Source organism: Vibrio sp. 1874, assembly GCF_033344395.1.
In the GTDB taxonomy this organism is placed as follows: domain Bacteria; phylum Pseudomonadota; class Gammaproteobacteria; order Enterobacterales; family Vibrionaceae; genus Vibrio; species Vibrio alginolyticus.
Map to the genome: position 1 here is coordinate 1 of NZ_JAWPOR010000010.1, position 113,904 is coordinate 113,904.

At 43.0% G+C, this 113,904-nt stretch carries 126 protein-coding genes and 6 pseudogenes (1 of these 132 only partly in view); 95 read left to right on the forward strand and 37 right to left on the reverse strand.

Going from position 1 to position 113,904, the window contains the following annotated elements; all coding sequences use genetic code 11:
• Positions 1-267 precede the first annotated feature (267 nt).
• From R8N46_RS16670 to R8N46_RS16805, 26 genes and pseudogenes are all read left to right on the forward strand, one after another.
• Positions 268-429, forward strand: a pseudogene (locus tag R8N46_RS16670) (transposase); the annotation flags it as partial.
• Positions 430-1,042: 613 nt separating this feature from the next.
• Positions 1,043-1,756, forward strand: coding sequence for a class I SAM-dependent methyltransferase (locus R8N46_RS16675; protein WP_104975402.1), 714 nt, complete (start codon positions 1,043-1,045; stop codon positions 1,754-1,756).
• A gap of 79 nt (positions 1,757-1,835) precedes the next feature.
• Positions 1,836-2,432 (forward strand): DJ-1/PfpI family protein, encoded by a 597-nt coding sequence (locus R8N46_RS16680; RefSeq protein ID WP_104975401.1) that lies wholly within the window; start codon positions 1,836-1,838, stop codon positions 2,430-2,432.
• Between the two features lie 823 nt (positions 2,433-3,255).
• On the forward strand, positions 3,256-3,693 hold the full coding sequence (locus tag R8N46_RS16685; protein ID WP_104975399.1) for a DUF5675 family protein: 438 nt from the start codon (positions 3,256-3,258) through the stop codon (positions 3,691-3,693).
• 3 nt (positions 3,694-3,696) lie between these two features.
• Entirely contained in the window at positions 3,697-4,191 is a 495-nt protein-coding gene (locus R8N46_RS16690) for a hypothetical protein (protein WP_104975398.1), read from the forward strand.
• A gap of 187 nt (positions 4,192-4,378) precedes the next feature.
• Positions 4,379-4,780: pseudogene (locus R8N46_RS16695) on the forward strand (HIT family protein).
• A gap of 283 nt (positions 4,781-5,063) precedes the next feature.
• Positions 5,064-5,558 (forward strand): hypothetical protein, encoded by a 495-nt coding sequence (locus tag R8N46_RS16700; RefSeq protein ID WP_104979303.1) that lies wholly within the window; start codon positions 5,064-5,066, stop codon positions 5,556-5,558.
• Between the two features lie 38 nt (positions 5,559-5,596).
• Complete coding sequence (locus R8N46_RS16705) at positions 5,597-5,740, forward strand: hypothetical protein (protein ID WP_169644115.1); 144 nt, start codon at positions 5,597-5,599, stop codon at positions 5,738-5,740.
• The gene (locus R8N46_RS16710) at positions 5,741-5,914 is read left to right on the forward strand and encodes a hypothetical protein (protein WP_169644113.1); all 174 of its coding nucleotides are present in this window, start codon (positions 5,741-5,743) and stop codon (positions 5,912-5,914) included.
• Positions 5,915-6,690: 776 nt separating this feature from the next.
• Positions 6,691-6,864 (forward strand): hypothetical protein, encoded by a 174-nt coding sequence (locus R8N46_RS16720; RefSeq protein WP_170960355.1) that lies wholly within the window; start codon positions 6,691-6,693, stop codon positions 6,862-6,864.
• A gap of 76 nt (positions 6,865-6,940) precedes the next feature.
• Positions 6,941-7,267, forward strand: coding sequence for a type II toxin-antitoxin system YafO family toxin (locus tag R8N46_RS16725; protein WP_104975396.1), 327 nt, complete (start codon positions 6,941-6,943; stop codon positions 7,265-7,267).
• 8 nt (positions 7,268-7,275) lie between these two features.
• Positions 7,276-7,548: a hypothetical protein gene (locus tag R8N46_RS16730; protein ID WP_226975282.1), complete on the forward strand. Its 273-nt coding sequence runs from the start codon at positions 7,276-7,278 to the stop codon at positions 7,546-7,548.
• Positions 7,549-8,905: 1,357 nt separating this feature from the next.
• Entirely contained in the window at positions 8,906-9,373 is a 468-nt protein-coding gene (locus tag R8N46_RS16735; protein ID WP_104975392.1) for an NUDIX domain-containing protein, read from the forward strand.
• 198 nt (positions 9,374-9,571) lie between these two features.
• A pseudogene (locus R8N46_RS16740) lies at positions 9,572-9,832 on the forward strand (transposase); the annotation flags it as partial.
• On the forward strand, positions 9,829-10,488 hold the full coding sequence (locus R8N46_RS16745) for an IS3 family transposase (protein WP_169644111.1): 660 nt from the start codon (positions 9,829-9,831) through the stop codon (positions 10,486-10,488). The pseudogene R8N46_RS16740 and the gene R8N46_RS16745, both read left to right, overlap by 4 nt.
• Entirely contained in the window at positions 10,472-10,678 is a 207-nt protein-coding gene (locus tag R8N46_RS16750; protein ID WP_169644108.1) for an IS3 family transposase, read from the forward strand. The genes R8N46_RS16745 and R8N46_RS16750 overlap by 17 nt, the downstream gene beginning before the upstream one ends.
• A gap of 302 nt (positions 10,679-10,980) precedes the next feature.
• Positions 10,981-11,142 (forward strand): annotated as a pseudogene (locus tag R8N46_RS16755) (transposase); the annotation flags it as partial.
• Between the two features lie 142 nt (positions 11,143-11,284).
• Positions 11,285-11,560 (forward strand): hypothetical protein, encoded by a 276-nt coding sequence (locus R8N46_RS16760; protein ID WP_170960356.1) that lies wholly within the window; start codon positions 11,285-11,287, stop codon positions 11,558-11,560.
• A gap of 357 nt (positions 11,561-11,917) precedes the next feature.
• A pseudogene (locus R8N46_RS16765) lies at positions 11,918-12,438 on the forward strand (ClbS/DfsB family four-helix bundle protein).
• Between the two features lie 134 nt (positions 12,439-12,572).
• Positions 12,573-13,028, forward strand: a complete 456-nt coding sequence (locus R8N46_RS16770) for a hypothetical protein (RefSeq protein ID WP_104980026.1) — start codon at positions 12,573-12,575, stop codon at positions 13,026-13,028.
• Between the two features lie 711 nt (positions 13,029-13,739).
• A complete protein-coding gene (locus tag R8N46_RS16775) occupies positions 13,740-14,207 on the forward strand; it encodes a hypothetical protein (RefSeq protein ID WP_104979300.1) in 468 nt (155 codons plus the stop codon).
• 1 nt (position 14,208) lies between these two features.
• Positions 14,209-14,439, forward strand: coding sequence for a hypothetical protein (locus R8N46_RS16780; RefSeq protein ID WP_104975383.1), 231 nt, complete (start codon positions 14,209-14,211; stop codon positions 14,437-14,439).
• 122 nt (positions 14,440-14,561) lie between these two features.
• Positions 14,562-14,969, forward strand: coding sequence for a GFA family protein (locus R8N46_RS16785; protein WP_104975382.1), 408 nt, complete (start codon positions 14,562-14,564; stop codon positions 14,967-14,969).
• A 51-nt stretch (positions 14,970-15,020) separates the two neighbouring features.
• Complete coding sequence (locus R8N46_RS16790) at positions 15,021-15,335, forward strand: hypothetical protein (protein ID WP_258645098.1); 315 nt, start codon at positions 15,021-15,023, stop codon at positions 15,333-15,335.
• Between the two features lie 1,144 nt (positions 15,336-16,479).
• Entirely contained in the window at positions 16,480-16,644 is a 165-nt protein-coding gene (locus tag R8N46_RS16800) for a hypothetical protein (RefSeq protein WP_169644102.1), read from the forward strand.
• 252 nt (positions 16,645-16,896) lie between these two features.
• Positions 16,897-17,232 carry a zinc ribbon domain-containing protein YjdM gene (locus R8N46_RS16805; protein WP_064354030.1) on the forward strand — a complete coding sequence of 112 codons (336 nt, stop codon included), beginning with the start codon at positions 16,897-16,899 and terminating at the stop codon, positions 17,230-17,232.
• A 109-nt stretch (positions 17,233-17,341) separates the two neighbouring features.
• Here the strand turns inward: R8N46_RS16805 and R8N46_RS16810 are convergent, their stop codons facing one another.
• Together R8N46_RS16810 and R8N46_RS16815 are read right to left on the reverse strand one after the other, a co-directional pair.
• Positions 17,342-17,728 (reverse strand): hypothetical protein, encoded by a 387-nt coding sequence (locus R8N46_RS16810; protein WP_064354028.1) that lies wholly within the window; start codon positions 17,726-17,728, stop codon positions 17,342-17,344.
• A complete protein-coding gene (locus tag R8N46_RS16815) occupies positions 17,715-18,023 on the reverse strand; it encodes a hypothetical protein (RefSeq protein ID WP_064354026.1) in 309 nt (102 codons plus the stop codon). Before R8N46_RS16815 ends, R8N46_RS16810 begins: the two co-directional genes overlap by 14 nt.
• Before the next feature lie 674 nt (positions 18,024-18,697).
• Here R8N46_RS16815 and R8N46_RS16820 point away from each other — a divergent pair.
• The 3 genes from R8N46_RS16820 (at position 18,698) to R8N46_RS16830 (ending at position 20,512) form a co-directional block, all read left to right on the forward strand.
• Complete coding sequence (locus R8N46_RS16820) at positions 18,698-18,910, forward strand: T6SS effector amidase Tae4 family protein (RefSeq protein ID WP_318189660.1); 213 nt, start codon at positions 18,698-18,700, stop codon at positions 18,908-18,910.
• 505 nt (positions 18,911-19,415) lie between these two features.
• Entirely contained in the window at positions 19,416-19,949 is a 534-nt protein-coding gene (locus R8N46_RS16825; RefSeq protein ID WP_104975378.1) for a DUF6817 domain-containing protein, read from the forward strand.
• A gap of 197 nt (positions 19,950-20,146) precedes the next feature.
• Positions 20,147-20,512, forward strand: coding sequence for an OsmC family protein (locus R8N46_RS16830; RefSeq protein WP_226975281.1), 366 nt, complete (start codon positions 20,147-20,149; stop codon positions 20,510-20,512).
• Between the two features lie 202 nt (positions 20,513-20,714).
• On the opposite strand, the gene R8N46_RS16835 is transcribed toward R8N46_RS16830, so the two are convergent.
• The 3 genes from R8N46_RS16835 to R8N46_RS16845 all read right to left on the reverse strand — a co-directional run bounded on the left by R8N46_RS16835 (position 20,715) and on the right by R8N46_RS16845 (position 22,025).
• Positions 20,715-21,191 (reverse strand): immunity protein YezG family protein, encoded by a 477-nt coding sequence (locus R8N46_RS16835; protein WP_064354022.1) that lies wholly within the window; start codon positions 21,189-21,191, stop codon positions 20,715-20,717.
• 110 nt (positions 21,192-21,301) lie between these two features.
• Positions 21,302-21,823 (reverse strand): hypothetical protein, encoded by a 522-nt coding sequence (locus tag R8N46_RS16840; RefSeq protein WP_064354020.1) that lies wholly within the window; start codon positions 21,821-21,823, stop codon positions 21,302-21,304.
• Positions 21,774-22,025, reverse strand: coding sequence for a PAAR domain-containing protein (locus tag R8N46_RS16845; protein WP_226975280.1), 252 nt, complete (start codon positions 22,023-22,025; stop codon positions 21,774-21,776). Before R8N46_RS16845 ends, R8N46_RS16840 begins: the two co-directional genes overlap by 50 nt.
• A gap of 491 nt (positions 22,026-22,516) precedes the next feature.
• Here R8N46_RS16845 and R8N46_RS16850 point away from each other — a divergent pair, with 491 nt between their 5' ends.
• Entirely contained in the window at positions 22,517-22,828 is a 312-nt protein-coding gene (locus R8N46_RS16850) for a type II toxin-antitoxin system YafO family toxin (protein WP_198039106.1), read from the forward strand.
• Complete coding sequence (locus R8N46_RS16855) at positions 22,828-23,130, forward strand: hypothetical protein (protein WP_033907473.1); 303 nt, start codon at positions 22,828-22,830, stop codon at positions 23,128-23,130. The genes R8N46_RS16850 and R8N46_RS16855 overlap by 1 nt, the downstream gene beginning before the upstream one ends.
• A 191-nt stretch (positions 23,131-23,321) precedes the next feature.
• Here R8N46_RS16855 and R8N46_RS16860 read toward each other — a convergent pair whose 3' ends face one another.
• Complete coding sequence (locus R8N46_RS16860; protein ID WP_081886442.1) at positions 23,322-23,609, reverse strand: type II toxin-antitoxin system RelE/ParE family toxin; 288 nt, start codon at positions 23,607-23,609, stop codon at positions 23,322-23,324.
• Between the two features lie 227 nt (positions 23,610-23,836).
• Between R8N46_RS16860 and R8N46_RS16865 the strand changes: the two genes are divergently transcribed.
• The 16 genes from R8N46_RS16865 (at position 23,837) to R8N46_RS16940 (ending at position 35,780) form a co-directional block, all read left to right on the forward strand.
• The gene (locus tag R8N46_RS16865) at positions 23,837-24,358 is read left to right on the forward strand and encodes a GNAT family N-acetyltransferase (RefSeq protein ID WP_033907474.1); all 522 of its coding nucleotides are present in this window, start codon (positions 23,837-23,839) and stop codon (positions 24,356-24,358) included.
• A 152-nt stretch (positions 24,359-24,510) separates the two neighbouring features.
• Positions 24,511-24,876 carry a T6SS amidase immunity protein Tai4 family protein gene (locus R8N46_RS16870; RefSeq protein ID WP_053306977.1) on the forward strand — a complete coding sequence of 122 codons (366 nt, stop codon included), beginning with the start codon at positions 24,511-24,513 and terminating at the stop codon, positions 24,874-24,876.
• 559 nt (positions 24,877-25,435) lie between these two features.
• A complete protein-coding gene (locus R8N46_RS16875; protein ID WP_005377076.1) occupies positions 25,436-25,837 on the forward strand; it encodes a DUF2007 domain-containing protein in 402 nt (133 codons plus the stop codon).
• A 143-nt stretch (positions 25,838-25,980) separates the two neighbouring features.
• Positions 25,981-26,589 (forward strand): pyridoxamine 5'-phosphate oxidase family protein, encoded by a 609-nt coding sequence (locus tag R8N46_RS16880; protein WP_005389306.1) that lies wholly within the window; start codon positions 25,981-25,983, stop codon positions 26,587-26,589.
• 141 nt (positions 26,590-26,730) lie between these two features.
• Positions 26,731-27,144 (forward strand): RDD family protein, encoded by a 414-nt coding sequence (locus R8N46_RS16885; RefSeq protein WP_031778951.1) that lies wholly within the window; start codon positions 26,731-26,733, stop codon positions 27,142-27,144.
• A gap of 143 nt (positions 27,145-27,287) precedes the next feature.
• Positions 27,288-27,851, forward strand: coding sequence for a sugar O-acetyltransferase (locus R8N46_RS16890; RefSeq protein ID WP_005389307.1), 564 nt, complete (start codon positions 27,288-27,290; stop codon positions 27,849-27,851).
• A gap of 253 nt (positions 27,852-28,104) precedes the next feature.
• Complete coding sequence (locus R8N46_RS16895; protein WP_025768089.1) at positions 28,105-28,650, forward strand: GNAT family N-acetyltransferase; 546 nt, start codon at positions 28,105-28,107, stop codon at positions 28,648-28,650.
• A 142-nt stretch (positions 28,651-28,792) separates the two neighbouring features.
• Positions 28,793-29,434 carry an alanine--tRNA ligase-related protein gene (locus R8N46_RS16900; protein WP_053350311.1) on the forward strand — a complete coding sequence of 214 codons (642 nt, stop codon included), beginning with the start codon at positions 28,793-28,795 and terminating at the stop codon, positions 29,432-29,434.
• A gap of 142 nt (positions 29,435-29,576) precedes the next feature.
• Positions 29,577-29,864, forward strand: a complete 288-nt coding sequence (locus tag R8N46_RS16905) for a putative quinol monooxygenase (RefSeq protein ID WP_053306982.1) — start codon at positions 29,577-29,579, stop codon at positions 29,862-29,864.
• Positions 29,865-30,007: 143 nt separating this feature from the next.
• Entirely contained in the window at positions 30,008-30,304 is a 297-nt protein-coding gene (locus R8N46_RS16910) for an antibiotic biosynthesis monooxygenase family protein (protein ID WP_033907479.1), read from the forward strand.
• Positions 30,305-30,385: 81 nt separating this feature from the next.
• Positions 30,386-30,991, forward strand: coding sequence for a hypothetical protein (locus R8N46_RS16915; protein ID WP_115386047.1), 606 nt, complete (start codon positions 30,386-30,388; stop codon positions 30,989-30,991).
• A 97-nt stretch (positions 30,992-31,088) separates the two neighbouring features.
• The gene (locus tag R8N46_RS16920; RefSeq protein WP_005387184.1) at positions 31,089-31,442 is read left to right on the forward strand and encodes a DUF1428 domain-containing protein; all 354 of its coding nucleotides are present in this window, start codon (positions 31,089-31,091) and stop codon (positions 31,440-31,442) included.
• A 129-nt stretch (positions 31,443-31,571) separates the two neighbouring features.
• A complete protein-coding gene (locus R8N46_RS16925; RefSeq protein ID WP_064354013.1) occupies positions 31,572-32,198 on the forward strand; it encodes a LysE family translocator in 627 nt (208 codons plus the stop codon).
• 327 nt (positions 32,199-32,525) lie between these two features.
• Positions 32,526-33,152, forward strand: a complete 627-nt coding sequence (locus R8N46_RS16930) for a LysE family translocator (RefSeq protein WP_006741500.1) — start codon at positions 32,526-32,528, stop codon at positions 33,150-33,152.
• 169 nt (positions 33,153-33,321) lie between these two features.
• Complete coding sequence (locus R8N46_RS16935; protein ID WP_005377099.1) at positions 33,322-33,786, forward strand: DUF2846 domain-containing protein; 465 nt, start codon at positions 33,322-33,324, stop codon at positions 33,784-33,786.
• A gap of 335 nt (positions 33,787-34,121) precedes the next feature.
• A complete protein-coding gene (locus R8N46_RS16940; protein WP_318098486.1) occupies positions 34,122-35,780 on the forward strand; it encodes an autotransporter assembly complex family protein in 1,659 nt (552 codons plus the stop codon).
• Positions 35,781-35,838: 58 nt separating this feature from the next.
• Here the strand turns inward: R8N46_RS16940 and R8N46_RS16945 are convergent, their stop codons facing one another.
• From R8N46_RS16945 to R8N46_RS16970, 6 genes are all read right to left on the reverse strand, one after another.
• On the reverse strand, positions 35,839-37,290 hold the full coding sequence (locus tag R8N46_RS16945; RefSeq protein ID WP_115386045.1) for a phospholipase D family protein: 1,452 nt from the start codon (positions 37,288-37,290) through the stop codon (positions 35,839-35,841).
• A 101-nt stretch (positions 37,291-37,391) separates the two neighbouring features.
• Positions 37,392-39,431 (reverse strand): carboxylesterase family protein, encoded by a 2,040-nt coding sequence (locus R8N46_RS16950; protein WP_115386044.1) that lies wholly within the window; start codon positions 39,429-39,431, stop codon positions 37,392-37,394.
• 210 nt (positions 39,432-39,641) lie between these two features.
• Positions 39,642-41,297: a hypothetical protein gene (locus tag R8N46_RS16955; RefSeq protein WP_017821369.1), complete on the reverse strand. Its 1,656-nt coding sequence runs from the start codon at positions 41,295-41,297 to the stop codon at positions 39,642-39,644.
• Positions 41,298-41,599: 302 nt separating this feature from the next.
• Positions 41,600-42,955 (reverse strand): FUSC family protein, encoded by a 1,356-nt coding sequence (locus tag R8N46_RS16960; protein WP_115386043.1) that lies wholly within the window; start codon positions 42,953-42,955, stop codon positions 41,600-41,602.
• A 13-nt stretch (positions 42,956-42,968) separates the two neighbouring features.
• Complete coding sequence (locus R8N46_RS16965; RefSeq protein WP_005377105.1) at positions 42,969-43,832, reverse strand: HlyD family secretion protein; 864 nt, start codon at positions 43,830-43,832, stop codon at positions 42,969-42,971.
• Between the two features lie 10 nt (positions 43,833-43,842).
• Positions 43,843-44,055, reverse strand: coding sequence for a DUF1656 domain-containing protein (locus tag R8N46_RS16970; RefSeq protein ID WP_005377106.1), 213 nt, complete (start codon positions 44,053-44,055; stop codon positions 43,843-43,845).
• A 426-nt stretch (positions 44,056-44,481) separates the two neighbouring features.
• Between R8N46_RS16970 and aspT the strand changes: the two genes are divergently transcribed.
• The 6 genes from aspT (at position 44,482) to R8N46_RS17000 (ending at position 51,747) form a co-directional block, all read left to right on the forward strand.
• Positions 44,482-46,197, forward strand: a complete 1,716-nt coding sequence (aspT, locus tag R8N46_RS16975; protein ID WP_115386042.1) for an aspartate-alanine antiporter — start codon at positions 44,482-44,484, stop codon at positions 46,195-46,197.
• 95 nt (positions 46,198-46,292) lie between these two features.
• Positions 46,293-47,888: a bifunctional aspartate transaminase/aspartate 4-decarboxylase gene (locus R8N46_RS16980; protein WP_115386041.1), complete on the forward strand. Its 1,596-nt coding sequence runs from the start codon at positions 46,293-46,295 to the stop codon at positions 47,886-47,888.
• Between the two features lie 124 nt (positions 47,889-48,012).
• The gene (gene pdxY, locus R8N46_RS16985; RefSeq protein ID WP_005377109.1) at positions 48,013-48,870 is read left to right on the forward strand and encodes a pyridoxal kinase PdxY; all 858 of its coding nucleotides are present in this window, start codon (positions 48,013-48,015) and stop codon (positions 48,868-48,870) included.
• Positions 48,871-49,080: 210 nt separating this feature from the next.
• Complete coding sequence (locus R8N46_RS16990; protein ID WP_213972507.1) at positions 49,081-50,250, forward strand: patatin-like phospholipase family protein; 1,170 nt, start codon at positions 49,081-49,083, stop codon at positions 50,248-50,250.
• A gap of 17 nt (positions 50,251-50,267) precedes the next feature.
• A complete protein-coding gene (locus R8N46_RS16995; protein ID WP_025768103.1) occupies positions 50,268-50,696 on the forward strand; it encodes a hypothetical protein in 429 nt (142 codons plus the stop codon).
• Between the two features lie 142 nt (positions 50,697-50,838).
• On the forward strand, positions 50,839-51,747 hold the full coding sequence (locus tag R8N46_RS17000; RefSeq protein ID WP_213972508.1) for a LysR family transcriptional regulator: 909 nt from the start codon (positions 50,839-50,841) through the stop codon (positions 51,745-51,747).
• 286 nt (positions 51,748-52,033) lie between these two features.
• Here the strand turns inward: R8N46_RS17000 and R8N46_RS17005 are convergent, their stop codons facing one another.
• From R8N46_RS17005 to R8N46_RS17025, 5 genes are all read right to left on the reverse strand, one after another.
• Complete coding sequence (locus tag R8N46_RS17005; protein ID WP_047009844.1) at positions 52,034-53,185, reverse strand: ABC transporter permease; 1,152 nt, start codon at positions 53,183-53,185, stop codon at positions 52,034-52,036.
• The gene (locus tag R8N46_RS17010) at positions 53,182-54,348 is read right to left on the reverse strand and encodes an ABC transporter permease (protein WP_213972509.1); all 1,167 of its coding nucleotides are present in this window, start codon (positions 54,346-54,348) and stop codon (positions 53,182-53,184) included. Before R8N46_RS17010 ends, R8N46_RS17005 begins: the two co-directional genes overlap by 4 nt.
• Positions 54,349-54,370: 22 nt before the next feature.
• A complete protein-coding gene (locus R8N46_RS17015) occupies positions 54,371-55,351 on the reverse strand; it encodes an HlyD family secretion protein (protein ID WP_085569990.1) in 981 nt (326 codons plus the stop codon).
• 3 nt (positions 55,352-55,354) lie between these two features.
• A complete protein-coding gene (locus R8N46_RS17020) occupies positions 55,355-56,770 on the reverse strand; it encodes a TolC family protein (RefSeq protein WP_025768106.1) in 1,416 nt (471 codons plus the stop codon).
• Positions 56,771-56,900: 130 nt separating this feature from the next.
• Positions 56,901-57,128 carry a hypothetical protein gene (locus R8N46_RS17025; protein WP_005377125.1) on the reverse strand — a complete coding sequence of 76 codons (228 nt, stop codon included), beginning with the start codon at positions 57,126-57,128 and terminating at the stop codon, positions 56,901-56,903.
• A gap of 476 nt (positions 57,129-57,604) precedes the next feature.
• Here R8N46_RS17025 and R8N46_RS17030 point away from each other — a divergent pair, with 476 nt between their 5' ends.
• Both R8N46_RS17030 and R8N46_RS17035 read left to right on the forward strand, forming a co-directional pair.
• The gene (locus R8N46_RS17030; protein ID WP_085569991.1) at positions 57,605-59,224 is read left to right on the forward strand and encodes a sensor histidine kinase; all 1,620 of its coding nucleotides are present in this window, start codon (positions 57,605-57,607) and stop codon (positions 59,222-59,224) included.
• On the forward strand, positions 59,221-59,907 hold the full coding sequence (locus R8N46_RS17035; RefSeq protein ID WP_017821355.1) for a response regulator: 687 nt from the start codon (positions 59,221-59,223) through the stop codon (positions 59,905-59,907). The genes R8N46_RS17030 and R8N46_RS17035 overlap by 4 nt, the downstream gene beginning before the upstream one ends.
• Positions 59,908-59,998: 91 nt before the next feature.
• Here the strand turns inward: R8N46_RS17035 and R8N46_RS17040 are convergent, their stop codons facing one another.
• Both R8N46_RS17040 and R8N46_RS17045 read right to left on the reverse strand, forming a co-directional pair.
• On the reverse strand, positions 59,999-62,134 hold the full coding sequence (locus tag R8N46_RS17040; protein ID WP_064353992.1) for a TonB-dependent siderophore receptor: 2,136 nt from the start codon (positions 62,132-62,134) through the stop codon (positions 59,999-60,001).
• 99 nt (positions 62,135-62,233) lie between these two features.
• A complete protein-coding gene (locus tag R8N46_RS17045) occupies positions 62,234-63,199 on the reverse strand; it encodes a helix-turn-helix domain-containing protein (protein WP_033906176.1) in 966 nt (321 codons plus the stop codon).
• A 537-nt stretch (positions 63,200-63,736) separates the two neighbouring features.
• Between R8N46_RS17045 and zwf the strand changes: the two genes are divergently transcribed.
• From zwf to R8N46_RS17065, 4 genes are all read left to right on the forward strand, one after another.
• Positions 63,737-65,239, forward strand: coding sequence for a glucose-6-phosphate dehydrogenase (zwf, locus tag R8N46_RS17050; RefSeq protein ID WP_017634563.1), 1,503 nt, complete (start codon positions 63,737-63,739; stop codon positions 65,237-65,239).
• Positions 65,236-65,952: a 6-phosphogluconolactonase gene (pgl, locus tag R8N46_RS17055; RefSeq protein WP_005387158.1), complete on the forward strand. Its 717-nt coding sequence runs from the start codon at positions 65,236-65,238 to the stop codon at positions 65,950-65,952. Before zwf ends, pgl begins: the two co-directional genes overlap by 4 nt.
• 38 nt (positions 65,953-65,990) lie before the next feature.
• Positions 65,991-67,439: a decarboxylating NADP(+)-dependent phosphogluconate dehydrogenase gene (gene gnd, locus R8N46_RS17060; protein WP_213972510.1), complete on the forward strand. Its 1,449-nt coding sequence runs from the start codon at positions 65,991-65,993 to the stop codon at positions 67,437-67,439.
• Positions 67,440-67,665: 226 nt separating this feature from the next.
• A complete protein-coding gene (locus tag R8N46_RS17065; protein WP_047102710.1) occupies positions 67,666-68,193 on the forward strand; it encodes a hypothetical protein in 528 nt (175 codons plus the stop codon).
• Positions 68,194-68,203: 10 nt separating this feature from the next.
• On the opposite strand, the gene R8N46_RS17070 is transcribed toward R8N46_RS17065, so the two are convergent.
• Positions 68,204-68,407, reverse strand: coding sequence for a hypothetical protein (locus R8N46_RS17070; protein WP_005377162.1), 204 nt, complete (start codon positions 68,405-68,407; stop codon positions 68,204-68,206).
• Positions 68,408-68,985: 578 nt separating this feature from the next.
• Between R8N46_RS17070 and R8N46_RS17075 the strand changes: the two genes are divergently transcribed.
• Positions 68,986-69,123: a hypothetical protein gene (locus R8N46_RS17075; protein ID WP_005377165.1), complete on the forward strand. Its 138-nt coding sequence runs from the start codon at positions 68,986-68,988 to the stop codon at positions 69,121-69,123.
• Positions 69,124-69,184: 61 nt separating this feature from the next.
• On the opposite strand, the gene R8N46_RS17080 is transcribed toward R8N46_RS17075, so the two are convergent.
• Positions 69,185-70,951 carry a sigma-54-dependent Fis family transcriptional regulator gene (locus R8N46_RS17080; RefSeq protein ID WP_213972511.1) on the reverse strand — a complete coding sequence of 589 codons (1,767 nt, stop codon included), beginning with the start codon at positions 70,949-70,951 and terminating at the stop codon, positions 69,185-69,187.
• Between the two features lie 239 nt (positions 70,952-71,190).
• Between R8N46_RS17080 and R8N46_RS17085 the strand changes: the two genes are divergently transcribed.
• Positions 71,191-72,711, forward strand: coding sequence for an aldehyde dehydrogenase family protein (locus R8N46_RS17085; RefSeq protein ID WP_005377169.1), 1,521 nt, complete (start codon positions 71,191-71,193; stop codon positions 72,709-72,711).
• A 126-nt stretch (positions 72,712-72,837) separates the two neighbouring features.
• On the opposite strand, the gene exsE2 is transcribed toward R8N46_RS17085, so the two are convergent.
• Together exsE2 and exsC are read right to left on the reverse strand one after the other, a co-directional pair.
• On the reverse strand, positions 72,838-73,143 hold the full coding sequence (gene exsE2 / locus R8N46_RS17090) for a T3SS regulon translocated regulator ExsE2 (protein ID WP_005377171.1): 306 nt from the start codon (positions 73,141-73,143) through the stop codon (positions 72,838-72,840).
• 8 nt (positions 73,144-73,151) lie between these two features.
• The gene (gene exsC, locus R8N46_RS17095) at positions 73,152-73,598 is read right to left on the reverse strand and encodes a type III secretion system regulatory chaperone ExsC (RefSeq protein ID WP_005377174.1); all 447 of its coding nucleotides are present in this window, start codon (positions 73,596-73,598) and stop codon (positions 73,152-73,154) included.
• Between the two features lie 388 nt (positions 73,599-73,986).
• Here exsC and R8N46_RS17100 point away from each other — a divergent pair, with 388 nt between their 5' ends.
• The 21 genes and pseudogenes from R8N46_RS17100 to R8N46_RS17200 all read left to right on the forward strand — a co-directional run bounded on the left by R8N46_RS17100 (position 73,987) and on the right by R8N46_RS17200 (position 90,371).
• Complete coding sequence (locus R8N46_RS17100; RefSeq protein ID WP_054579559.1) at positions 73,987-74,400, forward strand: YscW family type III secretion system pilotin; 414 nt, start codon at positions 73,987-73,989, stop codon at positions 74,398-74,400.
• A gap of 609 nt (positions 74,401-75,009) precedes the next feature.
• Entirely contained in the window at positions 75,010-75,870 is an 861-nt protein-coding gene (locus R8N46_RS17105; RefSeq protein WP_042523810.1) for an AraC family transcriptional regulator, read from the forward strand.
• A 148-nt stretch (positions 75,871-76,018) separates the two neighbouring features.
• Positions 76,019-76,999, forward strand: coding sequence for a T3SS regulon anti-activator ExsD domain-containing protein (locus tag R8N46_RS17110; RefSeq protein ID WP_005377193.1), 981 nt, complete (start codon positions 76,019-76,021; stop codon positions 76,997-76,999).
• 12 nt (positions 77,000-77,011) lie between these two features.
• Positions 77,012-77,440 (forward strand): YscB family type III secretion system chaperone, encoded by a 429-nt coding sequence (locus tag R8N46_RS17115; protein ID WP_053304384.1) that lies wholly within the window; start codon positions 77,012-77,014, stop codon positions 77,438-77,440.
• Entirely contained in the window at positions 77,437-79,311 is a 1,875-nt protein-coding gene (sctC, locus tag R8N46_RS17120; protein WP_212733989.1) for a type III secretion system outer membrane ring subunit SctC, read from the forward strand. Before R8N46_RS17115 ends, sctC begins: the two co-directional genes overlap by 4 nt.
• A gap of 5 nt (positions 79,312-79,316) precedes the next feature.
• Positions 79,317-80,618 carry a type III secretion system inner membrane ring subunit SctD gene (gene sctD, locus R8N46_RS17125; RefSeq protein WP_017821344.1) on the forward strand — a complete coding sequence of 434 codons (1,302 nt, stop codon included), beginning with the start codon at positions 79,317-79,319 and terminating at the stop codon, positions 80,616-80,618.
• The gene (locus R8N46_RS17130) at positions 80,605-80,808 is read left to right on the forward strand and encodes an EscE/YscE/SsaE family type III secretion system needle protein co-chaperone (protein WP_104975359.1); all 204 of its coding nucleotides are present in this window, start codon (positions 80,605-80,607) and stop codon (positions 80,806-80,808) included. Before sctD ends, R8N46_RS17130 begins: the two co-directional genes overlap by 14 nt.
• An 18-nt stretch (positions 80,809-80,826) precedes the next feature.
• Positions 80,827-81,075 (forward strand): type III secretion system needle filament subunit SctF, encoded by a 249-nt coding sequence (gene sctF / locus R8N46_RS17135; RefSeq protein WP_005377199.1) that lies wholly within the window; start codon positions 80,827-80,829, stop codon positions 81,073-81,075.
• Positions 81,076-81,078: 3 nt separating this feature from the next.
• Positions 81,079-81,438: a YscG family type III secretion system chaperone gene (locus tag R8N46_RS17140; RefSeq protein WP_005377200.1), complete on the forward strand. Its 360-nt coding sequence runs from the start codon at positions 81,079-81,081 to the stop codon at positions 81,436-81,438.
• Complete coding sequence (locus R8N46_RS17145) at positions 81,435-82,070, forward strand: YopR family T3SS polymerization control protein (RefSeq protein ID WP_017821342.1); 636 nt, start codon at positions 81,435-81,437, stop codon at positions 82,068-82,070. Before R8N46_RS17140 ends, R8N46_RS17145 begins: the two co-directional genes overlap by 4 nt.
• Positions 82,071-82,078: 8 nt before the next feature.
• On the forward strand, positions 82,079-82,423 hold the full coding sequence (gene sctI / locus R8N46_RS17150; protein WP_005387149.1) for a type III secretion system inner rod subunit SctI: 345 nt from the start codon (positions 82,079-82,081) through the stop codon (positions 82,421-82,423).
• On the forward strand, positions 82,423-83,169 hold the full coding sequence (gene sctJ, locus R8N46_RS17155; protein ID WP_086012989.1) for a type III secretion system inner membrane ring lipoprotein SctJ: 747 nt from the start codon (positions 82,423-82,425) through the stop codon (positions 83,167-83,169). Before sctI ends, sctJ begins: the two co-directional genes overlap by 1 nt.
• Entirely contained in the window at positions 83,162-83,827 is a 666-nt protein-coding gene (gene vscK / locus R8N46_RS17160; protein WP_005387147.1) for a SctK family type III secretion system sorting platform protein VscK, read from the forward strand. Before sctJ ends, vscK begins: the two co-directional genes overlap by 8 nt.
• On the forward strand, positions 83,806-84,444 hold the full coding sequence (locus tag R8N46_RS17165; protein WP_005387146.1) for an HrpE/YscL family type III secretion apparatus protein: 639 nt from the start codon (positions 83,806-83,808) through the stop codon (positions 84,442-84,444). Before vscK ends, R8N46_RS17165 begins: the two co-directional genes overlap by 22 nt.
• A 185-nt stretch (positions 84,445-84,629) precedes the next feature.
• Positions 84,630-85,061, forward strand: coding sequence for a type III secretion system chaperone (locus R8N46_RS17170; protein ID WP_104975358.1), 432 nt, complete (start codon positions 84,630-84,632; stop codon positions 85,059-85,061).
• Positions 85,062-85,064: 3 nt separating this feature from the next.
• Positions 85,065-86,228: a VopS family T3SS effector adenosine monophosphate-protein transferase gene (locus R8N46_RS17175; protein ID WP_104975357.1), complete on the forward strand. Its 1,164-nt coding sequence runs from the start codon at positions 85,065-85,067 to the stop codon at positions 86,226-86,228.
• 149 nt (positions 86,229-86,377) lie between these two features.
• Positions 86,378-86,491, forward strand: a pseudogene (locus R8N46_RS17180) (IS200/IS605 family transposase); the annotation flags it as partial.
• A 268-nt stretch (positions 86,492-86,759) separates the two neighbouring features.
• Positions 86,760-87,206 carry a type III secretion system chaperone gene (locus R8N46_RS17185; RefSeq protein ID WP_025998614.1) on the forward strand — a complete coding sequence of 149 codons (447 nt, stop codon included), beginning with the start codon at positions 86,760-86,762 and terminating at the stop codon, positions 87,204-87,206.
• A gap of 10 nt (positions 87,207-87,216) precedes the next feature.
• Complete coding sequence (gene vopR / locus R8N46_RS17190) at positions 87,217-88,194, forward strand: type III secretion system effector VopR (RefSeq protein ID WP_017634551.1); 978 nt, start codon at positions 87,217-87,219, stop codon at positions 88,192-88,194.
• Positions 88,195-88,424: 230 nt separating this feature from the next.
• Entirely contained in the window at positions 88,425-88,883 is a 459-nt protein-coding gene (locus R8N46_RS17195; protein ID WP_005387141.1) for a CesT family type III secretion system chaperone, read from the forward strand.
• Between the two features lie 9 nt (positions 88,884-88,892).
• Positions 88,893-90,371, forward strand: coding sequence for a CesT family type III secretion system chaperone (locus R8N46_RS17200; RefSeq protein WP_213972512.1), 1,479 nt, complete (start codon positions 88,893-88,895; stop codon positions 90,369-90,371).
• Positions 90,372-90,460: 89 nt separating this feature from the next.
• On the opposite strand, the gene R8N46_RS17205 is transcribed toward R8N46_RS17200, so the two are convergent.
• The 10 genes from R8N46_RS17205 to vscN form a co-directional block, all read right to left on the reverse strand.
• The gene (locus R8N46_RS17205) at positions 90,461-91,363 is read right to left on the reverse strand and encodes a DMT family transporter (protein WP_372081381.1); all 903 of its coding nucleotides are present in this window, start codon (positions 91,361-91,363) and stop codon (positions 90,461-90,463) included.
• Positions 91,364-91,469: 106 nt separating this feature from the next.
• Positions 91,470-92,180, reverse strand: coding sequence for a helix-turn-helix domain-containing protein (locus R8N46_RS17210; RefSeq protein ID WP_021707757.1), 711 nt, complete (start codon positions 92,178-92,180; stop codon positions 91,470-91,472).
• Positions 92,181-92,282: 102 nt separating this feature from the next.
• Positions 92,283-93,332 carry a SctU family type III secretion system export apparatus subunit VscU gene (gene vscU / locus R8N46_RS17215; protein ID WP_005387129.1) on the reverse strand — a complete coding sequence of 350 codons (1,050 nt, stop codon included), beginning with the start codon at positions 93,330-93,332 and terminating at the stop codon, positions 92,283-92,285.
• A 15-nt stretch (positions 93,333-93,347) separates the two neighbouring features.
• Positions 93,348-94,133: a type III secretion system export apparatus subunit SctT gene (sctT, locus tag R8N46_RS17220; protein ID WP_171346037.1), complete on the reverse strand. Its 786-nt coding sequence runs from the start codon at positions 94,131-94,133 to the stop codon at positions 93,348-93,350.
• A complete protein-coding gene (vscS, locus tag R8N46_RS17225; protein WP_005377227.1) occupies positions 94,130-94,396 on the reverse strand; it encodes a SctS family type III secretion system export apparatus subunit VscS in 267 nt (88 codons plus the stop codon). The genes sctT and vscS overlap by 4 nt, the downstream gene beginning before the upstream one ends.
• A 13-nt stretch (positions 94,397-94,409) precedes the next feature.
• Positions 94,410-95,060, reverse strand: coding sequence for a SctR family type III secretion system export apparatus subunit VscR (gene vscR, locus R8N46_RS17230; protein WP_005377232.1), 651 nt, complete (start codon positions 95,058-95,060; stop codon positions 94,410-94,412).
• Positions 95,057-96,025, reverse strand: coding sequence for a SctQ family type III secretion system cytoplasmic ring protein VscQ (gene vscQ, locus R8N46_RS17235; protein ID WP_017634547.1), 969 nt, complete (start codon positions 96,023-96,025; stop codon positions 95,057-95,059). Before vscQ ends, vscR begins: the two co-directional genes overlap by 4 nt.
• Positions 96,022-97,227 carry a type III secretion system needle length determinant gene (locus R8N46_RS17240; RefSeq protein WP_033906162.1) on the reverse strand — a complete coding sequence of 402 codons (1,206 nt, stop codon included), beginning with the start codon at positions 97,225-97,227 and terminating at the stop codon, positions 96,022-96,024. Before R8N46_RS17240 ends, vscQ begins: the two co-directional genes overlap by 4 nt.
• A 9-nt stretch (positions 97,228-97,236) precedes the next feature.
• A complete protein-coding gene (locus R8N46_RS17245) occupies positions 97,237-97,698 on the reverse strand; it encodes a type III secretion protein (protein ID WP_005377236.1) in 462 nt (153 codons plus the stop codon).
• Positions 97,695-99,017 carry a SctN family type III secretion system ATPase VscN gene (vscN, locus tag R8N46_RS17250; protein WP_182039224.1) on the reverse strand — a complete coding sequence of 441 codons (1,323 nt, stop codon included), beginning with the start codon at positions 99,015-99,017 and terminating at the stop codon, positions 97,695-97,697. The genes R8N46_RS17245 and vscN overlap by 4 nt, the downstream gene beginning before the upstream one ends.
• Before the next feature lie 185 nt (positions 99,018-99,202).
• Between vscN and sctW the strand changes: the two genes are divergently transcribed.
• The 13 genes from sctW (at position 99,203) to R8N46_RS17315 (ending at position 110,042) form a co-directional block, all read left to right on the forward strand.
• On the forward strand, positions 99,203-100,096 hold the full coding sequence (gene sctW / locus R8N46_RS17255) for a type III secretion system gatekeeper subunit SctW (RefSeq protein ID WP_053307014.1): 894 nt from the start codon (positions 99,203-99,205) through the stop codon (positions 100,094-100,096).
• Complete coding sequence (locus R8N46_RS17260) at positions 100,077-100,361, forward strand: TyeA family type III secretion system gatekeeper subunit (protein ID WP_005377239.1); 285 nt, start codon at positions 100,077-100,079, stop codon at positions 100,359-100,361. The genes sctW and R8N46_RS17260 overlap by 20 nt, the downstream gene beginning before the upstream one ends.
• Positions 100,348-100,722 carry a type III secretion chaperone SycN gene (gene sycN, locus R8N46_RS17265; RefSeq protein WP_137282051.1) on the forward strand — a complete coding sequence of 125 codons (375 nt, stop codon included), beginning with the start codon at positions 100,348-100,350 and terminating at the stop codon, positions 100,720-100,722. The genes R8N46_RS17260 and sycN overlap by 14 nt, the downstream gene beginning before the upstream one ends.
• A complete protein-coding gene (gene vscX, locus R8N46_RS17270) occupies positions 100,719-101,096 on the forward strand; it encodes a type III secretion system protein VscX (RefSeq protein WP_171346039.1) in 378 nt (125 codons plus the stop codon). The genes sycN and vscX overlap by 4 nt, the downstream gene beginning before the upstream one ends.
• A 5-nt stretch (positions 101,097-101,101) precedes the next feature.
• A complete protein-coding gene (vscY, locus tag R8N46_RS17275; protein ID WP_005377248.1) occupies positions 101,102-101,443 on the forward strand; it encodes a type III secretion system chaperone VscY in 342 nt (113 codons plus the stop codon).
• Positions 101,427-103,553, forward strand: a complete 2,127-nt coding sequence (gene vcrD, locus R8N46_RS17280; protein ID WP_086013006.1) for a SctV family type III secretion system export apparatus subunit VcrD — start codon at positions 101,427-101,429, stop codon at positions 103,551-103,553. The genes vscY and vcrD overlap by 17 nt, the downstream gene beginning before the upstream one ends.
• On the forward strand, positions 103,553-103,966 hold the full coding sequence (locus R8N46_RS17285; RefSeq protein WP_005377252.1) for an LcrR family type III secretion system chaperone: 414 nt from the start codon (positions 103,553-103,555) through the stop codon (positions 103,964-103,966). Before vcrD ends, R8N46_RS17285 begins: the two co-directional genes overlap by 1 nt.
• Positions 103,967-104,026: 60 nt before the next feature.
• Positions 104,027-104,311 (forward strand): LcrG family type III secretion system chaperone, encoded by a 285-nt coding sequence (locus R8N46_RS17290; protein WP_005377254.1) that lies wholly within the window; start codon positions 104,027-104,029, stop codon positions 104,309-104,311.
• A gap of 10 nt (positions 104,312-104,321) precedes the next feature.
• Entirely contained in the window at positions 104,322-106,145 is a 1,824-nt protein-coding gene (locus tag R8N46_RS17295) for a virulence-associated V antigen (RefSeq protein ID WP_275115185.1), read from the forward strand.
• Positions 106,146-106,157: 12 nt separating this feature from the next.
• Positions 106,158-106,643 carry a SycD/LcrH family type III secretion system chaperone VcrH gene (gene vcrH / locus R8N46_RS17300; protein WP_005377258.1) on the forward strand — a complete coding sequence of 162 codons (486 nt, stop codon included), beginning with the start codon at positions 106,158-106,160 and terminating at the stop codon, positions 106,641-106,643.
• Between the two features lie 7 nt (positions 106,644-106,650).
• Complete coding sequence (gene vopB / locus R8N46_RS17305; RefSeq protein WP_005377260.1) at positions 106,651-107,850, forward strand: type III secretion system translocon subunit VopB; 1,200 nt, start codon at positions 106,651-106,653, stop codon at positions 107,848-107,850.
• 10 nt (positions 107,851-107,860) lie between these two features.
• Complete coding sequence (gene vopD / locus R8N46_RS17310) at positions 107,861-108,865, forward strand: type III secretion system translocon subunit VopD (RefSeq protein WP_005377262.1); 1,005 nt, start codon at positions 107,861-107,863, stop codon at positions 108,863-108,865.
• 205 nt (positions 108,866-109,070) lie between these two features.
• Positions 109,071-110,042: a TAXI family TRAP transporter solute-binding subunit gene (locus tag R8N46_RS17315; protein WP_005388171.1), complete on the forward strand. Its 972-nt coding sequence runs from the start codon at positions 109,071-109,073 to the stop codon at positions 110,040-110,042.
• Between the two features lie 292 nt (positions 110,043-110,334).
• Here the strand turns inward: R8N46_RS17315 and R8N46_RS17320 are convergent, their stop codons facing one another.
• The 4 genes from R8N46_RS17320 to R8N46_RS17335 form a co-directional block, all read right to left on the reverse strand.
• Positions 110,335-111,105, reverse strand: coding sequence for a sulfite exporter TauE/SafE family protein (locus tag R8N46_RS17320; RefSeq protein ID WP_053350349.1), 771 nt, complete (start codon positions 111,103-111,105; stop codon positions 110,335-110,337).
• A gap of 81 nt (positions 111,106-111,186) precedes the next feature.
• Positions 111,187-111,702 carry an adenylate kinase gene (locus tag R8N46_RS17325; RefSeq protein ID WP_318098485.1) on the reverse strand — a complete coding sequence of 172 codons (516 nt, stop codon included), beginning with the start codon at positions 111,700-111,702 and terminating at the stop codon, positions 111,187-111,189.
• A 279-nt stretch (positions 111,703-111,981) separates the two neighbouring features.
• Complete coding sequence (locus R8N46_RS17330) at positions 111,982-113,508, reverse strand: tripartite tricarboxylate transporter permease (protein ID WP_005388177.1); 1,527 nt, start codon at positions 113,506-113,508, stop codon at positions 111,982-111,984.
• Positions 113,509-113,527: 19 nt separating this feature from the next.
• Positions 113,528-113,904: the 3' portion of a tripartite tricarboxylate transporter TctB family protein gene (locus R8N46_RS17335; RefSeq protein WP_065274568.1), read on the reverse strand. It continues 118 nt past the right edge of the window; the window shows 377 of its 495 coding nt (coding positions 119-495); its start codon lies off the right edge, out of view; its stop codon occupies positions 113,528-113,530.

Here is a 113,904-nt window from a genome sequence, read left to right on the forward strand (position 1 = left end):
ACGAATCTTCGTATGAGAAAGAAGTTAAACGTAGAAATGTCGCCTAACAAACTGTTCAAGAGGGATTCGCAACGCGTAGCATTTTCGCTATGCGTTGGTTTTAGTGTTTAAGGTGGTATGCGGCGGCTTTTGTTTTCAGCCCTAAACCACCTACTTCAGTAGGTGGTTATCATCCGCTTCGGCTTTGCCTGTAAAACTACTCATGCTAAATGCCTCTTTGATTTTTCCAGAAGTCAAAGAGGACAAATAACATGAGTAGATACAATCAAGTTTCCTCACCTTAGGAAGAACAGGCTTTGGGGTAATCACTTTTGGCAAAGAGGCTATTTTGTCGATAGTGTTGGAATCAATGAAGAAATAATACGCCGATATGTAAGACATCAAGAGAAGCAAGAGCGAGTAGAGCAGCAGAAATTGGCGCTGGACTAAACAAAGGCCCCCTTTTAGGGGGCTCACACAAAACCACCTTCTTTAGAAGGTGGTAATTTACTTCGGCGCAATTATGAACCAACAGATGAGGATAGAGAAAACCTTAACCGTATTAGAATTATCGGTTTTTTAGTCTACTCGTCGCCTTCGGGGTTATGTGGGACGCATTCCCAGAATTAGAATCTATTTTAAATAGTTACGTTTGGGTTATCAGTATTCCTTTCATATTGGCTTTAGCTGGTTATGGATCCCTGAGTTTTAGCGAAATGTTTGCCAGAATTCTAATTACCAGTTCAACGTTGTTGATGTTGCCATTCTTTTATGTGTTTTTTATTGTATTTGGTCTCTTAGGCGTTGCATTAAGGCTCATTCTATTACCAATAGTTAGCCTTGAGAATTCGGTTATTGGTCAAGAGCAGTCACCCCGGTTTTTGGGACTTTTAATATTGTTTTTGAGCTTTTTTCTACAACTTATAGCTTTGAAGAGCTAACAAACAATTAAAGAGTGATTCAGCGCGCTTGGCATTTTTGGCTTGGGTTAGTTAAGTGTTTTCGGTGGTCAAATTGAGTCTGGTGGATGCGTGCTTCACACCTTAATTGGGCGTTAGCAGGTATGAAACCAAATTATCAAGTTCATGAAGACATGTATGTTGAAGCTCGCCAAGCTGGCTGGGAAGGTTGGGGTGGCAATGAGCGAATGTCTAAAGCAGTTTTAGTGGATCGTTTTCTAGAGCTATGTAAACGACCGAAGCAAGGTAAACTGCTCGAATTAGGGTGCGGTGAAGGGCATCATTGCCGAGCTTTTTTTCAGAAGTTGGGTTTTGCGGTAACAGGTATAGATGTCTCACCAACCGCAATTGCATGGGCAAAGGAAAAAGCTAGAGCAACAGGAACTGAGGGTGATTATTATACATCTGACCTAACAGTAGAGTCTCTTGAACTTCCAGAACGTTATGATGCTGTGATTGACGGTAATTGCTTACATTGCATTATTGGCGCAGATCGAGCCATATTCTTGGGTAATGTTTATCGTTCACTATCTGAAAATGGGGTGTTTTTCGTCAGTAGCTTGTGTTCTAAAGATGAAAATAGCTATGAAACTTATAGGGATAACAGCCCATATCGTCATGTTACCTCTCAAAGTGGCCTTGTTGTTGAATTAAAGCAAGCTGGGTTTCAAGTGCTTCATGTTAGTGTCTATGAACGTTTAACTTCAAACCACATAACGGTATATGCAATAAAGCATAATTTGGTGTGGAAAAGACTGCTAACAAAGCGTTTAAGGCAGATTCGCAACGCGTGGCATTTTGGGTTTTATTCAGCTTAAGTGTTTAAGGCACAATAGTTTAGGTTCAGTGGTAGCGTTGCTCACTACTTAACGCGGCGTTAGGCAAATAGGAGCAGATATGGAAATTGCGGTACTAACATTTGACGGATTTAATGAACTTGATTCATTTATAGCAGCGGGAATTTTGAACCGAATGAAAGACGCTGGTTGGAACGTGCAAATAACGAGTCCATCTCAGTACGTCACTTCAATGAACGGAGTTACAATTCAATCTCAACAGCCTCTGGAGTTTGCGAATCAAGCCAACGTTGTATTGTTTGGTAGCGGTGTACTAACACGCGATATTGCTCAAGACAGAGATATACTTTCAAGGTTAAATCTAAACCCTGAAACTCAGTTAATTGGTGGGCAATGTTCAGGTACTTTGCTCGTGTCTGTGCTTGGCTTACTGCATCAAATACCAGCTTGTACCGATTTAACAACGAGACCTTGGGTTGTCGAATCGGGAGTGACTGTTTTAGAGCAGCCATTTTATGCTGATGGCAATCTTGCAACAGCAGGTGGTTGTTTGTCATCAAAGTACTTAGCAGCGTGGGTTATTAGTAAGTTGTCGAGTAGGGCGGATGCTGAATCTGCAATTCACTATGTCGCGCCAGTCGGTGAAAAAGAAAGCACGGTTCAGCATTGCATGTCAGTAGTCGGTGCATATCTGTAAAATTTGCCTAACAAATTGTTCAAGAGTGATTCGGTACGCGTGTCATTTATACTATGCGGTAGGGTTAGTGATTAAGGTGGTATGCAGAGGCTTCAGTATTGCGTGCCTTACACCTTAACTGCGCGTTAGTACGGGTTTGACATCAAAGGTCACAAGTTTTGGTGTTTATCTGTTTTGGTGCTCGAATTTACACCTTTCAGTTAATGCCTTTCACGTTCTTTCCGGTGGCACTATATGCGGAGTGTTCGCTTTGATTTCACCGTTTACGGTTTCTAACTCTTAGCCTATTTCTTTTGCGCTTCTTCATTTTCGTGGTGGCTTTTGAGAGAATCTCGATTACTTTTGGTGTTGCCGTCCGGAGTTCGAGGATCGAATCCTTTTCTAATTTGAAGTCCGTAAAAATAGGGGAGTTCAGCGCGTTTTTCTTCTAGCCAACTTTCGTCTCTCAATGCCGATAAGGTTTTGTAGCTGCCCGTCTCACTTCAGTGTTCAAAGCCTTTCATATTATGCCACTTTTCAATATCTTGGAGCGCACAAATAGAAGTAGCGCATGTACTAACAAATTGCTTAAGAGTGATTCGTAACGCGTGGCATTTTTACTATGCGGTGGCTTATGATGATTAAGGCGCTGTGCGGTAGCTTTTGTATTGCGTTACTCACACCTAAGCAAGGCGTTAGCTTTATCAATCCAATCGTTAAATGTAAGAGTTAGAATTGTCAAGTACAATGTTGCTTTGATACTTGCCGAAAAAGGGACTCTTGGAGGCATGTAATTAAGTTATTTCAGCTAGTATTTCCTCAATTTAATGTGAGGATCAAATAAATGACTGGCAAAAAAATCAAAGAAATATTAAATCTCAGACGCATAAAACAGTATGGAGAGACAACGTTAGGAAAACTAACTATTGAAGGTGTCGACAAGAGTTGGTTTGTTCTCGAACCAGGAGGTCCTGACTCGATAGTTGAGGGTTCAGACAAAAGAATTTCGGCTGGTACATACAAAGTGGAACCATTTAGTGGTACCAAGTATAAAAATGTGTACGAATTAAAAAATGTTCCAGGACGGACTTATGTTTTGATTCACGCAGGCAATTATCACAAAAATACGGAAGGCTGCCTAATGCCGGGTAAAAGTTGGGGAGTGTTAAAAGATTCTCATTATTATGTAAGCAATAGCAAAGTGGCGTTAAAAGAAATTTTTTTAGAGATTGGTAAGTATAAAGAAATTGAGATTAGAGTAACAAATCAACTGGAGAAATGATTCATGTTAAAAAATATTTTGATTTTAATTTTTCTAATGTTTTCAAGTTCTGTGTTCGCATCCACCCCACGTACAGAGCTCAACCTTCTCTGGATGAAAAATAATTATTTTTTAATTCAAGAACACTTGGAAAGTGATGAATCGAAAATAGTTGTCCCTACAATAAATACTCTGGGTGAAATATGGGTTCACAGGGATGGTGCTGTTTCTGGAGAGGTGTCCCTTTTGTTGTTAGTTGCCTTGACTCATCATACCTATATTACGCTAGCAGTGCTTTCATCAGAGCCCGATTCGTTTTCAAAATGGTTAAATGAATTACAAGGAATAGTTTTTACGGATTTCAATGGAGGAGAAGTTGAACGATTATCTCATGCTAAAGAAGATCTTGTTCGTGCTTTGAGTTTATATATGAACTCAAATCCACAAGTAGCGCTAGCTCCATATGGCGAGAGCTTACTTAAACGACTTGAGGGAATTTCAATCCGAAGCGTAGATTAATATGTCTGCTAAAAATTGAGCTGTAGTGTTTCGAACAGAAAGCTAACAAAGCATTTAAGAGTGATTCCCAACGCTTGGCATTTTTCATTATATCGTTGGTTTTTGTGTTTACGGTGGTATGTTTTAGTTTAGTGATAGCGTTGCTCACACCTTAATGCGGCGTTAGCATACTTTGATAGGAGTTTAGATGACTACGATAGTCGAACAAATTGTTAATCGTGAAATTGACTCGGTCATCGTGTACGAATCTGACCAAGTTATAGCTTTTGCAGACCATGACCCAATCAACTTTGGACATATTTTAATTTGTCCCAAGACTCAATACCGCACTTTCATCGACTTGCCCGAGTCTGTGTTTTTAGAGATCACCGACGTCGCAAGAGATTAATATAAGCGTATAGAAGCTAAGTTCAATCCCGAAGGTATCGGCTTTATGCAAAACAACGGAGAGGCACCTCATTTCAACGAGCTCGACCATTACCATTTGCATATTTTCCCTCGGTTCCATGGCGACCAGTATGGTTGGATTAGTAGTGAACTTGGGATTCAAACTATGGATAAACTTAGAGAATCACTTAAAGATCTATGAGCGTTGAAAAAGTATGCTAACAAATTGTTCAAGAGTGATTCGGCACGCGTGGCATTTTTACAATGCGTTGATTTTAGTGGTTAAGGTGTTATGCGGAAGCTTCGTTATTGCGTGCCTCACTCCTTAACAAGGCGTTATCCTTGAATGTAAATGACAATTGTGGGGATTACAATGAGACTGCTGAGTCTCTCGATAATATTTGCATCTAAGCTGTTTTTCATCTAATGGATTTCTGTAGAGAAAAGTAAGGTAACTTCTTGATATAAATAAAGAGAAGTTAAGCATGAATAAACCCTCAAACTATAGTGAATTTATTGCTAAATACCAAAACTTAAGAAATGAAGTATATGCTTCTGTGCCGATAGCTACTAACTTACCTCAAGTGAAGCTCACTCCAATCAACACCCAGGCTAAGGCAGCATATAAAAGGTGGGGGAATATGAGGACACCGCCGAATGGTGGCTGGGATTGGTCTAGTTGGTTCGCACATTACCGCGAGCGTCATCATAAAAGGTTCGAGGCTGCAATTTGGTATGGTTCAACATTATGCGGTTTATGTTTAGGAAAGCTCTCAGAGAAAAATGTTCACGTAAGGTTGGAAATCTTGGAAGGCTCAACTGAAAGAGCTCATCCTTTGAAAGGTCGTGTAGCCTATGTTGCTTTAACTGGATTTGAGTTGTTTGGTTTGCTGAAGAAGTTAGAGTTGCTGACCCAGTTGACGGAGCAATTAGTACTTATAAGGCACTGGGCTATAGCTTACAGCCTGCAAGCAAAGTGAACCCTCGGTTTCTAAGTAAAAAAATAGGGATATAAGAAATGAATGCACAAAACAATCCAAAAAAAGAAAATCGAAGTATTAAAGAACTACAACGGTTTGCTAATCTCCTTGCTTCCAAAGAAAAACCTCCTATAACCAAAGAACCACAAGGTATGATGAACAAATCAAATAGAGGTCTGTAAATGAGCAAGAACAACAAAGAATTAGATCGTTTAGCTAAAAAGGTCAAAGAACTTCAAAAACGAAATGCAGTACCTCCAAAGGTAGACAATGAGCCCGAAGGGTTATTATCAGGAGGTCCAGAGCACTTAGACTTGGACTCGGAACAAGAAAAGTCAGAGAGGAATAAGAAGTGACGGTATAACAAACTGTTTAAGAGTGATTCAGCACGTGTGGCATTTTACTATGCTTTGGTTTTGGTGTTGAAGTGCCATGCTTGGGCTTGGTCATTGCGTGCTTCACACCTTAACAGGGCGTTAGTCACCAGAAAAAGCTAGCAGTCAAAACCATGTTTGTAAGCTCAAAACTTGGCTGTTGGTTGTTTGATTCATAGTACCATCTTCGTCGGTCAAAGTTCAGTTTCATCGGTTCTAAATCAATGCATTGCTATTTTACGAGCGGTTTTTCGTTTTTTGGTGGTGATAGAGCGGGGCAATCGAGAATCTGTTTTTGGTTGCAACTCTGCTCGGTGAGTTTGTTGGTTTAAAAGCTTATTTACTTGCTGAAAGGACGTTTTCTCTGGTGTTGTAAGTTCCACGTGGTTTCAGTGACTTTGTTGAAAGTCCGCACTGTGAGATTGGTTCTCCAAAAGCGCTTTTTGGTGTTGTCAGTCCGTTTTCTGCGGCGCTGTTTTTTCTAAGTGGTTTCATTGAGTAGTCGCTTTGAGACTACGCCTGACTTAAGTGCATCAAAACACATAAAGTTTGTTGTTTGCAAAGTTTAGTTCGGCTTAAAATTGTCGCTCGGTGCCTCGCGACTAACAAACTGCTCAAGAGGGATTCTCAACGCTTGGCAATTTTGGTTCTAAGTTTAGCTTTTGTGTTTATGGCACAATAATTTAGGTTTGGTGGCTTGCGTTGTTCACCCCTTAACGCGGCGTTAGCCCTAAATTAAATAGAGAGGAAAGTGTAATATGCAACAAAGGAAAAAAGCGATAGTTCTCAAAAAAGAAAAAGTCTTAGATGGTGACAATAAGACAGAAGCACTCAAAAGAGATGAAATCAGGAGTTCAGCAGCGTTAACTGAACGAGCAACGATGAATGATTCAAAAATAAGGAACAAAGTAACTTTTATTGAAATGGAGTAATAAAAATGAACAAGGATGTAAAGGTTTTTGTAAGCTCAGGATTTAGAGATAATCTTGATAAAAGTAAACTAGATTTATTGGTCAGTTCAAAGATTACAAGAAAACGGGTGTTCCCCACAAATCATTTGGTCGAGACACTACTTATGATTTTCCAAGTCAGGTCAAGCAGGCTGGGATGTCCCACATCCATATTAGAGATTCTTCATCCAAACTTTGGCATTTGAAGAAGCTTTCATATCATAAGACCAGTAACACCGCGTTGATCTACTGCGAGGGCTTTTTGATTAAAAATTACTTTTTACTCTTAGGTTTTATTGAAAATGCTCATCAATTATGTAAATTAAAACCACTTTACTTAATGGAATTGGCCGACGTAGCTGAACGCTTTCGTGAAAAGTTTTAGGAGGTAGTATGAGTATTGAGTTGAATTGGGAAAAAGGACTGCCATCATTTGTTGGTATGTATTTTGTTGCGGTAAAACTAGGGCCAGCTGCAGGTGTTTATGATTTTGCTCAGTGGAATGGCTCGGTGTGGGAGTTACAAATAGAGGGTGACATAATTGCTTATGTAGGTATTCAAGAATTCAAGAACTCCTTGGATATCAAATGGCCTGAAGATGTAGTTATAGAAAGAGAGCTTCAACAGCTATCAGAAGATGACTCTGAACTTTGGTCAGAATCCTAGGGCTAACAAAGCATTTAAGAGTGACTCCCAACGCTTGGCATTTTCAGTTCAAGGTTGGGTTTCGTGTTTACGGTGATATGGTTTGGTTTCGTGGTAGCGTTGCTCACACCTTAATGCGGCGTTAGCTCGCAAAGCAACCGTCGACAGTCGAACTACGTAATTATCAATTGTGTAAATTGCAAATTGCGTGTGAAGTTTAACTAATAAATTACAAAAGTATTTGTACCTTTTCTCAAAGAAAGTGACACTTCAAATGGTCTAGAGAGGAGGTTTTATGAGAGTTAATCGAGCGGTAATTGGTGCCGACCCTATAAAATATTATGCACAACTAATTGGCATGGAGAAGTACTTATCACGTTTAAGGCAACAGGCTAACTCTGTAGTTATAATGACAGGAATAGTCCTGTATAGAGAGCTACTAAGAAACAAGCAGTCAGAGGTTCTTCGCAAAATACTAGACTTGCCTGACAATCAGCTGAAATCAGCCTTGTATGGGTTAATATCACAAGTAGTTGGCAAATCCATATTGGTTTTCTTGGTCACTATCGGATAAAGAAACTTAGAAAATTTTTCGATACGAACAATGATGTTACAGACGCAATTAAGCTAATTGGTATCGATATTACAGTTCCAATAACGGTTGCTAGCGTTGCAGGCGTTTTATACAAAGTATCTGAAAAAGGGGTAAAAGAAGCCCCTCGGCACATATCAAAACAATTTAAAACGACTATTACATCTACTGTCGTAGCTCAGGTAGGCTCAAAGGTTGGGTTAAACGAAATCAATGCTAAAAGGGCTTCCGCCATTTTGGTAATAATGGTCAGCATAATTGCTTGTCAAACGCACTCAAACAGTAAAAGTGCACAAGACGAGTTGTTGAGAAGAGGGCTACTAAAAGCAGGTGATTTATAATGTTGATTTCCGTGTTAGTTATTATTTTTGCACTAGCAATAGTTCACTCGTCTCATGTGTTAATAATGTTACACATGTTGACACAGGAAAAGTTGCCTTTCTCCGTAACCTTTTTGAGGCCTCTGGCGCTGTGTCTAATGGGAGCATTCTGTCAGCATTCCCTAACAGTAGCGATTTCAGGTAATAGTTTGTCCATTATGATCATTTTTGTTTTTGTGATAACAAATGCTTTGTTCTTTATAGGTCTAAATTCAGCATTTCGAGCAAAGATGAAGGTTGGTACAGAGGAATCTTGAATCCAAGTGAGCTAACAAACAATTTAAGAGTGATTCAGCACGCGTGGCATTCTTGCCATGCGTTGGCTTTCGGTGTTGAAGTGCTATGCAGCGACTTGGTCAATGCGTGCTTAACACCTTAATTGGGCGTTAGCTTTCAAGGAGGAAAATTGAGCGCAAGTGACTATATCAAAGAGGTTCGTTCTAAGATTGGAACGATGCCACTTCTTATCCCCGGCGTTGCGGGTATCATTTTAAATGAAAACAAAGAGCTACTACTTCAGCAAAAATCAGATGGTACATGGAGTCTTCCTGCCGGAATGATTGAACCTCAAGAGTCGTCAGTGGAAGCATTGACCAGGGAAGTGCGCGAGGAAACAGGTTTAGATGTAAAAGTAGATCGCCTACTTGGTGTATTTGGTGGTGAGGGTTTTGGTTTTACATACCCAAATGGTGTTCAAGTTGAATACACAGTCATCATGTTCAAATGTGTAGTAGAAAGTTCTTCTCAATCCGTAATCGATGATGAAGCGGTAAGCCTTAAATGGTTTTCAAAGGGGAATATGCCAAGGTTTGAGCTTCCTTACCCGTTAGACTGTTTGTTTGCAGAAAATGATTCAGCGTACTTCGTTGGCTAGAAAGCTAACAAATTGTTCAAGAGTGATTCGGCACGCATGGCATTTTTACTATGCGTTGGTTTTAGTGGTTAAGGCGTTATGCGGCCGAGTACCCCACGTTTAGTAGACACTTTACTAAGTTAGATCTAGGGTCTAATTGAGAGGTGATTTATGGCTAAACATCGTAATCCAGCGTACACCGAATAGTTCCGCAAAGAAGCAGTCCGCTTGGCCAGTCTTCCTGGCCGAACAGCCGTCTCCGTTGCCAAGGAGCTGGGCATCAGTGCCCAGCAGAACCGGAACTGGAAGCGCCAGTTCACACGCCTATCTGATAAACAGTTTAACACCTTAGATAGTGTCGATTATTCGAAGAAAGAGTCCGAAGAGCTTCGAGCGTTAAGGCGCGAGAACAAGCGACTCAAAGATGAAATGGAATTCCTAAAAAAGGTCTCGGCGTACTTCGCGAAGCAACAAGAGTGAAGTACGAATTCATCGAAAGCTATGTCGGTGAGTATTCCATTAGCTTAATGTGCCGTGCGTTAGAGGTGAGTCGAGGTGGTTATTACAAGTGGTGTCATCATACGCCAAATGAGCGTTCAAAGAGGCGAAAGCGCTTTGAACAGCTTGTCATGTGTACCTTTGCCCAATATCGGGCACGTTACGGCTCAGTGCGAATAGCCGAAGAGCTCAACGAAGCAGGCTATGCCTGCTGCGTGAATTATGTGGCTGATATCATGAAGGAAAAAGGTATCAGGGCACGTAATGGTAAAGGGTTTAAATACAGCAAGGATGTGGCTGCGATGAGGAATGTTGCTGACAATTTACTGCGAAGAGACTTTGAGTCTGAGATGCCAAATCAGAAGTGGGTCACGGACATCACGTATATCTGGGTGAAGAGCCGTTGGCTCTTCTTGGCGACAGTGATGGGCCTGTATTCAAGGCGTATCGTGGGTTGGTCGCTAGGGACAACGATGACCGTCGAGCTCATCACTAATGCGTTAAAAATGGCGTTTGAGTCACGTAAGCCGTCTAAGGGCGTCATTATCCACTCAGACCGTGGTGTACAATACAGAGCATATATATCAAGACTTCATGCGCAAGCATGGAGGTGTACCGAGCATGAGCCGACAGGGTAACTGTTGGGATAATATGGTGATGGAGTCGTTCTACAGCCGACTGAAAGTCGAACTGATATACGCAGAAGACTACCAAACTCTCGAAGAAGCCCGAATGGGCACCTTCGAATACATCGAGGTATTTTACAATCTCAGAAGAAGGCACTCAGCGTTAGGGCATGTCAGTCCGGTCGAGTACGAAAGTATGTAGTTATGTACTGTCTACTTTTTGTGGGGTACACCACTTTTCATGGCTATTACACACGAGTTTTAACTCCATCGTATATTTAATATCGACAATTAGGTCACTTGTTAGTTCGTAATTAATGTTCAGGTTTTATTTCATCTGGAGTTAATTATGTTTCCGAAAGATTTTTATTTTCAGCCCTAAACCACCTACTTCAGTAGGTGGTTATCATCCGCTTTGGCTTTGCCTGTAAATCTACTCATGCTAAATGCATCTTTGATTTTTCCAGAAGTCAAAGAGGACAAATAACATGAGTAGATACAATCAAGTTTCTTCACCTTAGGAAGAACAGGCTTTGGGGTAATCACTTTTGGCAAAGAGGCTATTTTGTCGATAGTGTTGGAATCAATGAAGAAATAATACGCCGATATGTAAGACATCAAGAGAAGCAAGAGCGAGTAGAGCAGCAGCAATTGGCGCTGGACTAAACAAAGGCCCTCTTTTAGGGGGCTCACACAAAGCCACCTTCTTTAGAAGGTGGTAATTTACATCTTACCCGAAGAACTATTTAGGATTGGTAATAAGGAAACTCCCAAGCTATCGCATGTGAGATCTAAGGATGTGGACACGATGCAGTTAAATGGTATAACGGTAATAATTGCTAATGGAAAGGGGATCAGTGTATTTGACAAGACTGGTATTAACCAATCTAACATGACGGGTTGGGTTTGGAGGTTTCCACCCAACACGCGCCCTCCTCAGGGGCTAAAGCTTGTAAATGATAAGCCACATCATTACGGTATCGCACCTGTCACAAATATGCCTTTAGATAAGTATAAGGGGTTACTGGAAGAGATGGCTTTGAAAGCAACAATGGTGTTTAAAAAAGAGGGTAAAGTAGTTTGAGACGGATAACTTTAGATTTAGCATCTTCGGATATGAAATTAGTCCTAGAAGGTTTGGAGTCATTGGAAAAGCAATGGGCACATGTTTGTGAGAACTCTGACGATGAAATATCAGACTACGGTAACGATCTGATTGAATTGAGGTTGCTCATTAAATCACTACGAAACGATGCTATAAGTGTATTTGGAGATAATGTGGTTAATTTTTCAAGAGACCTTCTCTAAAATAAAGCTAACAAACTGTTTTAGAGTGATTCGCAACGCGTGGCATTTTTGCTATGCGTTGCGTTTAGTGGTTAAGGTGATATGCGGAAGCATTGGTATTGCGTTGCTCACACCTTAACAGAGCGTTATGTGAATGGAGGTCAAAATGTCTTCTGTGCCAAGAAATAAGGATGAATTGGAGTTGGCTATAAACTCAATATTTCCGAAACTCATGGCTGACTATCGTTCAATTCCGGAAGGCAAAGCTCGCAAACCTGGAGTAGAGGGAAACGTCAAAGGTAAAGCCATTAGCGTTAGTGATACAGTGGCTTACTTGATTGGTTGGGGAAACTCATTCTTAAATGGCATCACTTAAGATATCAAAACCAACATGTTGATTTCCCGGAAACTGGTTATAAATGGAACCAATTAGGCTCACTCGCTGAAAGCTTCCACGAAGAGTACTGTGAGTGGAAATATGATGATTTACTCATTGAGCTTGAGTCTACAGTTAACGAGATACTTTTACTCATTTCAAGCTTAAGTGACCATGATTCCTATGGTGTTGCGTGGTATGAACAATAGACTTTGGGGCGCATGATTCAGTTTAATACATCATCACCTATGAAAAATATGCGTACAAAAGTTCGGCGTTTCAATCGAGAATTCACATAACAAACTGTTTAAGAGTAATTCGCAACGCGAGGCATTTTTACTATGCGTTGGTTTTAGTGTTTAAGGTGGTATGCGGTCACTTTTGTATTGCGTGCCTGCGCCCCTTAACGCGGCGTTATGTTGAGAAGGGAGTTATGAAAACTTTATTGAGACAAAGTAAATTGGTCAGTTTTAAATTAATGTATAGCTTTATCACTAGAGTATTAATTTGTGGCATGTTTGCTTACTACTTAGTCGAGATATCTAAGGCTCCATTTTTAACACAATTAGGATACATCGCATTTTTTTGTGCTGTATCTTTAGCTGCTGAGTATTTAACATCCAAACCAAAACAGTCGCTAGAAGTTGTGCTTGATGGTAATAGTTTATCTCTTTTAGGTACAAGTATAAATACTGCTGATATTAATGAAATTTTGTATGCGCAAACCAAAAGGTTTGAACATACGGTAAGGTTTCGTTTCAAAAATCAGACCTATCAAGACTTTGAACTAGCTTTTCCTGACTTAATTGAAGAGCTAAGATTTTACCATTTTCTAGTTGAAAACCAGTTGCCTGTGAAGATGCTAGATAGTCATGAACGCGTTACTTAACATCTCAACATAACAAGTTCTTCAAGAGTGATTCGGCACGCGTGGCATTTTTACTATGCGTTGGGGTTAGTGATTAAAGTAGTATGCGTAGGCTTTTGTATTGCGTTGTTCACCCCTTAGCAGGGCGTTAGTACGGGTTTGACATCAAAGGTCATCAGTTTTGGTGTTTATCTGTTTTGGCGCTCATATTTACACCTTTAAGTTAGTGCCTTTCACGTTCTTTCCGGTGGCACTATATGCGGAGTGTTCGCTTTGATTTCACCGTTTACGGCTTCTAACTCTTAGCCTATTTCTTTGGCTCTTCTTCATTTTCGTAGTGGTTTTTGAGAGAACCTTGATTACTTTTGGTGTGGCTGTTGAAGTACGAGGAAAGAATCCTTTTCTAATTTGAAGCTAATGAATGTAGGGTAGTTCAGTACGTTTTTCTTCTAGCCAACTTTCGTCTCTCTATCGGTTTTAAGTTTTGTAGCTGCCCGTCTCACCTCAGTGTTCAAAGTCTTTCATATCATTTAAGTTTTCAATATCTTGGAGCGCATAAATAGAAGTAGCGCATGTACTAACAAATTGCTTAAGAGTGATTCGTAACGCGTGGCATTTTTACTTTGCGGTGGCTTATGGTGATTAAGGCGCTGTGCGGTATCTTTTGTATTGCGTTACTCACACCTTAGCAAGGCGTTAGCTCTCTCGAGAATTTAAGCAAAAGGAGGAAACATGGAAACTGTTACATTGCTAAAAGATGTGTTGTTAGATAAGGGGCAAATTCATAACTATTATGAGGGTAAAGTACCTCTTAATTTGTGGAGAGGATTAAATGTTAAAAAAGGTATGGAGCTTTTTGAACTAATTGAAGATACTCTACTTCTTTTAAATGGTAGACCTAGACCTGCTGACATTACTATTAAAGGAATGGGAGTTGATGCGAGAGTGTTAGTGAAAGACCGGCCAAGAGGCATCAGTACGTTTGATCGACCAGGGATACCACAGGGACCAAATTGGCAGCACTATCGGATACCAGAGGGCACACCTTTACCTTCTGGGTTGGCGATAGTTAAAGATCAGTATAACCCTCGTTTTGGTGCGTATCATTACACTATCGCTCCTGCTTATGATATGCCCTTGTCAAAGTTTAAGTTACTATTGAGTAAATTAGCGAAGTTAGCAGTAAGAGAGGCTGCGTAAGATGAATATACCTAAGCCATATGTACCGATGCTATTATCGGCAGTTAGAGATGCTGTTCTATATAATCAAAACTTGTTACATAGTGAAACTTTGCGAGAACGTGAAGATTATGAGGAATACTTAGTTCATTTGACTCAGTTTTTTGAATATTTGAAAGATGAATATAAAAGCAATGAAGCAGAATATGGTTTGAAGCTAGAGCAGTTGCTACCTGAACAAGCAGAGAGCTAACAAAGCATTTAAGAGTGATTCCCAACGCTTGGCATTTTGTATTTACGAAGGTATGGTTAGGTTTCGTGGTAGCGTTGCTCACACCTTAATGCGGCGTTATGCAATAGGGAGGAAAACTCAGGATGTGTGCAGGATTTGAAGGTTCATGTTTATGCGGAGGCGTCCGATTTTCTGTTAGTGGGTTTAGTGAAAAAGTAGCTAATTGTCATTGTTCTATGTGTCGAAAATTTCACGGTGCAGCGTTTGGGAAACTGGTTGGGGTCAAAGGTTTAAGTTGGCTTACAGGTAAGCATTTACTCAAAGAGTTTGTTGCATCAAACGGAACGACTAGAATGTTCTGTTCTAACTGTGGTTCTAGCCTCGGGTTCAGGGTGAAAGGTGAGTCTCTGGAAAAGATCGAACTGGCTATTTCGGTATTTGATGTTGATATACCTGTAAAAGTCGATGCTCAAATTTACACGGGCTATAAGGCTAAATGGTGTGAATTGCACAAAGGTTTAGGTCTTGTGGTGGCGTTGCTCACTACTTAACGTGGCGTTATGAGCTAAAGAATAATTAGGAGAATAGTTCTGTTGATCAGTGTGGCTGTTTTTTGTGTCAGTGTGGGGTTCTACTTTTGGTATGGAGAAAGTGATACGTCGGTAAAGGAAGCCGGTATTGCAATGCTTGTCTATATTGCGTATACGATTTTGTATTTGTTTGTTCCGCCTTTCCCTTTGGGTACGTCATCACAAATGGGGCAATTATACGGTTTTGTGCCACTGTTATCTTTTGGGGCCATTTTATTTCCTCATTTAAATACACAATCACCGGAAACAATAACACGAACAATCGGTTGGGGTGGCCTTATCACAGTTGCGCTTATCCTCGTTTGTTTCAAACTTTTTGTCTGGTAAGTGGGCAACATAAGTACGCTCATAACAAACTGTTCAAGAGGGATTCAGTACGCCTGGCATTTCTGATATGCGTTGATTTTAGTGGTTAAGACGGCATGCGGCAGCATAGGTATTGCGTGCTTCACCCCTTAACAAGGCGTTATGCTTAATCACGTAAAATCAGTGGTTTATTGTTTTTCTTTGTTCCCTCGGCTGGTTGGTTTCGAGTTTGTCGGCAAGTTAACTTCATTGGGCACTGTTTTTTGGACACTTATTCTTTGGCGCTGAAAATTCAGATAGTTGCCTCAATCAGCAATTTGATCTTGAGTTTTTGAGTTTTAGCGGCCGAATTTCAAAGCTCGATTTTCAAAACTATGAGTCATTTCGGTTTTCTACGTTTTGGCTTTGGTTTGTAAATCAAAGTCGAGTTAATTTTGTGTCTAATAAAGCGTAACCCATTGAAAATTAATCACAAAAAGCGTTCAAGAGGGGGTCATGCCGCGTGGCATTTTTGCTATGCGTTGATTTTAGTGTTTAAGGTGGTATGCGGTCGCTTCGGTAATGCGTTGCTCACCCATTAACAGAGCGTTATGTTTGCCAACGGCATCGAAAAGCTAATGTAATTCAATGTTATATGATAATTAGAGCTTTCGACTGAGCTCCAGAAGCCTACAACTGGCGTTATGATGAATATCATACTGAAATTACCCTTGTTGCATATTCGCGAACTAGTGACACATAGATGTATACGCCCATCAAATTCTATATTTCTTTACCTTTTGACTTGTTCTGGCTCGGACGCAAAACTAAGGCAAAGTTTGATTACATTCGAACGACTCCTCCACGAGATATGGAGGCTGTATGGGATTTTAAAATATACAATAAAAACGGAATTGAGTGCGTTGATTGTAAATCCGGAAGGCTGTCTCCTTCAATTATCGAAACCCTCATTTTGGTACGTTGTGGTGGAAGATTCCACAACATACTAAAATACCAAATGGTTTGCATGTTTCGCTGGGCGAAGATGGAGGTAAAGGGAAGCATCATTTCACAATTCGTCCGCTTCAAGATATGCCTCTTAGTTTATATTTGACAAAATTGCAGCAGTTAGAATCTAGTGCCAGACCATGTTTTATTAATTCTCCAAACTCACAGGTAGGTTGAAATGTTCAATGAAAAAGAGCTCCGTTATATTAGGCTGTGCTTAAAAGAAAAACTAGAAAGAGAGCATGTTCTGTTATCCCAATTGGGCGAAGACAGTGATGAGTATATGGAAAAAGCAAATGATCTTATGGTACTAGACTCTTTGATCGCCAAGCTTAGCCAATAGGCAAACATAACAAAGCGTTTAAGAGTGATTCCCAACGCTTGGCATTTTTCATCCATCGTTGGGTTTCGTGTTTACGGTGGTATGGTTAGGTTTCGTGGTTGCGTTGCTCACACCTTAATGCGCGTTATGGCTTTCGGAATAATTCGAGTTAGGTAGCACAGTTGGTATTACTAAATATAGTGCCCTAACTCTCGCTAATCGAGCGTTATCAACTTATCATATATCAAATGTTAATCGAAAAGTTGAAAGTTTATGTCATTCTCTCCTTGTCCAAATTGTCATTCTGAATATGTGTATCAAGATCAAGCTAACTTGGTTTGTCCGGAGTGTGCGTTTGAGTGGAACCCTGGTGAATTTGCCCAAGATGAACTTATTAATGTTAAGGATGCAAATGGTACTTTGTTAGCCGAGGGTGACAGAGTTACTTTGGCAAAAGATCTTAAAGTTAAAGGTAGCTCCCTGATGTTGAAAATCGGTACAAAAGCAGTTGTTAGACGTATTGTTGATAGTAAAGATCACCAACTCGACTGCAAGGTCGATGGTGCTGGAGAAATGATGGTAACAGCGGCGTTCGTGAAAAAAGCTTAGGCTCGCGAAGTTAAGTATCGCCATAACAAAGCATTTAAGAGTGATTCCAAACGCTTGGCATTTTCAGTTCAAGGTTGGGTTTTGTGGGGTACACCAGCTTTTGGGACGCTCAGTTTTTAGAGAACTCGTGGTCCCTAAGTTTTTGCAGAAAGTCGTCACTCATTATATCTAGCCCTAAAGCATCAAACGCACTCCGTGTATCAAATAAAAAAATAAACTCTCTCTCTATTTCAGACAGCTTTTCAGTGCCAATTGCCTTTTCGAGTTTTAACCTTAGTTTTTTGGTTTTTTCGGAAGGCTTCTCTTTTAAGCATTGCTCAACCGTCTTTTCAGACAAGTACATGACAGTATAGTATTGAATTTCCGGTGATAAACTATGTATCCAATGATCTTCAGAAATAACAAAGTCCCGCTCATTTACACAATCAAAAGCAAATGAATTTGAAAATGTAATGAGGGTAAATACAAAGAGTAACGTTGATTTATAAGCTTTCATATGTACACTGACAAAATTTAAGTTCTTTCCCTGTTTTACTCGTAAAGTGCATCAAAGCTTCATTCTTTATGATTTTTCGAGTAATTACAGGTATTGATGTTGCACCACGAGCGAAGGTTTCCCAATCTGCTGTTGATATATTGTATGTGGCTGTAGCAAATGTGTTTTTGAAGAAAATTTGGTAAGTCGCGGTTGATCCACCAAGCACAGAAAGTAGCTTCATGTTTGTAACTCGTTTGTTGATTTCACGGATGCTGTTATGAGAACTTTCAGATACTACAAGTCCTTGAATCATGAATTTTTTTACTGCTATGTCCTCTGCCTTAAATGGGTGTTTTGATGCATAATATTTGCTTCTGTTTAGTGGGTACGTTTTGTGAGTTTAAAATGTGACGTATAGCTCAATAAAAGGTTTTTTCATTCTTTCCTAAGATTAGAACAAACATAACAAAGCATTTAAGAGTGATTCATAACGCTTGGCATTTTTAGTTCCATCTTTGGGTTTTGTGTTTACGGCGGTAAGGTTACGGTTCGTAGTAGCGTTGCTCACACCTTAATGCGGCGTTATGTAACTTCATGATTAGTCAGTTTCAAAACAATATGATTTCAATTATAAAATTTTCTTCTCTTTTTTACATGAGGTCGAATCAGCGGCACATTATATATCTTAAGATACTTACTAAGGATTGAGGTGAAAATGAAATTGCCAACATGGGAAAATCTTCGTGCCAATTACCCTGCTTTACCAGCTAATGTGGTTTTTAAAAAAATTGGTGGTAAAGTAGGTTCGAAGTACGAACTAGGTATATTTTCAAACGCTTGTGCTATTTGAGTTTCCAAAGCTCTTAATGGTAGCGGCGTAGAACACAAAATTCCTCGTTACAACGCGATTAGTCCGGAAGGAAAAATGAGTCTTCAAGTCTCTTCGGACAAGATAAATTTTGGTATATTTTTCGAGTCAAAATTCTTATCAAATACCTATCAGAAAAATACTTTAGCCCTGAAGAGCTGACTCCCGAAGAGCACCTAGAGAAAATTAAAGAGCGTAAGGGCATAATTATCTATCAAGTTGACGGATGGAGTGATGCGACAGGGCATGCTGACCTATGGGGTGGGAATAAATGCGTATACCAAGGGTATGCATCAGTCACTCACAAAGTTCTGTTCTGGGAGTGCACATGATCAAGGTTATGACTTTCATACTTTTACTGATGTCATTATCTTTAAAAGCTAATACTGGTCCCCAATCTAATATCGATGAACGACTAATACAATTCGCGAGAGCGAATTGTTTATATCAGTACTTTCAACATAAAAACTATGACTTAGGTGATATTAGAAATATCTCTGCAGGTATAGTGCAAATGAATTCTATATCACCAGACACTTTCGTTGAAGTATCTAGGCTAGTAAAAAAATATGAGCCCGCAATTAATTATAAGAATGAGACGTCTCCTTTACTCGCGAAGTGTTTTACTTTGGAATACGATCCTTTTTTTCTAGAAAATCTGAGCTTGTTAACTCAGGTTGAGTAAAGTTACATAACAAACTATTTAAGAGTGATTCGCAACGTATGGCATTTTTGCTATGCGTTGCGTTTAGTGGTTAAGGTGTTGTGCGGAAGCGTCGGTATTGCGTTGCTCACACCTTAACAGGGCGTTATGCGACCTAAAGGGAATTGAGATTTATGGATAAATTTGGAATGCTTCAAGAACTTGGAGCGGGTGACTTTAAGCACCTTAACGGTTCATTGGAAGTACACCTGAAAGGCACTGAACAAGTTCTAATTAACTGGGGTAGTAGCGAGTTACTTCAAATCGCAGGTCTCTTTCATGCCGCGTATGGAACAGCGGATTTCGATGAAAATATGGTGTCGCTAAGCCAGCGCCAAGAAATAGCGCGAATTATTGGTAATGATGAAGAAGCATTGGTTTATTTGTATTGCTCATGCGACCGAAAGTATGTATTCCCTCAATTTGGCAAAGTGCTAGAAATCCAATTTAAAGACAGATTTACTGGTTCAACATTCAAACTCGACAGTGCAATGGTGAAATTGTTTTGCGAGTTAAAGGTCGCTAATGAGTTAGAGCTTGTTTATAGCAGTGCAGAGTTCAAACTCAAATATGGTGCTGAGCTATTTGAACTGTTCCAAGGTATGGATAGCTACTTAAGTACCGAGGCTAGAAAGGCGTACAAATCAGCATTGTCGAATTTCGCATAACAAACTGTTTAAGAGGGATTCGCAACGCGTGGCATTTTTACTATGCGTTGAATTTAGTGATTAAGGTTTTATGCGGTGGACTCGGTATTGCGTTGCTCACGCCTTAATAAGGCGTTAAGTGCAATCAACAATAGTGACATCAAAAAGTAGGGAAGTATGAGTATTAATATAAAGTGGATGGTGATTGTCGTTTTAAAGTGTCAGCTGAAGACGGCTTTACGTTTAATGTTGACGCTACAACTGAGAAAGCCTCTTGCCCAACGGAAATTCTATTGTCGGCTTTAGGTTCATGGAGTGCTACGGATGTCGTCTTGTTACTGCAAGATCAAGGTGTTGAAGTTAAAGGCCTAGAAAATACGGTTACTTTCGCCCTAACAGAATCAGAGCCTCGTTTATATAAATCGGCAAACTTACACTTTACAGTAAATGGCAGTGGTTTTAAGGAGTCTGACATTTTGCGATCAGCTCAAGGAGAAGCGGTGGAAAAGCATTGTCATGTTTGTCTGTTGAGCCCTACGATCGATATCACTTGTTCAGCTGAAGTGGGTAAAAATTGCAACTAACAAACTGTTCAAGAGGGATTCGTAACGCGTGGCATTTTTACTATGCGTTGAGTTCAGTGATTAAGGTGGTCTGCTGTGACATAGGTGTTGCGTTACTCACCCCTTAATTGGGCGTTAGGTGATAAGCTAGGTCTTTTAGATTGAAGCCACAACCACTTACTTCATTTCGTAAGTGGTTGTGGAGTTTTATTAAAAGTTTGTGTTAGTCTTTTTTAAACATGGCTGAATCCGGATCAAACCAAGGGCGGTAAGCATTTTCACCAAGGCCATCCCATGTTTCAATTAATTGCATAGTTTCGCTATCAGGATATATATCTTTATCTGGAGCTAATGAACTTAACCATGCCCAATCCTCATCCCATTTAAATTCAATTTTAAAATCACCGTCAGGATGAACAACAAAACGAGCTTTATTCCAAGGCTTGCTCTGTTCTTTACTAGACATTAAATCAAATAAGTCACTAAAGGCATCATCAAGTTCAATGTTATCAGAACTATAGATGTCGAGATCCTTCACATCATCTGAGTTAGCATCTACTAAGTACCGGTCTTGAAAATATACCGCTCTAGTAGAAAGGTTCATAGCAATGTCAACCCAAGCTACACACCACTGTTCGGGAACCACCTCCGAGATAGCTCCTCCAATATGGTTATAAATTTCTTCCGCTGATGAAAACATAAATTTACCTTAATTCTTAAATACCAAACGATTGGTGGAGCCACCATTTACAGTCCACTTTGAAATAAGTTTGGACTGTGTCTCTCCTTTACCATACTTAATTCGGATATCTACTTCCACGTATTTTCCTTCATCAAGTGCCAGTGACCACCATCATAGTTTGGGTCATCCCCTCCATACTTTGATTGAGTAGATGAATTACGGTGCAGTTTATCACGCATAGCTTGATTTTTAATGGGAGACTTTTGCAGTTTCCCCGTTATTCGTATTGTTCTACCTTGTGCGTCGGTTTCGTAGGTGTACGTTACTGGGCTTCCTTCATGAGTTGAGGTTACCTCATATAGAGTATTCGGTTCAGGAGGTTCTAGTTCGATCGCCCACGATCTCTGTTTCCCTTTTATGCCTGAAGCTTGTCCTGCACTAACCTTAACAATTGGTTTCTGCTCACGGGGAATATTCCCAACTGAATCATTAGTTAGTGAGTTTGTCTGTGTCGCAGAGCCTGTAGCACTTTTAGGTTTTGGCGTAGAAGCTTGACTGCCACTGTCTCCTACGAGCACTGTTGGGTTTCCAATTACTATTTTACTGCCGTGAGCCGTTCCGTGCCCCCATACGAACTGCGAGCTTTCCATTGATAAACACCAAACTAGAATCTTGGCTTATGGAATCTGGTGGACCAACACAAACAAGACGGTCCCCTTTTCGAGCCGCAGGTAACCCACCAATTTTAACATTGGGTGAACCAACGACAACAGGGCCGCCCACATGCGGAATTTTAGCGGTGACTTTGAGGCAGATGTGCATTGATGTTATTGTTGCTGTGGGTTTTCCCATGGCCACCCCTTACTGTAGATTGAGTTGCATATATTGTTCCTGATAAGGCATCTATATTCTGTGGCTAGTGTAATATTTGAAGTCACATCAACTAACAAACTGTTTCAGAGTGATTCGCAACGCGTGGTATTTTCACTATGCGTTGGTTTTAGTTTTTAAGGTGGTATGCGGCGGCTTTTGTATTGCGTTGCTCACACCTTAACAGAGCGTTATTGGAATTTAGATTTAGATATTTAACGTTAAAGGAGTAAAAATGAAATAAAAATCAAGATCTAAGGCGAAAAAACAGGAAACTTTCCCCTCTCATTATGTTGCTATAAATAGAGCAAAAAGGAGCTTTGAGCGTGCTAAAGATAGGCAAAGTGAAAGTTTCACTGAATTTGTAGAAGTCAAATAAAAGAGAAACGGTTTAAACATGGAGGTCAAAGTATACGTAACTAGGGTTCTCAGTGAGGAAAGAAAACTTAACAAAGACCTAGATTTATTAATTCATGACTTTAAGCCGTCACAAGCAAGGTCATCAGATATCATATTTTGGTAAAGAAGTCCCATATCATAGACCAGCTCCTGCAGCAGAAGATGTTGGGTTAATGCATATTCATATACTAGATAAAGTTAAAACGCTAAAACTTGGCTATATTAATACAAGTGATAGTGTCTTAATTTATACTGAGGATGCTACATGCATCAATACTTACTTTATAATCGATTTCTTGGTGGATGGTGCTCATGCGCCGGCGAGAAGACCCGAGTCTATGAGTTGGTTAATTGATAAGGTGGAAGCATTTAGGAATCAGAAATAATGAGTAAAGTTAAGATCAAAGCTACATGGTTTGAGGGTACAGAGCCTAGCGAAATTGGTGTCTACTTAGTTGCAATAAGACATCTTAGTGGTTTTGGCTCGTATGACTACTTATACTGGGATGGTAAATGTTGGTTGAATAAAACGACTTCTGATATTGTCGGCTGGTCGCCAATATCTGACATGCTGACACAACTAGATGCTGGTTGGCCTACTGGTGACTTAGAAACAGATATAGAGTTTGAAAAATACAAGAAACAACATGGTGGTAAGTGTGATGATGATTTCATCGAAGTAGAGTAGCCCATAATAAATTCAAATAACAAAGCATTTAAGAGTGATTCCCAACGCATGGCATTTTTCACTCCATCGTTGGGTTTTGTCTTTATGGTGGTCTGGTTAAGTTTCGTGGTAGCGTTGCTCACACCTTAATGCGGCGTTAGTTTACATGGATAAACTCTCACCCTAATTATGCTTCTAAGGTGAAAATCGTGTTATTTCAGATGATTCTGGGGTAGCTGTGATTGACCTAATACAGCAACAACTAAGATAAAGTTATCTTCTTTGGTGAAATAAGCTGTGTGTTTTCCTATCGGGAAATAAAAGCCATTTGGGTACATCTCGTCACAACTTCTTCCTAAATCTGGATTATCAGCTAGCATCTGAAACCCTGATAGCAGAGTATCTTTACTGTTTTTGCTGATTTTTACTGGCTCGCGTTGTGCGCTTAGAAGTAGTTCGTCGAAATTTTGTTTGGCATCATTGGCTGTTAATGTATGCATGGCCAGTTCCCAATTGAGTGTACAGTTAGATCATAATGTATCGCATGAAATGTTCAATTTAATTAAATCGCGTGATTCGTGCGAAATGTAAACTAACAAACTGTCTAATATTGATTCTCAACTCGTGGCATTAACTGGGCGTTGAGCTCAGTGATTAAATCGGTATGCGGCGGCTTTTGTATTGCGTTGCTCAACTCCAAAAGGTCATTAATACTCAAAGGTCAAATATGGATATTTACCCAGAAATCGAGTTATCTAAAGCGCAGCATAATGCAATTGAAGCTCTTAGAAACAAGTCGTTTCCTGAACACCAAGTTACTCGCTCTTACTATAAGCAACTCCCGCATATGAGAGTTCTGAATTACGAAGGTGATCAGTTAGTTGGTTACATGGGATTAGACTACAGAGCTGTTCGCGTTGGTGATGAAATTTATAAAGTATTAGGTGTGAGTGACTTTTGTGTCGAGAGCACAGTTCAAAGACAAGGTATTGGCACAACAATGTTGTCTCAACTCAGCGAGTATGCGTCCACTAAAGATGTCGACTTCATCATTTTAGTCTCCGATTTGGAGCGTTTTTATCTGGCTAATGGTTATCAGCGCCTTAACTCTCTAAGTTCTTGGTTGCGAGTTCACGAACATAAAAATTACGGTGTTGCTGTAGAGCAACTAGATGATTTATATGTTAAACCTATCAGCGGCAAAACTTGGGCTTTTGGTCATATAGATTGGTTAGGGTATATGTATTAGTCTGTAGTGGGCTAATAATTGGTTCACAACAAGAGTGGTTACACATGGCATTTTCACTATGAGTTGATTTAAGTGATGTGGGGCAGTTTTGTATTGTGATACTCTCTCCTTAATAATGTGCTGTAACTCTTAGGAAGCAAAAGGTTTAATTTATGAAATGTAGAGTACTAGTAACCAGCATAAGTATTGCTCTTTGTAGTGTAGGAGAGGCCGCGAATCCACTAAGTATTCAAAGCGATGAGCAACTGTTTAAAAACTTCGCTCTCTCATCTTGCATTGCGACTAATTACAAAGGATCAGCTGTTGCGAAAGATGCGATAACGGCGATGCAAGGCTACAGAGAGTTTTCCGAGCTTCCTTTGGAGTCATTCTTTGGGGTTAGCGAGCTATTGGAAAAATATGATATGGCTATTTACAAATCAAAAAATGGTAACGTGATCAAATTGGCCTACTGTATAGACTTTTCTAATTCAGACGATGTTCATAAGCTATACATTAATGCGAAATCAGAGTTATAACAAACTGCTCAAAGTTGATTCGCAACGTGTGGTATTTTTACGGCGCAATACGTTGAGTGATTAAGATGATTTTTAGTGGCTTCTGTATTGAATTACTCATCTCTTAGCGGGGCATTATGCGGTGATGTAAATATGAAGATATTTTTAATAGTAGCAACACTCGTTCAGTTTACTCTCCTGAGTTTCTCGAAATACTATTGCTCAATTGCAAATGAGGTGCTTAGAAAGGCGGTGGAAACTAAAGAGAGTAATTTTCTATCTTTCCTTGATAAGTATGATTATTACAATGACTTAGATAATTATCTAGGCTTAGCGTCCGCTACAGTGTGGGTTATGGTCGTGCTCGTGATAAAGTTGAAAAATGTATCAAGCACCGACATGGCTCATGTGGCTGTTTGTTTGCCGTTATTTTTTCATATGGTTTTGATGTCGATGTAGTTTCAATAGTTGTGGTTGGGTGATTAGGTACAACAAACGGTTCAGGCTAGCGTACCATACATGGCATTTCCAATTAGCGTTGCTTATACGTTACGAGAGCGTTTTCCCACAGGAGTAATATGTGATTGTAGTAGCAAGGTTTTCTTTTCCTCATGAAGCTCATATTGCGAGAGCAAGCCTAGATAGTGTCGGAATAGAAAGTTACATCGCTGACGAGCACACGGTAAATACTCAGTGGCTTTATTCAAATGCAATAGGCGGCGTCCGTCTGATGGTGGCCGAAAGTGATGCAGAAGATGCGAAACAAATACTTAGTAGCGATTTCTCAGAATCATTGGGAAATGAAGTTGACGTTGATGAAGAAAAAGACGTTTGCCCTAAATGTGGTAGTAAAGATCTATTTGCATTTACAAAAGGTAAACGCCCAGCTTTCTTAGTTTTTATTTTACTGGGTTTTCCACTGTTTTTTTACAAGCATGGTTATAAGTGTAAGCAGTGTGGGGAGTTTAGTGAAAAACTTTAAATCTTCAGATAACAAGGCATTAAAGAGACAACTTGTACTCGTAGTATTTTTACGATGAGTTAGGTCTAGTGCCTATACAAGAAGTCAGAGTTACTGCTTGCTTACAAGCAAAGCATTATACGATAGTGAAGGAATAACATTGAATGAGTGAAATTAAAACAATAGAGCAGTTAAAAGAAATTTACGCAGAGCCAAGTGCGAGAGCTAAAAATAAAGCGCTGCCTGTGCTGGATGTTCATGCGATTACATTAATTAATAACTGCCATTTTGCAGTTCTAAGTACCGCTGATTCACAAGGGTATATCGATCTTTCTCCTAAAGGAGGGGAGCCTGGCTTCGTAAAAGTTTTAGATGAATCAACATTGTTGCTCCCTGATAGCTCGGGGAACAATCGTATCGATAGTCTAAAAAATATCATTAGTAACCCCAAGGTAGGGTTGTTATTGATGGTAAATGGTATTGATGAAGTGCTCCGTATTAAAGGAATCGCAAGTATTCACACCGACGCCAACTTGATATCTGCTTGCCCCGATGGAAGTAAAGATCCTAAGGTTGTTATCAAAATAGTCATAGAGAGTATGTACTTTCATTGTGCGAAAGCGGTGATGAGAGGGAAACTTTGGTCTGATGACTATAAAGTAAATCGCTCAATTCTCCCTTCATTAGCTCAAATCTTTAAAGATCAACAAAAGTTAGAAAGTAAAGCGCTTAATCAAGAAGAGATGTTGAAATATTACCAATCTAGCCTTTAGAACAAGCGTGGTAATATATTGAAAAGATAGAAAAATCAGGTTCGACCGTACTATGCGGAAGTATGGATTAGGTTTAGTGGGGATGTTACTGTCTCAATAGCGTTAGTTCACCAATAAGTAATTGTTAGTCCAAATTTTAGAATGAAAAATGCAGAAAAATTTACTCTAGAAAATTACGTTTTGGCTAGTCCGGGAGTTAGGTGTGTTGGACAAATGATTGATCTTTTTGTCAGTTTTAGCATTTTTACTCTCGTTTTATGGGTCGGCTTAGAAATCGGTATTGAAAAAGAGCTTGTGCGCGCTACAGCAGTAACTGCGACTGTATCGTATTACCTTTTTTCTGATTGTTTACCAAATGGTCAAAGTGTGGGTAAAAAACTTTTGGGCATTGCAGTTATAAGTGCAAGAACGGGTAAAAAGTGCAATATTTTTCAGTCGCTCTTTCGAAATGTTATTACTCCATTCTTCGGTTTTATTGACTCAATTTTCATTCTTGGTAAAAAGAGGCAACGTCTCGGTGATAAGTTAGTGAGAACGGTGGTGGTAGTTCACTAACTTGTTGAAAAAATTGATAGCGCTGAGGACTAGGGTTCAAGTCGGGCTTTGTTTTCGTGGTGGAACAGCCTCGCTTAGGAGGTAGCGTTACTCACATACTTAATGTAGCGTTGTAAGAAAATTGGTATTGGAGTCCAAGTTTTATGTCAGAAAAAGAGAAAATGTTAGCAGGTGAGCTTTATGACCCAAGTGATGAAGAGTTATTAAAGTTAAGGTTGAGCGCTAGGTTACTAACTGAAAAATTGAATGCCACGTCTGTTGAGCATAAACAAAAGCGAGTTCAAATAACTAAGCGCTTGTTCGGCACAACAGGTGACGATATTCATGTTGAATCTTCTTTCAATTGCGACTATGGATCCAACATTCACGTTGGAGATAATTTTTACGCTAATTTTGGTTGTGTGATTTTGGATGTTGCGGAAGTTAAGTTTGGTGATAACTGTTTACTTGGGCCTCAAGTTGGAATTTATACTGCGACTCATCCCTTAGATCCTATCGAGAGGAATAGTGGTTTAGAGCTAGCAAAGCCCATAAACATTGGTGACAATTGTTGGATAGGTGGCCATGCCGTAATCAACCCTGGCGTAACACTTGGGAACAACGTGGTGGTAGCCTCTGGCGCAGTCGTTACAAAGAGTTTTGGAGACAATGTCGTTGTTGGTGGCAACCCAGCCAGAGTACTGAAGGAAATCGTCACTAAGCGATAATAAAGTATATGGACTATTTTGAGCCTGAGTTTAGGACTTATGATCAACTCACTCCAAGCTTTGATGCGTTCAGCGGTTACTTGTTGACGCACTTGAATGTCTAAAATTTGCTTCAATATAGAATCGTGACACGTGGCGCTTTTACCGTGCGTTGAGCTTGTTTAAAAGTCTCATACGAAATCATTTGTATTACGTGTCTCACACTTTTATTGTATTTTCGTCACCAATAACAAACCAAAAGGCTGGCTCCAAAATGTTAGTAACAAAGATTGAAACGGAACGATTAATTCTAAGAGAGCTAGTTGAAGATGATGCAAGCGAATTGTTTGACATCTTCTCAGACCATGAGGTCATGAAATATTGGAACTCTGGCCCTTGGGTTTCAATTGAAGAAGCGCGGACATTTATAGCCAAGAGTACACAGGCCATGAATAGCAATACAGAAGTGACACTAGGCATCTTCCTAAAGAGCAATGGCCAACTTCTGGGTAAGATAATGCTGTTTAATCACGTGAAAGAGTCTAGGCGCGCAGAAATTGGCTTTGGCGTTAGTCGTCATTTCTGGGGTAAAGGCATTGTATTAGAGGCGGGAACTGCATTAATCGAACACGCATTCAAAACACTGAATCTACGTCGAATCGAGGCTGAGATAGATCCAGACAATGCTTCTTCAGGTAAAGTCTTGGAACGGTTAGGTTTTATAAAGGAAGGTTTCCTAAGGCAGCGTTGGGAAGTGAATGGAGTAGTCTCGGATTCCGCAATTTACGGGTTGTTAGCTAAACCCCTAGACAGCGTTTAGTATCCGGCCTTAAACGCATCTAATAGGTCTAGCCTGCTCGTGCTCTATACACAGCCTTACATTTGACGGTGAGGTTTCTTGAATTGACTTGGTGGTCACTGAATGTACTATCAAAGATAGGACTTACTGCAAGGATAGCAGCATGAGCGAGAAATTATTTTGGGTTAATCCCTACCAAACAGAACTTAACTCAAGAGTGAGCAATGTAGACGGAAATAAGGTTGAATTGGACCAGACTATCTTCTTTGCAGAGTCTGGAGGCCAAGAGAGTGATAAAGGAACGATTAATGGTATTCCGGTTTTGATTGCTCAAAAGTTAGGTGTTCGACTTATTTACACATTGGAATCCTCTCCAAATTTTACTCTTGGTGACATTGTAACTACGAATATTGATTGGAAGCGTAGATACGCCTTAATGAAGCTACACTTTGCGGCTGAAGTGGTGCTCGAGATGTTTTATCAGCGTCGGGAAGGCATTGTTAAGATAGGCGCGCATATTTCTGAAAATAAGAGTCGCATAGATTTCGAGTGGTCTGAAAGTATTGGCCCGCTATTGAAAGAAATTGAAACTGATGTGCAAGATTTGATTAACTCTGATTCAGTTATTATTAGTGACTTTTCCGATCAAGAGAGTGAAAGAAGGTATTGGAGAGTGGATGGGTTTGCGCAAGTGCCTTGCGGTGGCACTCACTTAAAGCGCACATCAGAAGTCGGCCAAATTCAATTAAAACGCAAGAACATCGGTAAAGGCAAAGAAAGGGTAGAGATAACCTTATGCTCGTAAGTCGATAGGGCATTAGAAATAGATTCCTAACACGTGGCATTTAATTCATGGTGAGATTCACATTTGCGATATGATGGTTGAGATTGAGGGCGTGTTGGCTACTTCTTAACGAAACGCTACACGATAGGGGCGGGAGGATGATATGTCGAAAGTTACATTGAAAGGCTTTATTTTAGTTCCGGAAAAGGATCTAGAATTAGTAAAACATGCGTTAATAACTCACAAAAGGCTCACGTTAGAAGAGCCGGGCTGCCTTAGTTTTCTTGTGACTCAAAGCTCGACTAATCCGTTTCGTTTTGATGTCTATGAGGAGTTCGTCGACAAAGCCTCTTTTAAACAACATCAGGAAAGAGTTCAAGCCTCACATTGGGGAAAAGTAACAGCCAATGTTAAACGGCAATACGAAATCTTTGAATGTGTGCATGACTAATCGAATCGGAGTGATTTAGAGCGTTTACACTTTGCTTTTCATGTTGCTCTACGCTCTACTATGTTGCTTTATTCAGCTATTCACCTGGCTTAGTGTTCTTAATACTTTGCCGTATTAAATCTAGAAATTTTAATGGAAGTGTTATGTTTAGAGTTGTGTATGAATGGCGTGTGCCAAGTGAAAAAATGGATGAGTTTCAAAATATATGGCGTTCGACGACAGATTCAATTCATCAGTCAGTAGAAGGGGCGCTTGGTAGTTTTATGCTTCGTTCTTACGATGTACCGGAAAAGGTTTTAACTATTGCCAAGTGGCGAACACGTGAAGACTGGGAGCGGTTTTGGGGAACTAGTAACCCAGAAAAAATGAAGAAGATGAGTGAAATTGCAGAGCGTATTTCAGTTGAACCATTCGATGAAATTGAAGATAGAACTAAGTAGGGCAATAGAAACGTTAAAGTGATGCCTAATGAACAGTTTGGCGGACAATATGAAAGACAACCTTAACCAAGGAATAGGGTTATGCAGATTTTAATCGTTGGAGGTAGTAAAGGGCTAGGAAGGTTCTTGGCTACGAACTTACAGGGTACAGAAATTTATGCGATTTCTAGATCAAAGCTAGTTGAGGGGGGAGTCGCCTCTGTTTGTATTGACGTTGATCCCGGTAAAAAACCAGATTATACGTGCTTCAAAGGTGTAGAGTTTGACATCATCGTTTATTTGGCGTCGATGTGGGGAGAGTCTTCAGAATTGACAACAAGCGAACTGATTGAGTTTATGAATGTTGGCCCGATTGGGTATCTTAATTTAGTCAATGAGCTTAACGCTTTAGGTTCACTTAACAATAAATGCAATATTGTATCTATTGGCTCTACAGCAGAGCTTTCAGAAAGTAGTGAATACCCTGCATTCGCCCTCAGTAAAAGATTACTCAAAGATATTTCTAGCCAGCTGCAAAACGTTTATCGTGATTACCGCTTTACTCACTTTACAATAGGTGGGATCGGGCATGCTGAAGAGGAACGTATTGAGTATTCGAGTGTTTTGGAGATTATAAATATGCTAACCAAGCTTGATCCAAACACATACCTTTCAAATATGCATATAAAGTCCAAGCTAGGAATGTAGCTCTCAAGCTGTATTACGTACCTGCTTCTATGGTTTGGCATCATGTGCATTCTTTTTATTGAGCTATGGTTATAACTCCAATGAAAGGAGTTTACTTATGTCATACATTGATGGGTTTGTCGCTGCAGTGCCGACAGCGAATAAAGAAAAGTATATCGCACACGCAAAAATAGCAGCAGAAATGTTCAGGGAGTTTGGGGCCTTAAAGGTTGTTGAGACGTGGGGGAGTGAAGTACCAGATGGTGAGATCACATCATTTCCCATGGCAGTTAACGCTGAAAGCAACGAAACCGTTGTGTTTTCGTGGGTAGTCTGGCCTTCAAAAGAAGTTCGAGACTCAGGGTGGCTGCGGATCATGGGTGATCCTCGAATGAGTCCAGACAATAACCCAATGCCCTTTGATGGAAAGCGTCTCATTTATGGCGGATTTGATGTTATTTTGGAGCAGTAAAATACCAAATAATCTCAACTCGATTCGTGATACTTGGTGTTTTAATCAGTATTACGCTTCTGATGTACGTTCAATAGACTATTCTGCGATAAGTGTTGATAAAACTCCATTTGGAGGCTTAGAGTAAAAATGGAAGAGATAAATTATTCACTGATTGTCGTATCAGCTATCGCTGCCATCGCTAGCCCCGGACCTGCAACTCTTGCGATAGCAGGCACGTCAATGAACCACGGTCGGCGCTTTGGTGGGTATTTGGCTGCAGGTGTTTTAACGGGGTCTTTATTTTGGTCAACCTCAGCCGCTTTTGGTCTCGCAACCATACTCTATAGCAATGTTTGGCTTTTTGAAATTCTTAGATATTGTGGGGCATTTTATCTTTTATATTTGGCTTTAAAGTCCGTACATTCTGCCTGCAACATCGAGCAACTAAAGTTACCCAAAACATACGTAACGACAGAGAAGGGTAACTACTTAACCGGAGTGTTAATTCACTTAACTAACCCAAAGGCTATTCTGTTTTTTGGTGCGCTTTATTCGATAGGGGTTCCTCCTACGGCCAGTCCGTTGGAATTGTTGTCGGTCATTTTTGTTGTAGGGCTGGTTAGTGCTTTGGTTTTCTTTGGCTATGCTTTTCTTTTCGCGTATAAAAAGGTCAGGCAAACCTATCTCAGATCCAAAGCAGTTTTTGAAGGCGTGTTCGCGTTATTTTTTGGTGTAGCAAGTATTAAGTTGCTGCTTAGTGAGGCAGGAAAATGAAGCACAAAAGGCTTGAAGAAATAAGAATAGATAATCTATCTGATTTGACGGTCTATTAAGTATACTAAGTAGCCGATTTGTTAACTTCCATAAGAGCTGCTGGCTAGAAAAAGCTTACAACCAAATGATGCTAAATATTATCATTCAAAGGGCTAACAAAGGCCCATAATTTAATTCGTATCACTGTTCATGATTGTGCTCTTCGTGCAGTGCTGTAGTATTAGTAACGTGTTGTTAATACTAAATATAACCAATTGAAACCTGGACGTTGCATTACTTGTAGTTCGATGAAATGTTATCCCGTAAGACGTTAATTTGGAGAAAAGAATGGATTCAAACTCACTATTATTATTTGTTGTCGCTTGTCTCGCTATCAACATGATTCCTGGACCTGATGTAATTTATATTGTTTCCAATACAATGAAAGGTAAATTATCTGCTGGGCTGAAAGCGGCTCTGGGGCTTGGTGTTGGTTACTTTTTTCATACACTAGCGGCATGTTTAGGTTTGTCAGCAATAATTCTGAGTTCATCTTTGGCTTTTAGCGTTGTTAAATGGTTAGGGGCCGCTTACCTAGTTTATTTAGGTGTTCAGTCATTACTGTCCATGTGGCGTGGAGAAAATAAAATCGTTGAAAACAAAAATGTTGATAATAATAAAAATGTGTTTGTTCAGGGGGTTATCGTCAGCGTCTTGAATCCAAAAGTAGCGCTATTCTTTCTCTCGTTTCTGCCTCAATTTATTGATACGTCTGCAAGCTCAACATCAATGCAATTATTAGTACTTGGCTTGCTGTTCAGCGTACTTGCGACGACATGTAACGTTTTGTACGCCTCTGTGGGTAATTGGGTATTTAGTCGTCCACACTCTCAGCGTTATTCAAGAACTCTTGAAGGTGTTTCAGGTATTCTACTTATCAGTCTAGCGAGTAAAGTGGCATTTAGTGATCGTTAGATACAGGGCATTTTATTCTCGTGATTATTATATGGCTAATGTTTGCTCAATCCATACGTTAAATGAGTGCTATTGCATAGGTTGAATCACAAATTTCAAAAATACCAATAAGTGAACGTATTTATTTATAGTATGGTTGGCGCGATTTTATCGTAGCTAGGTTAATAACATGAAAAATAAAGTAATTCTGTGTTCCGCATTCCTTTTGGGTTTGTCAGGTTGTGCTTCTGTTCCTACTGTTGATTCGACAGTATCAAATCAAATGAAATCATTTGAAGCACCTCAAAAGGGGAACGCAGGGATTTACATTTACCGAGAAGATGCTTTTGTCGGAGCAGCACTTAAAAAGTATGTTTACGTCGATGGGGAATGTATTGGTGAAACCGCTCCTGGTGTATTCTTCTACCATGAGGTCGAAGGCAATAAAGAACATCAAGTAAGTACAGAGTCTGAGTTTTCTGAAAATCACTTAACTATCTTAACGGAAGAGGGCCGTAATTATTTCGTTAATCAATACATTAAAATGGGTGTATTTGTTGGTGGTGCGGGCGTAGAACTCGTAGACGAAAGCAAAGGTAAAGCAGAAGTACTAAAAGTCGACATGGCAGAAAAAGGAAACTGTTCTTCGATCTAGTTTTACTAACAGACGCTTTTTAGATTAAAAAACACATTATCAATGTAACCCAACGCTTGATGAGATCCATTTAGCGTTGGGTTTTGTATTTTTGGCAAACAGTATACCTATTTCAGACCGCATGATTTGCCACCTCCTAGCTTGAGCCCACTTATTGTTCAAAGAATCTACTTGTGAAACGTTAATTCTCGAGAGGATTTCGTAGGGAGCAATCCTACATACGCGATTAACAGATATGCCATTCCATCATTAACCTTGTCGAGTGTATTGCTAAACTAGGTAGCGGTGTGTCTCCTCTCATTAAACAAATAATAGGTATATCAGTTTTAGCTTCTATGCCTTTACATCATGCACTCGGAGCGCAATTTAAAATCAAAGGGCTAACACCAATATTAGAGAAAAATCTTGAAAGTCACCTTACACCACTAAAGAAACTCTCTGTTTCAAACATTACCTCAAATCGACTAACGCAGATGGTTAATAATGCGTTAAACCCTTATGGCTACTATCATTCCGAGCTCAATGTTCAGAGATCAGATAATGATCTCATCACGCTTGAGGTTGACGCGGGGGAGGTGATGTTGGTCAAAAAATCTAACCTTGCTGTGTCGGGGGAGGCCAGTAACGACCAGGATTTCATCGAACTAATTAATCAAGCTAAACTTAAACAAGGGCAGCCGTTGCTTCATTCTGAGTACGATACGCTAAAGCGAAACTTGATTTCATTGGCTCAGCAAAAAGGTTACTTGGATGGACGTTTTATCGAATCGTCTTTGGAAGTCATTCCAAGTTTGAATCAAGCCCATGTGAATCTGCATTTCTCTAGTGGTTCTCGTTACCAATTTGGAGAGCTGTCTGTCCTTACGTCGGGTATCGAAACGGCACGAATAGAAGCGATGAGAACATTTGAGCGGGGCGACGATTTTGACACTTTGAAATTGAGTCAATATCAGGCCGACCTATCCAGTACTGATTGGTTTCGCAGTGTGATTGTGAAAGCGGATTTCGAGGAGATCTCCGATGGCCATAAGGTGCCGATAGAAGTGCTCGCAGAGCCGAATTCACGCAATATTGTGCAAGTCGGTGGTGGGTATTCGACAGACTTGGGATTACGCGCTTCGCTGAACTGGACCAAGCCTTGGTATAACGCACGTGGACACAGTTTTGAGGCACAAGCGTACGCTTCCAAACCGGAACAATCGCTATTACTTGGTTATAAAATTCCCACCCAAAATGTTCTAACGGATTATTACGGGATTCAGTTTGAATCTAAGCATGTCGATTATCGAGATACATCGAGTTTTTCTAATGATTTATCGTTTGAAAAGCACTGGCAGTTAGACGGTGATTGGCAAAGCACCATGCACGTTCGTTATTTGCAAGAAAGTTATCAACAAGCGTCGGAGAATAACGAATCACAGTTGTTATTACCGGGGGTGACATTTTCACTGCTTGATCGCAAGAACGATCAATTAGAAGTAAAGCACCGTCACGTTTACTCATTGGAATATTCGGATCCCAATTTTTTCTCCGATTCTCGTTTGCTACGTATCGAAGGCAACAGTGTGCTGTCGTGGGACATTAGTGAAAAACACAAGTTTCACTTTCGTTCTAATGTCGGTATTAATGTCGCTGACACTTTGAGCGATATTCCATCATCGTTACGTTTCTTTGCGGGAGGTGATGGCAATCTTCGTGGCTATGGTTATGAGTCTATCTCTCCGAGAGATGAAAATGGCGATTTAACCGGTGCTCGTTACATGTTTACTGCTGGGCTGGAATATCAATATCAGGTCTACCGCCAATTGTGGCTTGGGGCATTTTATGATGTTGGTGATGCCTTCAACGATAGGGTGGATTGGAAAAGCGGTACAGGGTTGAGTTTGATATGGAATTCAAAATACGCGCCCGTCAAAGTGGACTTTGCTTATGGTTTAGATGCTCCTCAAGGAGACCAATTCCGCGTTCACTTTTCGCTAGGCACACAGTTTTAGCGGGCATTAAAAAGGCTCTCATCCTTGCAGATAGAGAGCCTTTTTAAGCCTTGATTGTTTAGAGTTCGAACTCACCATTCAGTTTCTTGAATATCCAGTTAGGTGCCTTATGCCATCCACCATAGTTTGGATTCTTAGTATGGATCTCATTCATTGATTGCCACTGAGTTTGGCCTTGTCCATCTCGAGATACTCGCCAAAACAGTTCATCTTGTTGTCGAGTTAAGTAGTGCATGACATGTTCTGCAAAGGCTTCGCTCTGGACCAACACACCAAATTCCACATTGAGGAAATCCGATCTTGGGTCGAAGTTTGATGAGCCGATATAAGTCAGCCGATCATCGAGTATCACCGTCTTGTTGTGATAATAAGTATCCGCATGGAAGTAATGGTCATCATTTTTCGCTTGGTTTTTGTACTCAAGTATATGAACGCCCTTATCCAACAGGGTTTGGCGATGCTCCTCGTAATAAGCCGGAATAAAGCCAGAATCATTAGATGCAGACGAGTTCGTCATTAACGTGATGTCCGCTTTTTGCTCCATCAAGGTATCAATAAAGGCAAATTCACCATCACTTGGTACCACGTAAGGCGTTGATATCACGGCTTTAGACGCAGTGGCTATTTGTTGCCAAACTTGGTGTTCTGCACGTTTTCTAAAGTAGGGTTTGTTGTTTTCTAACTTGTTTAATGAGTCGAAAACGGGGGTGACTTGCGCAGTGATGAAGTCGGGACTGGTCAGGTGTTTAACCTGTTTTTCAACCTCAGCCAGAATGATGCTTTTGTCTTTCTCACCTTTATTAAGCGCTTTAGTAAACGCAGAATAGTTTGGGGTAACGTTAACGATGTTTTCTATTGGCGTGACATGCTCGCTGTCCCAAAGCTGTTGGTAGTTTTTGTCGAATGCTCGAATAATGCTGCCTTTGAACAAGACATCCATATCAAAGAAGTTGGCTTTGCGGCTGTAACCAAAATAGTCGTCGCCAATGTTACGTCCACCTAGAATCATCCATTGATGGTCGACGTTGAAGTACTTCTCGTGCAGACGATTGTCCAAACGTTGTTGATGAGTAGAGAAGTTGACGGCGCGACCAATCCAGCCTGACTTACGTGAATCAAACGGATTGAATAAACGGATTTGAATGTTGTCGTGAGCACTGAGATCAGCAAGCCATTTCTCGTTAAACACCAATAAATCATCGAGAGTGAGTCGAACTTGCACGCCTCGATCTGCTGCTTGTTTGAGTTCATTGAGTAGCATCAAACCAAGCGTGTCACTCTCCCAAGAAAAGTAAGTCATATCGATGCTTTGCTGAGCGTTTCTTACCAGTTCAACACGACGAGCAAAGGCTTCTGGCGCGGTAGGAATTAAGTAAACTTCGGCTTGATGCTGAGTAGTTTGCCAATTGGCTTCAAAATCCGGTTCAACTTGAGGGTAGGGCTGGGCACAGCCAACCAATAGTGCACTGAAGATGAAGAGTAGCAGGGCACGAAGGGCGTTAGGAAACATGAGTAAACCTTCCTAATTATGTTCAAGGAATAAGGATGAAAAAAGCCAGCGAACTGGCTTTTAGGTATTTGGTAACGACTTTTTAGTAACTGAAGATAACGTTACATGTGACTCAGAATCAGCCCAAGTTCCTCTAGACCGTTGAGGCGACCTTGGCGCAGTTTTGGATCGATGCCTGAGTGATGAGCATTGTCCCAGTCTTGCGTGGACTGAATGCCGCCATCGTTATCGATCAGCAATACTCGGTCAGTCGCGCTGTTGTATTGGAAGTCCTCAAATAAACGTTCGCTAAACCACATACGAGAGAGCTCGTTCATCATCGCTTTGTCTTTGCTACCTGGGCGAACACTTGAACCATCAAGCTTTAATGCCTTGTTAAACACAAATGGTAATTCCGATGCATTACAAGCGCCCACAATACAACTGATGCTTTTGAGTAAATCACCAACGTCGAGATCGCCATTTACACCTTTGGTGTTGTAAGTCCATACGTTGAATCCAGGTTTGTAGTCAAAGTAGTAGAAGCTTGGCGTTGCTCCTGTTGCTTCTTCAGTTGAAACTTTATGACGGTTTGGACCCGTGAAGAGCAAATCATGCAACGTGGTTTTGAATTGCTGCATGTTTTTGGCCGCGCCATTCAGTTCGCTTTCATGGTTAGGGAAGAAGTCAGCCAGAGCAAGTAACTCCGTGGTTGAATCGGAGTTCCCCAAACCGAAGAACAACTTAGTCATCGCCTCATAAGCGGTGCTAGGCAGCAGTTCCAATAAGTCAGAAAGATCGAGTTCAATTGAAGCTGAATCGCTGAGTAATGAACGATATTCGGTGCGTAAACGGTTTAAGTTCGTTTCCGATTCTAGCCACTCAACCATGTATTCGACGATTAAGGTTTCGTCACCACTTTCAATGATTTCTGGTGCTTCTTGGCTCAAGATTTCAATGATAGTTGGGATCAAAAATGTCAGGCTCGGCAGCATGCCCAGAGTATTGATTTCTGCGCTGTTAGAGCCAATTACCGTTGGTACGATCCATTCACTCTCAATGGCTTGCTCAGTAAAGTGATAGCCTGGTACTTCTTTCACTAGAAACGCTGGTGGGCGATGCTCGATGTAAGGCGCAAATGGCATCAATGTAGCTAATGGGCTGTTGTCGCGTGTTGGGCTTATAACCGGAATATTCACGGCGGTCAGTACCCAGTTCTTAAGACGTTGAATAGGATCAAGCATCTCGCTTTGTACCTTCATGATCTCTTCAAGTGGTAGTAACGCAAGATCTTCAACGCTTTGCTCTGGTCTTTGGCTCTTGGCAACATCGTAACTTTTATATTCAAAGCCGTAAGGGTTGCTTTGCATGATGGCACGTTGAAAGTGCTCACCTGCGATTGCAGCATCGCCTTTTGATTGCTGTAAAATTCCCACCGACATGGCACCCGCACCTTGACCCATGAGTGTCACGTTTTGCGGATTGCCGCCGAATGCCTCTATGTTTTGTTGAACCCATTCAAGCGCGTGTTTTTGATCGCCTAGGCCAAAGTTACCGCCCTCTGGGTTGTCCAAACCATCGACCCAAACACTGCCCAACAAGCCCAAGCGATAGTTAAAAGTAACTGCAATAAACGGGTTACCATCGTCAGCACCTTGTGCAACCACCATATCACCATGAATCAGCGGTTCTGAGCCCGCGCCGTATTCAAAGTCTCCACCGTGAATAAAGACATACACTGGCAAATCTGCGTACGCTTCTGTCCCTGCTGGTCGCCAAATGTTTAGGTTCAAACAATCTTCTGATTGCGTTTGTGCCGTGGTTTTTAACTGCGGGCACGCATCACCGAACTGAGTCGCATCAATATCGCCTTCAAGTGGGATCGCAATGCTGTGCTGAAAGCGGTCTGCTTGCGCAAATTGGATACCTTTGAACGCCTCTACCGCTGCCAGTTTTTCATCCGCAGCAAGAGGCGTGATGACAAGGGACTCTTTGGTCGCTTGAATGGTTGCATCGCCAATTTCCAAAGCGATTTGCTCTGGTGGTAAGGGTTGTAGTGGCTTCGGGCCGTTAGGAACGCTAGGTTTGCTTGAATCATCACTACAGGCAGCTAAGGCAAGAGTGATGGTAATGGCTAAAGTTGAGCGATTGAGTAAAGTCATTGTTATGTCCAAAAAGTCATTTGGTGCGTACACCTAAAATGTTAAACGGCATCTAACAAGCGACGTCCTGACGCTTTGGCATTAATCCGTGAATGGTTGGATGGCTTGTTGTATTGATGGCTCAAATGGTAGGACATCGGCGACAGTTTCAGTAATCGCCTTTGTAGGATGCAGTCCTACCATCGTCTAGGGGCGGGCTCTTTATGAGAGTTAGAAACGGTAACCAAGATTTAAGGTTACTGACTCTCGAGTTTCCCCTTTGTTATAGAGAAAGGTCAGGTTGTAGTTTTTGCCGATTTGCTTATTGAAACCAGTCAAAAACGCCCATTGATTAAGATCTACACCAATGTCGTAATCGAATTCGATATCACCACTTTTTACATGCCCGTCCATTCGAGCGTCCAGTCCTTGATATTCTGCTCCGACAAAGAACTGCGTGCGATAATCGACAAGTTGATAACCCAACATCGGCTGTACAGTAACAATACCATCGCCCCAATCATCTAAGCCCTTTAAGCGAGTTTGCGAATAGGTACCAGTGACAGAAGCAAAGAATTCTTTATAGCCAACCGAAAGGGTTGTACCTATACCACGAAGGTCATATTCCAAATGCAGCGGCACGTCTAGGCGTCCGCGACTACAAAGTGCAGATAAACCATCGCAAAACTTATCACCTAATCCTGGCAGTTTATCGTTCAGCTTATCTTTTATGTACTGGCCACCTTCACCCGTGTAGGCGGCATCAACATTGGCATCGACATTAACTTTTCCGATGTAACCAAATACATTCCAAAATGGCAGGATGTTTACATCGCCACGAAGCGTCATGCTCTCAGCACTCACGATGCCGACACTGTCTTCTGGATCAAACAATTCATTAAGGCCGATGCCTTCAATCGTGAAATCATTAAATGGAATATTCATATCTTGATTTCGATACGCTAGCGATACACCAAACGGCAGAGGCAAATCGATACCTTGACGACGAACCATATCACCCATTAAAGGAAAAACGCGGTCTAGCTTAACACTGGCTTCTTGCATGCGTGGATCAGAGACCTCATTCAAGCGTTTTTCGTCTAGTACTTGCACGCCAAGCTTATCTTCATAAATCGCTACCGGTTTTACGCTGCTCATCATTTCGAGGGGTTTATTTTTCTTTGAACCAACTATCTTGGTGTTTTTACTGGCAATCGCAATTTTGCCTGATGTTAACTTCTGGAAGAGGATCTCTTGATCGTAAGAATCCACTTGGTAGTTGTGATGTGTGAACGGTTTATCGTTGGTAATGACCATACGTTTCGGTTCACCATTAACCAACTCAATATCAACGCTTAAAAAGCGAAAGTAGGCGATATCTTGAGGAAGACCGTATTTTGAGTAATTAAAACTGATGATCACATTACCATTCTGATCCTCTTTGGCTCTTACTGATGACGGATCAAAACTCTCCGCGTAGTTTCGAAGGCGGTATTCTGTTCGTGTGAAAGCTTCGATCTCATCAAGTACTTTTTCATTTTCATCGAGTTGTTCAGGGTTGTACTTGATACGCAGATCAATGTTGCCTTTGTTATCGGTGTTCTTGACCAAGTAGACGGACGAATCGCGAACGCTATCACCGATTTTAACACTTCGGTGGGCATGCTCGACCAAATGCTCGCCTTGAACTAGAGAGCTGATGGCCAGTTTTGGTAAATCATGACTGATACCGTATTTGTCGAACAGTGCTCGGCCTTGCTCGATTACTTCGTTGTAGGTCGTCGTCTCTTCAGCGGCGAAACCAAAAGTGGGGGTAGTAAGCATTAGTGCGCTCGCGAGCACAGTAAGAGAAGACGTCTTGCCGGCGCGTAATTCAAAAAAACTCATGACAGTTTCCACTCTGAATAGTCTCAAACCTTCGAGACTCAGACAGTTAATGTGTCACTGAACTTCTTGTTCAGTTAAATAGATGTGTTTGCTGTGATTGACGTTGTGAATGCAGAGTTTTCGATTGCATTTCGTGAATCAATGAGAGGATTTTATGAGGTGAAGAGAAATACCGTTAATCGCTTTTGATGGATACTATCCTCGCTTTATGGGTTACGGAGGAATAATGGCTAGCTCACAAACAAACAGCCCCGCAGAGCAGAAGCAATGCAGGGCTTTAGTTTCAAGAACGGAGGTGACGCTTAGACCGTAACGCGAACACGAAACAGATCAGTAAACAACTTGGCAATCATCAAAATAATCATAATGTTTACCAGCATCAGCAAGGGCGTTTCAATTCGATACGCTGGGGTTAAATTGAGCGCTCCTGATGTCAAGACAACCAATAAGTTAATACCTAGAATTCTGTGTACCATCAGCTTTGGTGTGGAAAATACCTTCCAAATCACGATGATGTTGATGAAGTAGAATAGCCCAAGCTGCCAAAGCTCGGTCATCATTGGCATTAGGAAAATGTATTGCAATAGAATCACCGTGCCAGTGCCTATCACACCAAAAAATGCATCTTTAATAATGCTTGGTGGCATAGTAGGAACGATTGAAGAGAACACGCCTGCTAGCATCGGAAAAATGAAACCTCCGGGCACAGGAAGATAAATCCAGATCAACAGCGACGTCACGAACATGGAGACACCTTGCAGTACCTTTCTGCCGTCTTCATTCAAATGCTGGATAAACGTTCGATGCTCGTGATGCCAAACTGTGTTTTTCTCTCTTTGCATGACACAAGCAACGTGACCGATGAGAGACGTACTTGGATTTTTAATATCAAAGCTTTGAAGTTGCTGCGTTAGCGTTGGCCAATCGATCTCACGACTTTGCGATTTATCTGCTTGTTCTAGCAATCGGTCTTGGATTTGTGCCATCTCATTTAAACGCGCACGCCATAGCTGACGATGTTCTTTCAAGTGGTAGCTGCCAGTAAGTGGTAAGCCGACCAGTTGGAATAACTTTTCTATGTTGGCGCTGTTGGTCTCAAGAGCTTCAATATCTGTATCATTGGGCGATTTCATAGCGTTAAGCATCGCCTCTCTGCTGGTCTCAAAACGTTGAATGAAGTTTTGTTCTGTACTGACTGGCCAGACTAATCGGTACACAACAGAAAACGTGATCACACCAAGAATAGTCTCTTGCATGCGAAGAACAGCGAAGTGGAACGTTGCTTGACTATCAAATCCTCCCATACATGCGATGATGGAGCACACAGCAAAACCGATAGAGAACACATAACCATACTTTTCGTCGCTCGACATAAAAATGCACGCACCTAAAAACAAGGTGAAGAAGGTGAGAAACAAAAAGCGATCTTGAGAAAACGTCGTGATGAGGAAAAAGGCATAACCGATGCCAAGGAGGGTTCCTAATAAGCGATTATGACCTTTGTTTATCGAGTGAGCGAAGCTTTCATTTAATGCCATTACCGCGACTGCGATCGCTGCCCAATACGGTTTCTCCCATTGAAACCATAAGGCAAGGCAGATCGCGATAACGATAGACAGCGCAGCTTTGATTGCTTCTTTGGTTGAGGCATTAAACATACATTCCACCACATTATTGTTTGATGATTTTGATAGAGGCCGTCATACCAACACGTAGTTGAAAATCTTTCGGTAAGTGATCTAATTTAACTTTAATTGGAATGCGTTGAGCTAAGCGTATCCACTGAAAGTTAGGGTTCACATTGGGCAAAAGATCGTTACCAGTACTACCATCTTGCTTCGCAATGCCGTAGCCAATGCTTTTGATTTTGCCTTCCAGCACAGCTTCATTGTGCATCATTAAGGTCACGTAGGCTTTATCTTGTGGATCAACGCCAACTAAATCCGTTTCTTTGAAATATCCTTCGATCCAAAAGCTGTCTTCATCAATCAAAGCCACGACTGGGGAGTTAGCGACGACTTGAGAGCCGACGCGTAAGTTCAAATTAGTTATATAACCATTCGTTGGCGCATAAACTTTTGTGTAATCAAGGTTTAGCTTGGCTTCTTCAACATTGGCTTTCGCGAGTTCTACGTTGGCAACGGCTGTCTCCACTGCATTGTCTAGGTTATTCAATGTCAGTACAGGTACGGCGCCAGGTGTGCGCTTTTCTAACTTAAGTGCTCGCTGCTCTTCATTTTTGGCCTTTGCTAGTAATGCAATGGCTTGCTTTTGAGCTGCTAGCGCTTTGTGGTACGCCGCTTTATAGATGCTTGGGTCAATCTCAAACAGCAAATCGCCTTGTTTCACTTGCGAATTGTCTTCAACGTAGACTTGGATGATTTGTCCTGTTACGCGGGGGGTTATAGAAACGATGTGCGCGCTAACTTGGCCATCTCTAGTCCAAGGGTTGTCAGAGTATGATTGGTAGTAGCTGAAAATCACGGTGCCAGCGGAACACAGTAGTAGCAGTGTGATGAGATAACGTTTTATCACGGAATTTGCCTCAAAATATCGTAATGAATCGACCAATAACGCCAGTAAAAATCACAATTAGGCTTAGCTCTGCGAGTGCAGGAAATGCAACGTATTTGTGGAGTCCCAGTTTTGTAGCAACGGTTCCGACCAAAATGGTGAGCATGTAAGCCAATGCAATAACCAGCAACAAGGGTGGGAAGTAAACTTCGCCCCACACAAGTTCATGTGGCATTGAGTTCATGGTGTTTTTCTCTATTAACTTGATGAATGGAAAGATAAGGCAAATGATGGCATCCGTGATAATCGCTTTTGGAGGATCTAATCCATCAAACGAAAGGTGTTATGCGCTATATAGAGGGAATGATGCAACCAAACCGCTTTTTGAAGCGCGAAAACAAAAATAAAATTATTTTGCGATTTATCTGGTGTTCATTGCAGAACGCTAAGTTATTAAATTTTCGACAATTATTGTTCAATGTTTGCGTTTGAATATGCGAAGTGATGGTTTCATCCTTCAAATGGGATTACGAGTTGTGAGGTTTTGTTTCTAATATTCGCTTCGAAGCAAACGAGATGCTTTTTAAATTAAATAATCCAACAAATATGAGTGAAAGATTATTCGTTAGATTATTTGAGTTTTATATTTATTAGTAAGAGTAAAATTGTCATGGAAATTATTTCTAACCTTTTTGACATGGCACCATTTGTTGCTCTCTTTATTACGCTCTCGCTCGGTTATATGGTTGGTAAAATTACCATTGGTCGATTTGTTCTTGGCGGTGTTGCCGGAACATTATTAATGGGTGTGATTATTGGGCAATTTGGTGTTCATATTGATCCCGGCGTAAAAAGCATTTTCTTTGCGCTCTTTATTTACGCAGTAGGGTATCAAGGTGGTGCGCAGTTCTTCAAAGCACTGAACTTTAGAACCATCAACATTCTACTTTCCGCTGTAGTGATGACGGTGTCTGGCCTGCTTTGTGTACTAGCAGCAGCTTGGATGTTTGATCTAGACAGAGGTACGGCAGCAGGCCTTGCAGCTGGTGGTTTGACTCAATCGGCAATCATCGGTACAGCGGGTGATGCGATCGCACGTCTTGGTGTTGTGACAGAAGAAGCTAAGCACCTAATGCAGACCAACGTCGCAGTAGGCTACGCAGTTACGTACATCTTTGGTTCGCTTGGTCCAATTCTGATGGTGACATGGGTATTCCCAACACTGATGAAGTGGGATATCCGAGCAGAAGCGATTGCGCTAGAAGAGAAAAATTCAAATGGTAAGCGTGATTTAGCGCCGGGTGAGTTCAACGCTGTCACAGCGCTGGTTACACGAGCATTTAAAGTGAGCAAAGATGGTGGGCTAGCAGGCAAAACCTTAGCCCAGTTAAACCAACACGCTCTGGCTGCTTGTATTGAATTGATTCAACGCGATGGCAAAGTGCTAGACGTGGACAAATTCACAGCACTGAAAGAAGGGGATGTCATTGTTGTAACAGGTCGCCGTAATGCAGTACATCAGCTGCAAGATGGTTTGGCTGACAACGAGATTGCACTTCCAGAAGGCTATGAAGTTATTGAAGAAAACCGTCAATTGATCGCAGACAACCGCAAACTGATTGGTAAGTCGCTGCAAGAGATTAAAGAGGCTTCGAACCAAGGCTCTATGCGCGGTATTTATGTGACAGACTATATTCGTGAAGGCAACTCAATTGAAATGACGCCGGATCTTGTGGTGAAGAAAAACGACGTCATCCAGCTTACAGGTACCGCAAAAGACATCAATCGCGTTGAGAAAAACATTGGTCAGCGAATGGGCTCAGCAAACGTGACTGACTTAGTCGTGCTTGGTATGGGCATGGTGGTGGGCCTATTAATTGGTCTAATCAGTTTTAAGATTGCTGGTATTCCCGTCACTATCGGTTCTGGTGCAGGTTGTTTGATCTCAGGTTTGATTGTCGGTTGGTTGCGTAGCCGCAATCCGCATGTTGCTCAGTTTCCTGTGGGTGCCGCGAACTTTATTCGAGATTTCGGTTTGGCAGCATTTGTAGGCATTGTTGGCCTTGAGGCTGGCCCTCAAGCGGTCGACACCATCAAAGAACACGGTATGTCTCTGTTGTTCCTTGGCATGGGTGTAACGATTATCCCTCAGATTATTTCGTTCTTCTTCTCATATTTTGTATTGAAGATTAAGAATCCAGTTGAAGCACTTGGCTGTGTGACAGGTGGACGAAGTGCGAACCCAGCATTCGCGGCTTTAATGGAAAAAACAGGTAACGCAACGCCAGTATTCTCATTCACCGTGACTTATGCTGTCGCCAATGTACTGCTCACCCTATGGGGTCCTATTATTGTCGGCATTATTACTTTAAACGCAGGCATGTAATTTAAATAAATTCGAACACTCTTATCGCCTAATTAAATAGGCGGTAGGGGAAGTATTATCCAAATTTCACTAAATAATAAATTCAGGTAAATATTATGACTACGCAAAATACAACAATTGATTTTTCTAAATTTGCAGATTTAAGCCCATTTGAATTAAAAGATAAACTAATTGAAGTGGCACAAACTGTTCCTGACCGCGCTTTATTAGATGCAGGTCGTGGTAATCCTAATTTTCTTGCGACACTACCGCGTAAAGCGTTCATTCGTTTGGGTGAGTTCGCAATATTGGAAGCCGAGCGCACTTACTCATACCTAGATGGTGGCTTCGGTGGCATTCCTGATGGTGTGGGCATTGTTGAGCGTTTCGACACGTTTGCAAACGACAATAAGAAAGACCAAGGCGTGCAGTTCTTGGAAAAGTCGTTGAGCTACGCAAAAGACCGTTTGGGTCTAGAGAAACAAGCTTTCTTGAATGAGCTAGTTAACGCATACCTTGCATGTAACTACCCAGTGCCACCACGTATGCTGACGAACATCGAAACCGTTGTGAAGCAATACATTGCAGAAGAGATGTACGGCCCGATGCCAATGACGACAGACTTCGATCTGTTTGCAACTGAAGGCGGTACGGCGTCTATGACGTACACGTTCCAAACTATGTTCAACAACGGTTTGTTGAAGAAAGGTGACAAGGTAGCGCTAATCACTCCAATCTTTACGCCGTACCTAGAGATTCCAGAACTGAGTGAATACGAACTGGAGATCGTTGAGCTACGTCTGGATGAGACAACATGGCAACTGCCGATGTCTGAAATCGAAAAGCTTGCAGATACAGGCATCAAACTGCTTTGTGTCGTGAACCCAGCAAACCCAGCGTCTGTGAAGTTCTCTGACGAAACTCTAGATAACCTATCAAACTTCGTAAACAACGAACGTAGCGACCTGTTCATCGTGACTGACGATGTATACGGCACATTTGCGGACGACTTTGTCTCACTGTTTGCGAAACTGCCATACAACACGCTTTGTGTGTACTCGTTCTCTAAGTACTTCGGTGCAACAGGCTGGCGTTTAGGCTCGATTGCAATTCAACACAACAACGTGTTTGACGATGCAATGCGCAGCCTTCCTGAAGCGCGTCAACTTGAGTTGGACGATCGTTACAAAACGCTGACTCCGGAACCTCGTGAGATCAAGTTTATTGACCGTATCGTAGCAGATAGCCGCAGCGTAGCGCTTAACCACACAGCAGGTTTGTCTCTTCCTCAACAAGTTCAAATGGCGCTGTTCTCTTTGAACTGCTTGATGGACTCGGAACAAAACTACAAAGAAGCATGTAAACGCATCATCCGCGAGCGTTACAAAACTCTGTACAAAAACATGGGTGTAGAAATTGAAGAAAACAAAGATCGTGTGGACTACTACACACTGCTTGAGCTCGACACTTTGGGCGGCAAATTGTACGGACCAGCCTTCGTTGAATGGTTCAAAGCGAGCGAGAAGGGCAAAGACTTCCTGTTCCGCCTTGCACATGAAACCGGCGTTATCCTGCTTCCAGGCCAAGGCTTCGATGTAGTGCACGCATCAGTTAGAGTTTCGTTAGCAAACCTTACTCACCACGAATACGAGCTTATCGGTCGTGCAACACGCAAAGTGTTGGATGAGTACTTTGCTGAGTTCCACGGCTAATTAATCCAGCCTGATTAAGAATAAGCCTCGCGTTGTCGAGGCTATTCCGACCAAATAAGCACAGTGCGCGATATTGTGTTTATTTAGTCGCCAAGCTAACAAACTTCTCAATTAAGAGTGACTTATGAAAAGCATTATTTCTATTCAATCTCATGTGGTTTATGGCCACGCAGGAAACAGCTCTGCCGTCTTCCCGATGCAGAGGATGGGCCTCGAAGTCTGGCCAATCCACACGGTTCAGTTTTCAAATCACACTCAGTACCAGCAAGGTTGGACTGGGCAGAAGTTTGGGGCAGATGAAATTCATTCTCTAATGAGAGGCTTAGATAACATTGAGAAGTTAGGCGAATGTGGCGCGATACTGTCCGGTTATCAAGGCAGCGCAGAGCAATGTCGAGCGGTGGCCGAAGCGGTAAGTTTAGTCAAATCGCGTAACCATAGTGCACTTTATGTGTGTGACCCAGTTATGGGTGATCCAGACAAAGGTTGCATTGTGGCAGACGGTGTCAAAGAAGCGATAAGCCATAGCTTGTTGCCCATCGCTGATGTGATTGTTCCTAACCAGTTTGAACTGAGCGAGTTAACAGGTGTGAAAATTGACTCTCTTTATGATGCGGTCACTGCATGTAAAAAAGCCTTAGAGTTAGGACCGAAAATGGTATTGGTGAAACATCTGCATGCTCTAACAGATGACGCCTTCAGTATGATTTTAGCGACGCCGAAAGCAAGCTATTTGGCCCAACGCCCTAGTGTTGAATTTGCTATGCAGCCAGTCGGTGTCGGTGATTTAATTTCTGCGATTTTTACCTCTTGTTTGGTGAAGAAGATGTCTCCTGTCGCAGCCTTTCGTCATACACATAACGCCGTTTACGGTGTATTGGAGATCACCAAAGGCTATGGCACATGGGAGCTACAGACGATCAATGCCCAATACGAATTTGTCGAACCGACGCATGAGTTCAACGTCGTGAAAATTGCTTAGCGCAGTACCTAATTAACGGAGAAGCGTAAAGTTAGCATATAGAAACTTGGCATAATTGCTTTGATGGATAGCATCCTACAATCGCGATTATGGGGTTTAGCCGTGCCTAGCTATAGTAACTCCACACAACGAAACGGACTTCATTTTGACCCAATTAACTTCAAACTGAGTCTCTGGTCATACGCCAGAGAACATTAAATGAGACTGATTATGAATCGTTTAATTTCCTCTGGTGTGACGGTTGCACTTTCGCTGCTGATAGTAGCTTGTAGTTCACCTCATACGCTGGATGTTCGTGTTTCTCAAAGCAACTATAAAGATGTCGAGATCGCGAGTTCGACACCAAATGAGCCACTTCGAATGTGGGCCAATGAAGCGCCGGATTTTCTCTACTCAGCGCACAATCAAACCACACCGATCAAAGTAGAGGGTGAACAGCTCAATATTTTGGCCTTATCGGGTGGTGGCGTAAACGGCGCATACGGGGCCGGCGTTTTGATGGGGCTACAGGAAAAGGGGGAGCTAAAAGATTATGCCATCATTACTGGAGTCAGTGCTGGTGCCCTAATCGCTCCTTTTGTTTTCATTGGCGGTGATGCGATGCCAAAGATGAAAGAAGTCATGCTCAACATCAATGATAAGAATATTTTGGGTAAGAAGAACTTCTTAAATACCCTGTTTAAGGACGCGTTTACCGATGGTGAGAGCCTCTATGATTTCATCGCAGACGCTTACCCTGAGCCCATGATCGAGGCGATGGCGCAGCAACACCGCAATGGTAAACGCCTCTTTATTGGCAGTACCCATTTTGATTCAGGCGAACTGGTGATTTGGAATATTGGTGCGATTGCGAACAGTGATTTAGCGGACAAATCTGAACTTATTTACAAGGTGCTTGCTGCGAGCGCATCGATCCCTGGTGTTTTCCCTCCACAATTTATCGATGTTGAACATGATGGAGAAACACTTGAGGAGTTACACGTAGATGGCGGTCTCGCAGCGCAGGTGTTCTTTAATCCGTCTAACTTCAACTATCAACAAATCTCAGATGCTTTGGGGTTAGAAAAAGCGCCTCAGTTGGATGTGATTCGCAATGGTGCGTTAAAAGCGCCGTATCGTCCACTAAAAGACAAAGGTTTGGACTTGGTATCGAAAAGTGTCTCAAGCCTTACGCTAGCGCAAACTCGAGGTGATCTCTATCGAATGAAATACATCAGTGAAATCAACGATATCGAGATGCAGTTTACCTACATTGATCAAGATTTCAGGTACGCCAAAGTAACGAAAGATATGTTCGATCACCGCTACTTGCTGACGATTTACGAATATGGATTCAAAAAAGCCACCCAAGGGCAACTTTGGGTAACTGAACTCCCTTAATACAGGAAAACGATACAATGAAAAAAGCCGTTCTTACACTCATGATACTTACCGCTTCCGCGACTGCATTTGCCCAAAGTGGAGCCCATCTTGACCAGCAAAAAGTGGATAGTGATATGCAGCAACTGTCTGCAATCAAAGAAGAAGGTGCAGCCTTTATCATGATTGACGAGAACTCGAGTTACGTGGCGGTCGAGTTCGTGGGAAAGTGGGAAGAGATCAACAACTATGTGTCACACAAAGAAGCGAAAAAACGTAAATTGGAAAAAGTGAACAAGCAGTTCGTGTACTCTCAGGTCGGTGAAACGTTGGAGTCACTTGAGCAAAAAGTCGTTGACCACATTTACGCTGATCAACCTAAATATTTCAGTGTCGATGTCTACCGCGATTACCATGGTGACTCAGGAGAATTCAACTATTTAGCTCGTGTCGTTGAGTACAACTAAGTTAGAGAAAACCTACTGAAGCTAGTAGGTTTTTTTGTGTCGTCGAGAAGGAATTCAAACGCAGATTGTTTCCGTTACCAAGTAGCAATTCTACGATCTTGTGGTAATTTAATTAGATAACTCTAAAAAGTAAGCACAACCTATGAATTTTAGTTTTGAACAACTTCTCGCGTTCGTAACCGTTTATGAACAGCTTTCGTTTAGTAAGGCGGCGGTCAAACTCAATAAGCACCGAACCACAATAGGGCAGGTGATTACCAATCTTGAAGACCAACTGGCGGTCAACCTGTTTGAGCGAGTGGGGCGCTCGGTAGAACCGACAGAAGATGCTCATCTTCTTTACCACTATGCTAAGCAAACCATCGAACAAGCACGTACTTTCGATAAAGTCGCATTAAGTCTAGCTTACGGTGGGTTAGAGAATGTTAGTATCGCCTATTCAAGCGCTATACCACACCGTTTTCTTGTATTGCTTCGTATTCAATTAGCAGCAGATTTTCCGATGATGCGAGTTAACTTTCTTGTTCGTAATCGCAACGAAATTAAAGAGGGTTTACAGAATGGTGAGTATCAATTCGGTATTGTCAATGTACATGATAGTCGAGCAATACATAGTTTGGATGCGACGTTTTTAGGTCATTTTGAATTTGTTCCTTTCGTCCAGAAAGGTGGTGAACTCGCTTCTGTGGCACCAGATCGAGTATTGACAGCCTTGAGGAATAGTAAACAATTTGTACTGCGGTCTCTTATTGAAGAGGGAATGGGCGAAAAAGTCATCGTAAGTTCGAACCATGAAGAGGTCGACCAATTGGCCCTTGTAGTGAAAATGGTTGAAGCAGGTTTAGGATGGGCGATTCTCCCCAGAACGTTTGCCCATTCGGAGTTTTCTAATAATCATATAGAGCCAGTGGAAGCTTCTGAATTATTGGAAGGTTTTAAGTTTGGTTTTGGCCTATGGTGCCAACCCTCTAAGCAAGTCGGTGATGTAAAAAATTCAATCATGAAGGTCGTTACAGAATACCGAGAGAAAATAATCCGCGATATGACTTAGCGGCGACATGTATCTTGCTCATCCCTATCAACAACAAGACTCAATGTGAGTCTTGTTTTTTTGTATCTGAAAAACGTTATCTTTCTAGCGAAGACTAATGTCTATTGGAAGGATATGACCCTCTATATGAGAGTATGGAATCCATACTTTTTGGCTTAATCTAATCTCGCTCAATGGGTAAGCCCAGAGCAAAAAGTGTTTTTACCATATGTCCGCTGCAAGGACGCAGATTTTCAGCCGGGTTTAGTTACCCGGCTTTTTTTATAGTAATAGAAAATGTCAGCTGTCACCCCAAGCTCTCTGTTACAACTGGCTTGTTACTTCGCTTAGCAATCCAGTACGCAACGCTACCCCAAAGCACGGTGAGTGCCCAAAGCGCCGTCCAATGTGGAGCGACTTGTTGCCAGGTTGCCCCCATTTGGTTTAGCGCTAAGAAAGCTTTTATCGCCCAAGTGCTTGGGCTTAAATCAGCAATCCATAATAAGGGAGTAGGTATGGCTTCAATCGGCCAAATAAAACCAGCCAAGAAAATGAGCGGCATAGAGCTCACTAGGACGACTAAGGTGACAAGTTCACGCCGAGGTAATAAGTAACCTAGCCAGAAGCCTAGTCCGCAACAACCTAAAAAGAACGGTAACAACATAGCCAGCAATTCGCCCGCGTTGGCGATATGGTTTACGTTTAAGCGTTCGAAGCTAAAACCAAAATAATAGGCGCCGAGTAAATAATAAATTGCCACAAATACTAACGTTCTCACAAGCAGCAGCGATCCCGTTGATACTTGTGACCAATAGCCACGACCATGACGCTGTGTTCCCGTTTGCAATCCAACCGCCATGATCAACGTTTGTTGTAAAATCAGAACAAATACTGCCGGCACTACGTATTCGATGTAACCCATGGTTGGGTTGAACGTCGGTTTCATATTAAGCTTAATAGCAGAGTAATTATGGCTAGCCATACTCATGGGCACACCATCTATCACCATTTTACTGACTTTCACTTGGGCCCCTAATGTGCCTCCCGCTTGGGCCAATCCTTCTACCACGGTTCCGTACACGAGAAAATACGAGGCGTCCGCAGCGTAGGCTAGAGTCGGGCTTTTACCTAGCATTAGGTCTTTGTAAAAGTGTTCCGGTATGACTAAAAAACCGGTGATCTCTCGTTGTAAAAATGCTTGCTTTGCATCGGCAATCGTATGAAGTCGAGTGACTACGTTGACTTGTGGGGTGGCATCAACCATACGTTCCAGCTTTAAACTCGTCTGACTACCATCTAGATTAACAATCGCGATTGGTTGTTCACGAGGCGTTTGTTGTGCATAAGGCAAAGGGTATAAAAACGAGTAAAATACGACACCACCAAACACGGTCAACGTAACGACTGGATTGGTTAGAACGGCCTTAAGTTCCGCTTTAATCAGTTGCCACAATGTCATACCGCCTCCTTCGCTTGGCGTGTTGATGAAGCTGTTCGATGTTTACCCATCAAGGCTGCGGTAATGAGCAGGGGCACAACGTAACCAATCATAGGCCATAGCGAGCTTAAAGATTGTGCGGCCGATGCTCCATAGCTTGCTTGACTCACTTGTACTTCAATGTAATGGGTAATCGGCAATAATGAACGCCATGCATAAGCGAGCGTGTTCATGTCAGAAACTGGGAATGTAATTCCCATGAACGCGAAGCTTGGAGCCGTAAATGCGCCAGCAAAACTCATCGCACGTGCAGGATCCATCGACAAGAAGAAGAACAACGCTCCCATAATGATACAGGCGATAACCGTCGCCAATTGTGCTAATAGCATAACCACAAAACTGCCTTCCATTGGCCAATCAAGCACGGAATAAAACCAGTACAAGAACAACGCACCTTGCGCCATAAAGGCCGGAATGTACTGACTTAATAGGGTAGTGAGCCTGGCGTATGGCTTTTCGCCCAAAAATGCAAAGCTATTCTTTCCACCATAAATGCGAAAGTGCGCGGCAAGAATCAAAATAGTGCTTACTACAATACATATTTGCCAAATGGCTGGCACGATAGCCGTTACCAAAAATTGTGCGTAGTTATTGTTACGGTTAAATAATGCGGTTATTTGTGTCGACACGGGTACAGCCTGTCCAGCCGCTGCTAACGTTGTGGTGTTACCCTTAGCCAAGTTGCCCATTACTTCAACCTGAGCGTCGAAATAGCCTTGTGCTTGCGCAATGGCAGAGTTGATCAGTTTCGCTACCAAAATGTACTGACTGTTGTAAAAGACAGAAAGTTGAGGTTGGCGGTGCTGGAGAATATCTTGGTCGAACTTAGATGGGATGACCGCGTAAGCGTAGATATCGCCTTCAATCATCGCATTTTTTGCTTCGCTTGCACTGGCGTAATGATAGTTAACAGCCAGACTCGACGACGCATCCAAAGATTGAATGAGCTTTCGAGAAAGTTGGGAATGTTGTAGATCAACCACACCGATTGGCAGATCCCGGGCAATGCCCGCAGAGAACACTCCCCAAATCATCATCGCGAGCAAAATCGGTATCCAAGTAAGGCACGAAAGCAACCACTTGTCTCGTCGTAAGATATGCCGCTGTGAAATCTTAATCGTCATAGCATTAACCTAGTGGTTGTGATTAAAGTTCAACGACAACACTCATTCCCATACGCAGTTCAGGTTCGGGTTGAGCTGGACGAGCTTCTACTTCAAAGGTACGAAGATCAAAACCTTGAGAAGCATCGGTTGCTCTCCACGTTGCAAAGTCACCCATAACGGCAACATGCGTTACTTTGAACTCAACATTTTTCTTTAAGGCAGGCAAATAGGCATCAAAGGTTGCTCCTTTTTTAAAGTGTTGAAGGTAATCTTCACGCACATTAAGTGTCGCCCAGGCATCTTCTGTATCTATCACGGTAACAACCGGGAAGCCCTGAGGTGCTAATTCACCACTTTGAAGTAGAACTTGAGAGACTTCGCCGTCAAACCAGCTGTAGATCTGAGTATCTTTCGCATACGCTTCTACTTCGGCTACGGCACCTGATGCCATGCGCGCTTTTTCCGCCGCAGCCACTTTGGTTTCACTTCTAGCGCCTTCTTTTGCCATTTCATACATTTGAAACGCAGCACTTTCTGTGTATTTCGCTGCTTGCCATTGAGTTAAAGCTTCATCGCGTTTTTGTTCTGCAACCACGCCATCGTTATAAAGGTTATTCACACGATTGTAGGTTTTTTCCATTAAATTCGCAGCGGATTTGGCTTTCATCCACTGATCTTTTGCTGCTTGGATTTGTTGCTCACGTGCGCCTTTCTCAGCTTCTTGAGCTAAGGCGTCCGCCGCTTTTTCACCTGCTTTTGCTTGTTCTAACTTCGCTTCAATTTCAGGACTATGAAGGGTAAAAATAAGCTGACCTTTCTCTACATCGTCGCCTTTACGTACCATGACCTCATCAATACGCCCTGGAACTTTTGAGGAAATACTGTATTGCTGGGCTTCAATTAATCCCTGTAAGCGGATCGGTTCCGGTTGATAGGCTTGGTAAAATTGATACCCAACCCAAGAGGCAACACCCAAAGCACAAAGTGAGAGTAAAACGGGTTTTAGTGATTTAGCTGCCATGATTTATTTCACCTCTTTGGATGTTGAAGCAGGGATATAAGCGGTATTTTGATATTGTTCGAAGCTGTTCATTTCACTGCTCAATGCGAGTAGCTTGGTTAAAGATATTAAATAGCGGAAACGCGCCGCTGAACGTTGTGTTTCTATACTCGCGACATAAAGTTGTGCATCCACAACATCCAGAGAAGACGACAGACCCTGAGTAAATGCTTTTTCACGCAAGCGCAGGTTTTCGTTAGCGAGTTCAATGCTAGATGCGAGCCCTTGTACTTCATCAATGGCTTGCTGAGCCTCCAAGTATGTCTTTTGGACTAACAGCGATAAGTCTTGTTTGGCTTGGGACTTTAATGAGTCGACCTGCGAGACGACGCTTTGAGCGGCTTTGACTTTTTCGCTTCGCCCTGATGATTCAATCAGTGGAATGCTGACACCAACACCAACTAACCAGTCAGGCTTCATTTGGCTTGCGAGAGAATCGTCTTCATACAAGCTGTAGTCGCCGTAAAGATAAACTTCAGGGTAGTATTTCCCTTTTTCTGCTTTGATTAAGCTAGAGGCTTGTTTGTGTTTAGCGCTCAGAAGTTCTAACCCCGGATAGGTAAGCAGCGTTTGATCGACAAAAGCGCTAAGAGGGGGAAGACTGTCGTTGATAAACAAAGATTCAGCGGGCTCTACGGCATCATCTTGCGCGAGTAATTTACCTAATGCAGCCTGAGCGATACTCAAATCGCTGGCTGCTTTACGTGTTTCTACAGATGCTTTATCTAAAGAAGCCTCGGCTTGCAGGCGCTCAACGTGCGCGATTTGTCCTTGCTCTTCAAGCTTAATGGCAAAATCTCGATGCTTTTTTAGCCCAGCTTCAACAGCTTGCCGCGTTGCGAGTACTTCCTTTGCCAGTACGACAGAAAAGTAGTACTTCGATAAATCTTCAAAACGCGCTTGTTGTTCCATTAAAAGCTGACTTTTCGCCTCATCCGTTTTGCCTTCTGCTGCTGATTGAGCCGCAGAAATTCTACCACCAGTAAAAATTGGCCAAATGGCACGAATAGACGAAGAGAAAATATCGCGCTCGGTTATGGTCGACGTGGTATTAGCTAAGGCACCAAAAATAGGTTGAAAAGCAGGAGGTACGTTAATGTGTGCTCCTGTGCTGTCTAGAATCTGTTTTCCCGAAAGCGTGATATCGGTATCTAAACGCGTGTAATTCGCGCCAATAGTCACCTGAGGTAAGTTGAGATTGCTGGTGGCACTCTCTTGGTATTGGTAGTTCTCGACGTTTGAGCGTTGAGCTTTAAGAGAATAGTTGTTTTCTAGCAATAGCTGCCATGCGGTATCAAAAGTGATCGGTGCCGCATGACAGGCAAGGGAAATCGAGCTGCTAAGTAAGCCCAATATCCAAACCTTTCCTGTTTTTTTCATAATGGCTGCTTTGTCGTAGAGTATTAGATCTAATATAAAGGATTCGTAACTGCGTGTTAAGTAGGAGGGAAAATTGGGCAGTAGTATGCGCCCAGTTATATTTGTGCTGGGCGCGGGAGATGTTACAAATTTATTTCGTATATGGACAGTGAAACTCCGCTCTCCACTCGAGCTGACGAGAACCTCGCATCGTATTCAATAGATCTTTTCCGCTCATTTGAGGGAATGATAACAGGACTTTGAGATCCGAAGTACCGCCTCCGTTTTTTTCATAAGCCCTGACGTGTGTAAATGTTGAATACATATTCTCTGACAGCATCGCCTTATTCAGGCATATTCCAAAGGTATCGCGTTCCATGTTTGGTGTTCCTTCTAACTATAAATGCACCTCTGTTTATAGTTTTCCAGTTTTCAGATGGTGTCTAAGTGTTTGTCATATAGTCAGTATTTGTGTTTTGTTTTATTTTTGTCCAAACCACTGACATCAATGTTGAGCTTTTAATAGACTTCCAGCTTCACTGCTTTCAAACCGAAACTCTCATTGGTTTCGTTGATTAAAAATTATACGTTGTAAAGTCTAAAAACGCCTCAAAAACCGCTAAAATCGATGTGATCACGATCATGATTTTAAGGGCAATTTATGTATGGAATTGAGTATCAGAGAGGAATGCTAAATTTGGTGAATGGTTGTAATTTTATGTTTCAGCTCGTCGATTAATTAACCGTAAACTCTGCGGTTTGCTTGCCTTCCTCACAGATTTATCACCGCGACAACGTCATGCTGTTAACTGAGTGTTAACGTTACGCTCAAGAGTGAATCACAAGGATGTATCAATGAGTTGGAAAACCATCAGCTTTCGTAAGCGGATGCTCATTATCATGACGCTATCGGGGTTGATAGAGCTGTTATTGCTCGTCGCCGCGGGGTTCACTTATCTCAAAATCAATCAAGAGCAAGAAATGGGAGAAAAAGCACTGGGTGTTGCCCGTTTTTTAGCGGACTCAGCGGTTGTTCGTGAAATGATCGAAACCCAAAACCCCCAGCCATACCAACTTCGCTTTAGAGAATTAACCGAAGCCATAGGTGCTGCATTCATCGTTATTGGCGACCATAAGGGAGTACGCTTAATCCACCCTGTTGATGAGCGGTTGGGCAAGCCAATGAGAGGTGGCGACAATCGTCGAGCGCTAGAACAGGGGTTGTCTTATGTTTCGACGGCACAGGGCTCGTTAGGTTATTCAGTTCGTGGTAAAGCTGCGATTTTTGACGAGCAAGGGAGCATCATTGGTGTGGTTTCGGTTGGCTATTTGCTCGACCGACTGCAAGACCGCATCGAACCATTTTTGGCCTTTTTGATTTTAATGGTCATCGTAGTTGTCGTCGCTAATGCCATTGTATCCAATTATGCGTCGAGAAAGTTTCAGCGCGCCATTTTAGGCTTTGAGCCTGAAGAAATAGGGCGGTTGTACGGCGAATTAGAAGTGACGATGAGCACCATCAAAGAGGGCGTGTTAAGCATTGATGCCCAAGGGATACTTCGCTCGATAAATCGTAGTGCCTGCCAGATTCTCGGTATTGATAGAGAATCAGCGCTCAATAAACCTTTGACTGATACGCTGCGTGATAGCGATCTATATACAGTGTTAGAAAGCGGGCAGGAAGATCATGATATTGAAATATTCCTTAATCATAAGCGCCTGATTGCAAATCGCTCTCCAATTTATGTTGATGGAAAAATCGTGGGGGCGGTATCGAGTTTCCGTTTAAGGGATGAAATCAATGATCTAACCGAGCAGCTATCACAAACCAAGGAGTATGCAGATTTGTTACGTTCGCAAACCCATGAGCATCGAAATAAGCTCAACACCATTAGTGGGCTAGTACAAATGGGTGAACTTGATGCGGTGCAAAAGTTAATTGGACAAGAAACCGCACACTATCAGGCAATGATTGAGTTTTTAAGAGATACCGTTAAAGACCCGCTAATTGCAGGTATGTTGCTTGGAAAAACTGAACGTGCTCGCGAGTTAGGCTTACAACTGGTGGTTGAGGAAGGCAGTCGTCTGGAGCCCCTGCCTGAGTGGCTAAATTCGGAAGACCTAGTCACAATTTTGGGTAATTTGATTGATAACGCTTTCGATGCCACGTTAACTTCAATTCGCGATGAATCAAATGTTGCGTCAGAACGCAGAAATATTGATGTGTCCGTTAGCGATTACGGAAATGAAGTGATACTTGAGGTGATAGATCATGGCTGTGGCCTCCCAAAAACAATGGATCCACAAACATTATTTACAAAAGGCGTTTCGACGAAATCTCGTCAAAATCGAGGTGTTGGGTTACACCTTGTCAATCAGCTTGCTACTCGATATCACGGCCATGTTGAGATGATACCCAATACAAATTATGGGACAAGAATAACGGTGTACTTACCCAAGGAAGAACAATTATGAGTATGGCGACTCGCGTAATGATCATTGAAGATGATCTGGCTATTGCTGAGCTGCACCACAAATACTTAAGCCAACTGACAGGTTTGGAAGTGGTTGGAATTGCGACCACGAGAATGGAAGCAGAAATGCAACTCGACATTCTTAAGCCAGATTTACTATTGATGGATGTCTATCTTCCCGATGGCACAGGGCTTGAGATACTAAATACACTGCGTGCAAGTAACCAAACGTGTGATGTCATTTTGATTACAGCCGCAAGGGATGTCGATACGTTACAACAGGCGATGAGGGGTGGCGTTGTCGATTACCTGTTAAAACCAGTGATGTTTCCACGTTTAGATGCCGCACTGAAAAAGTATGTGTCCCAACGCCAACAACTAGACATCGTAGAGAGTTTGGATCAGAACCTCGTTGATAAAATGCTGCAGTCTCACGCCAATCAAGACAACTTGCCGAACCGATTACCAAAAGGGATTGATGGTGTAACCCTAGACAAGATCAGAGAGTTGTTCCCAAATGGAAGTGCGCTGACCGCTGATGAGGCAGGTGAAAAAATCGGAGTGAGTCGAACAACCGCTAGACGTTATCTTGAGTTTCTTATTAGTACTGGTGAACTAGAGGCTGATTTAAACTATGGGTCGGTAGGTAGGCCAGAAAGGTGCTATAAAAAAGTGACACGGTAGCGTTTACATTGATGCTCTATGCAAAATAAAAAGCGATGGCTTGTTTTAGAAACCATCGCTTTACAAATTACTGCTGTTCCGCTCTAAGAGGTTAGAAGTTGTATTCTAACTTCGCTTCGATAGAGCGCTCAGCGCCAAACCAACAGTTATTTTTGTCGTAACAAGAATAGTATTCTTTATCGAATAGATTGCTTGCAGAAAGCGTGACGCTAGCCCCTTTCATTGATTCAGATACCGTTGAGAAATCGTAACTTGCTGCTAAATCAAACAAGGTGTAGTCCGGTACGTTTTGACTATTCTGTGCATCAATTTGTGCTTCTCCGACATAGCGAACGCCAGCACTGGTACGAAGGCCTGAAAGATTTCCTTCAAAGAAGTAATTGGCCCATAGAGAGGCCGTTTGCTCAGGTACCCAAACCGGCGTTTTACCTTCTTGGTTGTAATAACTGTCCTCGGTAATCTCCATATCGGTATATGTATAGCCTAGAGTGAAATCAGCTTGTGCTGTGGCTTGCCATTTTGCCTCAAGTTCAATACCTTGTGATACCACTTCGCCCGCTTGATAGTTCGGTGCATATGGATTATTCGGATCGGTCAAGATCGCGTTTTTCTTCGTAATATGGAAGAGTGCTAAGTTACCTGAGATATCACCAGATAATGGGGCGTATTTAAAGCCTAACTCCCATTGATGACCGGTTGATGGCTCAAATGCTTTACCAGAAGAGTCGGCACCCGCAATTGGCTCAAAACTTTCCGAGTAAGTAAGATATGGCGAGAGACCAAAGTCTAGCTCATACAAACCACCGACTCGGAAAGATACGTTGGTATCGTCTAACTCTTCCTTGCTGTTGGATACTGCTCCTAGATAATCGCTAACGGCGTCTGTATTTGAATCGTATTTATCCCAACGAAGACCTGCAATCATTACAAGTTGGTCGTAACGAACTTGATCTTGGAAATAAACGCCAATCTGCTTCGTTTTGATATCTAAGTTTTGTTTGTATTGGAAATTCAGTGCATTACGATCAATGCTGTTGTGGTCAGGATTAAAAATGTCCTGAGTTAGCGAATACCCAAGCGTGTCTTTGTATTTTACATCTGAATCTAGATACTGATAATCAAGCCCGAACAATAAGTTATGTTCAAAATTTCCTGTTTTAACGTAGCCAGATAGTTGGTTGTCAATCACAAAGGATTTGGATTTTTCATCGGTTAAATAGGCATTTCGACCAACGGTACGGTTATCCGCTTCAAGTGCACCGTTATATGTGTTTTCCTGATAGGCATCGGCGGTCATGTAGCGGGCATTCTGTAGAAATTGCCAATTGTTGTTAAAGTCGTGTTGGACTTTGTAACCCATCATCAGAACTTCGCGTTCGTAAGTGTTCCAGTCCTCATCCCCTAAATAAGTGCTTGGTGACATCGAGCCAAGTGGGTTTTTAATCACTGAGCCAGACGCAGGCACAGTCGTGTAGATACCTGCTGATGGATCATTTTGATAGTAAACATTCACGTTCACTAATGTGCTTTCTGTCGCTTGCCAATTGAAAGATGGGGCGAGTACGTAACGTTCGTCTTCAGACGTATCGGCTTGACCATCTCGCTGTTTTGCCAGGCCGACGATACGGTAATCAACATTAGAATCACCAACTTGTCCTGTGGTGTCGAACGTCAGTTCTTTTAGGCTGTTAGTCCCTGTACTAATCGAGACAGAGTGCGAGGGTGTTGACTGAGGCGCCTTGGCGATAATGTTGACCATACCTCCTGGTGGAATATTGCCGTAAAGAACAGACGTTGGCCCTTTAAAAACCTCGATTTGCTCAAGAGCAACGGAATCGACCTGCGGTTGAAGGTTCCAACCGTTGTACAGCAAAGGAAGACCATCATAAAAGTTGGTGTAGTTAATAAAACCACGAATATTGAATAGGTCAAGTCGGGAAACGGCACCGCCACGCAATTCTGTATTTACGCCAGGTGCATAACGCAATGCTTCGCTCACCGAGTTTACGCCGCGCAGGTCCATGTCATCTTTAGTGATTACCGTGATCGCTTGCGGTGTTTCCTCCGGTTCTAAAACGGTTTTAGTTGCGGTGTTTCGGTATGTTTCTCCTAGCACCGTAATCGTTTCGTGTTGGGATGTGCTCTCAGTTGCATTGGCGTGGCCAGCGAGCAATGCGGATACAACAATAGCAACCGCTGAACGATGAAATCGAATCGGACTTTCCATATTTATAAATTCCACTACTTTTTCTATTTATTGATAATGATTGTTATTTGTATTCTATATTCAAAGAAATAGGAAAAGTTAACAATTTGGTGCAAAACACTAATCTTTGGAACTTATTCTTCTGTTCTTAGGTTTTAAAGATAGCGCGTCGTTTGGCTCTACAGGAATCCAATACTGCATTTGTGCTTGTTCGCTATCAACATCATAACCTTCTGGATAAAGCTCTAACTCATAACCATCGATAGCATGATAATTAGAGTAGGGTAGCCAATGTAAAATAAACCATTCCAGCGTTGAGGCGAGCTCTGATGCTTTGCCTATGTGTGTAATGACGGCGTAGGTTTGCTCAGGAACAGCCAAGAGGTCTAACCCCGAGTTGGAAGAGTTCGTTGATCTTGGTGCGTTTGCTGTTGGACTGCACTCATAACCTGCCCAATACTCAAGTTGTTGGTTGTTTGAATACGCTTGCGTCACATCAATCACGCCAAAGTAACTACTTTCCGAATTATTAAGGTTTTCAGATGAATAAAGACGTGACCAAAGTGACGGTACTTTGGATTGGAAATCGGGCGTAGCGGAAAACAATCCGTGAATAGGTTCATGATAACCAGCAAGTTCAAAAGCCGGTTTTGTTTCTATTCGAACTTCAATAAAGCGCTGATGTTTTTTCTCTTCTTCTGGTGTCTTACGCAGCGTCAAAGGTTGCCTCAACCCGGAGAGTTGTTGCGTTTTTCGATATTCGCGGGGGCTTTTTGAAAACATATTCCTGAACGCACGGCTAAATGCGTGTTCAGATGTAAATCCCATTTCTATCGCTATATCTAACGAGCGGTCAGAAGTATGGATTAAGCGCTCAGCCGCAAGGCTAAGTTTAAGCTCTCTGATGTAGTGAGCGACGGATACGCCAGTGTGTTGTTGAAATACGCGTTGCAGTTGCCAGCGCGACCAACAACTTGCTTTCGATATTTCATCTACGCTCAGAGTGCTGTCTAAGTTGGTGTGAATGTAGTCAAGCACCGATTGTATTCGGTTTATGGGATGTGGGTTAATGGCGCTTGATTTCATGGCGTTCTACTTTCACATTAATAGTGATTTCATTATCTTTAATTGAGTATCATTATCAATAGGGTGATGAAATAAAAAGTAAGTAACACAGATCACGATAAAACTGTAATGGATTGCAAGGATGAGTAATTATTGCCCATATTAGAGTTTTTGCTTAAATTTTGGAGCGTTCAGATGAAACTTTTTTTATCAATAAAATACAATCGCTTATGACGTTTTGTGCAACTTATTTAAACGTTTGCACTGGCAAGTGTTGATGTAAATCAAATAGTCGTAGACAATATTGCCCCGTGTCGGACTCTCCTCCAGCGAGTACAGTGTGTACTTTTGAGACATAAGTGACTTAAATGACCTCAATACGTCGTGTTTCCAAGAATCGGAAATGCAACTTCTTGAGGTTCTTTGGGCCCATAGACTTTACCTATCAACGTAATAGGTAAGACCAATTTTCTATTTTGAGGTGCCATTGATAGGGTTGGCTCATTCTCTAGCCGTATCCGGGCACACAATAAGTACCTCGTTTTTAAGGGAAAGATGATGGTAATACCAGAAAACAGCAGCATCGTTATTTTTGGTGCTTCAGGTGACCTTACGTACCGTAAGCTCATTCCTGCTTTATACCACCTCTACGCGAACAAGCAGCTTCCAGAGAATTTTGCCATTCTGGGTGTAAGTCGCACTGAATACAGTGATGAGTCTTACCGCGCGAAGCTGAAAAAATCGCTTCAGGAAATGGAAAAGACTGAGCCAGAAACGCTTGATGCATTTATTAACCATCTGCACTACCAAGCAATTAATACTTCTGACACACAAGATTACGGTAAGCTATCTTCTCGCTTAGACCAACTTGCGGACGAATATCAATTCGAGCAACGCAATACGCTTTTTTACTTAGCAACCCCACCAAGTTTATACAGTGTGATCCCTGCAAGTCTTGCAGCACATGGTCTTAACAGTGAAGAGGATGGCTGGAAACGCCTGATCATTGAGAAACCATTCGGCTATGATCTTGAATCGGCGCGTATTCTGGACAAAGAAATTCACGAGCACTTCCAAGAGCATCAAATCTACCGAATTGACCATTACTTAGGTAAAGAAACGGTACAAAACCTACTTGTGCTTCGTTTCTCTAATGCGATGTTTGAGCCGCTTTGGAACCGTAACTTCATTGATTACGTTGAAATCACAGGCGCAGAATTCCTTGGCGTAGAGGAGCGTGGTGGTTACTACGACAACTCTGGCGCTGTGCGCGACATGTTCCAAAACCACTTGCTACAAGTATTAGCAATGGTAGGTATGGAACCACCAGCGCAAATCAATGCAGACTCGATGCGTGATGAAGTGGTAAAAGTGCTTCAATGCTTAAAGCCATTAGACGAAAACGCTCTGCGCAACGACCTAGTATTAGGCCAATACACGGCGTCTGAAGTTCGTGGGCAAAGCCTACGCGGCTACCGTGAAGAGCCGGGAGTTGCAGACGATTCTCGTACAGAGACTTACATCGGTTTGAAAGCGTACATCAACAACTGGCGTTGGAATGGCGTGCCATTTTACGTGCGTACTGGTAAGCGTCTTCCAACACGCGTTACTGAGGTGGTTATCCACTTTAAACAAACACCGCATCCTGTGTTTGGTCAAAACGCACCAGAAAACAAGCTGATCATTCGTATTCAACCAGACGAAGGCATTCAAATGAGCTTTGGCTTGAAAGAGCCAGGCGCAGGCTTTGAAGCGAAGGAAGTGAAAATGAACTTCCATTACGCTGACCTGCAAGAAACGCAAATGCTAACGGCATACGAGCGTCTTCTACTTGATGCTTTGAATGGTGATGCTACGCTATTTGCACGTAGTGATGCGGTGGAAGCGTGCTGGCAATACGTACAGCCAATCTTAGATTTTAAGCAAGATCCACAATCCCTCTTCGGGTACGCATGCGGCACTTGGGGACCTAAAGAGTCAGATGACTTGTTACAGCGTGATGGCCGTGCTTGGCGTTTCCCATGTAAAAACTTAACAGATACGGATTACTGTGAACTATGATCAACCATAAGATCTACCAAACAGCAGAACAGGTAGTTGAAAGCCTAGCTAACGATATGAAAGCGTTTAGCGAAATGGGCAGACCTGTTCACATCTCTCTTTCTGGCGGCAGCACTCCTAAAATGCTGTTTAAACTACTGGCTTCAGAGGCTTACGCAACCTCCATTCAATGGGAAAACCTCCACTTTTGGTGGGGTGACGAACGTTGTGTTGCCCCTGACGACGCAGAAAGCAACTACGGTGAAGCGAACACGTTGTTGTTTAGCCAAGTAAATATTCCTGCAGAAAACATTCACCGCATCCGTGGCGAAGATGAGCCTAAAGCAGAAGCCGAGCGCTTTGCAAAAGAGATGGCAGAGGTAATCCCGAATGAAAACGGCACACCTGTGTTTGACTGGATCTTATTAGGCGTTGGTGCAGATGGTCATACAGCTTCTCTGTTCCCTGGCCAAACGAATTATGATGATGCGAACCTATCTCTTGTGGCGTCGCATCCTGAATCGGGCCAACTTCGTGTGTCGAAAACCGCACGCGTATTAGAAGCAGCGAAACGCATTAGTTACTTAGTGCTTGGTGCAGGAAAAGCGGACATTGTTGAAGAAATTAACAGTTCACCAGCACACGCACTGCCATACCCAGCGGCTAAGATTCAAGCGAAATCGGGCCTAACGGAATGGTATTTAGATTTAGACGCGGCAGCAAAAATTGCTTAAGACGCTGCTCGTCGATGAAATAAAATTGGAGAGAAACAATGAAAGGTGATATCGGTGTAATTGGCCTAGCAGTAATGGGTCAAAACCTTATCCTAAACATGAATGATCACGGCTTTAAAGTGGTTGCTCACAACCGTACTGCTGCTAAAGTAGACGAGTTCCTGGAAGGTCCAGCAAAAGGCACGAACATCATCGGTGCATACTCTCTAGAAGAACTAGTAGAGAAGCTAGAAACGCCGCGTAAAGTAATGTTGATGGTTCGCGCTGGTGACGTTGTAGACAAGTTCATCGAAGCGCTAGTACCTCTGCTAGACAAAGGCGACATCATTATTGACGGTGGTAACACTAACTACCCAGATACAAACCGTCGTGTTGCTGCACTACGTGAAAAAGGTATCCACTTCATCGGTACTGGTGTATCTGGTGGTGAAGAAGGTGCGCGCTTCGGTCCATCTATCATGCCTGGCGGTGCTGCTGAAGCATGGGAAGCGGTTAAGCCTATCTTCCAAGGTATCGCTGCGAAAACTGACGCTGGTGAGCCATGTTGTGACTGGGTTGGTAACGACGGTGCTGGTCACTTCGTTAAGATGGTACACAACGGTATCGAATACGGTGACATGCAGCTTATCACAGAAGCTTACCAGTTCATGAAAGACGGTCTTGGTATGTCTGCAGACGAGATGCAAGCAGTATTCGCTGATTGGAACAAGACTGAACTAGACAGCTACCTTGTTGAAATCACGGCTGACATCCTTGGCTACAAAGATGAAGACGGTGAGCCTCTCGTTGAGAAGATCCTAGACACAGCAGGCCAAAAAGGTACTGGTAAATGGACTGGTATTAACGCACTAGACCTAGGTATTCCACTAACACTTATCTCTGAGTCTGTATTCTCTCGTTGTCTATCTGCACTGAAAGACCAACGTGTTGAAGCTGAATCTCTATTCGGTAAGACAATCACTCCTGTTGAAGGCGACAAGCAAGAGTGGGTTGATGCACTACGTCAAGCGCTACTAGCTTCTAAGATCATCTCTTACGCTCAAGGCTTCATGCTAATGCGCGAAGCATCGAACGAGAACGGTTGGGACCTAAACTACGGTAACGTAGCCCTAATGTGGCGTGGTGGTTGTATCATCCGCTCTGCGTTCCTAGGCAACATCCGTGATGCGTACGAAGCGAACCCAGACATCGCATTCCTAGGTTCTGATGAGTACTTCAAAAATATCCTACAAGGCAGCCTAGCAGCATGGCGTAAAGTAGCAGCGAAGTCTCTAGAGTCTGGTATCCCAATGCCATGTACGATTTCTGCGCTATCTTTCCTAGACGGTTACACAACAGCTCGTCTACCAGCGAACCTGCTTCAAGCTCAACGTGACTACTTCGGTGCTCACACTTATGAGCGTATTGACCGTCCACGTGGTGAATTCTTCCACACTAACTGGACTGGTAAAGGCGGCGACACAGCGTCTACAACTTACGACGTGTAATCGTTTTAAGTAAACCGACTAAATATAAAGATATAAAGGGATGCCCAAGTGGCATCCTTTTTTGTGTCTGTAAGATATTGGTAGATTTAAAAGTTACATTAAACGTTGATTCGTCACGCACTTCTCAGAAATGGGAGAGCATGCATTTGCTAGCAGTTTAATATTTCTCTTCGAAGAGTGAAGCTAAGCAGCTCTCTGTCGTCTCCTCAACTATAAGGTAATAGAAATGACACAACAGAAGCATCCATTTCACACAGCTTTCGTGTTGCTTATGTTCATATTACTGATTACTTACTCTATCTATCGCCTTTATCATCATTTCGTTTTCGAATCTCTACCGCTTCAACTCAGTAGTGGTTTTCAAGTGGTCTACATTGATGCGTCATATGTTTTAAGTATCGCAAGCTTACTCTTGTGCCCTACATTATTGGTCTATATTTTATTTGATCGAATGACTCAGTTAGTCAAAGTGCCGATTAAAGTGATAACTATAACAGTTGTCTTGTCCCTTATCGTTGCTATTCCAGGTCAAGTTTTTGAATTTGGGCGATTGAAATATATTGCAGAAAATAATGGTTACTCAGCGTGTCCACCTTTCACAATTGCATCAAGCGGAATGTTTGTAGAAGCTATGGTAAAAGAAGAAAAATACTGTATAGAACCAGAAATTAATCGTATTGGTATGTATGGTTATTTTCACGAACTCGAACGGATTGATAACTATATCAAGTCACACGGAAATGACATCCAATAGAAAAGAGCGCCTAGGCGCTCTTTTCAGTGGTCGTTTTCTTGTTTTGATAAAACCTGTCTTTTAGGTAGAGAATTGCACTGACCACAAGAGCCACTAAAGAAACAGTAAATAGGGCGTACATGCTGAGAATCCATGCGAATGTGGCCGTCAAGAATGCAATGAAGGAAAACATCCTGCTGAAAGACATCACATGGCCAAGTTTGTTACTTTTCATAAACGCCTCCCGAAGCTAAGTGGGGATAGACAATTGTGGTCATATGCCACACTTTTAATTGTCTGCTCTTTTGGGGCGTTTCACACAAAAAAGTGGCTAAAGATTTCTCAAAAAAGGTGAAATATTGAACCGGTAGACAAATCGTTAAACTGAGTTGCACAGATATGACTTCGGTTGTCTATCACTTCAAAGTTTTTAACTACGCAGATTAAGGGCATGTAGCGTTATTATTATCGTATTCGAACTCTACGATACACAATTGCAAGTGAACCTACACTCGTAAGCTCATCCCTGTCGTCAGTTACAGTAAAAGCTTTTTTCTCTTTTTAACAATACCTTAGTAATTACGGGCAATTAAATCCGTTTTTCGATCGAAACTCAGATTGCACAAAAGGTGAAAAAGAGTGCTAGGTAAGCCTTTAAACTACGCCTATAATTAGCGCCCACATGGAGGATGTTTATTATATGAACATCCTTTATTTTTTGAAACTAGCAACAAGGATCCAGTAAAACATGTTTTTCTGGTTTTGTTTACGTCGACCAAGAAGGTAATTAACACAGCAAATTGAGGTTCTAAGATGACTCTTAACAAGTACTTTGTTTTCATTCCAGCAGAATTGGAACAGGAAATGCACAAGGACAATCAAGTGATCTCTGAGAAGGAAACTCAACGTCAGGCATTAGTAAAACAGGCACAACAACAAGGCGGCCTGTAAGCTAGGTTTCAAAGAGAAAGAGCACCGCAACGGTGCTCTTTTTGTATCTGAGGTCGTAGAATTAACTTAATATGCCAAGGCTTTTCAATTTTCTGTAAATGGTATTTCGGCTCACACCAAGCATACGAGACGTTTTGCTAATGTTCCCCCGGTTGGCTTGATATGTTTTGAGCAACTTATCTTCGACGGTTGCACGCAGTTCTGAAGTTGGTTCAGCGGATGCTGCTCCTTCTTGAGCTTGGCTGAGTTTCTTACTTAGGTGGGCTGGGACGTGTGTGAGTTCCAATATTTCTTCACCTTGCGCCATTAAGGCGGATACTTTGATTAAACTATCGAGTTCACGCAAATTTCCTGGCCATGAGTAAGACAGCATCAGAGAAAGTAGGTGAGGGCAAAGCTGTTGTTCAGATTCGGCGTGACGCCGATGAATGTTCTCAATCAGTTGTCGTTTGTCATCACGTTCCTCAAAGCGAGGTAGCTCAATGATCAAGCCATTAAGGCGATAATACAAATCTTGGCGGAACAATCCTTCGCTGACCAAATGTTCCAGATCTTTATGCGTGGCTGCAATGATTTGCGTATCGACTTGAATGCTTTGGTTTGAACCCACGGGAAGCACGGTTTTATCTTGCAATACATGGAGCAAGCGGCTTTGAGCTTCCAAGGGTAAATCTGCGATTTCATCCAGAAACAAAATCCCTTTGTGTGCTTGGCGAATTTTCCCCTGATAGCCTTTGCTGTTTGCGCCAGTAAAGGCACCGGCTACGTAGCCAAATAATTCAGATTCAACCAGATCTTTTGGTAGCGCTCCGCAGTTAACGGAAACCAACGGTCCCGTTTTTCTCTGGCTGTTTTTATGAAGCGCTTTCACAAACTCGTTTTTGCCAACACCAGTCTCTCCGAGAATCAACAAACTGATGTCTTTATCGATGACGCGATTGGCTTGCTGCCAACAGTGCTCAACTGCGGAGTCGCCATAATGAAGATCATTGGACGCCGCTACAGCACGAGACTTGACCTTGCTATCTTTATCGGTAAGCGGTTTTGTTTTGAAAACGAAAGGGTGCTCATTTCCCCGAGTGGATAGAATGTCGTCTAAGGATTGCCCAATGATACTTTTTTGCGCAAAAAGTTGAGAGGCTACTTGATTGTGAGCCAAAACTTGTCCGTCTTCATTTGCAATGATAATTCCTTGCCAACCACTATTCAGTAAACCTTTTTCGCACGCTAAATCCACACGAATATGCCCTTGTGGAATCAAGTTAAGTAGTTGATTCTCCACTTGCTGGACCATGTTTTGTACTAGTACTTGCGTTGAGAAGTCATGTCTCTTTTGCTCGCTCGTAATATCTAATACGCCAATGAGGTTACCAAGATGATCGAAAATAGGATTAGCCGAACAGCTAATAAAACGATGGTGTTGGATAAAGTGCTGATCACCAATAACAGAAACGGGCTTTGCTTCAACCAAGGCTGTACCAATCGCGTTGGTGCCTTTGACCTTTTCTTGCCAGCATGCACCAGAGCTTAGCGAGATTTCCGTTAACTTTTCACGAAATCTAGGCTGTCCCCAACTGCCGATGATGACACCATCTGAATCCGTCAAAATTAAGCGACTGTCGCTATGAGCAAATAGCTGATTAAACAAAGGGAGCGCAAATTGAGTGACTGTCTCTAGCAAAAAATTGAGTTGGTGACGCCTATCTTGGAGCGTCGCTGGCGTTACTCGAATATCTTCAGGGCGTCGACGCTGTTTTAAACCCGCTTGTTCACTTCTGACCCATGAAGTTGAAAGCCAATTGTTATCGCTAATATGTTGAAGTTCCATGACTGTACCATTTTGTCACAGTGAGGGTGTGCCATTTTGGAACACTTGAACATTGGTGTTCACACCATACATCCGCTCAAACATCGCTCACTTGGTTTGTTATCGCTTGGTAATCATAGTTTTACATTTAATTAACAACAAGTGTGGCGTAGTTGGCGTGTGACTTGCGTAATGCTCTTTGTGAACAGTGCGATACGACACTGCAATAACACATTGAACGAGAAACAAAAGGAAGAGTTATGATCTATGCACAGCCAGGTAGTGAAAATGCCATTGTTAACTTTAAATCGCATTACGATAACTTTATCGGTGGGGAATGGGTAAAACCAACGGGTGGTGAGTACTTTGACAATATCTCACCAATCAACGGACAAGCGTATTGTAAAGTTGCTCGCTCTGGCGAGGAAGATATTAATTTAGCACTGGATGCCGCGCACAACATCAGAGCAAAATGGGCCAAAACCAGCGTGACAGAACGTTCGAACATCTTGCTGAAAATTGCTGACCGTATTGAGCAGCATCTAGAAGAGCTTGCAGTTGCAGAAACTTGGGAAAACGGCAAACCAGTTCGCGAAACCTTGGCGGCAGATTTACCTTTAGTAGTGGATCACTTCCGTTACTTCGCTGGCTGTATTCGCGCACAAGAAGGCAGTGCGGCAGAACTGGATGAGCACACCGCAAGCTACCACTTCCCAGAACCGATTGGTGTGGTTGGTCAAATTATTCCGTGGAACTTCCCAATGTTGATGGCGGCTTGGAAACTAGCACCGGCACTAGCGGCGGGTTGCTGTGTGGTATTGAAGCCAGCAGAGCAAACCCCAACATCCATTCTGGTTCTGATGGAAAAAATCGGTGACCTTCTTCCTCCTGGTGTCATCAACGTTGTAAACGGATATGGTTCTGAAGCGGGTCAAGCATTAGCAACCAGCAACCGCATTGCGAAACTCGCGTTTACCGGGTCTACGCAAGTTGGCAACCACATTCTGAAATGTGCAGCAGACAACTTGATCCCATCGACAGTTGAGTTAGGTGGTAAATCTCCAAACATCTACTTCTCAGATATCTTCGATTACGAAGATGAGTATCTTGATAAGTGTATCGAAGGTACGTTACTTGGTTTCTTCAACCAAGGTGAAGTTTGTACTTGTCCATCTCGCGTACTGGTTCATGAAGCGATTTATGACAAGTTTGTAGAGAAACTGACGGAACGTGCACAGCTGATTAAACAAGGTAATCCGCTCGATACCGATACTCAAGTTGGTGCTCAGGCTTCTCAAGAACAGTTTGATAAGATTTTAAGTTACCTGGAAATCGGCCGTGAAGAAGGCGCAAAAGTGGTCTTTGGTGGTGGAGTGTCAGAACAGCCAGAGTCTATCAACCAGGGGTACTACATTCAGCCAACCATGTTGGAAGGCCACAACAAGATGCGAATCTTCCAAGAAGAAATCTTTGGCCCAGTGATCGCTATCACCAAATTCAAAGATGAGGCAGAAGCGTTGGAAATCGCAAACGACACCGAATATGGCTTAGGCGCAGGTGTTTGGACACGTGATGCGAACGTCGCATATCGTATGGGCCGTAATATTGAAGCTGGTCGAATCTGGATTAACTGTTACCACGCTTACCCTGCACACGCAGCGTTCGGTGGTTACAAAAAATCGGGTATCGGGCGTGAAACGCACAAGATGATGCTGGACCACTACCAGAATACTAAGAACTTGCTGATTAGCTACAGCATCGACCCGTTAGGCTTCTTCTAGTGAAACTAAGTAATTAATAAAGAAAAAGCAGTATGAATCAAAACCCCGAATCTTCGGGGTTTTTTATTAGCGTGAGCTTGTCGGCTGAAGGTTAACTTAGATGTTTAACCTGCTTATATTGTGATATCAGGAACGTTGAATTATCGCCACTTTTCGTTCCATAAGCTTTTCTACGGCGGCGTTTTGCTTGTCAATATTGAGTTGCGGATCAAAGTCCAAAACGCGATTGCAAGATTCGAGACTGGCAAATTGATTTAAACATTCACCAAGCTCTCTTTTAGAGCTTGTTCGCGTCATACTGCTTTCTGATGAGGAGAGTAGGGTGACTTTACGGCCATGAAACGTTCCTTGCGGCACTGCATCACTTTGCTGCGCTTGTTGAACGTCATGAACCGATGAATTGGTGTATGTGGATTGGATGTCATTGGACATAAAGACACCTAAACTCTCAAGTCTAAAGTTTGTGGCATCGGTGGTGCCTCATCAATGGTTACATGCGAAGACAATAACGCTTCCCACGACTCGCTGTGCGTCAGCAATTCTGCTAAAGCTGTTTCAAAATATTCGTAATCCAGTCGCCTAATGTTAATGAGTCGGTTTAAACATAGGACATGTCGGTGGTTATCTAAACTAAAAAATAACTGGTGCTCAGGCCAGTGATAATTAAAAGCCAAGAAAGAGCGATAGAGATCGGAATTTACAATTTGAAGGCCAACAATCTCAGCTTCGAGCTGCAGAGTTGTCGATTCAGGATGAAAGATGATATGCACCCTTAGATTATCATCAAAGGCTAAGCTTACTTCATTTTCCGTTAGATGCAGTGCAGGCAAGCCTATTTGATGAGCAAACTTTAGCAAAATCTCATCGATAGTTTGGCGTGCTGACATAGGAATAGTCCCTTTTGAAATTTTATCAAGGAAAATATTAGATGTATCTCTTCATGTTTATCAATATTAGTCGGTTGTTATTATATTTTGGCTTTTAAATGTGTTGAGAGAAATAGAAAGATAAAAGTAAGAGTGTTCAGATGCATATCTCGATGGCAATGATATATATGAGTATCACTTTTCTCTAATGAACTTCAATTAAGGAAGGAATGAAAGAGAGCAGAAACTGTTTTTGAAATTACAGTCCATGTTAACTACGTGTTGTTGAAAAATGCGATTTATTGTCCGCTTGTAGTATAAATATAAGTTGATCTTTTATATTTTTACATAAAGAATTGTGTGAATTTCAAATGAGCTAGATTATATAAAATACGTTTATGGGGTCATAATGAACAATTCTATATGGGCTGGTTTTATTGGGTTATTCATACTGAGTGGGTGCAGTCAGACTGTGTCCGTCAATGGGGTGGATGGCTTTGATACACAGAGTCAGGCATCAGTCTATGGTTGGGTTTCTGTCGACGGCTACTTTCCACCTTCGATTACTTCTCTTGAAGTGGAAATATGTAAAGTTATTGATAATCAATGTCTTAAATCGGCATCTCAGAGCTACCAAGGCGTTCAGTTGCCTGTGCAGTATTCGTTTTTAATTGCACCAATTCAAGCTGGTGAAGGAAAAATGAAGATTATTGGAAAGCTTTATTCAAACGGTGAGCTCGTTGCTGAAAAAGAAAAGAACTATTTATTTTTAGAGGGAAATAAACAAGAAAACTTGATTCTTGTTCCAAAAATAAACAGATAAAATTTTAAGTACTACATTTTTATTAGAATTTTCTAATTTATAAAAATAAAGACCATATCTTTCCTTTTGTGAAAGATTTGTTGTCTTTTATAAACATTAATTACATGACTTTGAAGTCATCGGGTCAGTTGTTTTTTAGACTCATACTTGTTGCAAAAACAGTATTTTTTATGATTATATCTCGCTCCTTGAACACGTTGGCTTGGCGTTTTAGGCTATAAAACATACATTTTTATGATTTTGGAAATTTAATTTTGTTCTCGAAACGATGCCGAAATCTATTTAATTGTATTCTAATGTATAACAAAACAACCAAACTTAAATAACGAAATGATATTTAAGTTTTGGCTAATGATAAACGCTATCTGATAAAAATAATAAAGACGGACAGCAGAAATTTACTAAGTCAAACCTTTACCTTTAGGTAAAGGTAATGCTTGGGTTATTTGCTAATTATTCGGGGGGTATGGTAAGTGATAGAACTTCTATGCTCTTTTCTTTGCTTCTTTAATTCATACAGCAGTACTTAGAAATAACAACAATCAAAGTAGTGCTTTGAAAGTTTCTCAACATTTGCACTGAGAAACTCAAAATAATGAAGGGTAGAAAATGGATGTGTCAGGCCAACTAAACTCAGAAAGGGTCGACTCGAGTTCACGAAAAATTCGTAGTTTTTCCTGCTATGAAAAATCTGACGAAGTATTTCACTCAGACCAGTCTCACATTGTTGTCGTTCACAATGGTCAGCTTCGAGTTCAAACAGGTGATTGCACAATCGATGTTGCTGCAGAAAATGGGGTATTTCTATCCCAAGGAGATTACTTGTTAGAGTACTCTCCGCTAGATGGGGCATACAAAGCGTCGATTATTGCTTACGACAGTGAACTCGTTAGTCAGTTGCTGCAAAAACACAGTGATCTCTTGATGATGCTGCCTAAGGTAGACAAAGTTTGTTCTGGTTTGTTTACTTTTGGTTTGAACATACTCGTTGAACAAGTGCTTTCTAGCATGCAGACGCTTGAGCAACAAGCGTACCCTGATGCCATTATGTGCCTAAAATACGAAGAACTACTCATTCTCTTGCTACACAGCAAAGGAGGAGAATCACTGTATGCGTTGCTGTCACAACAAACAAACCGTACGTCGGAACGGTTACGTCGATTTATGGAACAGCATTACTTAAAAGAATGGAAGTTGACAGACTACGCGCAGGAGTTTGGTGCCAGCTTAACCACTTTTAAAGAGCTTTTTAATGAGCACTATGGCATTTCTCCAAGAGCTTGGATCAGTGAGCGTCGACTACTGCATGCTCATAAACTGCTGTTGACGAGCAAGATGAGCATTGTAGATGTGGCGATGGAGGCAGGGTTTTCCAGCCAGTCTTACTTTACGCAGAGTTACCGTCGTCGTTTTGGAACGACCCCAAGCCGCGTACGTTCGGGAGACGATCAAGTGGCTATCGCGAAATGAAATGACTTGGGACTAAAATTTTCTGACTAATTTTGAAAGTCACTCACCAGTGTAAATTCTATTATGTATCGTGTAACAACGAACGATTAAAAATTATTACATCTCTTTCTTTCTGGATTGTTCGAAAGGGGTGCGGAGACGAACATAAATGAAAAAGCAGCATTGGCGACGCCGTTCGCTTTTTCCAGACAGCATAGTGACACAGCGGAAAGTGACTGTTTTACAAAGAGGAGCTCGTTATGAAAGCGCCTCGAAACCTACGCAGGATCTCAATGTTGTGCACGTCAATCACCGACAATTGTTAAGTGAAGGCGTCATAAATTATGAGCAGTTATCTTTACTTCAACGCTTGTTGGATAGAAATGTCGTCGATAGCCTATGCGCTAGCCAGTTAGTTAAAACGTATCAAAAACTTGGTGCTTCGATAGACCGGTTTGCCATGCGTTTATTTTTGGAAATTGGATCGCAGCTCAGTGATAGCAGCACAATCACAACGTTCGAACAAAGGCTGGACTACATCAACTCTCGTCTGGGCTTTCGCTTTAATTTGGCTGTCCCAAAAACGTTGATGCTTTGTTTCCATTTATCACTCAACGAGTGGATTAACCGACAAGTCGATCAAAGTGCTCTTCATGCTTCGATTAAAGTTGAACAACTTATCAATCAACTCGATATTCAGAAGGAATATTGGTCGAAGCTATCAGGGGAAGACACTAGTGCCGTCTTTGTTCAACAGCAACTCGATCTTATTAAGAGCCAGCAGCATCAACTTAAAAAGCAACTTGGGACGTTAAGCGAACAACAGTTGCAAGTGATTGAATGTCATCGTTTGTTAATTGAGAAGTGGCAACCGTCTTTAGACGAGCTGAAAGGGTTCGCGGAGTACACCTCTACAACCGAACAATTTATTTCTGAGTGGAAAAATTGGTGTTCGGAAGTGCGACTTGAAGCCCCTGAGCTGAACGAAGTTTGGGATGCATGCGATGTGGTTTACAACGACCAAAATGCGGTTGCGAAAGTATGGCAATGGTTCAAGAACATGCAAACTGTTGGTGATATCGATCACTACTATTTTGATACTCAAAGTGGTCAGTGCGGCCAGGCTTGCAATCACCTCAGCCAGATCTAAATAGGGCGTTAAATGTTAGATAAGATGATGAAATCTTTAGCGGAAGCGCTAAAGGTAGGGGATTTTATTGCCTCAGAAAATGGTTCTTACAACATCGAGGTTGACCAGTTATCACTGACCATCAAGCAACGTGCGTCATGGATTTTATGGGAAGCGACGTTACCCTTCCAGTTTAAAGAGCATCTAGATTATCAACAAGAACAAGCGTTACAACGTTGCATGCAGCTCTCATTAAAAACCATTCGTGAGGATGGCGGCGTACTGACAACCAATGATGATCAGCAATTGATTTTGCAAAGTAAAGTACGGGTTGAGGACTGTTCGGTGGAACGGTTCTCTGCTTTGCTTTCTAAGCACGTCAATCTATATGAGCGTTACATTGCATTATTGGAACAAGAACGCGTGAACCACACAATCAACCATACAGTGTGGTTACCATGATGCTAAAAATCTTTCCCAACATTAGGCGTGCTGTAACAAAGGCATTGTTATGCGCAGTGAGTGTTGTTCCTTTGGGATACGCGCAAGCAACAGACTTACACTGGCCCGAACAACCGTTCCGCTACTATGCAGATAATGACTCATTAAAAGAGTTGTTGAATAACTTCGGTGCAAATTATCGTGTCTCGGTTTCTGTTAGTGACAAAGTCAACGATCGAGTGAATGGGCGTTTTACCCCTGAAGATCCGGCGGAATTCCTCGATTACTTATCGCAAGTGTACAACTTGATGTGGTATTTCGATGGAGCCGTCTTACATGTCTATAAGGCGACAGAAACTCGCTCACGTTTACTTCAATTGGAATTACTTACGGCTAGAGAGCTACGCAGTACGTTAATTTCCACCGGCGTTTGGGATTCTCGTTATGGTTGGAGAGCTGCTGAGAGCAAAGGGTTAGTCTATCTTGCTGGTCCTCCACGTTATGTCGACTTAGTGGTACAAACGGCGGAGGCATTGGAAACGCGCTTGCTGCAGAAATCGAATTCAACCGACGAATTATTCGTTGAGATAATTCCTTTGAAGTACGCTTCTGCAACGGATAGAGAAATTGCATATCGAGATCAGACAATTACGGTCCCTGGCATCGCATCGGTGTTAAAACGGGTCGTGTCTGGTGTTCAAACTCAAGTGACGAGTGCGTCTAGCAAAGAAGTTACCAGTTCAGATAAGCCTGTAAAAAGTAATAAAACCGCCTCAGTTCATGGTGGTGCAACAGTTGAAGCAGAGCCGGGCCTTAATGCGATTATCGTTCGTGATACTCAAGCACGATTACCGCTCTATCGTAAACTGGTCGCGCAATTAGACCAGCCGCAATCAAGAATTGAAGTCGCGCTATCGATTGTCGATATCAGTGCCAACGATTTAAGTCAGTTAGGCGTTGATTGGCGAGCGGGAGTGTCTGTCGGAAACAACCGCATTGTCGATATCAAAACAACAGGTGATGTGAATTCGGGGGATGTGACGCTCGGCAGTGGACAGAACTTTAAGTCCTTGCTTGATTCAACCAACCTAAATTACTTGCTGGCTCAAATTCGTTTATTGGAATCCAAAGGCAGTGCTCAAGTGGTTTCAAGACCAACATTGTTAACTCAGGAAAATGTCGAAGCGGTACTGAACAACAGCAGCACGTTTTACGTCAAGCTGGTTGGTAAAGAAACCGCAGCGTTGGAAGAGGTCACGTATGGCACGTTACTGAGAATTGTCCCACGTATCGTTGGTGATAGATTTGCTGCACGACCTGAAATTAACCTGAGCCTTCATCTCGAAGACGGTGCAAAGATCGCTGATGGCGGCGTCGATGATCTTCCTTCCGTTCGTAAAACTGAAATCAGCACCTTAGCGACGGTTAAACAAGGGCAAAGCTTACTTATCGGTGGTGTGTACCGAGATGAAGTGAGCCATCAGTTACGTAAAGTGCCATTGCTAGGAGACATCCCATATTTAGGCGCGCTGTTTAGAAGTAATACCAATACTAAGCGCCGCACAGTACGAATGTTTATTTTAGAACCTCGAATTGTTGTGGATGGTATTGGCGATAGTGTGTTGATTGGCAACGAATATGACTTGCGACCAAGTATAGGCAGGCTTAACAACATCTCCAACAATAGCGCTGAATTTAAATCGGTAGTGGAAGTATATAGCTGCACATCGAGGGTTCAGGCCGAGCGCTATCAACAAGACTTATTGTCACAGAAAAAGTCGTCTCAATTAACGCAGTGCCAATTACCAACAGGGCAAAAGGGTTGGCGGGTGAAAGTATTGGAATGTGATGACTCACAAAGTGAGTGTGTGCGCCCTTCAGAGGAGTCTTAACCGCGATGCAGCAATGGAAAATTCGTATTTTATCAGGCGTGCATACCGGAGTAGAAGTCACCTTACCTGAAGGTGCTCTCGTGCTTGGCAGTGACGACTTTATTGCTGATCTTGTACTGTCTGATGCTGGGGTCGAAGCGAACCATTTCACCCTCGTTTGCCAGCAAGACTCGGTCATTTTACGAGGCTGCGAAGAGGCAAATATTAACAGTGAAGACATCGCTGTTGCAGGTGATGGTATCGAGTTGTCACGCCATGCTGTTGTCTCGGTCGGCGTTGTGAAGTTCGCTCTGGGATACGCGGAAGATGCGTTAATTGTGAGTAACGTCAGCGACGAATCTAGCCAACAGAATACACCTGTGGTTGCTGTGCAACGCTCTAGCTGGAAAAAAACAACGCTCATCGCTTTGCTTTGTAGTTTTGTCCCGAGTGTCATTTTTGCCGGTATGTGGTACAGCCAAGCTAACGGAAACAACAATGAAATTGTTACAGAAGCAGAACCCATTGTTTTGGTACGTAACATCTTAGGCGAGCTCAAACTTAGCGACGTTCGTGTGGAATGGAATGCCGCCGCACGCCAAGCAGTCTTAGAGGGCTATGTTGAAGACCGAACACAGAAACTCGATCTGCTTGGTCGAATTGATGTATTGGGCATCAATTACAAAAGTGACTTAAGAACGATGGAAGAAATCCGTCGCGGGGTTCGATTTATTTTGCGCAACCTCGGCTATCACCAAGTGAAAGTCGAAAATGGTGATGAGACCGGCACACTGCTGCTGACGGGCTATATCGATGATGCAAGCCGCTGGAACCAAGTTGAACAAATCTTGGAGCGAGACGTGCCTGGTCTTGTTGCGTGGAAGGTTGAACTGCAGCGAGCGGGTGCCTACATGGATACGCTAAAAGCGTTATTGACGGATGCGGAGCTACTGAAAAAAGTCCAGTTGGTCACCAGCGGTGATCGCATCGAGGTTCGTGGTGAGCTTGATGATATCGAAACGACTCGATTTTACGGTGTGACCCGAGACTTCCGGGAACAATATGGTGAGAAACCGTACTTAGTTTTGAAATCCATACCTAAGGTGAGTAAAGGTACCAACATCGATTTCCCGTTTCGTAGCGTTAACTTTGGCCAGGTTCCATATGTGATTCTGACCGATAACGTTCGCTATATGGTCGGTGCAAGAACGCCTCAGGGCTACCGAATATCCAGTGTTACACCTGCTGGTATTGAGTTGGTTAAAGGCGGGCGGGTGATAACAATAGAACTCGGATATGAAGGCGAGACGAACAATGACAAATCTTGAACAAATTTTAAATAACGACACAAACGGTGCGGAAGCGCACAAGATTAAGAGCAAGCTCTTAGAAGCACAAGCGGTGGTGAAACGTCAGTTGGATTTAGGGTGCTCACCACAGCAGTACCAATTGCTACTCAAACAGTATGACGCTTACACAGCCGCCTATGCGGTCGTTGAATCATACGAAGCTAACTAAAAAATACGAGGAAGTCTTATGTCATTTTACGATGCTAGTAACAGTGTAAACCTTGATGATGTTAAAGCTAAGTTAGAACAACAAGCGAAAGATGCTAACACAGAAGTGACGGCAGCCATCAAGAACCTAGAAACCAATGCCGATGATCCATCAAAGCTTGCCGAGCTTCAGCACGCGATCAACAAATGGTCTGTTGTTTACAATATCAATGCGACCACCACTCGTGCGATTAAAGATGTGATGCAGTCGATTCTCCAGAAGGTGTAAAGCATGGAACGAGAAACGCGCCAACTGCTGGCTGAAATCGCGCTGATGGCAACAGGTATGCATCGTCATCAAGAAGCCAACACGATTGCAGATGGCCTTGAAGCAAGCTCAGGTTCTGAAGAGACCGTTGCGATGATTCGTGCAATGAGCCTCATGAATAAAGGCTTGTATGAAGAGGCTCATCAATTACTCGAACCACTTTGTAATGCCTATCCAGATCTGATCAGCTTAGCGGCTCTTGCTTCGGCCAAAGCCGGTTTACTGAGCAAAGCGGAAAGCTGGGTAGAACTTGCGTCACAAGGAAGCGAAGAAAGCCAAGCATTTGCTGCGAGCTTTTCTCAGGACATTAGGAATCTTGGATGATCATTGATTCAAGCAACCTAAGTCTTCAACACCAATCTTTGCGTCAGTCGGAGTCGCGCCATTATGAGCGGAGCGATGAAGACAAGATGAAAGCACTCATGGAGCGAAGTGACAAGCAAGAGCAAGTTTCACATGTTTCTCCAAAAGAGACGCTAGAGAAAACAGAAGCGAAACTGGCGGAGATTAAAGCGTGGTACGAATCATTAAAAGACGCAGAGGTTGTCAGTAAACAAAGTGTCTTATCATCGTTAAATGAAGCGTTTTCCGACCCTCAAGTTAAACGAGAGGCAATGTGGTACGCCTTTCATGAGGCGAAGAGTGCAAAAGGCAACGAGCAGCCACAATCTGATTTGTTAAAGGTGTTGAAGCAGGAGTTACTAGGGAGTTTTTCGGGACAGCTTATTGCCGAACCACCTGCTGATAAAACAGCACTAAAAGCAATGCTAGCGCAGCATTTTCCACTGGGTGCCCAGAAAGAACAAGCCTTATGGCATTGCTGGGCAGAGTTGAAGTCGTTACCTGATATGGCATCAACACTGGACATGGTTCGTGATGAACTTAGCTTCATGATCCAAAAAAATGCGATGGTGAAAAACATCATGACTCACAGTCACAAGTTAGATTTATCTTAGGAGTACATATGATAAACACGCAGTACACCGAGGTGATGCAAACCAACATTGATAAGTTGCAGGATGCGCAAGTCGAAGACGGTTTAAGCGAACGTTTTGAGCAAGCCATGTCGGTTCCCGAGGCAAGTAATGGCCTGGAGGGAGGTTTGCTAGAAAACATCAGCGAGTTGAAAAACACTATCGATAACGCGAAAAGTAACCTGCAAGACAACATGAAGATGGTGGGTGATGATCCGGCGCAATTACTGCAAATGCAGTGGGCGCTGACACGCATTACTTTTCAAGAAGAGCTGATCGCGAAAACCGTGGGTAAAACCACACAAAACGTAGAAACCTTATTGAAGGCACAATAGTGATGATGAATAAAATGAGAGCAGTTTTCATCATGCTCACGTTGTTTCTGGTAGGTTGTCAGACCGAGCTATACACCAACGTTACTCAGAAAGAGGGTAATGAGATGTTGTCGATCTTACTATCCGAAGGTGTCGTTGCAACAAAAGAACCTGACAAAGACAACACCGTCAAGTTAATGGTAGACAGTTCTCAAATCGCCTTCGCGGTAGATGCGCTAAAGCGAAAAGGTTATCCAAGAGAGCAGTTTTCTACACTGAAAGAGGTGTTTCCTAAAGACGATTTGATCTCGTCACCATTAGCAGAACGAGCCCGTTTGGTGTATGCGAAATCTCAAGAGCTCTCGTCAACCTTATCTCAGATTGATGGCGTGCTGGTGGCACGTGTTCATGTTGTTTTGGAAGATCAAGATCTGCGTCCAGGAGAGCGCCCAACTCCAGCTTCTGCCTCCGTATTTATTAAACACGCAGCAGATATTGCGCTTGATTCATATGTTCCGCAGATCAAATTATTAGTGAACAATAGCATTGAGGGGCTGAACTACGATCGAATCAGCGTAGTGATGGTACCCTCATCAGAGGTTCGAGTTGCTACTCAAAACAATCAATTTAAAAGCATTTTGTCGGTTCAGGTCACCAAAGAGACGGCGAATAATCTTATCGCCATTTTGGTGTTCTTGGTAGCGGCACTCATCGGCTCAAATATCGCTACTTTTACATGGTGTCGTAGGAACACGAAGCGTGGTTAAACCAGAAACACCACTCGCGCAGGTACAACACCAGTTTAACTATGCGCCTTGCCAGTACATCCATAGAAGTTGGATAGAGCAAAAGCAGCCTTGGTTACTAAATATCGAAGGCTGGAGAGATAACCCCATGTTTAACCAATGGTGCATAAATGAGTGGGCGTTATCTCCCGTTCCTGAGACGGCTTTTAACAAACCTTGCCATAGCTTGGCGTTGCTCCCAGCGGATGCGTTGAACCAACTCGTATTGATGGTGGGCGGAGCTTTACACTGTGTGGCAATGCGAGGCGTTGTTTTAAAACGCCCGAAACAGGTTCTGAACAACGTTTTTGGTTTGGAAGGCGCTCGGTTCTTAATTCAAAACGGGCCTATGCTGTTATCCAGCTGGCCGCAAGGCTGGCAGCGTTCGTTACCAGAACTATTGGATGAAAGGTCTGTTGAAGCAAGCATGAGGGCGCTGGGATATTTTTGGATGAGGTTTATTTTGATTAACTCACCGGAAGATGTTGTTCTTCGTTGGCAATTCAAATTAGAAAAGCAACTTAGCGAAAACGCGGAAACAGCTAACTGGTTGGAAGCGGATCAACGAGATCTGGCGTATCGACTCACAAAAAAAATCGCAAAACAGGTTATTCCTCAATGGTTTCATTTGTTGAAATAAAAACAGACAATTTGCAGCTGGCACCTGGCTTAAAGGTGCTGAAAGCGAAAGATTATGCCAGTTATCTGGATTCGCAACACTTAGTTGAAGCCGCGAACTCCAAAGCTGAAAGCATCATTGCTAATGCCCAACAAGCCTACGAAACCGAAAAACAACGTGGTTATCAAGATGGCCTTGCACAAGCCAAGATTGAAAATGCGCAAACGATGGTTGAAACCTTAGCACGTTGTAATGACTACTATCAGCAAGTCGAAGAAAAAATGACAGGTGTGGTGTTAGAAGCAGTACGTAAGATCATCGATACCTTCGATGATGTCGATACCACGGTGAGTGTAGTTCGAGAAGCGTTGCAACTGGTGAGCAACCAAAAGCAGGTCATTTTACATGTCCACCCAGAGCAGGTTGTTGAGGTGAGAGAAAAGGTGGCTGGTGTATTAAGTGATTTCCCTGAAGTCGGTTACGTTGACGTGGTAGCAGATGCGCGCTTGAAAAATGGAGGCTGCATTTTGGAAACAGAAGTTGGGATCATCGACGCCAGTATTGATGGACAGCTGCATGCATTAAAGCAAGCCATGGTGAAGCAGCTCAGCGAGCGTAAAATTACGATTCATGAATAAACCTCAAAAACTCAGCACTTGCTGAGTTTTTTCATTTTAATGCCTTTAAACAAAAAAAATCCGACCATTTCTAAAATATTCACTGCCATAAATCCTTAAGAATACACCTAAGAAAGCTGCTTAGTTGATAAGTGTTGCAACCAAGCAGCGCCTCTAAAACAACAAAAATAGGATTATTTAGTCGAATGGCTAATGGATTTATAACTTCTTTACTGACAGATTTTGCCAGCCGCTGCCAATTGGAGCCGTTGGTTTTTGATGAGGATGATTGTTGCCATCTACTCGTTGAGCAAAACACAGCAATCACAATTCGTGCACAAGAAGATCGTGTGACGCTTATCGGGCTGATTTCAGGTAATAAACCGAGTGCTGATATTTTGCATCAACATATGAAAGATGCCTTAACGCAAGGCTCTCCAGCGGTATGCTGGGAGGAAGAGATCGGATATATCGGTTTCATACACCTGCCTCAGCAACTGCTAACTGCATCTTTTTTCGATGAGTCATTTGCGAATTTCATCGAGTGGTTAAAAAGTGCGAATACACAAGAAGTAACCAATAAAACAACCGAAGTACCGGAAACGAATACCACTCATTTTTCCACATTAAGGGTTTAAAACATGATCAGTTTTGGAAGTGTTAGCGCGTTGCAGGCTGCCATGCCGCAAGCTCGTAACGAGATACTTAACGAAGGTAAGCTGAGTATTGGTGGCAAAGAATACCAAATTAACGCAGCGACCCAAGAATTTACTCGCGCCAATCCTACGAATGGTGCAGTAGCGCGATTTTTTGAAGCGACAGGAAAACTGTTTCGCGAAGGTAGCCCACAATCGGTAGCGAAAGCCCTTACAAAAGCCGTATTTGATAATGAGCAAGGACAAGCTCAGCGTTTACAAGCTGCTTCTTCTGTTGAGCATGGACAAATGTTCTTCAAAGATGGTAGCATAAAAACCGCATCAGATGTCTTAAATGCCTTTGCGAAGTTAGACAGTAAATCAGTTCAGTCGAACTCTGCTGAGCTAAACCAGTTAGCAGAACGAGCGATGACAGAGGCAATGTTAGAAACCGATTCTGGTAAAAACCTCACATCACTGATTGGCGAAAGTGCAGCGAAGTCGCTTGCTGGACGTGTAGTAAAGGACTACGGCGGTGGTGTATCTGCAGCGCAGAAAAACCCGGCAGGTAGCATTAATCAAATGCAAGCGGTGTTTGATATGGAGGTGATGCATCTTAAATCGGCGCAACGTCATATCGAAGGTCTAGCAAGCACAGATCTAAGCCAAGGTGTATACGCTGAAGGACTGGCAGAGGACGTGTTTAACAAAAGTGGCGTAACCAATAATGTTGAAAGAGCTGCGGCGTGGATCATTAATGCTTCTAACTCTAAAGGAAACGATGCCGAAAATATTACGTCTTTACTGAAAGAATACGCGTCTAATGGTAAAGACTTATTGAATATGGAAAACCTAAAAGAGCTACACGCTCGATTGGTGCCTAATGTTGAGCGTGATTACCGAGGGCCAAATATTTCGGGTGGCACTTTGCCTTCAAGTATTGGCGGTGAGGGCATGTTAAAGCAGCACATTGAAGGCTTTTTGAAAGAGAACCCTGTAGAAGATAAAGACTTAGGTAAACATTTGTTCGCCGGAGTTATCGGGTACCATGGCTTTACCGATGGAAATGGTCGCATGGGGCGTATGCTATACGCGATAGCAGAACTTCGTAACGACTCGTTCAATCCTTTAGCTATGGATGCAGAAAATAGCCTTCACGGTATTAAGTGATTTTCTACTTCTATTTAATTTTTGGAGCGGCGATTGCCGCTCTTTTATTTTCAGCCCTAAACCACCTACTTCAGTAGGTGGTTATCATCCGCTTCGGCTTTGCCTGTAAATCTAGTCATGCTAAATGCATCTTTGATTTTTCCAGAAGTCAAAGAGGCTATTTTGTCGATAGTGTTGGAATCAATGAAGAAATAATACGCCGATATGTAAGACATCAAGAGAAGCAAGAGCGAGTAGAGCAGCAGCAATTGGTGCTGGACTAAACAAAGGCCCCCTTTTAGGGGGCTCACACAAAGCCACCTTCTTTAGAAGGTGGTAATTTACTTTCCAGCTTAACCTTAATTTTTCTTCTCAATAAAACGGCTAATAGCAATAAAAATGAGACGTTGAAATAAAGTGTCGGTTTCTATCTCGCCATAAAATCTCTTTTATCCTTATTCGCTTATTTAAATGAGCCGTTATACCCAAGTGGCTTCGCTGAAATAAATATATCGATGTCACTTAGTTATAATAAATTAGACAGGACACAACATGGATACAGGAAAGATTAATATGCTTCTCTCTGAGCTAGGAGAAGTGCTGAACCTTGAGCGCGTGACAGCGTATGACGATCAAATGTGGTCACTGCATTTTGCTGAAAACAACAGTGTCGATGTTCTGCTCGTAGAGGAAAAAGGCGAGTTATTGATTTCCAAAAACCTGCTTATAGAACGTAATGATATTACGCTAGATAAACTTCAAGTTTTACTTGAATACAACTTTTTGTATCGAGAAACAGGTGGTGTGCAGTTTTGTGTGAATCCAACACGCAAAGACGTTGTTCTTCAAGTTGCTATCGCGACTGGAAGTGAACTCACCAACATTGCTAACTTAATCATTCAGTTGAACGAATTAGTTGATACTTGGGGACAGTTATTTCAAAACAACACGGTTGTAGATTTTAGCCAAACAGACGTACACGCATTTATTCAAGTTTAAGGCATCACACATGGTCAATATTAATACATCGCACATGCACTCGTTGAGTCAGTTAACGTCACATTTGGCGACACAAAATCAAGCTGACGACAAAGAGGTTCGAGCACACAACGGTAAAGATATTTTTGTTAAAGAGGGCGCACCAAAAAATAAAAGTATCAGCGCGCGTATTAGCCACCAGAATAAAGCGAAAGATATTGTAGTGAACCTGCTTACTAAGCAAGGTATTCCTAAAGATGTTGCGAAGCTGATGCTGAAAAATGTGTTGAACGGTGAAAATAAGTTAACGCTTGGGAGCCTGAAAAATCTTGAGAGATTGTCGTCTGGCCCTAGCTCAAATTGGCCCACTGCACAAACGGCAGCCTTTTCTTCCAAAACCAATAAAGCCTCATCGAGTGTCGCGCTTATCAACGAACATAAAGCCAACCTTCAAAAGCTTGGTGATTTTGCCTGTACGGACTTAAATACGTTCGGTGTTAAGGGGTCACAGTTTTATGAAACAAAAGGAAAGCCACGACTAAAAGAGCTTCACGCGGATCAAGCGCGAATCATGCAAGATCACAGAGCGACGATGTCCGCAAACGGAGTTCAAGCTGCAGCACAAAGAGGAACCGCACCGCAATTAAGCACTCTACAGAACATTGCTAAGGCAGTACAAACCGCGAAAGCCGGCTGCTGTACTACATTTGCCTTTGCTGCCGCCGCTGAGATGATTCAAGGCATGTCAGGAACACCTGAAAGTGAACCCAAAGTAGAAGTGGTTGCGTTTAAAAAGGGTCATTCAGGTACACACCTTTATGTACTGGTTGGTCGACAAGAGGGGAGCGACATAAAAGATCCATCAACGTGGAGTAAGGATGTGAAAATTGTTGACCCGTGGGCGACATCTGCATTCGGTGCACCAATGTTTGGAGATGCACAACGACCACCTGTTTCGAATATGTTCCCGCCAACAGAAGTCATTTTTGATAGCCATAAACTGGGTTAGTCACTCTGCAAAAGAAGTGAGCAAATACACCATGCTAAGCATCTAACCTTTATTGAAAGAGCAGCCCTGAGCTGCTCTTTTTTATTACTCTGGAAACTCGTTTTTAGAGCGAGATTTCTGCGGAAAACCTCACAATGCAGGCGAAAAAGTGACAAAAATAAAGCCATTACCGACATCGTTCAATCTGCAATCGTTGTTCAATAGAGTTATTGAAACAAAAGGAAAAAGTTATGAACACGATTCAACAACTGCTCTTGGAGTTTTGCCAACTCAATGAGTTGCCCGAACTGAATTTTGAAGAAAATGAACGTTGTCAGCTACTGGTCGATGATCGCTACATGTTGTATTTCATCGCGACAGATACGGATGACTTGATGTTGTCTGTAACGTTCGGAGGGTTAGAAAAATCCGGTGAACAACGACTAAAAGGTTTAGAGCTTCTTGCTCATGCTAACTATCAAGGAATTGGTAGTGGCAGCCTCGCACTTGCTTTAGCTCCAAATGGTCGCCAGCTTGTCTTAGCAGGACGTAAACCCGTTGAGCATCTAAATACGACGAACCTTACCGCTTGGTTTCACGAAGTTATTGAACAGGCCGAGCTGTGGCAAGCGCGTTTCGCAATGTTGGATCAAGCGATTCCAACCACCTCTAATCATGAACAAGCTCATGTTCAATCACTTCGTGTGTAGGAGAGAAAAATGGTTAATACAACACAAAAAATCAGCCCAAGCCCAGTACCTGATCTAGAACAGTTTCGTGCAGTTGCTGCGCAAAAAGATGACCGAGTGATCAGCAAAAGAGGTGAAGTAAAAGAGCCTTCCACATTCCACAAAGGTCACAAGTTTGCTTCTATTCACGAAGGCGTATTGAGAAGCAAATACACTAAGTTTTTCCAAGAAAACATCAAAACTCACCTTGATTTAAAACAAGCGCTACTTAAGCAAGAAAAACCTGAGGTTGCGCTGTTGGCTTACTCCCTAGTGAGTCCTTCAGGCTATCGCGGTGAGCCACTTACTGAGCGTAAAATCTTAGAAGTTGTCAGCCTATTGGATGAAATAAAAGTGAGCAGCGATACGTACCAGCAGCTTAAAAATACGTTTGATGCGATCAGCAAAGATCCGCGTATGCAGGTGAGTTTAGAAGCCCAGTATCCAGGAAAAATGGATGGCTTCGCTGCTGAACTGTTACAGATGGGCAAAGAAAAGCTAAAAGGTTCTGGTGTGAACGCCGTTATTAACTTGGCATTACCTGGCGTTGGCTTATTGATTTCTACAGGTCGAGAGTTGCACAAAGCGGCCGTAAATGGTGATGCTGAGGCTTACCATCATCAGTTAGAACAAATTTCACAGCTGCCAGGGCGAGATCAACGTCTTTCTATGCCGATGCAGCAAACCTTGGCTCAAGGTCATGCGATACTGTCGGCTGAAGGTGGCATTGGAGCTACGTTAGGTATGGCGACGGGGAGCCTGGGCACGTTCGGTGTTAGCTCTGTAGCAACGGTGGGCGTCACACCGATAGCAAAAGAGGCAATCGGTTCTGCGGCAACGACTGCTATCATGAGCGGCGGTGGTTTTGTGGCGAACCAAGCTGGGGCATACGGGTTAAATACGGAAGTAAAAAAGCAACTTATGCAAGGTGAAATGTCTGGTGTTTTACCTAGACTTGAAGTTTCCAATGCCAAAGGAGACTTTACCTTCAGTATGCAAGATCCGGCTTCTGTCCGCGCATTAATGGCGTACCTTGGTCCTAAGGAGAATACTGCAATGACTTCTCCTCAAGCGCCTAAAGAGGCACAAGAGATGGAAACCGCTCGATTAACACTGAAAAAGATGTTGGGTTCAGAGCCAAGTGAGCACTTGGTTTCTGACGTAGACTCTATCTTGAAGCTAAGCCCAGAGGATGCACCAAGTAAAACCGAGTCTATTGCTAACGGGGCGTTTAAAAAACTGTTAGGAGAAGATTGGGATTGGCTCATGCCAGCTGTTCGAGCGATTGATAAAGGGGAAGCAAGTAAAATAAACGAAAAGCTCACCTACAAGCTCCCCCTAGATGCAGCAAACGGACGAGTTTATCTTGATAAATGCCCAAACCTGAGTGACGTCCAATTAGATGCGCTAGAAAAACTAGGCTCACCAAGTCAATTGCGATTGATGTACTTGGCAGAAGGCTGGGTGTAATTTCAAATGGTAAAGTAGGGAGTAGGTGCTGCTCCTTACTTTATCTACCGTCAGCGTTCCTTTTTGGGGCTGGCTAATATCGGTTTAATTTAACTTTTCGACTGAAGAAACAAACACACAAGTGTCAACGTTATACCAACCCAACCAATGAAAGAAATTTCTTCCCCAACAATCGCAACTGCTAGTGCTGCTGCGATAACAGGTTCAAATAGCGTGAGTATGCTAGCTCCACTGGCTGTAACAAACCGTAGCCCAAACCCAAAAGCGACGTAACCTAACCCCATTGGAATCAAGGCCATGTAGAGCATGACCGTCGTATTAGTTGACGATGCAAATAGATTATCACCCGTGATGAAAAGTGTTGGTAGAAGCAAAACTCCACCAATACCAAAAACACTTCCCATGGCCGTTTGCGATTCAATGCCGTGGTCAATCATAGCCTTTACTCCCCATGAGTAAATGGCGTACGTCAAACCTGCCAATAGGCCAAGTAATACACCCCAATGCTTCATATCCTGATCAAATAAGCTATTTGCGGATGACTCAGAAGCCAGCAACAAGGTAATGCCAATGACCCCGATTGCGAAACTCATCATCCAGCGCTTGGTTATGGTCTGATTTCGGCTAAAGAGACACTCTAACAAAGCAGAAAAGAAAGGAGCAGTGGAGATAGAAATAACCGTACCAATAGCCACACCAGCGAATCGCATTGATGAATAAAAAGCCAGTGGGTAGGTGGCTAAGGCGATAATACTAATCAGTAACGTTTTCTTCTTATGTACGACTTTTCGAAAATCTCTCTTCAGTGACTTCGCAGATAGACATGCTTGCATAAACCCACCAATACCCATAGAAAATGCGCCAATGGCGAGAGCACTGACATCCGGTGCCAAGCTGGCAGCGGTGCCCGTCGTTCCCCACAGGGTTGAAGCAAAAAGTATGGATAAAGTTCCTAATTGATAGTCGGTGAAATGTTTTTTTAACACTGTAATTTCTACCTAGTGAATGGCTGTTTTAGGGTAGAAAGAATAAAAGAAAGCGATAGAGATTTTTGTGCTGAAAAGACGGAATACTTGTTCCAGAAGACTATTTTAGTGACTATCGGGAAAACTCTCTAGGAGACATACCAAAATGCATTGAAAACCGTCGACTAAACGCGGAAAGGTCACTATAACCAACTCGTTCAGCTATCAACTGAACTGGAAGGTCTGTATGAGTCAGTAGTGCTTTGGCTTTTTCCATACGTTGTAGTGTAATGTACTTATGGACGCTCACTTTTAGCTGCTCTTTAAAAAGCTTTTTAAACTGCGTCGGACTCAAGCAAGCGGCATTCGCTAATGAGGCAATGGTGAGTGGCTGATCAAGCTGCTCCGCGATCACAACCTGTACATCTCGAATACGCAAATCCACGGAGCGAGACCGCTTTTGCTGCTCCAGCAACAGATAGAAGGTTGCAACCATTGAGTTTTCAATTTCATCATTAACCTGATACTCAAGTTGCTTTTCGACAAACTGGATAAAGCTCAGTAGAGGCGGGCTAATCGAAAACACAGCCACACTATTATCCATCAAATGAGTGGGCAAAGTGGTCATATCCGCAACAATAAAGCGTGATGACTCTTCGGCATTAAACCCGTGAGCACAACTTTTGGGGATGACTATGCAGTCGCCAACCGCCACCTTTCCGACATAGCTATCCATATCAATATGTATGTTGCCCTGGAGAGGAAGCACCAGTTGATGATAATCACTATGAGTATGTCGGCTCATACGTTTCGTGTAGGAGCGAATGCTTAAGCTAGATTTCATAAAAACAACATACAGTTAAAGGATACCGCATTATAGCGTTGAAAGTATCGAGGTTGAAAGCTGGGCAGTTGTAAGCCCAGATCTTGAATGGGATGTGGTTTGTTAGTCCGCCTCGGACTCTAACGAAGCCAACCAACGAAGCACTTCCGCAGTTGCCTCAATAAGATCGCTTGGGATGTACTGGTCGACGTTACCGTCGGCGTATAGTGCACGAGCAAGAGGGACTTTTTGCATCACAGGCACGCCTTCCTCTTTAGCGATTGCGACCATACGTTTGGCTACCGCATCGGTTTCCATCAAAGTGATGACGGGCAGGGGCGTTTCGCCTTTCTTGTAATAAAGGCCAACCGCGATATGTGTTGGGTTTGTAACTAATACATTAGAACGTTTAACGTTTTCACGTTGATTAGAGGCTTGTAGCTCTTGGTGTAACTGACGACGTTTGCTTTTTATTTCTGGACTGCCTTCCATCTCTTTGTATTCGCGCTTCACTTCGTCCTTGCTCATTTTGAGCTTTTTCGTGTGATCAAACTTCTGGTACGCAAAATCTGCGGCAGCGATGACGATGAAGCCTACCGAAGAGATAATCATTAATTGTTTAATCATGACGCCAGTAATGGTCGGGACACATTCTAGCCCACAAGTTGGAATTTGCATTAAAGCGTTGATGTTACCGCGTAATGTCACCCAGATAATGCAGGAAAGAAGAGAGACTTTAAGGATCGACTTGATAAACTCAATCACACTCTTGAGGGAAAAAATGCGTTTGGCCCCTTCGACGGGATTGATCTTTTTGATGTCGGGTTTAACGGATTCACCACTAAATAGGAACCCGAACTGCCCCATATTGGAAAAGATGGCGACGAGTGCAGCAACCAGAATAATCGGAGCGAGTAGATAGGCAATTTCTTTTGCGATGGCGATAGCGACATCGACTAGCGCATCTTGGAAACCCTGATAAGCAAGCTTACTTGGTAGGAGAATAAGCGCTGAGATGTGCGACATGTAATAATCGGCGAACGCAAACAGTACAATTATGAGCGCCAAAATTAATGCAGACGATACGATTTCTTGGCTTTTGGCAACCTGACCTTTCTGTCGAGCATCGCGTAACTTTTTTGCGGTGGGTTGCTCAGTTTTTTCTGCACTCATAAAGAATCCTAAGCGTTATTGCCAAATGGTATTGAGTTGTTCTGCGAATCGGGTAATGCCGTAAAACTGTACTTCAAAGTGATCCATCATTATTCCGAGATACACGATCAGTAAAACACTCGCGATGGCACTTTTTATTGGCATGGCAAGGAAAAAAACATTCAATTGCGGTGCAAAACGACTGATAAGCGCCAGACCAAACTCAGCAAGAAACATTGCCAACACTAGTGGAGCGGACATCAACACACCAAGCCACATAAGCTGTTCAAATTGCGCGTAGAAGAAGCTAACCCATGCGTCGCTAACGGTTGGGAAAAAGTCCACGATCGGCCAAGATGTATAGCTTTTGAATAACGCATAGATAAAAGTGACAAAGCCCCCGCCAGAGAAGAACAGGGTAATCAACGTTTGGGTCAGCAACACGGCTGTTGGTGTGGATTGTGAGCCTAGCGTTGGGTTAAACATACTTGCCATGGCAGCACCACGTTGGTTGTCGACCAGAAAACCGGCCGCTTCTATCGCCCAAAAGGGGATAGCAGCAACAAACCCTATCAATAGCCCAATTAATACCTCCTTACCCAAAATCACTATCAGCCAAATGCCGTCGGTTTCTGCGGGCAAGCTTTGCTGATTAATCATCGGAAATATAAACAGCGCGAGTGAGCAAAGCACACCATTTCTCACCATGGTGCCGCCTAGAATTTGCTTGCTCAAAATAGGCAAAAAGATGAAGCATGCCATTAACCGAGGTAACGTCAGACTGTACAAAAATAAAACCTGGTGTAAGTCGTGATAACTCATCGTATTTGAGGAATTTTATCCATAGCAAGCGAGGCGAAGGCGTGGAGCTCTGCCCCTAGCCATTGCGTTGTGACGAACAGTGTAATAATGACCGCGATAAGCTTGACCACAAAGCCTAACGTTTGTTCTTGGACCTGAGTTAACGCCTGAATAAGCGACACCAATGTACCAACCAATGCTGCGACTAAAATCGGCGGTAATGACAAGTACAACACTAGGGTTAATGCTTGAGTCGTGAAATGAATGATTTCAGCAGAATGCATACTTTCTCCGTGATTAACCGTAACTCAACACTAAGCCGTGGGTGAGCTTTGTCCAGCCGTCAAGCAAGACAAAAAGCAACAATTTGAAGGGGAGGGAAATCGTCATTGGCGATACCATCATCATCCCCATTGCGAGTAGGATATTCGACACAATTAGGTCAATAGCGATGAACGGTAAGTACAACAGAAAGCCAATTTCAAAAGCGCGAGTAAGCTCGCTGACGGTAAATGCGGGCAGTAAGAGCAATAAACTGTCCGACTCTAAACGGTCTACGTACTTCTGTGGCCACAATGTGCGTGCAGCATCAGTGAAGAATATGGCTTCGGTTTCCCGAATATGCTTTTTCAAAAATTCTCGATAAGGCTGTAAACCGCTTTCAATGAGGCCTTCTACACTTGCAGAATCTTCAAGGGAGATATCATGCTGCTTTACGTAGTCGTAGGTTTCAAACCCGACGGGAGCCATGATGAAAATTGACAGAATGATGGCCAATCCGTAAAGCGCCATATTCGGCGGAATTTGCTGTACACCGAGAGCGTTACGCAGCAGTGAGAATACAACGGCCAGTTTCACAAACGACGTCGCCATCATGGCGATAAATGGGATCAGTGCCAGCAGTGCTAAGCTGACAATGAGATTGAGCTCGTCGGGTAACTGGATCATGCTGGCTCCTGCGTGCCACCGAACAGCTCCAGTACGCGCACACCTAAATGTTCGTTAACATTAACCAGTTCACACTCACCAATGATTTTGCCGTTGGCACGCAATGTTACCGGCTTAGATACAGGCTGGTTTAGCTCGAATACGTACCCTGGCTGAAGCTGGTTAAGCTGCTCTAGCGTGATGGTTTGATGGCCGATATCAAACGTGAGTTCCACAGGCAGTTGCTGGTGGTCGGTTAACATTTCTGAAGTGTTTACGTCATTCATATTGGTTTCTTTTTCCATAATGTGAAGAGTTTGGTCATCCAGTTGGCAGCGCCAGAGATTCTGGTTAGATACTTGAAAAATGGCTTGTTGCTTGGCGATGTAACCATCGTCAAAAAAGATGACATCTCCCAGCTCGAGCGAATTAAATTCGCTTAACGTCAAATGGGTCCTTCCAAGACTTAACCACACAGGTAAAGCGAGGTGTCGAGCTTGTAGAGCAGCGCTGTTTGGTAGCGCATCCAACAACACGTCTGATCCTTCGCTAACCCACAAACAAAGAGAGCCGTTAGGCTTATTGAGGGTTAACATTAAAGTATGCTCTTGGGCCTGGCTCGCCTCTAACGGCTGTAGTTGACTAAGAATGGGTAACTGACCAAATAGCGCTTTGATTGCCTCACTATGCGGTTCTATCTGTGAGCTCAAAAGTGCTAACTGGAGGGAGTTAGGTAGGGACTCAAACGCAGTAGCATTTAAGGTCGATTTCAGCCAATGTTGGAGCTGCGCACGAGAAAAGTCTACTTGTAGGGTTTGCCCTCCAATCAACGTGGTTAAACGGAACCCTTCAAATGAAGGGATTTGAGCAACAGTAATCGATACGCTCTGACCATCAGTCCCTTGGAAGTGGCACTGTTTTGCACAAAGTTGATTGCTGAGCGCGATACTTTCTGCATCCACTTTGGGTATTATTAACGGTGTCATAGGTCATTCTCCGCTTGCCATTCTTCATACACGCTGCGTTGTTGGCGTGAGTGTTGTTGTTCATGTTGTTGTTGATCGAGCTGTTGAGTTTGTTCGCTGATCGCTAAGCGAAGTGGCTGCTCACCACCGAATCGGTTTAGCCGTTCAGCAAGATCTTGTCTAGCTTGCTGGCTAATAATGGAAAGGGCATGCTCTTGTCGAATCGTCACGCTATACCCTTGAGCGTCCAACTTGATGTGGATTTCGCCACCTTTTAATTGTCCTTCACTTAGAAACAGCCGAACCTCTTTGTTGTCCGATGCGGTTGGCAGAGCAACATAGATTTTATCCACCAATTGCTGGAGTAATTGGTTTACGTCTCGCGTTGGGCTTGGTTGAGCCTGCGAAGCAACACTTTTTAGGATGACATCGCCTTGTGTTACCGCACTTGCAAGGGGTTGAGAAGGCACTTTTTCTTCATCCGTTTTAACGGCGACTAGTGCGCTTTTCGTCACGATTTTTTCAAGAGGCTTGGTTTCAGGCAGGCCACCAGTTTGGTCTGATCGTTTGCCTGTATTCTGTAGCGGCGGAGTTGCACGCTTATTGTGCGTTTTTTCAGTTTGCCTTTTCGTTAAGCCAACAATGTTAATCCCATCTTGAGCGAGCTCTGTCGCTGTCGCATTTTGGGGGAGCAAGCCAGATTCAAGCGTAGAGAGATACTCCGGCGAGGTATGTTTATCCATCGGCGTCGGTTTATCATCTTTCAAATGAGCTTGAAAGTGAGGATCAACACGCTCGGTAGAAGGGGAGCTTAGAACTGTGTCGCCATCGCTTTTTCCATCATGTTTAAGCAATTTATTGTTTTTGCTAATTATTTCTTCGCTATTTGCTGCGTCGTCTTGCGATTTCTCTATATCTCTCTTACTGACGACGTCACTTTGACCTTTTAAAGTGGAGATGTTTTTGTCAGCGTTGGCTTCTTGGTTCGATAGGTTAAGTTTCTTATCTAGACCTTGAGATGTCTTATGCCTTAGCGGTATGTCTTCTTCGCCAGTATGATTTTTTTGGGGATTCCCAACGATAGACTCCTTTCCCTTGCTAGGCTTCTTCGTCATTGCATGCTCGAATTGTGATTGAAGCTCGGCCTCCTTCTCGAGAGGCGCTTGTTCCGGCGTTGATTTGTGCAGCGTATTCGATGTTTCAGTTGTTGGGGTAATGCGCATAGTGAACCTTTAGATAATGTCGACAGTGCGAAACTCTTCCTGTTCGAGTTCTTCTTGGTATTGCCTTTCTCGCGATTTTTCCGCGACTTCTTGTTGCTGCAACTGAACGAATTTTTCTTTGGTTTTATGGGCTTGTCGCGCCTCTTTTTGCTTTTCTTTAAGTGCCGAGCGTTCGATTTCAAGCGCTTTTTTTGACTCGGCCACACGTTGTTTAAGTTCGGCTTCTCTCTCTCTTAACAACGCGATTTCTTGTCTTAATGTTTCTAGCTCTTTGAGAACGAGCGTTTGTTGTTTTGCTTTAGCAAAACGTCGCTCTTCTTCTTCCTGGCGCCAAACGTGATAGTCCGCGACAGAACGTTCGGCCTTTTGAACCTGTGCTGCGGCGTTTGACACTCGGTATTCTTGACGCTTGACGGCTTTATCCGCACGGTCAGCGCGAATTTTTTTGATTTCTAATAAGCGTTCTATCATTGTTTCGCCATCCCTTTAAGTTGAGCGATAGTGCCATCAAGATCGCTTGGTTCATGAGTGCCTTGGCGTAAAAAGGCGCGTATATCATCACTTTGTGCAATGGCCAAATCCGCTCGGCTATCTGCGCCATGTTGGTATTCGCCAATTTTTATTAGCAGTTCAACTTCTTCATACTTAGCTAACATTTCGCGAATATGAGCAGCAGACGCCTGATGATCGGATTCAACGATTTGATTCATCACTCGGCTTGCTGACCGAAGTACATCAATCGCAGGGTAATGGTTCATTGCGGCAAGTTTACGCGAGAGAATGATGTGCCCATCTAAAATGGAGCGAGTTTCATCCGCGACAGGCTCTGTCATGTCGTCACCTTCCACCAACACGGTGTACAGTGCTGTAATTGATCCTTTGTCTGATTGTCCAGCTCGTTCCATCAGCTTTGGCAAAGCGGCAAAAACGGAAGGCGGATAGCCACGTCGTGTTGGTGGCTCGCCTGCGGCTAGTCCAATCTCCCTCTGTGCGCGGGCGAAACGCGTCACCGAATCCATCAGCAGTAGCACGCGTTTACCTTGGTCACGAAAATATTCTGCGATAGAAGTGGCAACAAAGGCGGCTTTGGCGCGCTCCATTGCTGGGCGATCAGAGGTAGCGACCACTAAAACCGATTTGGCCATTCCTTCTTCGCCTAGGTCATGCTCAATAAACTCGCGCACTTCGCGTCCGCGTTCACCAATTAAGGCGAGAACGGTCACGTCAACTTCTGCGGAGCGAATCAGTTTTGCCAGTAGGGTACTTTTACCCCCGCCAGCCGCTGCAAAAATACCCATGCGCTGACCTTCACCACAGGTCAGTAGCCCATCAATGGATCGAACGCCAAGAGAGATTGGCTTTTCAATCAGTTTACGTTGCATTGGTGGTGGCGCATCGCGATAAACAGGATACCAAGCACTTGGTTCCTGACTCTGCGTACCATCGAAAGGACGCCCAAGCCCGTCAAGCGTTGTACCTAACAGGTGGTCGCCAACACCCACTTCGTGCATTTTGCCCATTGGGCTTACTTCTGTATTTGAGGAAATCCCAAACATATTTCCTAACGGGGTGAGCAAAGCGTGATGCTGCTGGAAGCCAACCACTTCCGCTAACAAAGACAGAGTTTGATCGGGATTACGCAACTCACACAGTTCACCTACACGAACGCCAGGGACGACAGCTTTGATAATGGTGCCGGTGACTTGTGTAACGCGCCCGCGAATTTGGATCAAACGCGTGTGTTTAATCGCAGATTGTTGGATATCAGTGATGTATGAGAAATCGTTCAAGGTAAAAATATGCGCAATGATTGATGCTGAGAGAATAGAAAGTATAAGAATCAATTTATAGTGAATATCAGTCGGGAGTTTTTAGAAAACTGAAAGCGCACTAAAAAAACACGTCTGATTTTGACAGCTTCAAAAAAGCGCACTTCCTATAATTCGCCTGTATTGTGCGGAAGGAGTGCAAGTGAATGAGTATTATCAACAATCATATCGCAACAAATCCAAAGTTTGATGCGTCTATCCAAAGCGGGTTGGAATCGTCTCGTCCCGACGTTTCACAAAAAGGCAATTATCGCGGTGAAACCGTCCGTGTTCACAATGCCACACAATCACTTTTTGATGCGATGGAAGAACTCACTTCACTCGGTTCCGAAAAAGCAGAGAAAGATCTGACTAAGCGCAAAGTGAAAGACAGTGGTGTTCGAGTTAATGAAGCACATGAACTCGTTTCGGACTATTTAAGAAAAGTCCCTGATCTTGAAAAGAATCAAAAGATCAAAGATTTGGCTACAAAAATGGCGGGAGGAAATATCTCGACCATCGCGCAATTACAAGCCTACTTGAATGGGTTTTCCGAGGAGAAAAGCCATCAATACCTAGCCCTAAAAGCCGTTAAAAAGTTTTTGAGTGCGAGTCCAGAAAGTAAACACCTACTAGCGCTGATTGACCAAGCACTTCTAAGAATCGAGCAAAACCCAGATACATGGTCTCAAATTGATACGGAAATCCGTGTCTCAAATTTTGCTGATGAATACAGCCAAGAGCAAGAGTTTAGCTCTTTGCATCAGCTGCGCGGCTTCTACCGCGATACCGTTCATAGTTATCAAGGGCTCGGCGCGGCTTATCAAGATGTAGTAGCGCGCTTTGGTGAGCAGGAGGTATCGACCGCTGTTGACTTTATGCTGCAAGGCATGAGTGCAGATCTTAGTGTTCAAGGTAGCAGTATCGACTCGGTTAAGTTGCAGTGGTTGATGTCCGATATGCAAAAACTCAAAACTCTAAATACGTTGCAAGATCGTGTGAGTCAGCTGTTCCAAATGTTTAAACCGGAAAGGACGAATTATGGCTTATCAAGTTTCTAATTTGATGGCTGATGTGATTGCGTTGGTAGAGCAGCGATGGGTAAGCAGTGATGAGATATGGAAAGTCGCCAACGCAATGGAATTGACGGCGGTAGAACAAAAAATCGATTTTTTTCGAGAGTTCCATAAGTTAGTTCGCGCAATCCCAATTGACGTATTCGCCGATGAAGAACAACGACAGAATTTAATCCAAGCGGTACAAAAGGCGCTAGACGAAGCCATTGATATAGAAGAAGAGGAAGCGTGGGAAGATGAGTTGGATTGATGCATCCGTCGATGAATTTTGCCGAGGAATGGGGCTCGATGCCGTCGATTTCTCATCAGCTGGACGGGTGCAGCTGGATTTTGAGCAAAGTGGTACGCTGCATATTGAGCGACAGGGTGAGCAGTTATTCTTGATGTTGTCTCGAGCGTTATCTTGGCATCAAACCAGTGACATGATTCAAAGTGCACTGTGTTTGTGTCATGCCGATCAAGGCTGGCCTTTCGAAATTAAAACCGGCTTGTTAGATGAACAAACTCTGGTTTTTTCAGCAAGGCTAAATGGAGAAGAAGTAACACTTCCGACCTTAGAGCAAGCGTTTACGCTTTTGGCTCGTCTACATAACGATGTGGCAGGCTCATGACTCGAGTCAGCACTTTAAACGTAGGCATCGAAGCCTTTACGCATGTTACTCATAGTGAAGTTAAGGCCGATTTCCCAGAGCGATTTCAATTGCTTCCTGATGGTCAGGCGGTCGCTACACATTTAGAGAAGCTCTATGACCTCCGGCCTTCAGACCAATATCTCATCGCGTTAACTAAGCCCAAGCTGCTGCACTCAGAGTTGTTGCGTCCAGAAAAATACCGTCAACAATTTGATGAAACGTTAGCTCAGCTGCAAGTTCTTGCACAGGATCCAGGCTCCGCTTCTTTTATCAAAGCATCTGAAACGCTACAAAGTACACAACTTGATCAGCGTTACCTCACTATGGCGCTCAATCTCCTTATCCAGGTCTAACCAACATGTTGAGATCCAAAGACATTGAACTCTTACTTGTTCACGCTGCGCTACAAGTTCAATACCAAAAGCCAGAGCATGCCATTTCTATTCTCGATGCGGTTCTAGAAATAGAACCGCAGCACAAAGAGGCGATGCAAACACTTGCTGTGGCGTGTTTACAAAGTGGTCGATATACCCGGGCGATTGAGGTGTGTGAGCACTTATTAAAATCCGACCTTCATCCTGACTCGGCAGGACTCTGGTTTTGTTTAAGCCAAGCGCGTTGGAAACAAAATGACGTCGATGGGGCACGCCAAGCGCACCGACGCTATCTGCAATCTTTAAATAGTGAATCACATGAATAAGTTGATCGATATTCTAAACAAAGTAGGGCAACGCAAAGACATCATGCTTGCGGTGATGTTACTCGCGATCGTCTTTATGATGATATTGCCACTTCCTACCGCACTGGTGGATGTGCTGATTGGCACCAACATGAGCATTGCGGTGGTGCTGCTTATGTTAGCGATTTACATCACCACGCCACTTGAGTTCTCTGCATTTCCTGCGGTGCTATTGATCACGACATTGTTTCGTCTGTCTTTATCTATCACGACAACCCGCTTGATCTTGCTACAAGGCGATGCTGGTCAAATCGTTTATACATTCGGTAACTTCGTTGTGGGCGGTAACTTAGTGGTCGGTATTGTTGTGTTCCTGATCATTACCATTGTTCAGTTTATGGTGATCACCAAAGGCTCAGAAAGGGTAGCAGAAGTTAGTGCGCGCTTCTCACTCGATGCGATGCCTGGTAAGCAGATGAGTATTGACGGTGACATGCGTGCCGGAGTAATTGACGTACACGAAGCTAGGCACCGACGATCACTGATTGAAAAAGAAAGCCAAATGTATGGCTCGATGGATGGCGCGATGAAGTTCGTTAAAGGCGACTCCATTGCGGGTCTGGTCATCATTGTGGTCAACATCTTAGGTGGCGTCACGATCGGGGTAACGCAAAAAGGCATGAGTGCTTCTGAAGCACTTGAGTTGTTTGCGATTTTGACCGTTGGCGATGGTTTGGTATCGCAGATCCCGGCACTCTTTATCGCGATTACCGCCGGTATTATCGTGACGCGTGTTTCTCATGAAGATTCTTCTGATCTTGGGTCGGACATTGGTGGGCAGGTCATTGCTCAGCCACGTGCGCTTCTTATTGGTGGTGTGCTTTTGGTGCTGTTCGCACTCATCCCTGGGTTTCCAAAAATCACTTTTTTGGTCTTGGCCGCCGTGGTTGGTGGTGGTGGTTTCTTCCTTTTCTATCAACAGAAAAAACAAGCGGAATCAGATAGCACCGACTTATCAAGCTTTGTTTCGCAAGGGGCTGGTTCGCCAGCAGCGAAGCCAAGCAAACCTACGCCTTCTAGAAACAGTAAAGGTAAGTTAGGTGAGCAAGAAGAGTTCGCCATGACGGTCCCGCTGTTGATTGATCTTGACGCGAGCCTTCAGGAAAGCTTGGAAGCGGTCGCATTAAATGAAGAGCTAGCAAGGGTGAGGCGCGCACTATATCTCGACCTAGGCGTGCCTTTCCCAGGCATCCACCTGCGCTTTAACGAGGGGATGCAAAATGGCGAGTACTTAATTCAGTTACAAGAAGTCCCGGTTGCACGAGGACGAATTGTTAAAGATCAACTCTTGGTGACAGAAGGGAATGAACAGATCGATTTATTAGGCGTGCCTTATGAGCAAGATGAAGATTTTCTACCCGGTATTTCTAGCATTTGGGTGGCACAGAGTTATGAGCAAAAACTCGTAGCCAGTCATGTCGGTTTTCTCACACCCGACAGGATTTTAACGTACCACTTGTCTCATGTTCTCAAGGAGTACGCACAAGACTTTATTGGTATTCAGGAGACGCGTTATCTGTTGGAGCAGATGGAAGGCAGTTATTCGGAGCTAGTCAAAGAGGCCCAGCGTATTGTTCCGTTGCAAAAAATGACGGAAATCTTGCAACGCTTGGTTTCTGAAGACATTTCTATCCGAAACCTTCGCGTGATCTTGGAAGCGATGGTTGAGTGGGGCCAAAAAGAGAAAGATGTTGTACAGCTGACGGAGTACATTCGTTCCAGCTTAAAACGTTACATTTGCTACAAATACGCAAGCGGACAAAACATGTTGCCCGCTTACTTATTGGATCAAAATCTCGAAGACACAATACGCAGCGGTATTCGTCAAACCTCAGCAGGGAGTTACTTGGCGTTAGACCCGTCAGTAACGCAACAATTTGTCAGTGATGTGAAACAGACCATTGGTGACTTAAGCCGCATGCCGAATAAACCTGTGCTAGTTGTGTCTATGGATGTACGCCGATATGTGCGAAAGCTTATTGAATCGGAATACTACGATCTGCCCGTTTTGTCATTTCAAGAACTAACCCAGCAAATCAATATTCAGCCACTTGGAAGGGTGGGGATGTAATGAAAACAAAACTAATACTCTCGCTGGCGCAAGCGGGGATCGAAGTGACGCCATACTTTTGGCAACAAAGTGAAATTCAACTTGGTTATCGAATTGAAGTTGAAGGCTTAGAGCTCGTTTTTCGGGTGGAGGACGGTGAAATCATCATCGTTCTTCTGAAACGCGTTCGTCCAAAATTGGGGTTGAGTAACCCCTTTGCCGGCTTATTTCTCTTGGCTGAACATGCCATTCAACTTTATCCCTCCGATTGGGTCATTCGCGGCAACGTCGATGTGTTACGTGGTAGCAACATGAGCAGCCAGCGATTGGCACAGTTCTATCTAAAAGCATGCGGTGCAAGCCATGATGAGCTAGAAGACTGGTACTGTTTACGCCTAGCAGATTATAGACCTTTGAAAAAGTTGAAAAAGTAAAAACTCACGACTGTTACTGACAGCACCGATGAGATGACCCGCTTTAAGATAGGAATCAAGATGAAGCAACCGTTTACCGATGCGATTGAGAACGCTGAGCTTGCCATTAGAAAAGCTGAAGACAGAACCGATATTTTTAACGAGCTATTGGAAGGCTTAGGTGTTGGTCCTGTTGCGGGGGATGTTTTACTTGGCGGCATAAAAGCGCCAGTAGATACCATGAAACGTGCAGAGCAAGAGCTAATAGACGAAGTCCAGCGCCGCCGGCAGCAACAAACTCAGCTACAAGGTACGTCAGGTAAACGCAGAAAGCGTCCCACAGTGATGCGCGGCATGATGATTTAGAGGTTTGGAAATGACGAATATGAAAACGACTGGCTCTACGACAGGAGCAACAGACACAGCTGCGAGTAGTGCACCATTACCCACTTTCCAACAAAACTTGATAGAGGCATTTACCCCTGTACTGGGTGAAGCAGAGACTCAGCAACTTGCCTCGATAATCTCTTCATTGCCAACTATCTCGGGACAAACGGAATCACAAAGCATCGCGCTTTATGTTGATACGCTTGAAAACCTAAAAGCGAAAAATAACGCGTTTGCTGGTATATCATTGACCGACACCGCATCTGTTTGGATAAAGTCGCTACAAAGTGCTAACTCAGAGGGCGAATTAACCGCAGCCGAGTTTAATGCTCAAACAAACCAAACGCTATCAAATCAGTTTCAGGCTTGGTTTAGTAAGCTACTGACGGAAAACGTAGATAGCTCGTTATCTACTGAGTTTGTTAGTCAATTTAATCTGGGCACCCAGAGTAACCAAGCGGAGCAGATCGCCAACCTCTCCGAGACAGAACTGGCTAATGCCACCAAAGAAATTTCTCTTTTTGTTGCAGAGCTTGCTAATCAAATGGGCTCCCGTGAAGTGAGAGATGCTTCTATTTCTTTTCTTCGCAATGCCTTTAGTAGCTTAGGTTCCGTTAATCTCGCGCAACTGAAGAGCTCGGACTTTCTGTTGACTAAAGAGAGTTTCGCCCTTCAAGTCTCAGCTCAATTAAAAAGTAGTTTTCAAGGCATTGGTATTACTTTAAGCACCGATGACGCAAGTGCGCTAGCTAGCAGAATTACCTGGACTCCTGGTATTTCTAAACAGCAGCTTAAAGAAGCGTTAGATGAAATGGCCGCTCAAGTGAAAGGCCAATATAGCGCAGCTTATGGTGAGGCGAGTGGAACGAACAATCTAAAAGCAACACTTAATACTGTCATTGGTGGAACTGAGCCTTTGACCCTTTCTAGTCTGTTCGCCAACTTCGCGGTGAGTTTAACAAATATAGAAATCGATGACTTTTACCAGGACAGCGCGATAGCCGATGTCCAAAAGACACAAATAACGGCAGCTCAAGTTAATTTGATCAAAGAAAACACCGAACGAGATATCCGATTACAGTTTGAAAAAATAGTAAAAGGTGAATCTACCGGGGCTTCATTTACTGAGCGATACGAGGCATTGCGCAAAAACTTAGGGGCATTGAAAGAGCGTCTACTCAATATCACCGATAAAGAGAAAGCGGATCGCGAGGTGAGAGCAGAGCACTCTCTAACGGCTCGTGATTTGTTGGCCGTTGTTGAGTCCAGCATTGGAGACCGTTTTGATGAGCAAGTGCTGCTTGCACTAAATGAGCGTCGTGTTAACCGTTTAGAGAAACGTAATGACCAGAAAGAGGCATTAGAGGATCTCACAATACAGCTTAAAGTTTTTGGTGTTGTGCAATCAAAAATTCACTCTACGCAAAGTGTTGATGGGGTTTATAAACCGGGATATCCAGAAAGTAACTTCAAAGCGAGTGACTTTAACTACAGCAATCAAACGGATTTTGAAGCTTCACCTGAGTACAAGTATTTGACGGATAATAAGATAACAAACCATCGAGACTTCCTTCAAACACAAGGTATTACTATCGGTGATGGTGCTTCGTACCAAGACGAAGAGAAGTCGAAAAAGCTGTCTAATTTTTCTAGTTCTGTCAGTGCTAAATCCAAGTTGCTTAACGATGAAGTGCAAATCAAAACCACTGAGCTGAACGACACCAGTTCTCAATACAACTCGACCGTTGAAGCGATGAACAAGTTTGTTCAGAAGTACCACAGTATTTTACAAGAAATCCTACGAGCCATTTAAGGATAACCAACCATGACTAAAACAAACGCGACCGATCCATCTCAAATGCAAGCAGAAGAACTGCTGTCTTTTTTGGAAGAGGGAGGCACGCTAAAAATGTTGCACGATGTGTCTCAGGACACCATCGAACACATTTATGCCGTAGGTTACAACTTTTTCCAATCGGGAAAGATTGAGCAAGCAGCGAAAGTATTTCAATTACTCAGCATGCTTGATCATTATCAGGCGCGATTTTTCATTGGCCTTGGCGCGGCTCGTCAGGAGTTGGGTGAGTATCTGCAGGCAATAGACGCCTACAGCTACGCAGCGCTAGTGGACGTAAATGATCCACGCCCACCTTTTCACTCTGCTGAATGTCACCTTAAACTGGAACAACTGACAGAAGCAGAGAGTGGGTTTTACAGCGCGAAGGAGATGTCTGCCGGAAAATCACAATATGCAGATTTGCATGAGCGTGCAGGCATCATGTTAGAAGCGGTGAGAAATAAAAAGGAGTAATTAGACTATGAGTTCTATTGCACTTGACCGCATCCAGACACAGGTTTATAGCCCTGAATCTGGCCAAGCCACGTTAGATAACGTGCAGAAAACGGCGTCTACAGCGACGCCTTCTGTGACGGTAGAAAACGTGAAGAGTAAAGATGCAGATGTACTGAACACCGGAAAAGTAAAAGTTCAGTTAGATGCACCTAACGCAGCTGTTAGTGACAAAGTGAATGATTTGACGCTAAAAGCCATGGCACAGCTGCAAAAGATCGTCGATACCATTGCAAAATCTCTCCATGCAGTTGCAGACCAAACAGGTTCGATTGCCGTCAAAATCATCGCAGGATCTGCTGATGATTTTGAAGTAGAGCTTGCTGCTATCACGGATAAACTGAAAAGTGCTCAAAACGAGCTGAAAATTCAGGAAGTGAAGGTCGCAAAAGCTAAGCACGAAAAAGAGATGGTGGAAAACCAAGACAAAATCAAAGAATCGGAAGCCGCTGCAAAAGAAGCCCAAAAATCAGGCTTAGCAGCGAAGATCTTTGGTTGGATCAGTGCGGTGGTTTCTATTGTTGTTGGTGCCGTAATGGTGGCAACGGGTGTTGGTGCAGCAGCCGGTGCACTTATGATCGCTGGTGGCGTCATGGGAGCAGTGAGCATGGCGTTGCAAGAGCCAGCCGTTCAAGATGCGCTAAAAGAAGCGGGCGTAAATGTCGATGTGCTAAACAAAGTCGTAATGGCATTAGAAATCGCCGTCGCGGTTATTGGAGCTGTTGTGACGTTTGGTGGTGCAGCAGCTGGCGGTATCGCGAAACTTGCAGCAAAAGGTGCTGGTAAGGTAGCTCAAAAGGTCACGGAAATCGCTACGAAAGCCGCTGCAAACATGGCGAAAGTGGCGGATATGGGCACAAAAGCTGCGACAACAACAGCGAAAGCGATTCGTTATGGCGCAGAAACCGTCGATCTTGCCGTCAATGTGGGTAAAGGCGCAACGGACAGTGTCCATGCTGCTAACAATGCTCACGTAACAGAGATTCAGGCTGATATCACAGACCTTCGAGCCAAAATGACGTTAAGCCAGGCTGTCATTGATAAGCTCAAAGAAGAGATTGGTAAGTTGATGGAAGACTTCCAAGAGCTGATGAGCCTCATCATGCAAATGATTCAAGCGAAAAGTGAAACTATGCAAACGGTGTTAAGCCGTCCTGCAACGGTATAAGGAGTTTATTATGCTAGATAAAGTAGGCGGAACGGGTCGTGGTGAACTATACGGTTTAGGCGATACCATTAAAACCAACAAAGCAGAAAAAGCACCGGAAACAAAGCTTGAAGCGGGCGCTGTTAAAAGCCAAAGTGAGTCAGGTGTTTCTGGTGCAGCACGCTACCAGTTAGAGACACCTAAAGCTCCCACAGTGAGTAACCAAGCTCAAGTTGTTGCAAACCTAATGAGCGCTCTTGCGCCGACGGTGAGCTCATTAATGAGCACAACGATGAAAGCACTTAACGGTGAGGAGGTGATCAAGTCACCATCAGATGCGGTATCACAATCGTTGACGCTATTAACATTGTTGTATCAAGTATCAAAGCTGAGCCGTGAGCAGCAAGTGCTACAACGTGAAATTGCTGTTGAAGCAAACGTCGCGAGTTTAGAAAGCCAAGCGGCAGAACTCAACAACTCGGCAAGCGCGATGATCGCGATGGCAGTCGTTTCGGGTGTACTAGCGGGTGCTACCGCAATTATTGGTGCCCTTGGTTCTTTCAAAGCAGGGAAAGAAATCAAGAATGAAATGGCGAGCAATAATGTACTTAAAACGCAAAAAGCTGGCTTCGATCAAGCAGAAGAGTTATTAAATAACAATAGCTTGTCTAAAACGCAGCAAGATCAGGTTAAGCGTGCGCACTCACTAGCGAAAGACAATATCGCAGACACGACAGCGCAGCTGACAAGTGGTGGCCGTAAGTTCGATAAGTTGATGAGCTCAAACCAAGCGAAGAACGCTATTCTTCAAGCTTTGGGCCAGATGGCAAACTCAGCATCGAATGTAGAGCAAACCAAAGCGCAAGCGCGCAGCAAAGATGATGAAGTACAAGCGACTCGCGCACAAGCAGCCAAACAGAAAGCCGATGAAAACATTGGTTTCCAAGAAGGCTTATTGAAAGAGCTACGTGACTTGTTCCGATCTATCTCAGATAGCCAGAACCAAGCGTGGCGAGCATCAGTCCCAACGGTGTAACCATCCGTTTCACTAACTACAAAGCGTTGTTTATACAACGCTTTTTTTATGGGATTCAAGTCTAAATGCTATTTATCAGTAGGTTAAGTTGATAAAAAAGTATATATCTATAAATCAACCTCCAAGGATGAGAACTTAAACGTTATCAAATTGTTAACGATTGCTATACTTAAACGGTCATCAACACAAGTAAAAGGGATGTTCAATGTTTAAGTTTAAGCAAATCGCACTTGCGGCTTCTTTGGCTGCACTCACAACAGGCTTTTCTGCGTCTGCGGAGGAAACGTTTGTCACGATTGGTACCGGTGGCGTAACAGGGGTTTATTATCCGACTGGTGGCGCTATTTGTCGCTTGGTTAACAAATCGCGAGAAGATCACGGTATCCGTTGTTCGGTAGAAAGTACTGGGGGGTCGATTTATAACATCAACACTATTCGTGCTGGTGAATTGGACCTTGGTATCGCGCAATCAGACTGGCAGTATCATGCTTACAAAGGAACCAGTAAGTTTGAAGAAAGCGGGCCTTTTAAAGAGCTGCGCGCCGTATTCTCCGTTCATCCAGAACCGTTTACTGTCGTTGCACGTAAAGACGCGAACATCAAAACTTTTGATGACTTGAAAGGTAAGCGCGTCAACATTGGTAATCCTGGTTCTGGTCAGCGAGGTACTATGGAAGTGCTAATGAACCAGTATGGTTGGAGTAACGACGACTTTAAGCTTGTCTCTGAGTTAAAAGCAGCAGAGCAATCAAAAGCACTTTGTGATAACAAAATTGATGCGATGATTTATACCGTTGGTCACCCAAGTGGAGCGATTAAAGAAGCCACTACGTCGTGTGATAGTAATATCGTAACGGTAGCTGGACCTAATGTAGAAAAACTGGTTGCAGACAACAGCTTCTATCGTGTCGCAAATGTCCCAGGTGGTATGTATCGTGGCACAGATAGTGATGTTCAAACCTTTGGTGTGGGCGCGACGTTTGTTTCTTCTACTGCGGTACCAGAAGATGTGGTTTATAACGTGGTTAAAGCGGTATTTGAAAACTTCGATGATTTCCGCCGTCTCCACCCAGCGTTTGCAAACTTGAAGAAAGAGGAAATGGTAAAAGACGGTTTATCTGCGCCTCTTCACCCAGGTGCGCTCAAATACTACAAAGAAGTAGGGCTGATTAAGTAAGCGTTACTTTCTCTTATTATTGATGTAAAACGCCATCTTTCTCGATCAATGCCACTCGTTTAACCGCGAGTGGCATATTTCTATTTCTTGTCATCCTGTACAGCGACGAAGGAGCGTGATACAGGATCTTCCATCCGAGCACTTTGTGATCAAAATGGTTTCATTAGCCGCTCAGTGTAGTGCTATTAGATTACTAACCTCGCTGGAGTGACACAAAAAATCGTTAGGCTATCTGCATTAATCTTTCGCGCTAGCGTTTTTTAGGAGTGTTATCCACTTGTACAAGTTTTGCTTAAACATAAACATCAATGAAAAAGTAGAGAGTGATGAGAATAGAAGAAAGAGCAACAAACCCTTTAACATGATTGGGATTCAGTTGACGAGATACACGAGCTGCAAGATACCCACCTACCAACGTACCGACCAAAACAACACTACCTGTGTGCCAATCAATGGAGCCATTGGCAACAAAAATCACGATAGCAATGAGTGAAACACACGTAGATACGAGCAATTTCAAACCGTTCATTAAATTAATGTCTTGGTGACCAGCTACTACCAGATAACTCAGAACAATAACCCCTAAACCTGCGTTGAAAAAACCACCGTAAGCAGAGACACCAACAAGTAGTAAACCCAACGCGATTGCTCCGAGTATGCCAGCATGTTTGTGCTCTTTCGCGACAGTTTTGATTAGCATTGTTAAACGAGAACCGGTGAGAAAAAGCACGGTGGCAAATAAGAGTAACCAAGGGATAGCTTCCATAAATAGCGATTCTGGCGTGTTGAGCAACAGATATGCTCCGACAGCGCCGCCGACTAAACTGAATGAGACTGTGAACAGCAGTTCATGCTTGTTCTTCATGATCTCTTCTCTGAACCCGACGGCTCCGCTAATGTAACCCGCACATGAAGCATACGTGTTTGTTGCGTTAGCCATAATAGGAGGAACACCAACTGCCAATAGAGCCGGAAAAGTAATAAAGCTTCCGCCTCCTGCTATGGAGTTAATGATCCCACCAATTACGCCAGCAACGAATAAAAGTGCGAGTTCTAAAAGCATAAACAATCCTTGTTATGTTCTTTTTCATTGTTAGAGCTTCAGATGCTCTAACCCACATGCTCTAATGTTCTGATATGAGGTTTACTTTACCCGCTCTAAAACAAAATTGTTCAGTTCTGTAACGTTTTTGATGACATGAACGGTTTTACTTTGAGAGTACCCTTCGAGGCGAGACATAAAGTCATCATTCCAGAATGCAGGGCATTGCTGAAGAACTTTGTAGCTTTGTAACGTTCCTTTCAGTACCGAACTACCATCAGGCCAACCTTCAGGTTTAATGAAAAGTCCTTTAAGGAGACGTTTCGTCACAAACCAATAGCTTACTGAGTATGGTAGATCAATATAAATGAGAGTATCGGCTGCATCTAAACGAGCGTTACAAGAGCTGATCGGTCCAAGGCCATCTATAATCCAACGATCTGAGCTTAGTATATTGCTATGGGCTTCATCAAAAACGTTACGCTCAACGGGATCACCGTTTGGTTTATAGACTATTGAATCTAATTGATGAAGAGGAAGACCGGTAGCAGACGCGATTGCTTTACTTACCGTCGATTTTCCACTGCCGGGTTTACCAAAAACTGCTATTTTTTGCATTGTGACCGCCTCCAAGAGAGCTTTTCCCATACGGTAGAGACAGAAAACCCACCGTTATGGGTGGGTTCGATAAATACTGAGCGCATCAAAAAATCCCACCATTCCTATGGAATGATGATAATTCGTTGGTTAAGTTGCGCTAAGTGTGTGTTCATACAATCACCTTCATATAACGACAGTGATTTGTCAATACCATCTGCACAATAAGCGAACGATTTGGAGGGCGGAAGATAAAGCCATCACGATGGATGGCTTTATCTAGGTTGAAAGAGACAGCGATTACTGCTCAACGCTGACTGGCTGTGCTTTAAACTTTTGAATCAGCTTTACGATTAGTGGACTTGCCAATACCAATACAGCTAAAACAGTAAAGGTAAGGGTAATAGGACGCTCCCATAGGAAACTCAGTTCTCCATCTGAAATCATTAATGCGCGGCGTAAGTTCTCTTCCATTAATCCTCCAAGGATGAAGCCCAGCAATAAAGGTGCGAGTGGGAAGTTAGCGAGCCGAAGTGCAATGGCAGCCATAGCCACAATCAGCATCACGAACACATCCATAGTATTAAAAGAGACCAAATAAACGCCGGTGATTGAGAAGAATAAAATCATCGGTAGAAGCACCGTTCTTGGAACCGCCAAAAGCTTTGAAATGTACGGAATCAACGGTAAGTTCAGGATTACAAGTACGATGTTGCCGAAGTACATGGAAATGATCACTGACCAGAACACATCTGGGTGTTCAACAAATAGGCGAGGGCCAGGTTGAATACCATAAGCGATCAGCGCACCGAGCATTATTGCTGTTGTACCAGAGCCCGGAATACCAAGCGTTAATAGCGGTACAAATGAACCACTAGATGCTGCATTGTTCGCAGACTCTGGCGCAACCAAACCACGTATACTGCCTTTACCGAACTCATCCTTTTTCTCTTTAGGTGCGAGGTTGCGCTCCATACCATAGCTTAAAAAAGCAGCAATGGTTGCCCCTGCGCCAGGAAGAACGCCAGTGAAGAAACCTAATATTGAAGAGCGAATTGAAACAGGCGCAACATCTTTGATTTCTTCCTTGGTCACTTTCATTGAGCCAATGTTGCTCAGCTTTTCTTGTTCTTCATCGCTGGTGTCTTTTGATGGTTTAAGGATGCCCATCAGTGTCTCACCCAGTGCGAATGTCGCCATTGCAAGCAACAAGAAGCTAAAGCCATCCATTAAATCCGTTAAACCGAAGGTAAAGCGTTCAACGCCTACGCCTTTATCGATTCCAACTGTAGATAGCATCAAACCAAGAATGGTCATCATCCACGCTTTGATTACCTGACCTTTCCCCGCAAAAGCCGCGACTGCTGATAACCCAAGTAGCATCAACGCAAAATAGTCCGACGATTGGAAGCTAAGGGAGACGCTAGCCAATGCTGGTGCGGCAACAAGCAACATAATGGCAGATAGCGTACCGCCAGTGAAAGACGAATAAGCTGCCAAAGCTAATGCTTTACCTGCCTGGCCTTTTTGAGCCATTGGGTAGCCGTCGAATGCTGTGACCACGGTTGAAGAACAACCCGGCGCGTTAATTAAAATCGACGATGTAGAACCACCAAATACCGCACCGTAATAAACACCCGCCATTAAAATAAGGCCAGAGGAGGGCTCTAGGCCATAAGTAATTGGGATCATCAAAGCAATGGCTGAGATCGGCCCAAGTCCAGGTAACATGCCGATAAATGTACCGACGAAGCAACCAACGATCACCATCATAATGTTCATTGGCATTACTGCGGTGGATAAACCTTGTAGAATTCCATCTAACATAATTCAGTCCTTTCTTTGACTACCAGATGGTGAAAATCAAACCCGGTTCGAGATAGATGTCCAAACCTTGAGTGAGTAATAAGTAGAACGCGATCACGAATGGAAACGACGCGCCAAACAGAACGGGTTTACGTCTTTCCCCGAGCAGATAAAAGCCAGCCAATAAAAAGAAGCCAGTAGCTATCACAAAACCTAAGTACGTCAGGCCCACGCCGTAGAGTGCCATTAAAACTAAAAAGGCAATCAGTAACTTCCAATTGAAGGTCAGCACTGCGCCACTTTGTTTATCTGGTTGTCCTGTCACCAGCAATAGCAAAGAAAGGCCGACACCAACGTAAGTCAGGATGGTTGGCAGAGTACGTGCGGTGAATGGTTCATACTCATCACCTGGAAACA

Coding starts and splice junctions, on each gene's coding strand:
- R8N46_RS16675 (WP_104975402.1), top strand. CDS start 1,043: ATGAAACCAAATTATCAAGTTCATGAAGACATGTATGTTGAAGCTCGC.
- R8N46_RS16680 (WP_104975401.1), top strand. CDS start 1,836: ATGGAAATTGCGGTACTAACATTTGACGGATTTAATGAACTTGATTCA.
- R8N46_RS16685 (WP_104975399.1), top strand. CDS start 3,256: ATGACTGGCAAAAAAATCAAAGAAATATTAAATCTCAGACGCATAAAA.
- R8N46_RS16690 (WP_104975398.1), top strand. CDS start 3,697: ATGTTAAAAAATATTTTGATTTTAATTTTTCTAATGTTTTCAAGTTCT.
- R8N46_RS16700 (WP_104979303.1), top strand. CDS start 5,064: ATGAATAAACCCTCAAACTATAGTGAATTTATTGCTAAATACCAAAAC.
- R8N46_RS16705 (WP_169644115.1), top strand. CDS start 5,597: ATGAATGCACAAAACAATCCAAAAAAAGAAAATCGAAGTATTAAAGAA.
- R8N46_RS16710 (WP_169644113.1), top strand. CDS start 5,741: ATGAGCAAGAACAACAAAGAATTAGATCGTTTAGCTAAAAAGGTCAAA.
- R8N46_RS16720 (WP_170960355.1), top strand. CDS start 6,691: ATGCAACAAAGGAAAAAAGCGATAGTTCTCAAAAAAGAAAAAGTCTTA.
- R8N46_RS16730 (WP_226975282.1), top strand. CDS start 7,276: ATGAGTATTGAGTTGAATTGGGAAAAAGGACTGCCATCATTTGTTGGT.
- R8N46_RS16750 (WP_169644108.1), top strand. CDS start 10,472: ATGAGCCGACAGGGTAACTGTTGGGATAATATGGTGATGGAGTCGTTC.
- R8N46_RS16760 (WP_170960356.1), top strand. CDS start 11,285: ATGCAGTTAAATGGTATAACGGTAATAATTGCTAATGGAAAGGGGATC.
- R8N46_RS16770 (WP_104980026.1), top strand. CDS start 12,573: ATGAAAACTTTATTGAGACAAAGTAAATTGGTCAGTTTTAAATTAATG.
- R8N46_RS16775 (WP_104979300.1), top strand. CDS start 13,740: ATGGAAACTGTTACATTGCTAAAAGATGTGTTGTTAGATAAGGGGCAA.
- R8N46_RS16780 (WP_104975383.1), top strand. CDS start 14,209: ATGAATATACCTAAGCCATATGTACCGATGCTATTATCGGCAGTTAGA.
- R8N46_RS16785 (WP_104975382.1), top strand. CDS start 14,562: ATGTGTGCAGGATTTGAAGGTTCATGTTTATGCGGAGGCGTCCGATTT.
- R8N46_RS16800 (WP_169644102.1), top strand. CDS start 16,480: ATGTTCAATGAAAAAGAGCTCCGTTATATTAGGCTGTGCTTAAAAGAA.
- R8N46_RS16805 (WP_064354030.1), top strand. CDS start 16,897: ATGTCATTCTCTCCTTGTCCAAATTGTCATTCTGAATATGTGTATCAA.
- R8N46_RS16810 (WP_064354028.1), bottom strand. CDS start 17,728: ATGAAAGCTTATAAATCAACGTTACTCTTTGTATTTACCCTCATTACA.
- R8N46_RS16815 (WP_064354026.1), bottom strand. CDS start 18,023: ATGATTCAAGGACTTGTAGTATCTGAAAGTTCTCATAACAGCATCCGT.
- R8N46_RS16825 (WP_104975378.1), top strand. CDS start 19,416: ATGGATAAATTTGGAATGCTTCAAGAACTTGGAGCGGGTGACTTTAAG.
- R8N46_RS16835 (WP_064354022.1), bottom strand. CDS start 21,191: ATGTTTTCATCAGCGGAAGAAATTTATAACCATATTGGAGGAGCTATC.
- R8N46_RS16840 (WP_064354020.1), bottom strand. CDS start 21,823: ATGGAAAGCTCGCAGTTCGTATGGGGGCACGGAACGGCTCACGGCAGT.
- R8N46_RS16845 (WP_226975280.1), bottom strand. CDS start 22,025: ATGGGAAAACCCACAGCAACAATAACATCAATGCACATCTGCCTCAAA.
- R8N46_RS16850 (WP_198039106.1), top strand. CDS start 22,517: ATGACTTTAAGCCGTCACAAGCAAGGTCATCAGATATCATATTTTGGT.
- R8N46_RS16855 (WP_033907473.1), top strand. CDS start 22,828: ATGAGTAAAGTTAAGATCAAAGCTACATGGTTTGAGGGTACAGAGCCT.
- R8N46_RS16860 (WP_081886442.1), bottom strand. CDS start 23,609: ATGCATACATTAACAGCCAATGATGCCAAACAAAATTTCGACGAACTA.
- R8N46_RS16865 (WP_033907474.1), top strand. CDS start 23,837: ATGGATATTTACCCAGAAATCGAGTTATCTAAAGCGCAGCATAATGCA.
- R8N46_RS16870 (WP_053306977.1), top strand. CDS start 24,511: ATGAAATGTAGAGTACTAGTAACCAGCATAAGTATTGCTCTTTGTAGT.
- R8N46_RS16880 (WP_005389306.1), top strand. CDS start 25,981: ATGAGTGAAATTAAAACAATAGAGCAGTTAAAAGAAATTTACGCAGAG.
- R8N46_RS16885 (WP_031778951.1), top strand. CDS start 26,731: ATGAAAAATGCAGAAAAATTTACTCTAGAAAATTACGTTTTGGCTAGT.
- R8N46_RS16890 (WP_005389307.1), top strand. CDS start 27,288: ATGTCAGAAAAAGAGAAAATGTTAGCAGGTGAGCTTTATGACCCAAGT.
- R8N46_RS16895 (WP_025768089.1), top strand. CDS start 28,105: ATGTTAGTAACAAAGATTGAAACGGAACGATTAATTCTAAGAGAGCTA.
- R8N46_RS16900 (WP_053350311.1), top strand. CDS start 28,793: ATGAGCGAGAAATTATTTTGGGTTAATCCCTACCAAACAGAACTTAAC.
- R8N46_RS16905 (WP_053306982.1), top strand. CDS start 29,577: ATGTCGAAAGTTACATTGAAAGGCTTTATTTTAGTTCCGGAAAAGGAT.
- R8N46_RS16910 (WP_033907479.1), top strand. CDS start 30,008: ATGTTTAGAGTTGTGTATGAATGGCGTGTGCCAAGTGAAAAAATGGAT.
- R8N46_RS16915 (WP_115386047.1), top strand. CDS start 30,386: ATGCAGATTTTAATCGTTGGAGGTAGTAAAGGGCTAGGAAGGTTCTTG.
- R8N46_RS16920 (WP_005387184.1), top strand. CDS start 31,089: ATGTCATACATTGATGGGTTTGTCGCTGCAGTGCCGACAGCGAATAAA.
- R8N46_RS16925 (WP_064354013.1), top strand. CDS start 31,572: ATGGAAGAGATAAATTATTCACTGATTGTCGTATCAGCTATCGCTGCC.
- R8N46_RS16930 (WP_006741500.1), top strand. CDS start 32,526: ATGGATTCAAACTCACTATTATTATTTGTTGTCGCTTGTCTCGCTATC.
- R8N46_RS16935 (WP_005377099.1), top strand. CDS start 33,322: ATGAAAAATAAAGTAATTCTGTGTTCCGCATTCCTTTTGGGTTTGTCA.
- R8N46_RS16940 (WP_318098486.1), top strand. CDS start 34,122: ATGCCTTTACATCATGCACTCGGAGCGCAATTTAAAATCAAAGGGCTA.
- R8N46_RS16945 (WP_115386045.1), bottom strand. CDS start 37,290: ATGTTTCCTAACGCCCTTCGTGCCCTGCTACTCTTCATCTTCAGTGCA.
- R8N46_RS16950 (WP_115386044.1), bottom strand. CDS start 39,431: ATGACTTTACTCAATCGCTCAACTTTAGCCATTACCATCACTCTTGCC.
- R8N46_RS16955 (WP_017821369.1), bottom strand. CDS start 41,297: ATGAGTTTTTTTGAATTACGCGCCGGCAAGACGTCTTCTCTTACTGTG.
- R8N46_RS16960 (WP_115386043.1), bottom strand. CDS start 42,955: ATGTTTAATGCCTCAACCAAAGAAGCAATCAAAGCTGCGCTGTCTATC.
- R8N46_RS16970 (WP_005377106.1), bottom strand. CDS start 44,055: ATGAACTCAATGCCACATGAACTTGTGTGGGGCGAAGTTTACTTCCCA.
- aspT (WP_115386042.1), top strand. CDS start 44,482: ATGGAAATTATTTCTAACCTTTTTGACATGGCACCATTTGTTGCTCTC.
- R8N46_RS16980 (WP_115386041.1), top strand. CDS start 46,293: ATGACTACGCAAAATACAACAATTGATTTTTCTAAATTTGCAGATTTA.
- pdxY (WP_005377109.1), top strand. CDS start 48,013: ATGAAAAGCATTATTTCTATTCAATCTCATGTGGTTTATGGCCACGCA.
- R8N46_RS16990 (WP_213972507.1), top strand. CDS start 49,081: ATGAATCGTTTAATTTCCTCTGGTGTGACGGTTGCACTTTCGCTGCTG.
- R8N46_RS16995 (WP_025768103.1), top strand. CDS start 50,268: ATGAAAAAAGCCGTTCTTACACTCATGATACTTACCGCTTCCGCGACT.
- R8N46_RS17000 (WP_213972508.1), top strand. CDS start 50,839: ATGAATTTTAGTTTTGAACAACTTCTCGCGTTCGTAACCGTTTATGAA.
- R8N46_RS17005 (WP_047009844.1), bottom strand. CDS start 53,185: ATGACATTGTGGCAACTGATTAAAGCGGAACTTAAGGCCGTTCTAACC.
- R8N46_RS17010 (WP_213972509.1), bottom strand. CDS start 54,348: ATGACGATTAAGATTTCACAGCGGCATATCTTACGACGAGACAAGTGG.
- R8N46_RS17015 (WP_085569990.1), bottom strand. CDS start 55,351: ATGGCAGCTAAATCACTAAAACCCGTTTTACTCTCACTTTGTGCTTTG.
- R8N46_RS17020 (WP_025768106.1), bottom strand. CDS start 56,770: ATGAAAAAAACAGGAAAGGTTTGGATATTGGGCTTACTTAGCAGCTCG.
- R8N46_RS17025 (WP_005377125.1), bottom strand. CDS start 57,128: ATGGAACGCGATACCTTTGGAATATGCCTGAATAAGGCGATGCTGTCA.
- R8N46_RS17030 (WP_085569991.1), top strand. CDS start 57,605: ATGAGTTGGAAAACCATCAGCTTTCGTAAGCGGATGCTCATTATCATG.
- R8N46_RS17035 (WP_017821355.1), top strand. CDS start 59,221: ATGAGTATGGCGACTCGCGTAATGATCATTGAAGATGATCTGGCTATT.
- R8N46_RS17040 (WP_064353992.1), bottom strand. CDS start 62,134: ATGGAAAGTCCGATTCGATTTCATCGTTCAGCGGTTGCTATTGTTGTA.
- R8N46_RS17045 (WP_033906176.1), bottom strand. CDS start 63,199: ATGAAATCAAGCGCCATTAACCCACATCCCATAAACCGAATACAATCG.
- zwf (WP_017634563.1), top strand. CDS start 63,737: ATGGTAATACCAGAAAACAGCAGCATCGTTATTTTTGGTGCTTCAGGT.
- pgl (WP_005387158.1), top strand. CDS start 65,236: ATGATCAACCATAAGATCTACCAAACAGCAGAACAGGTAGTTGAAAGC.
- gnd (WP_213972510.1), top strand. CDS start 65,991: ATGAAAGGTGATATCGGTGTAATTGGCCTAGCAGTAATGGGTCAAAAC.
- R8N46_RS17065 (WP_047102710.1), top strand. CDS start 67,666: ATGACACAACAGAAGCATCCATTTCACACAGCTTTCGTGTTGCTTATG.
- R8N46_RS17070 (WP_005377162.1), bottom strand. CDS start 68,407: ATGAAAAGTAACAAACTTGGCCATGTGATGTCTTTCAGCAGGATGTTT.
- R8N46_RS17075 (WP_005377165.1), top strand. CDS start 68,986: ATGACTCTTAACAAGTACTTTGTTTTCATTCCAGCAGAATTGGAACAG.
- R8N46_RS17080 (WP_213972511.1), bottom strand. CDS start 70,951: ATGGAACTTCAACATATTAGCGATAACAATTGGCTTTCAACTTCATGG.
- R8N46_RS17085 (WP_005377169.1), top strand. CDS start 71,191: ATGATCTATGCACAGCCAGGTAGTGAAAATGCCATTGTTAACTTTAAA.
- exsE2 (WP_005377171.1), bottom strand. CDS start 73,143: ATGTCCAATGACATCCAATCCACATACACCAATTCATCGGTTCATGAC.
- exsC (WP_005377174.1), bottom strand. CDS start 73,598: ATGTCAGCACGCCAAACTATCGATGAGATTTTGCTAAAGTTTGCTCAT.
- R8N46_RS17100 (WP_054579559.1), top strand. CDS start 73,987: ATGAACAATTCTATATGGGCTGGTTTTATTGGGTTATTCATACTGAGT.
- R8N46_RS17105 (WP_042523810.1), top strand. CDS start 75,010: ATGGATGTGTCAGGCCAACTAAACTCAGAAAGGGTCGACTCGAGTTCA.
- R8N46_RS17110 (WP_005377193.1), top strand. CDS start 76,019: ATGAAAAAGCAGCATTGGCGACGCCGTTCGCTTTTTCCAGACAGCATA.
- R8N46_RS17115 (WP_053304384.1), top strand. CDS start 77,012: ATGTTAGATAAGATGATGAAATCTTTAGCGGAAGCGCTAAAGGTAGGG.
- sctC (WP_212733989.1), top strand. CDS start 77,437: ATGATGCTAAAAATCTTTCCCAACATTAGGCGTGCTGTAACAAAGGCA.
- sctD (WP_017821344.1), top strand. CDS start 79,317: ATGCAGCAATGGAAAATTCGTATTTTATCAGGCGTGCATACCGGAGTA.
- R8N46_RS17130 (WP_104975359.1), top strand. CDS start 80,605: ATGACAAATCTTGAACAAATTTTAAATAACGACACAAACGGTGCGGAA.
- sctF (WP_005377199.1), top strand. CDS start 80,827: ATGTCATTTTACGATGCTAGTAACAGTGTAAACCTTGATGATGTTAAA.
- R8N46_RS17140 (WP_005377200.1), top strand. CDS start 81,079: ATGGAACGAGAAACGCGCCAACTGCTGGCTGAAATCGCGCTGATGGCA.
- R8N46_RS17145 (WP_017821342.1), top strand. CDS start 81,435: ATGATCATTGATTCAAGCAACCTAAGTCTTCAACACCAATCTTTGCGT.
- sctI (WP_005387149.1), top strand. CDS start 82,079: ATGATAAACACGCAGTACACCGAGGTGATGCAAACCAACATTGATAAG.
- R8N46_RS17165 (WP_005387146.1), top strand. CDS start 83,806: ATGGTTTCATTTGTTGAAATAAAAACAGACAATTTGCAGCTGGCACCT.
- R8N46_RS17170 (WP_104975358.1), top strand. CDS start 84,630: ATGGCTAATGGATTTATAACTTCTTTACTGACAGATTTTGCCAGCCGC.
- R8N46_RS17175 (WP_104975357.1), top strand. CDS start 85,065: ATGATCAGTTTTGGAAGTGTTAGCGCGTTGCAGGCTGCCATGCCGCAA.
- R8N46_RS17185 (WP_025998614.1), top strand. CDS start 86,760: ATGGATACAGGAAAGATTAATATGCTTCTCTCTGAGCTAGGAGAAGTG.
- vopR (WP_017634551.1), top strand. CDS start 87,217: ATGGTCAATATTAATACATCGCACATGCACTCGTTGAGTCAGTTAACG.
- R8N46_RS17195 (WP_005387141.1), top strand. CDS start 88,425: ATGAACACGATTCAACAACTGCTCTTGGAGTTTTGCCAACTCAATGAG.
- R8N46_RS17200 (WP_213972512.1), top strand. CDS start 88,893: ATGGTTAATACAACACAAAAAATCAGCCCAAGCCCAGTACCTGATCTA.
- R8N46_RS17210 (WP_021707757.1), bottom strand. CDS start 92,180: ATGAAATCTAGCTTAAGCATTCGCTCCTACACGAAACGTATGAGCCGA.
- vscU (WP_005387129.1), bottom strand. CDS start 93,332: ATGAGTGCAGAAAAAACTGAGCAACCCACCGCAAAAAAGTTACGCGAT.
- sctT (WP_171346037.1), bottom strand. CDS start 94,133: ATGAGTTATCACGACTTACACCAGGTTTTATTTTTGTACAGTCTGACG.
- vscS (WP_005377227.1), bottom strand. CDS start 94,396: ATGCATTCTGCTGAAATCATTCATTTCACGACTCAAGCATTAACCCTA.
- vscR (WP_005377232.1), bottom strand. CDS start 95,060: ATGATCCAGTTACCCGACGAGCTCAATCTCATTGTCAGCTTAGCACTG.
- vscQ (WP_017634547.1), bottom strand. CDS start 96,025: ATGACACCGTTAATAATACCCAAAGTGGATGCAGAAAGTATCGCGCTC.
- R8N46_RS17240 (WP_033906162.1), bottom strand. CDS start 97,227: ATGCGCATTACCCCAACAACTGAAACATCGAATACGCTGCACAAATCA.
- R8N46_RS17245 (WP_005377236.1), bottom strand. CDS start 97,698: ATGATAGAACGCTTATTAGAAATCAAAAAAATTCGCGCTGACCGTGCG.
- sctW (WP_053307014.1), top strand. CDS start 99,203: ATGAGTATTATCAACAATCATATCGCAACAAATCCAAAGTTTGATGCG.
- R8N46_RS17260 (WP_005377239.1), top strand. CDS start 100,077: ATGGCTTATCAAGTTTCTAATTTGATGGCTGATGTGATTGCGTTGGTA.
- sycN (WP_137282051.1), top strand. CDS start 100,348: ATGAGTTGGATTGATGCATCCGTCGATGAATTTTGCCGAGGAATGGGG.
- vscX (WP_171346039.1), top strand. CDS start 100,719: ATGACTCGAGTCAGCACTTTAAACGTAGGCATCGAAGCCTTTACGCAT.
- vscY (WP_005377248.1), top strand. CDS start 101,102: ATGTTGAGATCCAAAGACATTGAACTCTTACTTGTTCACGCTGCGCTA.
- R8N46_RS17285 (WP_005377252.1), top strand. CDS start 103,553: ATGAAAACAAAACTAATACTCTCGCTGGCGCAAGCGGGGATCGAAGTG.
- R8N46_RS17290 (WP_005377254.1), top strand. CDS start 104,027: ATGAAGCAACCGTTTACCGATGCGATTGAGAACGCTGAGCTTGCCATT.
- R8N46_RS17295 (WP_275115185.1), top strand. CDS start 104,322: ATGACGAATATGAAAACGACTGGCTCTACGACAGGAGCAACAGACACA.
- vcrH (WP_005377258.1), top strand. CDS start 106,158: ATGACTAAAACAAACGCGACCGATCCATCTCAAATGCAAGCAGAAGAA.
- vopB (WP_005377260.1), top strand. CDS start 106,651: ATGAGTTCTATTGCACTTGACCGCATCCAGACACAGGTTTATAGCCCT.
- vopD (WP_005377262.1), top strand. CDS start 107,861: ATGCTAGATAAAGTAGGCGGAACGGGTCGTGGTGAACTATACGGTTTA.
- R8N46_RS17315 (WP_005388171.1), top strand. CDS start 109,071: ATGTTTAAGTTTAAGCAAATCGCACTTGCGGCTTCTTTGGCTGCACTC.
- R8N46_RS17320 (WP_053350349.1), bottom strand. CDS start 111,105: ATGCTTTTAGAACTCGCACTTTTATTCGTTGCTGGCGTAATTGGTGGG.
- R8N46_RS17325 (WP_318098485.1), bottom strand. CDS start 111,702: ATGCAAAAAATAGCAGTTTTTGGTAAACCCGGCAGTGGAAAATCGACG.
- R8N46_RS17330 (WP_005388177.1), bottom strand. CDS start 113,508: ATGTTAGATGGAATTCTACAAGGTTTATCCACCGCAGTAATGCCAATG.